We start from the raw sequence: 96,726 nt of genomic DNA on the forward strand, positions 1-96,726 counted from the left end.
ACCCTTTCGCAATTGGCTGGACCACTACGTCGATGACGTGATGGAGACTGCCTGCGGCTTGCATAACTTCCGCCTGACACACCGAGCAAAGCCAGGTCGTCTAGTGGGTCAAGCCGCTTGACCCCGAACGGTGAGAGGATATGGTGACTTCAACCGATTCCTTTCTTATTTCCGATAAAGTCTTGTCCCTAGACTGCTAGACTGGCAATCTCGTTGCTGCCAAGCGCTCGACCATAAAGTCGCACATCATCAATCTGACCGGCAAAGTAGGTGTTTGCATCCGGGTTATAGCCGATTTGCAGAGGTGATAGATCTTGGGTGAGCTGAGGAGCATCGCTCAGGCGAGTGCTGGCCTGTAAAACGCCGTCAACATAGAGCTGCAGATCACCCGTGTTGCTGTTGTAGCTAGCGGCATAGTGATGCCAAGCCGTTAGGTCAAAGTTGGCTAGGGTTGACAAGTCGAATTCGACTGTCCGCCAGTTACCGCCCTTCTGGCTTTCCACAAAGCCAAATTCTAACCGCTGCGTTCCAGCGATAGAAGTGAGTCTAAACCCGTCTCCTTTGTTGAGCAGCACGTTATCAGCATTCCAAGTGGCTGTATCGCTCTTGACCCAGCTAGCTAAGGTCATTTGCTGACTCGGCGAAACAAAATTAGCAACTTCCACGGACTGACTGCTACCGTCCAAAATTAGAGACTGTCCGCCTGCAGCAGCGTCGCTAGAGAATCCGGCCCCACCGGCTAAGGTGCCATCGTGACCATAGGGAGAACTATCGGTGGCCGTGCCCTCAAAGTTCCAATGCCCCCACAGCTCATCCCCAAAAGCGTAGGCAGTATAGGCATCTGCCAGGTTAAACGTACTCGTCGTCCGAGTCACGCCGTTACGAGTCTCGCTAGCCAGTAGCTCAAAACCGCCGCCATAGGTGCCCGCCACAGAGAAAGAGGCATCCACCGTGACAAAGCGGGGATTGCTGGCATTTGAGAAGCCGCCGCCAGCGTGGAAAGTACCGAGCAGCTCAGTTGAGCCACCGTTAATGGTTTTGATGACGGTGCCGGGATCTTCGGTTTTTAAGCCTAGGATCCAAACTTGGCTGTTGTCGTTGAGCACTTTGGCTTGAATGTTAGGATCTGCCTGCGTGTCTCCTTCAATGTTGAGCTGGCGGGCCCAAACGTTTTGGTTACGGAAGGTGGAAGCCGCGCCTACGCTGTCATTGATAAATACGTCTCCCGGCGCATCAATGCCCGGTGCATAGGCAAAGCCATTGAGATTATTGAGAATCAAGGTGCGATCGCTGGCATGTTCTATTCTGCCAAGTCCCTCTAGCTGCTCAATCACAATTGGCTCAGAAGTGCCGTCTGCTACGCGAACAACGCCATTGGCACCGGCTTCCAGCAGCGCCCCCACGCCGATAAAGCGCACCACGTTGCCTCGCAGTTCTAAAGCGCTGTCTAAAGCCCATTCGCCCTGAGGGATATAAATCGTGCTAGCCCCAGAGTCGATCGCCGCCTGAATCGCAGCAGTATCGTCTAGCAAATCGTTAGGAATACCGCTGGGAACGCCATTAACTTCAGTCACATGCAGGTGGGGGCTACTCCAGTTGCTAAAGTCAGAATCCCAGGGAATAACGGGTGCATCTTGCACAGGCAGATTCAGCATCCGATCGGGCGAGTCAAACAGCTCAAAAGCAGCGCCAGAACGATTTTTACCTGATCCGTTAGCCAAATATTCCTCGATATACCCCGGCAAAACATCTGGGTTGCCTCGACCGTAGGTAACAACATTATCTAGAGCTAGCTCATAGCCAGAGGTTTGCGTATTGCTGACGTACATTGACTTTTGCGTCACAATCGCCGCCACGTCGCTGGCCGCTCCGATGCCTGTCAGTACAGAGTCTGTCAGCACAAAACCGGCCTCGCCATCATTGCGAATGGCGGTAACAGCATTCGTGCTTTTGACGTCGCGGGCAAAGACTCGCTGCGAGCTGGTATTCCACCAGCCGTAGACGTTTTGATTGGTCAGCGTAATATCTTCAAAGGTCTGACTAGCGGTGGGCCAGCGGGTCATAATACCGTAATCAAAACCGTCTACGGTCAGTCCTTCTACAAATAGCGGCCCGATAGCATCGTCAAAGGCCATATCTAAGCCAATATTGCCCTGGCCATCCTCTGACAGAATTGTTACATCTTTGACCGTTCCCTGATTGTTGGCCCAGAACTGCAGACCTTTGGCATTCGGCTTATTGCTGCCAATGCTGAGGGTCATATTACGGACTGCGTTGTTGAAGCGATCGGCTGTTGTGCCTTGAACGCCGCCATTCTGGATAATGGCACCGGCAAAGTCCGGGTCAAGGCTATCCATTAGCCGAAGTACAGTTCCAGCCTGGCTCTGACCTTGGAAAATAGCACGCTTTTCAGAACCGCCTAGGGTCAGCGTATTGCTGATGTCATAGACGCCATTCTGAAAATAAAAGACATAGTTTTGACCGGCATTTTCGTTGAGGGCTTGTTGAATAGCCGCCGTATCGTCTAGGCCATCATCGGGAATGGCACCATAGGACAGCACGTTGACTACGCCGGCGTCATCTGGAAAGACAATATTGTCTGCGATCGCGGTACTAGGCGGTTCGAGCAGTCCAGCTAGCGCCTGAATTTCTGTATCACTTAGGGCCTGGTTGAAAAGTCGCGCATCGGCAATGCGGCCATCAAAGGTACGGGTGCCGCTGCCAGACAGCGTGCCCGTGTGGAAGCGGGCGCCGCCATTGATACCCCCAATACCAATATCATCACCGTGAGACCACAGCCTTGATCCTGCCCCCACACCAAACTGGGTTCCATCTAGATAGGCTTTGAACACGTCAGCCTGGACGCTGTTCGATTGTGGATCAGAGGCCAATACCAAAGCCACATGGTGCCATTCACCCGTCTGAATGCTATCCGTAGACAAGTATGTGCCTGACCAGCCGCTTTCAGCCATATTCCAGCCACCGACGTAGAGCTGGCCGCTGTCTAGATAAACATTGAGACCGCGCGTACCGCCACCCTCTTCGTAAATTACCTGTTTGCGATTGGCGCTGGCGGCATCATCGGCCTGAAACCAAATTGAAACTGTCCGCTGATCAAAACTGCCGATGTTGATATCCTGCGAGTCAGCAACCGCCACATAATCATCAATGCCATCTAAATCAACAGCTCCGGCTAGAGAAGTACCTGTATCGACAAAAATGGCACCATTACGCAGCGTGCCGGAATTGTCTAGGCCGCTGGTTGATGTATCGCTGGCCTGAGTGCCCGTAGTCTCGTCAAATTTAAGCTGCATGACCGCCGGAGGAATATCGGCTGGTGGCGTTGGCGGCGGCGTTGGCGGCGGCGTTGGCACTGTCGGTGGCGTAGCGGCCAGGGCAAGGGTGTCTATTTCAGACTCGTCAAGCACTCGATTGTAAATGCGGAGGTCGGCAATTTCTCCGGCAAAGCTATTGACGGCTGTTCCGCCGACATCCCCACTGTGGAACTGGGTGGCGTTGTTAACAGAGCCGACCCCAATCAGCCCGGCTCGCTGCCAGAGCTGTGAGCCTTCTCCCTCCCCAAAGAGGGTTCCGTCCAAGTAAGCCTTGAAGGCTCCTGGCTGCACGTTTGTGACATCGGCAGCCGCGTCTAAGACCAGGGTGACGTGGTGCCAGGTGTCATTGCTAATTGCATCTGTAGATAGGTAAGTACCTGCCCAGTTGCTCTCGTTTTCATTCCAGCCGCCGACATAAAGCTGGTTGTCATGCACATAAATATTGAGGCCGCGAGCGCCACCGCCCTCTTCGTAAATTACCTGCTTTTGGCTGGCGATAGATTTGTCGTTGACTTTGAACCAGGTAGAGATGGTGCGCTGGGGATGGCTGCCCAAGTTGATATCGCTAGAGTTAGCAATGTCTACATAATCATTGATGCCATCGAGAGCGATCGCTCCGGCCAGTGGCGTATTGCTGTTTACAAAGCTAGCGCCATTCACTAATGTACCGGCGTTGCTAGCGCCGTTGGGGGAGGTGTCAGCTGCCTGAGTGCCGCTGGTTTCATCAAAGGTGAGATGGGCTACGAGGGCTTCAGTAGAGACGCTGCTGAAGCTGCCAGCGTAGGTTTGCCGCATTGCACTGGTAAAGGCGATCGCCGCTTCGATATGGCCTGTGGTTGTCTCTAAAGTCCAGTCTCCGCCTAAAGCCGCGCTGCCAGTCAGATCTGTAGAGGCCGCTACATCAGCGCCGGTCAGGTGGCTCAGCTGCTGCACAAATGCCTGTCCGGCTGCGCCTTGGGCTACGTCGCAGCCATAGAGCAGAATATCGGCTGTGTCGGTCAGGGCGCTGGCCCAGCCTGCTAGCTGATCGCCATATCGGGATAGGGCATTGAGATCAATATCGGCATTTCCCAGCGAGAGGCTACCGGCCTGACCATGAGAAACGATGTGCAGGCTGGCCACATTTTGGCGATCGCGCAGAACTTCGCTAATTTGGGCAAGGCTGTCGCGCTCGGCTGTGAGCAAAACAACTTCGGTGGTTGCTGCCGCGCCTGCAACTAGCTGTTCATACTGCTCAACAGCGGCATCAATAAAGACAAGATGCTGATTTGGACTAGGTGATAGCTCTAACGGATGAGTTGGAAAAGCGATCGCAGAGGGTTCCAAGGTCGAGACAAGACTTTCCACAGTTTGTCGATTCCTTTGAGTGAGCAACAGACGATTTAGATGCGATGACGGTTTTTCAACCCTGAGGTTATTTCAGTAATTTCACCCAGTTGGGTTAGCTCTCTAAGCTTTGTATTTTATCAAGTCCCATTAGGTACATTCTGATACCGAAAATCTTCTTCAAGATAGAAAGAAGTTTTCCGGATGTTTTGCAAGATTCGGTAAATCTATATTTAATTTTGATGAAGCGGGTGTGGCTAATAGCGACCTATTCCCCTAGCGGGTAGTTGACGTTGAAGAGAATCCCCTGTTACTTTGAAATCATCTAAAGAGTTTTTCCGATGCTAAAAGCTGCTCGCCGATTTTATTTTTGGTTTTTTACGGAGGTTCACGAGGGGTGACGCCACATCGTCGTATGCCTTCTTGTGAACCGCAGAGCTGCCTCTGCGGTTTTTGCTTTATTAGGATCTAATTAGCTCAGCTCGTCCTATGACTACCTACAGCCTTCACAACTGGTTTTTTAGCTACTTTTACACCGGGAGCCGCTCCGGGTAAAAACGCCATGTGCGCTTTTTTGACCCCGGAGCTGCTACAGGCTTCGGGGTTTTTAACGCTCTTATTTCTGTTCATCACCCAACTTCAAGGATTTTCATGAAAGACGCAAAACTGATCGCTAAATCTCATATTGCTCACCAAAGCCTAATTGAGCTGCCCAATGGCGTCACCGTGGGCGGTGATGAACTGCTCATTGTGGGGGGACCCTGCACGGTTGAGAGCTTAGAACAGATGGAGCAGGTGGCAACCCGACTGGCCTTAGGCCCAGTGCAGGCGCTGAGAGGCGGCGTTTTCAAGCCCCGCACTTCCCCCTATTCGTTTCAAGGGATGGGAGAGGCGGGGCTGACTATTTTGGACGATGTGCGGCGGCGCTTTCAGATACCCGTGGTGACTGAGGTAATGGCGATCGCCCAGATTGAGGCGGTTGCAGCTCACGCGGATGTCTTGCAGGTGGGTAGCCGCAATATGCAAAACTTCGATCTGCTGAAGGCATTGGGCGCAGTTCAGCAGCCTATTCTCCTGAAGCGGGGGCTGGCAGCGACCGTGGAGGAGTTTGTGATGGCAGCTGAGTACATTGTCAGTCACGGCAATCCCCATGTCATGCTGTGCGAGCGGGGAATTCGCAGCTTCGATAACTACACCCGCAATGTCCTAGATTTGGGTGCGGTGGTAGGGCTGAAGCAGATGACCCATTTGCCTGTGATTGTCGATCCTAGCCATGCCGCTGGGAAGCGCGAGCTGGTGCCGAACTTGGCTAAAGCGGCGATCGCCGCTGGCGCAGATGGCCTAATTATTGAGTGCCATCCTGAGCCAGAGAAGTCGGTTTCTGATGCGCGTCAGGCCCTGTCTCTGGAAGAGATGGTGGCGCTGGTGCACAGCCTACGACCGATTGCGGCAGCAGTTGGGCGACGGGTACCGGCCTTGAACCAGCCTGAACTGGCGATCGCTTAAGAAATTCACGCTGGGGCGGGCCTCGCCCGCCTAAGACAATTCGCTCAGCTGTCCTCGAAGCTAGCCAACGGGCTTGGAAGGGAAATAATATTTTCGGACAAGGTGAACTGGGAGCAGAAAGGGCTTTGCTGTTGGGTTTCGTACCTCAACCCCAATCTACTGCGATGGGCAATCGTACTGTCTAATTGATGTCACCACCATGAGCCAACTTTTGAGCAACCGCCACAATTGATTGTCTGTGAAGACGACTGCAAGATCTGTGAGCGGAGCCAACTTAACGTTCTTGCTCAGCAGTTATCGAAACCTTCATGAATTCACAAGAAGCTCCGAGTCAATCCGCTTTCAGAGACAACGTTCCCGGTCAGCGGTTGCAATAATCTTCAACTCAGCACCAGCAGTATTCTTCAATCCGCTGCACCGGGGTTGTTAGCTGGCATATCGATAAGCCACTTATGAATCCATTAAAACATCACCGATTTTTTGCTTCCAAAAACTAATGCGATTTTCCCGCGTTGCTGGTTGTCCCATCAGTTCACGCCACTTACCATTGTTGGCACCACTAGGATGAGGAAATTCTAGATAATTAACATTCAACTTGAGTGACCCGAGTGTTCTACTGGCAACTTTTCCCCATGTAATGACGACAGGGGACTTGAAAATTTCTAACTCAGTTCTTAAAACATCTGCAAATCGCGGATAATCTTTCCTGCTTAGAGGAATCGCCTTATCTTCATCAGCTTCACTAACCCAGACTTTAAAGATATCTGTAAGATAAACTCTATACCCCTCATCCAACAAAACCTTAATCAAATCGAAATAGAGCCTTGTATTACGTAGTTTTTCCCGGCAAATCTTCAAATGCATCGCATATGGTGTTGCAATTCCAATATCTTCTATCCTCTTTTTACTTTTTCGCAAAGGATCTTGACCTAAAACAGTAATTGTCTTTTTATTGGAACAATTATCGTTCTTTTCAAGCAAACTGGGGATATCAACCCCGACTACGAGAGCTTCGCTGTAGCGTTCCTGAAAATCCAGATCATTGGAACGAAATATAGTTCGGGGGAGCCTGATTTCAGGAGGATAGTCTTCAAGATTAAACTCCTGTCTCATGGTGTCATACATGGTTATATATTTTTCTTTAGGAATATCGAGTATTTCCGACATTGCCTGATGAAGCAAATCAAACTCTTTATTTTTAAATTCTGAAAAGAGATATTCTGCCATTTCAAGAAAATATACTTTGGCTGTTTTTATATTTCGGGCGTATTTTGCCTAGTCAACCACTCTTTATATAATTCTAAGCTAGGGCCTACCGAGACACCCGACTTTTGAAGTCGAAGATTAACGCGATCACTTAATTCCTGAAGTTGCTCCATCCAGGGCAATAGCCCGACACCTGCTTGCATTCTAAATTCTAAGAGTCCATCTCCCCATGTCAGCATTTCTAGGTGTTGGTATAGCCTTTCTACACTTTCAGTGCAACTTGCAGAGATTCTGTAAACTTCTTGCATTTCTTCATCTGTAAGCTTGAAGTGTATGACCATGAAATCTCCAGGAAATAGCAAGTGTGCAACAGAGTAGGACAGAGACAGCTAACGACCCCGTTCACCCGCCGCTAGCAACCTCTCGAACTCAACGAAGAGAACTTTGTACGGTCGGTGTGCAACGGGCTTGTTATGCCGCGACTGCTTAAAGCCTGAAATTTCACTACACAACCTCCTCAATGTCCACCCCCTTAACAAAAGTTGGCATCTCAGGAGAGATCGGTGCTTCTTTGGCAATTCTGCAAGCTAAAGACATCATGTTCCCAACAGAGTACAAACAATATTCAAGAGCATCAGGGGCAGAATCATCATCTTGTTTAGAAGCCTCAATCCACTCAGACACGGTTTCAAATGGAGAGCCTTTCGAGCGAACTTGCTTAATTGAGAATGGATTAGACGGAATTGGAAAATAGATTGAAGGCAGGTTTCCTAAGTTTCTATTAGGAAGAAACCGTCTGACAACAAATTCCTTTCTTGTTGCTTGTCCTAAAGGTACATAGTGAACAACTAAATCTCGGTAAGCAGACAGCTTAGCCAACCAACCGTCTTCACCTTCATTGGTTATTTCACAAAGTTCAGAAGCTATGGAATTATCCGTGATTTTGGCTTTAACTATCTGTTTTCTCAAGGAAGTCATCGATCGAATTCGATCGCCTGTGTTGAGAGAGATTTTGAGTACAAAATTCGCAATAAACTCTGCCAAATAATCCCGAAGAGTGCATAACTCTCTCAGAAGATCATGAGTTTCTAAATAGATAGAAAATGAATTTAATGTTTCAATCTTACCAGGGGAAAACTGCTGCTGTTCGCACAAAGACCAAAGCTCAACGTTATATGCCTCCGATAATTGCCGAAGCCTTAAATTACAAGCTCTCATTTCAAAAACAATTCGACTACAAATATCCATTAATTCAATCTTTTCTGCCTTGAAAGCAGCATTAGCTAACCAACTCCACTTATTCTCTGCATTAAGAGAGGTATCTTTGTTTTCTTGATTTGCGTGGAATGGATACCACGTGGGTGGGTAGTATCCCTGTGCTTGTTGAGAGGTTTCATAGTAGTCAATTCCAACAATCTTGAATCCTAACGAGATTAAAGCCCACGGTAAATCGTGATACCTATCTATTGAAAAAGTTGGTATAGGATCGTTGCTACCAAGAGGAATAACGACTTCTGATCCTGGCTTGTTAGCGGCTCTCAGTCCACCTATTAAATGAACCATGCGAGTAACGTTATACCACTGCCCCTCAATCATGAATTGCCTCTAGCAAAGTTTTTGTGAAGATTGTTTTCACCATCATAGCTTTGCCCTCAATAAACCATGTTGGCATGTCGCAAAGACCAGCGAGTTTTCCTCACCAACAACTTTCCGGTGAACTAACGCTGAATGCTAACCGCTGACTTTGCGGTTGCGTCCTCACCGAAAACTCAGCGGCATAACTCTTAATTAGAGGGAAAGTTTCCACCTAAGATCCCTATACGGGTAAATAGGTGGAAATACTTCTGCCTAAGATCCTGTTTTGGGTGGATAGATGGAATTATGTCCACCTAAGATCTCCATACGGGTAAATAGGTGGAATGATTCAGCATAATTATTTCCTGATCTAGAGCCAAACGTGTCTAAGGTTGTTCATCAATAATTTATTAATTGCTTGCAAGTCAGCTGCGTTAGGTTTCGCAGACTCAGCGCCAACTTACGCAAACACAAAGATCGGCTAAAAACAGAATGTGTCAGGCGCTAAGACATTTTCTATTGACGCCGATCGCCCAATATTCTAAACTTGCTCATTAAGCTGTAGCAGTCCAAACGTTGCAGCTTGTTCACACAGACTCAAAAACCTAGCGGCCCCTGAAGGTGGAGCAAACACCAACAGGAGCCTAAACCCCCCAAACTGGGACGCAGTTCGGGACGGTCTAGGGGTGATTTTACCCTTAGCCACCCTACTTTGCGCTGCAATCTTGTGGGGTGGCTATGTTTTTGGGTTCTGGGATTAAGGGAAAGGCAGAAGAAAAGGCAGAAGTTAGAAGGCAAAGGGCAGAAATTAAGCGGTGGGGTGATAGAGGCCGAGGGCCTTTCATTTCATCGTTCTGCCTTCATCCTTCATCTGCTTCCGCCTTTCCCTCCCAGACTCAAACCCAAAAAAGGAAAAAATCATGTTTCAAGAAAATCATGTCAGCGATCGCCCGTCCTGCGCGATCGCCCCGCCCGTGCATGAGTCAGCCGACTCTGGCGATCAGGTGCGCATTCTCATGTATGGCCCCTGGCCCTGCATCCGGCTAGAGATCCACCGCCTGCACGTGCTGGGCTACGCCGAAGCCACTGCCTGGAGCCAGCCCATGCCCACCGATCGCCCCAATGAGGTGAAGGTGATCTTGACTAAGCGGTGTCGGCTAAGTTAAGCCTCTAGTCGCTGACTGTCGCCTGTCTCTTCACGTGAGGCAGCGGCAGTTTCTTTTAGCCCTTGCTGAGCGGAGGGCGCGTTTATTCAGGACGGATCAGAACCCAGGCTTCGCTGTCAGGCTGGCGCTGGAGATAGACTTCAAAGGGGCTGTCTTGCTCCGTCAGGGTTCGGTTGGGAAACTCAACTTTGGCGCTGTAGGTGCCGTTTACCTGATAGGCCGAGGTTTGCGAGAGGCGCACTACCTGACGGCGATCGATACTGACATCGCTGATTTTAATTTTAGGCAGCTCAGTCTGCCGGGGCGCCAGCTGCTGCAATAAATTCTGCTGAATTTGCTGAGCCTGCAGGGCGATCGCCTGCTGCACAACAGCTTTTGTTGGGCCTTCTTGCCAAAAGCTACAGGCGCTCAAGCACAAAATACAGCTGACTAAAACGACAAAACGCCAAACACGGGGCATAGATTCTTGCTCAGTAGAAACAGAAAGGGGAAAAGCCCTTTCCCTATTGACCCCCAAGGGCTGACGATTGACAAGACCTGAAATCGCCGCAGCCCACATCCGGCTTTGGCAGCGTTGAACCCAAACCTAGAACTCAAAAGGCTACCGTTCGTCTTGCCTTGCCTATTTTCTAGCTCAGAGCAGTTCTGTGCGATCTTCGTCCTCTTCGTCCTCCGGCCAGGTTTCTAGCGGGGTGATGTCGATCGTTTTGTCCGCATCGGTTTTGTCCAGTCTGCGATCGCGCGGCTCATTGCCTGGCTGCCACCGATCTTTGAACTGGGAAAACGTTTTCTGAAAGCGACCGCTCAGCTCCTGCGTCTTTTCCTGAAACTGACTCTGGGTGCCGCTGAAGCGCTCCTTAGCCTTTTCAGCTAGCTGCTGAGTGCGGCTTTGCACCTGATCTGCGATCGCCTGGGTATTTTCTACCGCTGAATGCCAGTCCTGCTGGGTTTGATGGTAATCCTGCCGGAAAAAGTCAGCCGCTTCCCCGGCGTGATGCTCTAGCCCTTCAGTCACCTGTACCGCTGCGGCCACGGCCTGATCTGTCACCATCACCCGTTTGCGTCCGGCACTGACGATGCTGCTAGGACTGAGACTATAGACCCCTTCAGTAATACTTTGCAGCCCTTCCTTAGTGAACCAGTAGGCGGCGATCGCCCCTGATTCTGGATCAATGCAGTAATCCACCAGATGTCCCACGCGATCGCCCGCATCGCTCCACACCTCTAGCCCCATCATCGGCTGGGCCTCGGCAAGGTCTGTGCCGGCGCTCCCCTGCAGCCGCACCAAGACGCTGTCTTTGCCAATGGTCTGCATCTGTACCCAGGCGATCGTCTGCTTGTTACGCCCTAGAAAGCCTGACTTGCTCACGAGTCCCTCTACCTGGTGCGACTTGGGGTTGACCAACAGGCGATCGACATGGCCCACTTCCTCAGTCGTGTCATAGTCAATCACTAAACGGCCTAAAAGCTGGCTCTGTCGTAACGGTTCAGTCGTTTCAGTCATGGCGTGTCTCCCAGGGAGCGGATCTATTTCTATGGTACCGAGGCGGCAGCGAGATGAGACAAGGGAGCACGTGTCCTCCGATCGCCTCATTCCCCCTGCTCTTGCCACCACTCCTTGGCCCGCTGCCGGATCTCGGCTAGCTCCGCTGGGGCCATCTTGTCGAGATGGGCTAGCAGAAAGTTCATCCGGCCTTGAGATTTGAGCTTATCGCGGTGACGCGCCATAAAGTCCCAGTAAAAGAAGTTAAACGGACAGGCGTTATCGCCAGTGCGATCGCGGTGATTGTACTGACAGCCCTTGCAGTAGTCGCTCATGCGGTTGACGTAGTTAGCAGAGGCAGCATAGGGTTTAGAGGCTAATACGCCGCCGTCGGCAAAGAGGCCCATGCCAATCACATTGGTCTGCATCACCCAGTCGTAAGCATCCACGAAAGCGGCGTGAAACCAGTCTTCCACGGCCTGAGGCGACAGTCCGGCAATCAGAGCAAAGTTGCTGAGAATCATCAGGCGCTGAATGTGATGGGCATAGCCCGTCCGCCGCACCTGGTCGAGACTTTGATGCAGGCAGTTCATGGGCGTGTCGGCAGTCCAGAAAAATTCGGGCAGTGGCTGCTGATGCTCAAACCAGTTGCGCTGAGGATAGTCGGCTGGAACGTGATGATAAATGCCGCGCATGTATTCCCGCCAGCCTAAGATTTGGCGAATTAAACCCTCAACGCTGTTGAGCGGCAGGTCTGAGTCATCATAAAAAGCCTGCTCTACCGCCTCTATCACTTCCAAGGGATGCAGCAGCCCTAGGTTCAAGTAAGGCGACAGCATAGCGTGCCACAGAGTTTCTTCCCCAGTGACCATCGCATCCTGATAGGGACCAAAGGTTGCCAGCCGCTCTGTGAGAAAGTAGGCCAATACCTGCTGGGCCTGCTGCCGGGTCACGCCCCAGCGAAACGGTTTGGCAGCGCCAAAGGTGGGAGTGTCTAGGTTTTCGACAGTTTCAATCACCTCTAGGGTGATCTGATCTGGCTCGAACCAGAGGGGCGCAGGCGGCTGGATGTCGCCTTTGGGCGGCTGGCGATTGGCTTTGTCAAAGTTCCACTGGCCGCCAACGGGATCTTTACCCTCCATCAGCACATCTAAGCGCTGGCGACCTTCCCGGTAAAAGCTCTCCATTAGCAGGCTTTTGCGCTTTTCTGCCCACTGCTGAAAGTCCGCCACCGGCCAGAGAAACAGGTTGTTGGGCAGGCGCTCTAGGGAACAGGGCAGCTCTAGGGCATCGAGATACTGGGCAAAGGGGCGATCGCTCGGCTCCATTAGCTGCAGCGTGGTGATGTTGTTAGCTTTTATCCACTGCTGCAGAGGCATTGCAAAATCGTCAGCGATTTCGTAAGTGACGGGCCAACCGGCTTGCCGCAGCGCAGCGGCAAAGTGGCGCATTGCCGACCAAACTAAAATCAGCTTTTGAGCGTGGTAGCGCCGCGTCTGCACGTGACGCCGCGACTCGATGAGAATGACCGGAGTTTCTGAGCGGCGGTCTTGACGGCTGTGTAAAGCCGCCTGATCCGGCCAGAGCTGATCGCCAAGGATCCAGATGCCAAGAGTCATGCGTATTTTGAAGCTGGGTTTACTTTCTCTTGTATCACCTGTAGCCTGGCAGCGAATCCTAAAATTGGCCTATTAGCTCCGCCGGGCCTGATCAGACATCTACTGCCTGAACCAAGCCCTATGCCCTCTAAAAATCGGGAACAGCTCATTAGCCGCTGGCTTCTTTATCGGCTACCAGCCGCTTCACCTGTACCACGCTATCTGGATTGAGAGACATAGAGTCAATTCCCGCTTTCACCAGAAAAGCAGCAAATTCAGGCTTATCGCTGGGACCCTGACCGCAGATGCCTACCTTGCGGTTGTGCCGATGAGCCGCTTCAATCACCTGGGTAATGGCAAGCTGCACGGCTTCATCAGTTTCATCAAACAGCTCGGCTAGGTCGCTAGAGTCGCGATCGACGCCTAACACGAGCTGGGTCAGGTCATTGGAGCCAATGGAAAAGCCGTCAAAGCGTTCGGCAAACTGATCGGCCAGCAGCACGTTTGAGGGAATTTCGCACATGACGTAGATCTGCAAATTGTGCTCGCCCTGTTTGAGGCCGTTTTCTGCCAGCACCTGCAGCACCCGATCGGCCTCAGAGATCTTACGGCAGAAGGGCACCATGACAATCACGTTGTCAAAGCCCATGACTTCCCGCACCCGCTTGAGGGCCTGACATTCTAGGGCAAAGCCTGCTTTGTAGCGATCGCTGTAATACCTGGCCGCCCCGCGAAAGCCCAGCATTGGGTTCGCTTCTTCGTGCTCAAACTCCCGCCCGCCAATTAGATCGGCGTACTCATTGGTCTTGAAATCGCTCAGCCGCACAATGACGGGATGGGGATGCTGAGAAGCGGCGATTTTGCCGATGCCGTGGGAGAGAATATCGACAAAATATTCGCGCTTATCGCTGTAGCCCTTAGTCATGTCGCGGATTGTCTTCCAGGCATCCCGGTCTTCCAGGTGGTCGTAGTTGACCAGCGCCATTGGGTGAATTTTCACCAGGTTGTTGATCACAAACTCCATCCGGGCTAGGCCAATGCCCTCTGCTGGGAGCTGCCACCAGTTGAAGGCGGCAGACGGGCTGGCGATATTCATCATGATTTGGGTGCGAGTGCTGGGGACATCGTTGAGATCCACGTCCACCGCCTCAAATTCGAGCTGACCTTCGTAGATATTGCCCTGATCCCCTTCAGCACAGGAAATCGTTACTTCTTGGTCACTCTGGAGGGTGCGGCTGCCGTCTCCGGTGCCCACAATCGCCGGAATCCCCAGCTCCCGGCTGACAATAGCCGCGTGACAGGTGCGGCCGCCGTAGTCGGTAACGATGCCCGCCACCCGCTTCATCACCGGCACCCAGTCCGGGTCGGTCATTTCGGTGACTAGGATGCTGCCGTCTTCAACCTGATCGATGTCCTGGGTGCTGAGGACGCGGCAGACTTTACCCGCCGCGATCGCGTCCCCAATACTCAGCCCGGTCAAAATTGGTTCAGGCCGCTCCTTGAGCTTGTAGGTCTTGAGCATTCCGGCTGTCCGCTGGGACTGCACCGTTTCCGGGCGGGCCTGCACAATAAACAGCTCCCCGCTATTGCCATCTTTGGCCCATTCCATGTCCATCGGACAGCCATAGTGATTTTCAATCAGCACCGCCCACCGGGCTAGCTGCAAAATTTCGTCGTCGTTGAGCACAAAGGCTTGACGCTCTTTGCCGGAGGTATCGACGGTCTTAATCGTGTCTTTGCTATTGTCGTCGGTATAAATTATCTTTTTGGCCTTGGTGCCCTTGGTCTTTTCCACGATGGGCCGGAATCCCTCTTTCAGCAGCGGCTTGAAGATGGTGAACTGATCGGGGGTCACCGACCCCTGCACCACCGCTTCCCCCAGCCCCCACGACCCGGTCAGCAGTACCGTATGGGGAAATCCGGTTTCGGTGTCAATTGAGAACATCACCCCGGCACAGGCTTTGTCCGATCGCACCATTTTCTGCACCCCCACCGACAGGGCGACTTCCATGTGGTCAAAGCCCTTCTCTACCCGGTAGCTGATGGCCCGGTTGGTAAAGAGAGAGGCGTAGCAGCGACGGCAGGCATTGAGCACTTCCGTTTCGCCAGTCACGTTTAAGAAAGATTCTTGCTGTCCGGCAAAGCTGGCATCGGGCAGATCTTCGGCAGTGGCGCTGCTGCGGACGGCGGTGTCCACTTCATCGACCTGATAGCGGCGGCTGAGTTCCTGATAAGCCTGGCGAATATTGGCTTCTAGGTCTTCAGGAAACTCGGCGTTGTGAAACAATCGCCGGATGGCTTTACCCGTTTTGGCTAAAGACTGCTTTTCTTGGGCAAAAGCCTGCAGCTGATCGCGGATTTGCCCCTCTAGGTCATTGGCGGCCACAAAGGCGCGGTAGGCGGTCGCCGTGAGGGCAAACCCATCCGGCACGCGGATATCCTGAGATTTTAGCTGGCTGACCAGCTCCCCCAAAGAGGCATTTTTACCGCCAACCCGCTCCACGTCCTGATTGTTGACAGTGTCAAACCATAAAATATAGTCTGCTTGATCCATGATTTATCTCTCTAAAAAATAGCAATTCAGTTATTTTTTGCTGTTCTAACTTCGCTTTCCTAACTATGAATAAATATCAATCAATTAACTTAGATTCCATAATTTATATAACTTCTATTTATCAGTTCAAAGCCCATTCAACCTTTACCCAGCTGATTCAATAGCTAATTCAACAATTTATTAGTAAATTTATTAGTAAGTGACTCCCAAACCCTCAGTTTTGCGATCGCTTGTTGCCATCTATATCTGCATCTGTCACAAGGCATATTTTTGGATTGAGCAAATTTTCTAGCGAATGACTCAGCCTATATTTAGGCTATATGCGGCTGCAGCAGAAAATCATTGTCGCTGAATCCTAATTCTTTTAGAATCCTTCAACAGCCTAACGCGACACCTCTACTGATGGCACACCTTCTTAACTTTTTATCCACTGAGAATAGATGAGCTTTTTAATACAAACTGTTAAGCGAAGTATGAAGTTTTTCAAAAATAAAAATTGATTTTTTCTTTAGGCTTCAACAATAAAGTTAGGAATATTCGTAGCGATCGCCCAGGAATTGATTTAGCTGTTTGAGTCACTTTTTTGTTTTGGTCAACTCACAATTGATAAACCGATTGAAGAACAAATATGATTCGTTTGAGGTGCGCGCCCTATGAGCGATCGCATTGTCACAGTCACCCTTAACCCGGCGATCGATCATACGGCAGGGGTGCCCAGTTTCCAGCTTGATGCCGTCAACCGGGTCACCTGGGCGCAGGCCGATGCGGGAGGTAAAGGAGTCAATGTCGCCTCCTTTTTGGCTGAAGCGGGGGCGTCAGTCAGCGTCACGGGCTGTCTAGGCGCGGAAAATTTGGAGCTATTCGAGCAGCTATTTGCCCGCAAAGAGCTACAAGATCACTTTATTCGGCTCCCTGGCAAAACCCGCGTCAACATCAAGCTGGTGGACGAGGCCCAAGGTCAAATTACCGACGTTAACTTTCCAGGGCTGGTCGTTGATCGAGCCGGACTGCAGCAGGTGCAAAGTGTCCTGCAAAAGCTGGCTCTGACTCATGACTGGTTTGTCTTTGCTGGCAGTTTGCCTGCTGGCCTGCCGACTACCACCTATCACGACCTGATTGCGACTCTCAAATCGCAGAACAAAGCCGTCGTCCTAGACACCAGCGGCGAGGCCCTGCGTCAGGCGCTGCCGACCCAGCCGGATCTGATCAAGCCCAATATTGCTGAGCTAGAAGCCCTCCTGGGTGAAACTCTAACAAACCATGCAGCCATTATTACCGCTGCCCGCCAGCTAGTCGGGGCCGGTATTCAACATGTTGTCGTTTCGATGGGAGCAGACGGAGCGCTATTTATCAACGAGCATCAGGCAATTCACGCTCAGGCCCCAGCCCCGGAGATTAAAAGCACGGTGGGGGCGGGAGATGCCATGATCGCGGGTATGGTTCTGGGTCTGAGCCGAGGAGAAACCCTAGCCGACTGCGCCACCCTAGCAACGGCTTTCTCAGTAGGTGCCTTGGGTCAGATTGGGCCGCGACTGCCCGATCTGGCAGAAATTGAGGCGCTGCGGTGCAGCGTTCGGCTCAAGCACCTGACCTGAGCAGACAAACCTAATTATTTTTAGGCTGGGTCAAGCCCGTTGGGCCTGGCTGCGCTTAAGCGATCGCGTAATACCAATTTTGCAAACTAGCGCTACAAATCGGTACCCCACCGCCTGCGGCTCCTCCCCTTATCAAGGGGAGGTTGGGAGGGGTCTATCTGTAGCGGTAAAACCGAGAATCGGTATAACCCATGCGGGGCTGGGTTTTGTTCTTCAACCCCAACCCACATTGACTCATGTTTAACTTCACTTACCAACTTGATCGCTTCAGTCCTAATTTTTGGGGGATGAACGCCTGACGAGTTCAGCGATCGCCTGGGCCAGCGCTAAAGGCTCCAGCGGTTTGGCAATGTGGCGCTGAAAGCCGCTGGCGATCGCCTGCTGCAAGTCTTCCTCACGGGCATAGGCCGTCAGCGCGATCGCGGGTAGAGTGCCGCCCGCTTCCGGGGGCAAAGCCCGCACCTGTCGCATCAGGGCATAGCCATCTACCTCCGGCATGCCAATATCGCTGACCAGTACGTCAGGCCGAATTGTCTGTAAGCTCTCGATGGCCTCAACCGCTGAGGAGACAATCTTCACCTCGGCTCCATACTGGGCTAGCTGCATCACAAGTAGTTCGCGGGCGTCGGCTTCATCATCAACGACTAGCACCTGAATGCCAGTTAAATCCGCTGTTTGGGGGGGAGCCGAATCAGCCTGAAATTGATCAACCATGTCTGCGGGCAGAGGTAAACGAACGGTAAAAGTGGCTCCCAGATCTAGGCCTGGGCTGCTCGCAGAAATCGTGCCGCCATGCGCTTCAACTAGCTGACGAACAATAGCCAGTCCCAATCCTAAACCGCCATACTGCCGCGTGATAGAAAAATCTTCTTGGCGGAAAGATTCAAAAATGTAGGGCAAGAAATCGTGGCTGATGCCCTTGCCTGTATCGCGTACCGTAATTTGAGCCTGATTATCGACCACCTCCAATAAGATATCCACTTGCCCCTGACGCGGCGTAAACTTGATGGCGTTAGAGAGTAGGTTCCAAACAATCTGCTGTAGTCGGCCTGCATCTCCGGCCACTGGGCCAATATCCGGTAAAACCGTCTTGATAGTAATGGTTTTGGCCAGGGCTGCTGCCATCAGCGTTTCAATTGCCGCCTCGATGACAGGTGCTAGGTTGACAGCGGCTATGGTCAGGCTGAGCTTACCGCGCAAAATCTTAGCAATGTCTAGCAGATCGTCGATGAGCTGAGTCTGGAGCTTGGTGTTGCGCTCAATCGTTTCGAGGGCTTTAGCGGTCTTGGCTTCGTCTAGCTTACGAGTCTGGAGCAGGTGAGTCCAGCCTAGGATGGGATTGAGCGGCGATCGCAGCTCATGGGACAGCACCGCTAAAAACTCGTCTTTGATCCGGTTAGCGCGTTCAGCTTCTTCCCGCGCCGCCTGTTCTCGCTGCAGCATCTGCTCTCGCTCAGCCTCGGCCTGCTTTTGCTCAGTAATATCAAGGACGATGCCAGTGAAGCGCTGCGGCGTCCCCGCAGCATCGAAATAAACCTGTCCTTTCGCCGCTATCCAGCGCTCTACCTGATCTTGAACGCCAATGACCCGATACTCCGCATCAAAGTCTCCCTTGCTGTCTGGATTGAGCGCCCACTGCACAATCTGCTCCATGCGATCGCGATCTTCAGGGTGCAGGCCGTGATAGTAAATCTCAATGTTTACTTCGGCATCGGCAGGCAAACCAAACATAGCCTTGCAGCCTGCATCCCAGATTAGCTCGTCCGTTACCAGGTTCCAGTCCCAGGTGCCCAATCGAGCCGCCTCAACCGCCATCCGCAGGCGATCTTCGCTCTGCTGCAGTTTGACTTGAGCCTGTTGGCCTGCGGCGGCGAGCTGCGTTTTCTGGCTAATATCAACGGCGGCCCCCGTAATGCCAATAATCGCATTGTTCTCGTCTCGCAGGGGATCTACCGTCAGGTCATAGTAGGCAATTTGCTTCCCTCTGACAACTTCCACCTCTTCTCGCAGACTCTCTCCGGTTTTAATCACCCGTCGCTTCAGCTCGGTGAGATAAGCCGCACTTTGAGGCGACACCAAATCGGCATCTTGTTGCCCCATTACTTCTGGGGTGGCATAGCGATGGGTGGGATTGTAAATCCAGGTGTAGCGCAGGTCGAGATCCTGATTAAACAGAGTAATAGGCGCACTTCTTAGCGTAATTTTGAGCCGCTCGGAGGTCTGCTGCAGGTCCATTTCCGCCTGCCTTAGATCGGTGACATCAGTGTTGGTGCCAAACCAGCGCAGGACTCGGCCTTGCTCATCGCAGATAGGAACGGCCCGCGAGAGAAACCAGCGGTACTGACCGTCTTTGCCCCTAAGCGGAAATGTATCCTCCCAGGCTTCTCCTGACTCAACGTGTCGACGAAACTTGGCGGTGACCTCTTCCACATAGTCAGGATGGTGCACCTGCTGCCAGCCCCAGCCCTGCATTTCCGCTAAGGTTGTGCCGGTGTAGTCGAACCAGCGCCGGTTGTACCAAAAAATCCAGCCCGACTCATTCGCCATCCAGGTGAACTGGGAAATATTGTCGGCTAGCGTCCGAAAACGCTCCTCGCTCTCCTTCAGTGCCACTTCGCTCTGTTTGCGATCGCTAATGTCAACCACTGAGCCAATGTAGCCCTGAAACTCGCCCTCCTGGCTGAACCGAGGACTGGCCGCATCAATTGTCCAGCGATATTCACCGTCCTGATGGCGCAGGCGGTACTCCAGCCGAAAAGACTCATTTTGCTTATTCGCATCGCGGAAAAGCTTTTCCGCCAGCTCCCGATCTTCTGGATGTACGGCTGTCAGCCAGCCAAAGCCCAAGCCGGTGGCCTCAGTCTGGCCGGTAAAGGCGTACCAGCCTTGACTCAGGTAGGTGCAATAGCCAGTGGCATCTGTTACCCAGATCATCATGGGAGCGCTGTCTGCTAGCTGGCGGAAGTAGGCTTCGCTCTGAAGCAGGGAGGTTTCGATTTGTTTGCGATCGCGGATATCAATAGCAAACGCGACGTGCTCATCCGGATGGCCCAGCCACCGCACAGCACTGATCCAAATCGGCACGCGCGTCCCATCGCGGCGCAGAATTTCTTTTTCTTCAGCAACGATGGCCTCTTCTTGCCGGAGCTGATCCATTGCCTGCTGCGTGCTCTCCATCAGCTCCGGGGGCGTAAAGTCACGCCAGTTCATGCCGTTTTGCTCAAATTCGGCTCGCGTATAGCCATGCAGCTCCAGCATGGCATCGTTGATCACCTTCACTTCACCGCTAGCTGTGCCAATACCAATGCCAATGGGAGCCTGCTGAATGAGCTGCTGCAGTCGGCTTTGCTCTTGCTGGAGGCTAGCAGCCGTTTGACTGAGATTCAGTTCTAGGTGCTTGCGTGCGGTAATGTCGCGCCAGGAGGCGACAAAGCCATCTCGCAGCTTGGCCGCCCGTAAATCAAAGGCCCGGACTAGGCGCTGCTGGCCAAAAAAGTCGTCGTAGACCAGCGAATCTTTGATCAAGGGTTCTCCAGTTTCGACCACCTGACAGTAAGCGGCAAATAAACCCGAAGTGCGATGGGCAGGCAGCAGCTCGCAGAGATTCTGGCCCACCTGGGCTGACCTGGGCATTTGATTGGCTTCCCAGGCGGCCCGGTTGAGATAGTCAATGCGAAAATCTGTGATCTGACCGCTGCGATCGCGGATAGCCGAAAAAATGCCGCAGCAGTCTACCATGTTCTCGACTAGGGCATAGAACTGCTCTTGGCTCCAGCGTTCAGCTCGCTGCTGAGCCACGGCCTCAATTGCCATTTGCAGCGATCGCTGTAGGCGCTCAGGCGTCACTTTGTCGGCAGCTAAATAGTCGGTCGCCCCCGCCTTGAGAGCCTGCACCGCCGTCTCTACCGCGCCCGCCCCCTGATCAATCACCACGATGGGCGGACAGCGATCGCCAAGCTGCTGAAGCTGGCTGATGGCCTCAAGACTGAGAGCATGGGCCGCTAACCTTAAAATGACGGCATCAATCCGCTGCTGCTGGCATCGCTCTAGCGCCCGATCGCCGTCTGGCTCGGTCAAAATTTGGTATGCGATTGGGCTTGCTTGTAGCCAATACTCGGCGCAGCTATTTTCCTGTCCCGCCGAAACCTCAACAAAAAGGACAGTGCGGTGAAGCTTTTTTAACATATTCATCAAGCAGCAAATGCTCAGAGCCGTCAGCCGCCCCTTGCTCTAAAGCTAGCTTTGAAGCAGGCGTCAAAAATTCCTCTATTCCTGTGCTGAAAGCTACCGCCATACTTAACCTAAATTGTTAGCTTTTAGACCACTTAGCCGCGAAACAGCAACCTAGAGGTGTAGTGTAATCCCTAAAGTGCCCAGATCACCTTCATCATATAGCGATCGCCAAAAGTTCTGGAATCTACCTTAAGAGGGAAGACTGCGAGCTAACCCTCATTTTCACAGCCTTAGGGACTGGCGAATTTTCCGCGCAGGTGGCGGATGAAGCCCTTTTTCCCGCCGATGAGGATGAGGCTGGGCGGCGTGTGGCTGACTGTATTAGCGTAACAAACTTAACTTGCGCTGGGGCCTTAGATGGGGTAGATTTTGGAGCTATAGCTGTCTGCGTGCAGCTTGACTATCACCCAAAAATTTGGTCGTACGGTGCCGAAAGTTGCTGCAACAATCTTCCGACACCTGACCCCTTCGACAGATTGCGGCTGTCTCGGAGGCTAGAGTAATTATTACTCAGGCCGTCCCGAACTGCTATGTCTTGGGTCGGCCTTATTTTTGGGCTTCCTTACCCGATTCCGGAGGAATCCCAAAATGCTGTTTTATATCCACCCCAATCTCCCGGATTTGACCAATCTGGGAGATACAGAACCCGTACGTTTGCACATTCCCCGCGCCCAACCGGAGCGGGAGCGATTGCGCCACCTGATTATGGGGTCGCAGGACGGCGTGCGATCGACGATTCATGCCTTGCACAAGCTGAACTACGCCGATCAGGGTCTGTGGAGTGATCTGATCACGATTCCGCCCGCTGGCATTCTGCTGACGCCGGAGCAGGGCGAGGTGCTGAGCTACCTGGTGCGCTATCGATCGCTACGTGATCGGTAGGCTGGGCAAAGCCCAGCGTGCCCATCATCCGCGCAATGTGACGGAGATGGGCACGGTTGATAACCTTTGCCCATCTCTACGAGGCTGAACTACAAATCTTGGCGTGTGAGAATACTATGCTGAAGTCTTATTTCAACTAATCTCTCTTCCTGATTGCTACGAGTACCAATAGTGAATTCACCAACTAGCGAGTAATAGACCATACGAGCACGCACGAGAGCATTAAAAGGGGAAAAGCCAATCTCTAAAAACAGAGACTGCGTATATTTCAGGCGGCGCTGATCAACTTGTTCTAGTATCTTTGCAACTCTCGCATCGTTGACAGCCCAGGCACGAATAGCATTTTCTATTTGCCCATTATCTTGCACAGCCAGTTCAAACAGATACAGTAACTTGGCTGAGGCATCTCCTTCTATTGCTTCTACCTGCCCGATAATGCTGTTGGTTTGGCGGTCAATCCAGGCTTGTAAAACAGCCTCTAGAAGTTCTTCGCGGTTTTTAAAGTGCCAGTAGAAGCTTCCCTTCGTCACGTGCAACTGCTTAGCTAAAGGCTCTACCCGTACAGCTCCAATCCCGCTTTCTGCTAAAACGCTCAGTCCTAAAGCGATCCAGTCTTGTCGGCTAAGAGAAACAGCATCTTTTTCTTTGACCATACGGCAGCGTATTGACATGGGTGAATGCAAGCATTAGTCTATCTCCATACGCCTTCGTATGGAAAAGCCGTCATGTTCAGTCAAACTGAAGACAATAAAGCAATTGCTCTTGATTTTGCCCGGGCCGGTTGGGGCACCAATCACGACTGGCAACTGGTTTGGGATCGAATAATGTCTGAGAATGTGATTTATCACTTCAACAGCAGTGCGGCGCCAATTGTGGGTTTGGCAGCCAACAAAGCGTTCAATGCCGAGCTATTTCAGGGATTTCCAGACGCCCATCAAACAATTGAAGATGTGGTTGCTGAAGGGAATAAGGTAGTTTATCGCACAACTTTTCAAGGAACTCATACAGGTGAGTTTTTAGGGACAGCCGCGACAGGGCGTTCGGTGCAGGTCAACGACTTTACCCTATTGCATATAGCAGACAGAAAAATTTTAGAGTGGTGGTACGAATGCAACTTGCTTGAAGTTTTACAGCAGCTTGGTCTAGTCTCATCTCAAAGCTGAAGCTGATACACGCTCTAACCCGGTATTGGCACGACCTTCCTGATTAATGAATCCCTGTCGCTGGGGCTCGTTTTCTCGGCTACAGACGGCTAAAGTAGATTGCCGCCAGCACGATCAGACCCAGCAGCGCCAGCGGCACCCAAAGTTTAGAAAGCTCAATCATCTTTTTGACCAAACCTAGCGAAGTAAACGAAGATCAAAGCATACCCTGATCAAGGCTTTGTCTTATGGCCGCTGCCGACTGTGTTACCTGGCTGCAAGAGCGCACCGCCCTCAACATCCTCAGCGCAGAAATTCTAGAGGCGATCGCCCCCTTACTGCAGTCTCGCACCCTTGCCGCCGACCAGACTCTCACCGTTGCTGACCAGTCCCCCGACGGCCTGTGGATTCTGCGAACAGGCAAAGCCGAAAGCGATCGCGATCGGCCCAAAGCCGTCAGCTTACTGCCCGGCTCAGTGATCAATCTGCAGGCCCTCTTGCTAAATCAGCCCGTCCAGAAGACCTTTATCACGCTGAATCAGTGCGAGCTGTTTTTTATTCCTGCCGATGCCTTTCGCCAGGTCGTGCAAGACTATCCGGCCATTACCCAGCTCTTTACCCAGCAGCTTGCCGCCGAAGTCGAGCAGCTTTCCTCCCAGCTCAGCTTTGAGCAAGAGCGCCAAACGATTCTGCGCCCCTACCTGGTCACCAAAGCGCGGCGCGGCATTATTGGCCGCAGTCGCTACGCCCAGCGGCTGCGATCGCAAATTAAAACCGCCTCTGATAGCCAAGCCTCAGTCCTGATTTTTGGCGAGCCAGGGTTAGAGAAAGACAACATTGCAGCCTTGATCCACTACGGCTCAGCCCAACGGCGAGAGGCCATTATTCAGGTGGAATGCTCTAAAGTGCAGGCCAGCGGCGCCGAGCTGTTTGGCCGCGCTGGCGGTAAGCCAGGGCTGATAGAGGCCCTAGGGCAAGGAACGCTAATTCTCAACAATTTGCAAGAGCTACCTGAAGAACTGCTGCCCGCGATCGCCCACCTGCTTGAAACCAATACCTATCGGCCCATCAGCCGCAATGCCGAAGCAGCGGGCGCGGAGAAAACGGCACAGGCTCGCATTGTAATTATCTCCGAGCAGCCGCTGCCGCAAATTAACGCCCTCGTCGATCAGGTGATTAAGGTGCCGCCGCTGCGGGTTCGTAAAGCAGATATTGAAGACTACGTCAGCTACTACATCAGCCTCATCTGCCGGGCGCGGGGCATTGACAAACCCAAGCTGACCCCAGAAGCCCTACGACGGCTACAAGCCTACGACTTTCCCAACAATTTGAGAGAGCTGTCTAGCCTGGTAGAGCGATCGCTGTCCCAGATGGCTGGCACCACCAGCATCACCGAGGAAATCATCTGGCCCTCCCAGGGGCGTAAAAAGCAGCTCCGCCTCAATCTGCTCAATGCCTATCCTCGCCTGCGCAATTTTCTGCGCAGTCCTTGGTGGCCCGATCGCCTTAACTACGGCTTTACCCTCACCTTCTTCGCCTTTGTCGTTGCGGTGCTGTTTGTGGGGCCACAGAACCGCCAGGAAAACTTTGCGCTCAACATGTTTTGGGCCTGGTGGTGGCCGCTGGTACTGCTGGGCTTTCCCTTTGTGGGGCGGCTGTGGTGCGCGGTCTGTCCGTTTATGATCTATGGCGAAGTTACCCAAAAGCTGTCCCTGTGGCTGGTACCGCGCCAGCTCAAACAGTGGCCGCGTCAGGAAGCTGAGCGCTGGGGCGGCTGGTTTTTGTTTGGCCTATTTGCCCTGATTTTGCTGTGGGAGGAGCTGTGGAATCTAGAAAATACGGCTTACCTATCGGCCTGCCTGCTGCTGCTGATTACCGCTGGGGCAATGATTTTCTCCGCTATTTTCGAGCGCCGATTTTGGTGTCGCTATCTCTGCCCGATTGGCGGCATGAACGGCCTATTTGCCAAGCTGTCGATGACGGAGCTGCGGGCGCAGCAGGGTACCTGCTCGGCAGAATGTACCACCTACCAGTGCTATAAAGGTGGCCCCCGCAAAGGGGAAGGACAGGAGACCAATGGCTGTCCCCTCTATTCTCATCCGGCCCAGCTAGAAGACAACCGCGACTGCGTTCTGTGCATGACCTGTCTCAAAGCCTGTCCGCACCGCTCGGTGGAGGTCAACCTGCGCCCGCCCGGCATTGAGCTATGGACAACCCATATACCCCGTAGCTATGAGGTAGCCCTGCTATTTTTGCTGCTGGGGGCCGTCTTTCTACACCACCTGCCGCAGCTAACTCAGCAGTTAGGGCTGGCGCTGAATCTGGAGAACTTTGGCACTCACGCGATCGCCTCTGTGGCAGCCTTGGCTCTGCCCGTGCTAGTGCCTTTTGCCGCCTACGGTCTGACCCGGCTGGTATTCAAGCTCACCACGAGCTATGCCCCCAAGAGCTTCGTCAGTTTGGCCTATGGCTATTTGCCCCTCGTCCTCGCGGCCAACCTAGCCCACTACCTGACTCTGGGCTTAGGCGAAGGCGGTCAAATTCTGTCAGTGGGCTTTGCCACCTTCGGCCTCAGCGGCGAGGGCGTGCCTGTGTATATTGCCCACCCGGCAGTCATCGCCTTTTTGCAAAGTGCGGTATTGATAGCTGGCGTTTTGACCAGCGCTATTGTGACGCAAAAAATTGTGCGGCAGTCTCTTAAGCTCATGTGGCCCCAGCATTTAGGGGCGATCGCCCTCACCGCGCTCCTGTGGCCGCTGATTGTTGGCTAGCCGTCTCCGCTAACGAGTCAGACGTAGGCGGGCATTGCCCGCCGCAGATAAAGTTTCTCAGATCTGCCGCGACTCAATGGCGTGAGTGAGGCGCTCTAAAGTAACGTTCAGCTTTTCCTCAACCGTAGGTTCAACGACCGCTTCCTCTACTTCTTCTTGGCGCTTAAATCGCTCAAAGAAGCGAATCACTAGAAACAGCACAAAGGCAATGATGACAAAGTCGACAACGGTGCCCAGAAAGCTGCCAATTTTAATACCGGGGCCGATGGTGGCTTCTCGCCAGTCAGTTCCCGCCTGGGATAGGAACGGATTGATGACGGCGGGCATCAAAATATCGGCCACAAATGAAGAGATAACAGCCCCAAACGCGCCACCAATAATGACGGCAACAGCTAGATCGACTACATTGCCCCGTAGCGCAAACTCCTTGAAATCGTGTAGGAAACCTCCAGCCCTAGCTCTGGATCTTCTGCCAAGTGACGACATGCCACGATCCTCTTAGTTAGTAAACTACATGCAAGCAGATTCATCATTTCTTCAATGGCTAGCAGAATACCAGCCTTTAGCTTTAACAAACAACTAACAAGTCATTAAATCGGCCAAATTACTGAAGTTTGACCCGGCAGAGCTAGCATTGTTCTTATTCACTCAAAGCAAAAAATAGATTGAGTAGATTGAAGTTAGTTTGGCCCAGCCGCTGTGTTTACCGCCGCCTATCTTAGAGGTTGCATAGGCTGGCAGCGATCGCTTTTAAACGTCTGGCTTTGGACAGCGTTAGAGTCGAGACAGGATAGGCTATCATCGACTACCCGGCTTCGATTAAAAGTTTGCTGCAATTTCCGGTGTTTTCCTGCCTCTAAATCAATGGACTCTACGGCTAATCCGCTTAATCCTTTACTCAACCTCAGCTATGAACCCGCTCTAGCCGACCTAGGCGACGATTACTACGATGTGGTAGCGGCTGCGGCATTTCCGCAGCATATCCTGCGCTTTCGCAATGACGACATTCTGCAAAAGCTGGGGCTGGCGGCTGAGGCGGTAACAGATGAGCAGTTCATTGCCGCCTTTGGGCAGTTTCAGGGGCGCGAACCTTTCTTGGCGCTGCGCTATCACGGCTATCAGTTTGGGGAATACAATGCTTTTCTCGGTGATGGACGCGGTTTTCTCTACGGTCAGGTGCGCGGCCAGGACGGGGAACTCTACGACCTGGGTACAAAGGGGTCTGGTACGACCCCCTACTCGCGCGGCGGAGACGGTCGCCTGACGCTGAAGGGCGGCGTGCGGGAGGTCTTAGCCTCGGAAGCGCTGCAGGCTCTGGGTGTCCGCACGTCTCGCTGCCTGAGCCTGATTGAAACCGGGGAGCAGCTTTGGCGCGGCGATGAGCCTTCCCCTACCCGCTCATCAGTGATGGTGCGCTTTAGTCGCTCGCATATCCGCTTTGGCACGTTTGAGCGGCTGGAGTATTATCGACGACCTGACCTGATCGATCAGCTATTGACCCACGTCATTGAGGTTTACTATCCGCATTTGCTGGAAGTGACCGATGAGGGCGATCGCTATGCTCGTTTTTATGCAGAGCTGGTAGAGCGGGTGGCTGAACTGGTGGCCCAGTGGATGTCCGTGGGCTTTTGCCATGCTGTCCTCAATACTGACAATATGTCCATTACGGGGGAGAGCTTTGACTATGGCCCCTATGCCTTTATGGATCAGTACAATCCTAAATTTACGGCGGCCTATTTCGACTACTTTGGCCGCTACAGCTACGCCAATCAGCCGCTAATTTGCCAGTGGAACCTGAAGATGTTGCAAAAGCCGCTGTCGCTAATTATGCCGACGGCAGCTTTAGAAGCAGGACTGGCCCAGTTTGACGAACACTACCAGCGCTACTACCGGCAGCGGATGCTGGCTAAGCTAGGATTTGAAACCCTTGCAGCAGAGCTGTCTGAAAAACTGCTCGATCAAACTTTGGCCCTGTTGAGCAATGTCCAGGTAGGCTATCACGACTTTTTTGCCGGACTGGCCCAGCAGTTTGCGCCGCGCTGGCGGCAAGGGTCAGATAGCATTCTGGGGACGACGATGCAGGCATCTGATGCAGCCGCACGCGAGCTGTTAGACAACTGGCGGCGCACCTACTACCTCTGTTTAAATGAGCTACCAGAGAGCGCCATGACCGCAGTGGCTCAGACCCTCAAGCAAACCAATCCGCAGACAGTCTTGTTGCGCCCTGAAATTGAGGCCGTCTGGGAACCGATCACGGTGGCAGATGACTGGCAACCTTTCTATAATCTGCTGAAGCGAATTCAGTCCCCTTTTGCCGCCTGAGCCTCGACTCGCTCAGCCACGCCTCAGCTCAGGGTTGTAGCCGCCGCCCGCGCGTAATGTTGAAGCGCTGAGAAACAGCTTTTTTGCGAGCCCCCGCTGTGTTGCCCTGCTCAAACTCGGTGGCGAGGTTTTGAATGACGGTCACTTCTTCATCAAACTCAGCCGAAGTCGGCAAAGCGCTAAAGGCAACGCTGGCAGAGCGGAGAACCGCGCTGGCCCCTGCTAGATCGCCCTTATCAGCTTTGGCGATCGCCTCTTTTCTAGCCCGCGCCGCCATCAGCAAAGCAACCTGCTCCTGCACGACCGGATTGGCCGGAAAGTCGCTCATTTGCTCCGGGCTCACTACCGGCAACTGGAGGGTTGCCTGCAAAACCTGGCGCTCGACCTGTTGCGGATCGTTCCAGGCTAACCGGATCTGACAGAGATCGCTTGCCTGACTCAGCGCCGGAATCCGCAACCGCATCACGACGTTGACCGGACTGCCAACGGTGAGATTGGGTAGCTTTAGCCGTCCCAGCTCATTTGTCTCAAAATCGTTGAGTATATCCATGATGCTAGCGCCTGCCTGAGGCGTCAGGCCCAGACTGACCCGCTGGCCGACTGTAGCCACCAATCCCTGGAGCTCGGTTTGAAAAATGTTCGGGAGCTGGTCAGGGGAGGCGATGTGATAGAAATTGCCGTCGCCGCTGAGCGCCATAGCTTCTAGCAAATCTTCGCTGTAGTCGTTGCCTACCCCCAAGGCTGACGTACTGATGCCCCGTTGCGACAGCCCGTGGACATCCTGGGCGATCGCGTCGGGATTGGTTTCCCCTACATTCGCTAGGCCATCAGAGAGCAAAATCACTCGGTTGAGGTGTTCCGGGTTGAGGTATTGGCTCACCTGCAAGCCGCCTTCCACCCAGCCGCCATGCAGAGCCGTAGAGCTACCGGCGCGAATGCTGCCAATCGTCTCTAAAATGTGGTGCTTATCAGTAGCAAGCGTATTGGCAATGGCGGTCTTCACCTGGGTATCGAATAGAACCAGACTGACGCGATCGCTGGGCAGAAGCTGCTCCACGGCGTAGCAGGCTGCCTGTTTGGCGTAGTTCAACTTTTCACCGCTCATAGAGCCGGAGCGATCCAGCACCAAGCTCAGATTGAGCGGGGGGCGCTCAACCGTGGGTAACTGAGCAGGCGGCGCAATCTTAATCAAAATGTCGAGGGTGGTGGAGCGGTTGCGAGCGATCGCTCCGTGCATCGGGATCAGTTCAATCTGGGGTTGATTCATGGCGTGTCTCCGTTAAGGGGATAAATCAGTGAGGCGTTGAGCAATGAGCTGCAGCAGGTTTTCTCGTTCTTGAGGACTGGCCGGATAAGCAAAGTCCTGACGCACCTGAATTTCCAGTCCTGGCAGTACCTCTAGCCGTGTCCACTGGGTCGGCGGCGGGGAGCTAGAGCGGCTCGGAGCACTGCGGGCCGGTGGGGGCGCTGGCGAGCGCGTTGCAGAGGCGGCAGGCTGCGATCGCTGCTTTACCTGCTGCAAAAAGGCCAGAGCCGGATTCGCCGCTTCTACAGTGAGCTGAATGCCGCCCTGGAGTAGCGCCTCTAGCTCAGGATTAGACTTAGCCTCCATCAGCGTTTGAATCGCGTTGGCACTGAGTCCTTCGGCTAGCAGTCGCCGTACCACCAGCAACTGCAGGAGATGTCGGTAGGCATAGCGGGCTTCCCGCCCCTGCTTAAACGGTTTATCCACTAGGCTCTGAGTCGTGTAATGACGCACCAGCCGAGGATTGATCGTTTCTGAGCTGCGGCGGGACTCGTCACCTGGCAGAAACTGGGGCAAAAGCTGATTTGCCGTTTCTACAAAAGATTCCAAGGGCCACTGGGGATTGGCTTGAGAAATATGCTGTAACGTGCTCATGGCCCCATGCTAACCATGCCATTTTTGATTGTCAATATCATTTTTTTATGTAATTTGGGCCGCTAAAAATCGCCTACCATAGCAGCAAGGCTGATCGCTTGGGCTGTCAGCAACAAAGTTGCTATCTCAAGGGCAGTGAAATTCATTTCAGCTTGATCACTGTGCCACTGAGTTAGCGAACAAACCCTGTAAACGAGACTTCAAATGAGTACAATTCCGCGCGATCGCGCCATTGACAGTACGTTAGCGCTAGCCAATGAGGGCTATTGCTTTATCTCAAATCGCTGCGATCGCTATCAGTCTGATATTTTTCAGACCCGGCTGTTGTTCGAGCAGACGATTTGCTTTAGGGGAGCAGCAGCAGCCCAGGTTTTCTATGACACTGCTAAGTTTTCCCGTCGAGGAGCGGCACCTAAGCGGGTTCAGAAAACGCTGCTGGGGGAAGGAGGGGTTCAGGGTTTAGACGGTGAAGCGCACCGCCAGCGCAAGCAGGCTTTTATGTCATTGATGACGCCAGAACGGATGGCGGCACTGACCGAGCGCGTCCGGCAAGAGTGGCACGTGGCGGCTCACCAGTGGCAGCAGCGAGATCAGGTGGTGCTGCTTTATGGGGCGCAGGAAGTGCTGTGTCGGGCAGTGTGTGCCTGGGCCGGGGTGCCTTTATCAGAAGATAAGGTCAACCAGCGGACGCAGGATATAGCCGCCATGATTGACGGCTCCGGCGGCATCGGCCCCCGACACTGGCGGGCGAGACGGGGACGGCGGCAGGCGGAGAAGTGGATTGAGTCAGTCATCGAACAGATCCGCGCTGGCAAACTAGAGGTGCCCGAAAATACGGCGGCTCATGCCTTTGCTCAGTACCGCGATCCGGCAGGCAACCTGCTCGATAAGCGGATTGCGGCGGTGGACTTGCTGAATGTGCTGCGTCCTACCGTGGCGATCGCTCGCTACGCGATGTTTAGCGCCCTAGCTTTACATAACTATCCTGACTGCCGCGCCCAGTACCAGCAGGAATCCGACTACGCCTCACTCTTTACCCAGGAAGTGCGGCGGTTTTACCCTTTCTTTCCTTTTGCTTCGGCCCGCGTCCGGCAGCCGTTTGACTGGCAGGAGTATCACTTTCCAGATGGCGTCAAGGTGCTGCTAGACCTCTACGGCACTAACCACGATCCGCACCTCTGGGACGATCCGGAAGCGTTTCAGCCAGAGCGGTTTCGCCACTGGAAGGAAAGCCCGTTTAACTTCATTCCCCAAGGCGGCGGCGATCACTATACAAATCATCGCTGTGCGGGGGAATGGATCACAATTCAGATCCTGGAAATGACTCTAGATTTCCTGATCAATGCTATCCGCTACGAGGTGCCCAATCAGAACTTAGAAGTAGATTTAGGGCGAATGCCCGCGCTGCCCAAGAGTCGCTTTGTCATCAGCGATGTCAAACAAAACTAATAACCATACGACCAGCGAGCCCGATAGCCCCGTACATCTATATGGACAAAAACGGAACTAGAAGCTAATCCGCCTTTGCTGCCCCACCACTCATCTAAATCATCGTAGAGAACAGCCGGATCTATACCTTCTACATTAAAATCGACCGCATCACCAGCTAGATGTCGAGAAGAGGAAAGTCCCCCCACTCGTTGATTATGAGTGGGATTTCTGTACCAAGAATTAGTGGTGATAGGTTTACCCTCATACTTTTCCTGAATTTCTTTCAAAACTCTAGCTACTTTAATGATATTGTTAACAACTTCCTGATCAACAGGTATAGAGGTATGACCCGATTTTTGAATTGCATCTCGCCAAGTAAAATTTGCATCAGGAATTATTTTGTCATCTAAATCATACTCAAACTTAAATTCCGTAGAAGCTCCAGTATCTGGAGAAATCAGCTGACTTTGTGCTCTCAATTCTGATAGCTCTTGTTCTTTTTTTTCTATTTCCTGCTCTAATGCTTCAAATTCGTTTTTAGGTAGTTGTTCCGAACGAGATGACTCTTCAATTTCTCTTTCTAAAGATTCAATAGCCGCTATCTTCTGGTTTTTTTCATCTATCCGTTTGCTAATAGCGTTCTTGTAAGAATTCCAGCGATCGCGTGAACCCCTAGAATGAGCAATGATGGAGAGATATTCAGCAAAGTAATAGCGCTTTTCTAAATCTTCCTGGAGCGCCTTCTGCGCAAAATTTTCCAGATATTCAGCTTCTGACTTCAGCCGCTCAATTTCAACCTGCTGATGCTGAATCTGCCAATTGACAATTGAGGTGACCAAGGTGACGACAACTCCAACAGCGATGATTCTAAATCGCTCCAGCTTGTATTTATTGTCAGTTTCTTGACTGGCAATTTGCAGCTCTTTTTCCTTCAGCTTCAGCTCCCAAATTTTCAGCCTCGTTTCATCAGAAGTTGGGCTCTCTTTATCTATAGGGTCTGTTTCCTCTGAAGCCATATTGTCTTGTCCAAATAAGCAACAGCGATCTCATTTGCGTCAGGATATGTCCAATTTATAAGACCTCTACCGATAACTGCGCTGGGTGAGCTGAACATTCTCGAAAGTGAGCGATTCTTTGTGCAAAGTGGGGGCCTGATCGTCGCCCTGGTATTGCCAGGCCGCCACGAATGAAAACTGCTCGTCGTTTCTCAGGGCTTCTCCTGCCGGTGTTTGATACTCCTCGCGGAAGTGACCGCCACAGGATTCTTCTCGCTGCAGGGCATCTCGCGCCATCAGTTCGCCCAGTTCCATAAAGTCGGCTACCCGTCCGGCAAACTCCAGGTTTTTGTTCAGCGTATTGGCTTCACCCGGCACCCGCAGATTTTGCCAAAACTCCTGTCGCAGCTTTGAAATCGCCGCGATCGCCCGCTCTAGCCCCGCCCGATCGCGCGACATGCCGATGTCGTCCCAAACCAGCTTTCCCAGCTCTCGGTGAAACTCCATCACGGTTTTGTCACCGCCAATGCTCAACAGCTTTTGGGTGCGGCTGTAGGCGGTGGCCTCCGCTTCGGCAAAGGCGTCATGGGTGGTTTCTACCGGAGATGAGTCTGTCTGAGCCAAATAGTTTCCTAGGGTATAGGGAATGACGAAATAGCCGTCGGCGAGTCCCTGCATGAGGGCACTGGCTCCTAGCCGGTTCGCCCCGTGATCGGAAAAATTCGCCTCTCCCAGCACAAACAGCCCCGGCACCGTGCTCATCAGGTGATAGTCCACCCAGAGGCCGCCCATCGTATAGTGAACTGCCGGATAGATCCGCATCGGCACGTCATAGGGATTCTCGCCCGTGATCCGCTGGTACATGTCAAACAGGTTGCCGTAGCGCTCAGCAATAGTCTCCTGGCCTAAGCGGGCGATCGCGTCTCGAAAGTCCAGATAGACTGACAGCCCCGTTTCCCCCACACCCCGACCCTCATCCGTCACCTGCTTGGCATTGCGGGAGGCTACATCGCGGGGGACTAGGTTGCCAAAGCTGGGATATTTGCGCTCTAGGTAATAGTCGCGATCGCCCTCTGGAATTTGATTGGGCGATCGCTGATCGTTGGGATCTTTGGGCACCCAGACCCGGCCATCATTGCGCAGACCCTCGCTCATCAGCGTCAGCTTTGACTGGTAGCTGCCTGACACCGGAATACAGGTGGGGTGAATTTGGGTATAGCAGGGATTGGCAAACAGCGCCCCCCGCTTGTAGCAGCGCCAAGCCGCCGTCACGTTAGAATTTTTAGCATTGGTAGAGAGATAGAACACGTTGCCGTATCCCCCCGTACACAGCAGCACCGCATCTCCGGCATAGCGCTCAAATTCACCCGTCACCAGGTTGCGCACCACGATGCCCCGCGCCTGCCCCTCTACCACCACCAAGTCCAGCAGTTCCCGCCGAGCAAACATCTCCACTCGCCCCGCTGCCACCATCCGCATCAGAGCGCTGTAGGCTCCCAGCAAAAGCTGCTGCCCGGTCTGCCCCCGCGCATAGAACGTGCGGGAAACCTGCGCCCCCCCGAAAGAACGGTTCGCCAGCAGCCCGCCATACTCCCGCGCAAAGGGCACCCCTTGAGCCACGCACTGATCAATAATCTGGTTACTAATTTGGGCCAAGCGGTAGACATTGGCCTCGCGCGAGCGATAGTCACCCCCCTTAATCGTGTCGTAGAACAGCCGCCATACCGAGTCGCCGTCATTGGGATAGTTCTTGGTGGCGTTGATGCCGCCTTGGGCGGCAATGCTGTGGGCGCGGCGGGGAGAGTCCTGAATACAAAAGCTTTTGACCCGGTAGCCCAGCTCAGCTAGGGTGGCAGCGGCTGAGGCTCCGGCCAGTCCTGTGCCGACCACTAAAACGGTGTGCTGGCGCTTGTTGTTGGGGCTGACCAGCGAACAGTGTTCTTTAAAACTGTCCCATTTTTCTTTCAGCGGGCCGTCCGGAACGCGCGGATCAAGCATAGATTTTCTAACAGATATACGGTCTTTAATCAAACATGGAACAGACCCGGTAAGGCGCGGCATAACCGACGACTACCAGACACAATCAACTAATCCAACCCACATAAATCGCCAAGGGTAGACCGATGAAGCCAGCCGCGATCGCCACGGCCAGTCCCGTCCCAAGGCCATACACCAGCGGCTTCACCCCGGCGCTCATCGCCCCCAAAGACTGCAATGCGCTCCAAAGCCCATGCCGCAGGTGGAATCCTAGCAGCACCATCACGGCGCTGTAGCCAAAGGTGTACTGCGGTGTCTGAAACTTCTCAATCACCAGCCGCGCTAAATCCCGTCCTTCAGTGCCGTTAGCCAGAGTCGTGGCATAGTAGGGACCAAACTTGAACGCCATTAGGTGAAAGATGAGAAAAACGCCCAGCACCAGCCCCGTCAGAATCATTGTGCGTGAACTGAGGGACTGGAGACTGGGCGCACCCGCGGAGGCATAGGTTTGATAGCCTGTAGGGCGAGCCTTAAGCTTGCCCAGATAAATTTGAATACCGAGCAGGGCATGAAAAATCACGAATGTTAGCAGCCCTAGCTCTATGACGTGAAGCAGCGGCCCCCACTGCTCAATGTGGTAGGCATACTCGTTGTAGGCGGCGGGGCTGGCAAACAGCATCAGATTGCCCAGCATGTGCACTAGCACAAAAATGCCTAGCCCTAATCCTGTCACGCCCGTAATCAGCTTTTTGCCAATCGGTGACTGATAAAGCCTCACCAGCCGATTTGACGAAGAAGCTGTTTCTGAAGGAGCGATCGCATTACTCATGGTAGCCGGGCTGTACGCAACTATTTCTATCCTAGACAGCAGGCCCGGCCCTCAGCCAATTTTGTAACCTCTCTAAGCAAGCCACTACCGCCCCATATCATAGCCAAACAAATTTGGATCCACTTCATCCTGCACAATGTCCCCCAGCCCATACTCAGCCCAGCGGCGATCCACCATCCCAGCCACGTCTGTATCGGACTGTAATGGTTCGCCCCACTCATGGTCGGTTTCCGGGTAGACCTTTGTGGTGGCGTCAATGCCCATGCGGCTGCCTAAGCCCAGTTTGGGGCTAGCAAAGTCGAGGGTGTCAAAGGGAGTATCCGGCAGAATAAATACGTCTCGCTGCGGATCGACCTTGGACGTGACTGCCCAGACTACCTGACGCGGATCGCGGATATTGATGTCCTTATCGACGACGATGACGAACTTGGTGTAGGTGAACTGGGGCAGCGCCGTCCAAAAGGCCATCGCCGCTCGGCGGGCCTGACCGGGATAGGCTTTGTCAATAGAAATGATGGCGGCTTTGTAGCTAAGCGCCTCCATGGGCAAGAAAAAGTCCACAATCTCCGACACCTGCTGCCGCAGAATGGGGGTATAGATGCGGTTAAGGGCGATCGCGATCATTGCTTCTTCCTTCGGCGGGCGACCGCTGAAGGTAGTGAGATAGATCGGATCTTTGCGGTGGGTGACGCAGTGAAAGCGCACCAGCGGCGAGTCTTCGGCAATGCCGTAGTAGCCCATGTGGTCGCCAAAGGGGCCGTCTGAGCGCATTTCGCCAGGGGTAATGGTGCCCTCTAGGACGAACTCAGAATCGGCAGGCACTTCTAAATCAACGGTTTTGCATTTAGCCAGGCGCACCCCAGAACCGCCATAGAGTCCGGCAAACAGCCATTCTGAAAGATCCACCGGAATCGGAGTCGCCGCCGCCATGATGATCAGCGGATCGACCCCCAGAGCGATCGCAATTTCCAGCTTTTGACCCCGCTCCGCCGCCTTGCGCAGGTGCCGCGCCCCGCCCCGCACCGAGAGCCAGTGCACCGTCATGGTGTTCTTAGACTGGAGCTGCAGGCGATAGACGCCCACATTGGGAGTTCCGGTTTCCGGATCTTTGGTGATCACCAGTCCTAGGGTGATGATTTTGCCTGCGTCCTTGGGGTAGGGCCGAATCATCGGAATCTGGTTTAGGTCTACCGCCTCGTCCTTAATCACTACCTGGTGACAGGGCGGCAGCAGGTCCCGCATCGGCTTAGCCTTCACCACGTCAAACAAGACTTTGCCAAACTCGATCGCCTGAGAAACTTTTTTAGGCGGCTTTGGCTGCTGCAGCATCCCCAGCTTGCGGCCTAATTCTTCTAGTTCTTCCGGCTTTTCCATATTCATGGCCCAGCAGACCCGCTCCACCGTGCCCAGGGAATTCACCAAGACCGGATAGGGCGATCCCTTCACGTTCTCAAACAGCAGCGCTGGCCCACCACACTGCAGCATTCGGTTTGAGATCTCAGCAATTTCTAGGTCAGGGTCTACCAGCGCTCCAATCCGCCGCAGTTGCCCTCGCTGCTCCAGTATTTTCAGGAATCCCCGCAGGTCTCTCGCCATTTTTAAGAACTGTAAAGTTAGCCACTCTTCTATTATGCGGGAGATCGCGATCGCTCACAGCGGCAAAAATAAAACCTGATTCACTAAATCTTGCAGATCACAGACTCGCACTATCAGTTCCAAATCACGAATACAGCCGCCAATCGTAATATTTTGTTGATGTGCATAAATGACGCCGAAGAAAGTCTTGCCTTCTATCTGATGCTGATGGGCGATCGCTAGCAAATCATCATCCATCGAAAACAAAACTCTTTGAAGTTCTGCTGCTCTCTCTAAAACCCGTGGATCGGCTATTCCTGAACGCTTGTCTTCTTGAACGGTTAAAACATCTACCTTGCGCAAACGAAGACCTGTTGTAATTTGGCGGGGCACATTCTCATCTATGTACAAACGGATCCCCATGTGAAATAATCCTGTGGCTATCTTCTAAAGCTGACTAACCAAACAGTAGGTCGGTTTTGCTTCTACTTTCGGAAGTAGTACAAATTAGCCATGTAGAGTAGAGCAAACCCTCTAACCGTCAAAACGGGTCTCCTCATCTGAGTTTCTGGCTGTCAATCTTCTAGCTTGAAGTATTGTTTTAATCCGATTTTCCGGCTGTTGATGTCTCAATTGCTCAGAAACTTCATAGCGCCGCTGCATATCAGCGTCAAGCTCAGCTTTATGATCCCAGTAGTACGCCAAAGCAGAATGCACCTTGCCCAACGAAACATGGGGATATTGAAAATGCAGTTCCTCTGGACTCCAGCCATGCACCAGGTAAGCGGTCACTAGCTCAACCACCTTCATCGTTGTGTTGACAATGAAAGGAACCTGGTCGTCATCGAGCCAGATGTGCTTGTAGTCGGTTGCAGTAGCAGGCATAAAGGGTTGAGGATGGCAGTTATTCCAATGGTAAGCGATCGCCCAGCCCAGCTATGCTGACAGTCTTATCTCAAACTCAGCTAGCCCTAACAATTAGGCTTTAAAGTTTTCTGAATCCAGGGCTGCAGGGATGAATAAAGGGGCTAATCCCCCTTGAGTCTGCTTTTTAACTTATAGATGAGCTGGAGGAATAGACAAAATTGACTTTTATCAATAGTTTGAGATTAAAAGGTCAAGTTAAGATGTAGCTTTGAACATCTCACTAGAGAATATTTACCCAAACTTTATTTTCTAAATTTCTTTTTAGGCAGTGGAGTACACTCAATGCCCTCTAAACTACTCCATGCCTCAGCAAGCATTCTAATTGTTGAGGATGACGCTGTCAGTGCCCGAATCCTACAGGAAATTCTGCAGCATCGGTACCAAATTCAACAGGTAACGACCGGACTTGAAGCGATCGCCATTGCCCAAGCCACCCCTCCCGACCTGTTTTTACTCGATATTCAGCTCCCCGATATCAACGGCTACAAAGTTTGCCGCCGCCTCAAAACGAACCCAGAACTACGCGATATTCCCGTTATTTTTATCAGTGCTCGCAACGAAGTTAGCGATCAGGTCAAAGGGTTTGAAGCGGGCGGCGTTGACTATATTGCCAAGCCATTTCAGCCTGCGGAAGTTTTAGCCAGAGTGCGCAATCAGCTCACCCTGTTTCAGCAGCGGCGACAGCTCAGCCAGCAAAATGCGCTGCTGCTGCAGGAAGTACGCGATCGCCAAAAAACCGAAAACGCGCTGCGGGAAGCCGAAGCTAAGTATCGCAGCATTTTTGAAAACGTCAGCGAAGGAATTTTTCAAATTACGCCAGAAGGGCGCTATCTCAGCGCCAATCCAGCGCTTGCTAAAATCTTAGGCTATGACTCACCTAAAGACCTGATCGAAAGCGTGACTGACATGGGGCAGCAGCTCTACACGCGGCCCATGCGACGGCAAGAGCTGATTGCCTATCTGCGTCAGTATGGACAAATTACGGACGCTGAGTCAGAAGTTTACTGCAAAGACGGCAGCAAAATTTGGATTAGCGAAAATATTCGCGTGGCCCTAGATGGGAACGGAGAAGTGCTGTTCTATGAGGGCACCGTTCAAGATGTCAGCGATCGCCACCGGATGGAGGCAGAACTGCGGCAGCAGCGGCAGCGCTCAGAAAGGCTACTGGTCAACATTCTGCCTTATCAAATTGCCCATCGGCTCAAAACAGGGTCTCGCAATATTGCTGAAAGTTTTGACCATGTAACCGTTCTCTTTGCCGATCTCGTCGATTTTACGGCGGTTGCTTCTGAGATTTCGCCCCAGAATCTAGTCAGCTTGCTAAATCAGATCTTTTCCGACTTTGATGCGCTAGCTGAAAAGTACGGACTAGAGAAAATCAAAACAATTGGCGATGCCTATATGGCCGCCGCCGGACTGCCTGTGCCTCGCCCTGACCATGCCGACGCCGTAGCCCAAATGGCTTTGGCGATGCAGGAAACGATTAAGCGATACTATAAGCCGAGCGGTAAGCCTTTTCAGCTCCGCATCGGTATTAATACGGGAACGGTCGTTGCCGGTGTTATTGGCATGAGAAAGTTCAGCTACGATCTGTGGGGAGACGCCGTGAATATGGCGAGCCGCATGGAAATGCTGGGGGAACCCGGCAGAATTCAGGTAACTGAGGTAGTTTATGAAGCGTTGCAAAAAAGGTATCAGCTTCAACGGCGCGGCATCATAGAAGTCAAAGGTCGAGGAGAAATGATGACATACTGGCTGCTAGGCAAAAAGCCATCAGTTCAGCTTGATTAGAGAAATCTAGTATTTTTACAGACGCGGTATCCTTAAGGTTTCTGTGTAAGATCACAATATCTCCTTGATCTAGATCACAACCGTTCGCAGCGGTGATAGTTAGCTGACGCCTGAACTGAAACCTACTCTAGACTGATCTAGATTTATGCCACATTTTCAGTATCGGTGCTTGTTGCAGGAGAGAGAGAATCGTTTTTTTTGCAGGTAGTGATGACTGAAACGCCGGTCAGCCTCTTGATTGTGGACGATGAGCTAGACAATTTGCGTGCTCTCGCCAACTTGCTATCAAGTGAAGGGTATAGTGTCCGCAAAGCCGTCAGCGGTGAGATGGCTTTAGAAACAGTTAAAGTGCAGGCACCGGACTTGATCTTGCTGGATATTCGGATGCCCAAGATGGACGGCTACGAGGTCTGCAAGCAGCTCAAGCAGCAAAAGGAGACGCAGGATATTCCAATTGTTTTTATCAGCGTTTATCGGGATCTGGCTAATAAGATTCAAGCCTTTGATCTGGGCGGAGCTGATTACATTACGAAACCTTTTGAAGCCGAAGAAGTGTTGACTCGCGTTCGCCACCAGCTAGCCCTGCGGCGGCGGCAGCAGCAAATGCTGCAGGCAGTGGCAAAACATCAGCAGATGGGCCATAAGCTGCATCAGATGAACCGACAGATGCAGAGCATTTTAGAAGCCTTTCCAGATGTCATGCTGCATCTCAATGCTGACGGCACGGTCAACTACATTACCGGCATTGAGCAAGTCGAGCAGGCATTTCAGTCAGGCCAGTTTTCAGGCTCTCATCTGAGTGAATGCTTGCCGCCGCCCCTTGGACAGCGGCTGCACCAAGCTCTGCAATCTACCTTAGCGACGGGGCAGGTAGAAACCGTTGAGTGCCAGCTATCAATAGAGGGACAGCCGCGATATTTTGAAACTCGCATTATTGGTCTAGAAACGCAGCAGGCGATCGCCGTGGCGCGAGATGTGACCCAACGCAAGCTGTTTGAAGAAAATTTGCAGAAGCAGGCCAAACGCGATCGCGTTTTAGGACTCATCACCCAGCGGATGCGGCAAACTCTGGCCTTAGACGAAATTCTCAAAACAGCGACCGAAGACATTCAACTTTGGTTGCAGGCAGATCGCGTCTTAATTTACCAGCTAGACACGGTTCAAAACGGGCAGGTATTTGTCGAATCGGTCAGCAATGAAAAATTTTCTCTCACTGGACAGACATTTCAAGATCCCTGTTTTCAAACCCAGCTACAGCAGCGCTACTATCAGGGCTATGTCAGCGTTATCCGAGATATTGATACCGTAGAAGCGTCTCTTTGCTATATCGACCTGATGCGCCAGCTTCAGGTACGCTCGGCGCTAGCGTTGCCGCTCTTTCTCAAAGAGCAGCTCTGGGGACTGCTGGTTGCCCATCAGTGTACCAAGGTTCGCCATTGGGAAGACTGGGAAATTGATTTCCTGCAGCAAATCACAGCTCAGCTCAGCATCGCCATTCAGCAAAGCCAGCTCTATGCCCAGGCCACCCAGCAGGCCCGCCGCGAAGCACTGCTCAATGACATTGTAGAAGCTATCAGTCAAAGCCTAGATCTAGATCAGATTTTGAGTCAAACGGTGCATCAGCTATTGACCGCTTTTGAAAGCAGCTCTAGCTTTGTAGGTCTGTGGAATGCGGAAACTCAGTCGCTCCAGCAGATGAAAACTGATGTGGCCGACGAGTACCAGACTTTTTCAGACTCTACTCAGTCAGTTGAGCAAGATCCTCATGTTCAGGCGGCACTACAGCAGGCTGACATGCTGGTTGTAGATATGACTTCCCAGCCCGCTGGTTCCAACCGACTGACGACTGCTGTTTTGGCTATCAGCATTCGCTTTGAGGGAGAGCTGAAGGGGATCATGGGCGTGCGCCGCCATGACTCTCGCTGCTGGAGTGAGGATGAGAAGCTGCTGCTGCGAGAACTCGCAACTCAGCTGGCGATCGCCATCCAGCAGGCCGAACTTTACCAGCAGCTCCAGGCAGCCAACCAGAAGCTAGAGCGACTGGCCAATCTAGACGGCCTGACTCAAATTCCAAATCGGCGCTGTTTAGATAGCTATCTGCAGCAGGAGTGGCGGCGCCTGCGGCGAGAGCAGACAGGGCTGGCTTTAATCATGTGCGATGTAGACTTTTTCAAGCGCTACAACGATTTCTATGGGCACCTGGCTGGAGACGACTGCCTACGGCAAATTGCTCAAATTTTAGCAAGTTCGGTCAATCGTCCAGCGGATTTAGTAGCCCGCTACGGTGGGGAAGAATTCGCCGTTGTGCTGCCCAGGACTCGGCTAAACGGGGCAATCTGGGTGGCAGAGCAAATTCAATGGGCGATCGCCGAGGCGGCCATTCCCCACTTAGACTCGCCCATCAATCAGGTGATAACGGTGAGTTTGGGCATTGCAGAGGTGTTTCCCAGCCTGCAAAATACCCCGGCAGATCTGATTGCCGCCGCCGATCAGGCTCTCTACGCTGCCAAAAAGCAGGGTCGCAATAGCTGCTACTATCAAACTCAAGAACGTGTCCTCGTCAGTGCCAAGTCTGATTCACAGTCCCACTAATCATATGCTCGTGCTGCCGCCCCTGCTCCAACAGCGCTTGGCAGAGCCGTTAAAAATTGGAGCGGTGACGGTTTCCAGCCGGGTTTTGCAATCGCCGCTCTCCGGCGTGACCGACCTAGTATTTCGGCGGCTGGTGCGTCGCTATGCCCCCAATTCCATGATGTATACCGAGATGGTCAGCGCTTCAGAGCTGCACCATATGCGCCAGCTGCCCAAGCTGATGGAAATTGAGGCCAATGAGCGTCCCATCAGCATTCAGCTTTTCGACTGTCGGCCTGACTTTTTAGCTGAGGCGGCAGTCAAAGCCGTCGCGGAAGGAGCCGATACGGTGGACATCAATATGGGCTGCCCGGTCAATAAGATCACCCGCAAAGGGGGCGGTTCTTCTCTGCTGCGGCAGCCCCAGACAGCAGAGGCCATTGTCCGCGCCGTGGTGGCAGCGGTAGACGTGCCCGTGACGGTCAAAACCCGCATCGGCTGGGATGACGACGACATCAATGCGGTGGAATTTGGGCTGCGAATGCAGGCGGCAGGTGCCCAAATGCTGACCCTACACGGACGGACGCGATCGCAGGGCTATACGGGCACGGCCCGCTGGGAGTGGATTGCCCAGGTGAAGCAGGCGCTCAGCATTCCGGTGATTGCCAACGGCGATATTTTCTCGGTAGAGGCAGCGGTGCGCTGCCTGACCCAGACCGGAGCGGACGGCGTGATGTGTTCGCGGGGGACGCTGGGCTATCCCTTTCTGGTGGGTGAGATTGATCATTTTTTGCAGACTGGAACGCTGCGACAGCCTCCGACAGTTCCAGAGCGGCTAGCCTGTGCCCGCGAACATTTAATTATGCTGGCGGAGTATAAGGGGCAGCGCGGTATTCGGCAGGCGCGAAAACACATGGCCTGGTATGCCAAAGGGTTTGAGGGAGCAGCCGAGCTGCGCGATCGCCTCTGTCAGATTGAAACCGTTGAGCAGGGCTGTGAGCTGCTGGATGACGCGATCGCCAAACTTAGCCTGCCTGACCTACATCAGCGGCGGAATGGTGAAGCCCCTGAGCGATCGCCCGCTTTCCTCAGCGCTTAGTCCCTTGCCCTGGAGCAAAACGCCGAAGTTGCCTAGCCCCATCGGATCAATCAGGCGGTGTAGCAGATCGCGGCGACGCAAAGCCGCCTGGATCGTTTTGCCGTCAGTTTCGGTGATGGCGGCTAAGGCATCGAGGCGATCGCCTAAACCCAGCGCCATCAAAAACATGGCCTGCTGAGTAGCCTCTAGTTTCTGTAAGCCACACCGCTCTCCCTGTCGCTCTAGCGCCGTGAAGTCTACGTGGGCGGTCAGGTCTTGCTGCCCCACATGAGCATAGGGATCGCTGTGATGGGCGTGGCGATAATAAGCCTGCAATGTTCCCTGAGAGCGGCTGGGGCCATAGTAGCGGCTGGCGGGATAGCCGTAGTCGATGGTGAGCAGATAGCCTCGCCGTAACTTTTGGGCAACAGTGGTAATCCAGTCAAGCGCGGCTAGGTTTATCTCCGTCTGATAGCCTACAGGATAGCGCGGCGGCGCTAGGTCAATGCCAACTAGCTCAAAATAAGCCGACAGCTCAGGCGTGGACAGCGGCCCCACCGCGTCCTGAAATTTGGGTTCATCAGAGGCGTTTGTTAGAGTCACATAAATTTCTTGCAGTCCGGTTTCGGTCAGTACTACGCGGTGGACCGGAAAGGCATCAACCAGTTCGTTGGAGAAAAAGCAGCCCGTAACGGAACTTTCAGGGATTTCGGCTAGCGATCGCCACTGTAGCTTCACCCCTTTGTCCTGCCAGGGCCGTAGCCGCCGCTGCTGTTCCTGCATCAGCGCCGCCGACTTTTCAATGATGGTATACTCCACCGCCGCAAAGCAGTCCGCGTCGTCTTGCGACAGAGCGGCCAGAACATCAGCCGCCACCAAGCCCTGTCCGGCTCCCATTTCCACCAGGGAAAAAGGCTCAGGCTGACCGAGACAATGCCAAAATTCAGCAAGCTGCACGGCTAGCAGTTCGCCAAAGTCGTGCCCCAAATGAGGTGAAGTGACAAAGTCACCCGTCGGGCCGAGGCTAGGTTTCTGGCTGGCATAGTAGCCCCAGTCTGGCTGATATAGGGCCAAATCCATATACTCAGCAAAGGAAATACCCGGCAAGGCACTAGCCTGAATGCGCTGGGCAATTAAATGTCTTAGCGTTGAGTTTTCAGCAGCCGAAGATAGGTTCACAGGTGGCCCTTAGCTCTCAACGCAGTGCTTTTCGACCAGCTCTGGTACAGTCTTGGGCTTCACCTTGCTGTAGCGCTTCTTATCCGGCATAAAGACGACATGGGGGCCGCTCTTGCAGTGGCCCATGCAGCCTGTCTTCTTAATCGTGACGCGATCGCCCAGGTCTGATTTCTCCAAGCTCTCAGTTAGCTGTTGACAAACTTTTTCGCTACCACGCTTACGACAGCTCGACTTTTGGCAGACTAGAATTTTGGCAGGCTTTTGGCTCTTAGACTTACTTTGAGGAGTCTCTTTCTGAGGAGCGATCGCTTCAGCAGGTGATTCTGGCGCTACCTGAAGCTGCTCTGGAGCGAGTCGCACAATTCTCAAAGCTTTGAGCTGAGGCGCGTCCTGGTCGTCATCAATTTTTTGCTCACCAAAGACGCGAATGACATCACCGGGCAGCAAGTAGTCGGCTAGGATAGGCCGCAGAGACTTACGCAGCTTGACTCGGTGTCCTCCCTTAGCCGTCAGCAAATCAATATATTTGTTGTCAGAGGTTCCCTGAGGCGAAAACCCCAAAAAGCGACCCTCTAATGAAAATTCAGTCTTGCGATCGCGCTTTGACATAGCTTGCGAAATTCTCTGTCTGCCCAAAGACTAAAACCGCTGACCGAAAGTATTAGTCGCAGGCTTTAGTCTAGCCTCAGCATATCAATCCGGCAGGGATGCCGCCTCAGTCAATGGTTGAAATTTGTCGCCAACGGCCCTGACCGTCTCTGCTAAGATACCTTTGAGTGCGGGGAATTAGCTCAGCTGGTAGAGCGCTAGGATCGCACCCTAGAGGTCAGGGGTTCGACTCCCCTATTCTCCATCACCTCACATTCCACTATTGTTCTGTATCCCTTTACCCGCACCCATGAAGAGAACAACCCGCGCATTGTAGTGATTGATCCGCGTATTGCCTTTGGGCGACTAGTTATTGAGGGAACGGGCATCCCAACCAGTATTTTGGCAGAGCGGTATCGGGCAGGAGACTCAATTGATGATTTGGCTGAGGATTACCGCTGCGATCGCCTTAAAGTCGAAGAAGCTATTCGGTGCGAGCTACAGCCTAAAGCTGCATGACGGGGACGGAACCGAAACAAACCGTTTTTTTCATTGATCGCTGTTTGGGCAGTGTCAAACTTGCGACGGCGCTGCGAAAATCTGGCATCTCAAAATTTGCCAGGGCAGGACATGATCGAGGTTTTCCTCAAGGCATTTATGAAAATGCAGGCATTTGCCCGTGAGACTCCATCACCGTTCATTGCCAAAGTTTATAAAACCGGTGAGGTCAGCGAGTGGAAGAATCATGAGGAGTTGCTGGCTGAGTTGAATGACATGATGCAAGGCATGGAATAGCTCAATAGCGGCCCATCTATGTTGTCAACTCCGTAGTTTGGCGATCGCCGCCGCAACTTCCTTGCCTTTGCTCTCGATGAGGTCGAGCAGTTCCTTTGGCGTACGGGTATCTTCTTCAATAACCTTGTTGGGATTGACGGCTTTCAAGTCGAAGTTCTTGGCTTCGATGTCCTGACGGGTGACTGTCCAACTGCGATCGCTCTCCCCTTTGCTCGCCAACAGCTTGAAGAACTCGTCAAAGTCTTTGTCGAGTAGGGGTTTCTTTTTGGTGACTTTGCGATCGCTGAGGTCGTAATACCAGATGGACTCGGTGGGTTGACCCTTGGTGAAAAAGACAAGGTTGGTTTTGACGCCGGCACCGGCTGAGGTGAAGACGCCGGGGGGCAGGCTGACAATCGCCCACACGTCGCAATCATCCAATAGCTTGCGCTTGGTTTGGACGAAGGCAGTTTCATTGGTGCGGAACAGGATGCCCTCGTCGAGGACGATGCCACAGCGGGCACCCTTTTTCATGGAGGCGATGGTGTGTTGCAGGTAGAGGGTTTGGGTGGAGCCGGTTTGGTAGGCGAAGTTGGTTTGGGCGGCTTTGCCTTCTTTGCCGCCAAAGGGTGGATTCATCAGGACGACGTCGAATTGGGAAGGAGCACCCTCGTATAAGCCTTCGTAGGAGACGCCCCCGGTGAGGGTGTTGCCGTGCCAGATATGGGGCAGGTCGATGCCGTGGAGAATGAGGTTAGCTAAGGCGATGGGGTAAATGGCGTTGTCTTTTTCCCGCCCGTAGAAGGTTTTGTACTTCAGGGTTTCTTGCTGGTCGGCGTCGATAGCATCGCCTAAAGCTTTGCGAATATGGTTGAAGCCTTCTGCTAAGAATCCGCCCGTGCCGCAGCCTGGATCGTAGACGGTTTCGCCAATCTTGGGGTCAATGGCTTTGACCATAGCCCGAATCACGACCCGTGGGGTGAAGAACTGGCCGCCGTCGTTGCCTTTTTCGCCCATTTTGAGCAGCAGCCCTTCATAGACTTGGGAGAGGGCGAAGATATGGGTAGTGTCGATATTCTCTTGGTTAATATTGTGGACTTTATCGATGATGTCCTGAAAGTTTTTCTCGGTATCGATGCGGGTGCGTTCTACACCGGACATGATTTCGCTGATGACCTTTTGCCGATGGGTAGGGTTGGGCAGATTTTTTAGATCTTTGAGGTGGGGTATCAGGTCGTTATGGAGAAAATTGAAGAACTCCCCTTCGGCTCCATCGGTGAGTTCTTTGCGTTTCCAGCCTTGGGGTAAGCCATCAACGAGTTTGAGCAGGTTCTCGTCGTAGGGGGCAGCCCATTCGCGCCAGCGGTAGGGGGTACCGAGAGAGGGGATGAAATCTTGTCCGACAGCTTCGAGTTCGTCTTGCTCGGCGGCTTCTAGCTCGTCGAGGATGCGGAGGAAGAGAATCCAGGTGAGTTCGGGGACGTATTGCAGGGCTCCGGCACAGTTGGAGCGGCGCATGATGTCGCAGATGGATTTGACGTAGCTATCGAGGCTTTGTTGGGTGGTGAAGAGACGACCGCTGTCATTGCCGCTTTTGCCGTTAGTGTTTGCCATGTCTATGCTTGTTCGAGAATATTGGTCATGCGGGTTGCTAACTGCTGGTCGAGCGTGACCAGTTCAATCTGATGAACTTTAGCGGTTGCCGCGATGATGGCATCAGGAACCTTCAAGCTGTATTGGCGGCGAATGCGGATGGTCATATCCTCAGTGGCGGCGGTGAGGGGAAGATACTGCATGGTCTGAAGCACGGTAGTAGTGGCCTGAGCTTCGGCGTCGGTCAGGGCCGGAAAGCCCAGAAGTTCGATGCGGGTGATGAAGCTATAGGCACTAGTCTGGGGTATGGCCTCGAGATATTGCAGCAGGTCGAGCGCTGCTGAGCTACCTTTGATGAGGCCGATGATGATGTTGGTGTCGAGCAAAAACTTAGTCCCACTCACTGCGCATCGTCCTTTGAATGGTGACGGGGTCGTCGTCGAAGTTGGGGGAGTCTTTGAGGATGCCGAAGAAGTCATTAAAGGACTGCGCTGCGCCAGCTGCGCCAGGTTGAGCTCGCTGGCGCACAAACTCAGCAAACACTAAGACGAGGTTTGCTTGGTCTTCGGGTAAGGTTTTGACAAGTTCGTAGATGGTGTCGGCGGTACTCATGGCGATGTTTTGTAAATGGCCCACTGGGAGGATGGTGGGTTGAGAAGGGTCTAATGGCTATGATGTCGCGTTTGGCGAAAGGTGGCTTACAGCTCGCCGTTGAAGGCTTGACGGAGGAGGGCAGCGGGGAAGGCGTTGATGGTATCAAGTTGGTCCTGAAGTGAAGATATCACCTCCTCTATCTGACTTATTTTCTCGTTGATCAAACTGGAAAATTTCGCTTGCTTCTCGGGGCTAGGCATTAGTAACTCAAGATTACGCACATCAGTTGAATTGATTGAGGACTGACCAATAGCACGTTTGGCAACTTCTTCAATTTGTTTTCTGATAGCAGGGGTTCTCAACTGTTGGGCAACAAACATTGAGTTTATGTTGTCTTTCAGTCTTACCCGTATGAGCATGTTCTCAAAGACATTACCTTCTGCTCTTTCGCACACCCATCCACTCTTACCAACCAACTCAAAGCTATTCACACGACTGATGAGGATATCTCCTTTCTTGAGAGAAAACTTCTTTAATTCATTGTCATCAACTTCAACTTGAGTGGTCTCATGGAAGCTAAGATTCCAGCTATTGTTGTGGATGTTATACATCCGAAGAAACGGATGCCCATGACCATAAAACTCGGATTTCTTATAGATTCCGTTCTGTACTGATAAGGCCAGACTCCCAAAGCTTTTCTTCTCCCATTTTTGAGCTTCGGGGCTGTTAAAAATTTGGCGGAGGTAGGCGGCGGGAAGGGCTTGGGCAGCTTCGAGTTGGGCTTCGGTGGCGAGGCGGGCTTGGTCGATGGTGGCGAGGCGATCGCTCAAAATCCCCACAATTCGCTTCTGTTCCGCGATCGGCGGTAGTGGGAAGCGAAAGTTATAGATGTATTTCGGATTTGTGTTTTTCTGCAGGTTGCCCGTATCGTCACGAGTCACGTATTCTCTAAAATCACGCGAACGCAAACGAAAATATAGATAAGTTGAATTGACTTGATCTTCATTCAAGACAAATCTTCCTACACGTTGATTAAGTAATGCAGGAATTTCTCTATCAAAAATAGCAACCGTGCCTAAATATTCTCCCGATGGAGACATATCTGTCAGAGTGATCAGTAAGTCATTTTTTTGAACAATAAACTTCTCGTAATCATCGAGATGACTCTCAGGTAAAAAGCTCATTTTCGATGTGTTCCAGACAAGGTCAAAATTCTTGCCGACGTTTCCCATCTTTAAAACTGGTATACCTTCATGAACAAAGTCAGCACTTTTGAAGGCAAATCCGTTAAAAATCACGCAAATTTCTCCCAGGTTCACCCACCGCCAACCATCCGGCAGCGACTCCCCCTGCCCATTCTGCTGCACTGATTTCCCAGCTTTCCTCTCAACCGTCTTCGTCCTCATGCGGCAAACAACTTCCGTTTCATCTCCGTCAATACCTCCAGCGGTTTACCCAGCAGCTTCAGCGACTTCACGCCGCCGGTCTTAACCACCGAAGGCACCCGAAACAGCTCCCGACTTTCCAGACTATCGGTGCCGCCGCTGACAAACTGGCTCACCACTGCCCGCAAGGCATTTGCCGCCGGGGGTGGCATTTCATTAAACCAGAAATCCTGCTGGTTATAAAACACCTGTACTCTATTTGTGCGCGTTTTAGGAGCCAAATCATAGCCCAGCCCCGCCAGCAGGTCATAGAGGTCATACTCATCCATATCGCGGATGCGCCGCAGGGCTGAGGTTGAGAGGCCACCATCATGGAGCCGAACCATCAGCTCAAAGCGAGCATCGGGCACCACCCAGCGTTCCAAAAATTCTGAGGCGGTAGGCACGGAGCCAATCAGGCGTTCCGTCAGTAACTCCTCATATTCTTCCACAGTAACCATCACATCCCGCCCGTTGAGATACACCGGAATGCGCACCCCATCATCCCGAATTTCCACCTCAAAGCCCTCGACCTGGATCAGGGGTGGCGGTGGATCGGTAATCTTATCCGGGTCATAGTCGCTTGATCCCTCAGCGGTTTGCGGGGAGGGTGGCGTGGGTTTCGTAATAAAATCCTGCCCCAACAGTCGAGTGGCGTTGGTGTAGTCATACAGCCAGAACATCAGCTTCTCGGTTTCCTCGTCAATGCGAGTACCCCGCCCCACCATCTGATAAAACGTGATGGGCGAATTCATGTATTTAAAAAACACCACATTTCGCAGACTGGGCACATCCACCCCCGTCGTCAGCAGGTCTACCGTCGTGGCGACAAAGTAATTCCGCCTGCTCCCCTTCAGATCGGCCAAATAGTCTTTGCCGCCCGATGCCGCCGTGCATTTGAAGGCATAGTTCTCACAGGGGGTCAACTCATTTTCCTCACACCAGCGGGTATAGAGGTTGTTCAGCTCCAGCGCCACCTGATCCGCGTGATAGTCTCGTACACAAAAGATGATGGTCTTCTGCTCTGGCCCGCCCGTCTGGATTAGATAGCTAAATAAGTCCTGAGCCATCGCAATAACACGATCCGGCAGCATTACCCGATTTTCAAAGGCAGTGTGAGCATATAGCTCGTCCAGTTCTTCTTCAGTGATGGGGCGTCCAGTTCTGGCATCGATCGCGTTTCGGGCCAAAATATCTTCCTTGGTGATGCCCGTATCATCTAGATTGACTCGACTCAAGCGAATCTGACAGGCGGCGAGATAGCCATCCTCCATGCCCTGAGCAATGGTGTACTCGTACACAGGTCCCCCAAAGTAAGCTAGGTTATCCGCTGTGATTTGCTGATCCCGCTGGGCTTCGGGATTATCTTCGGTAATGGTGAGCTGGCGCGGTGTCGCCGTCAGCCCAATTTGCACCGCATCGGGATTGCGGGTGAGCACCTGTGACCACTTGCCCCAGGCCGAACGGTGGCACTCGTCAATAACAATATGGCTGAAGTAATTTTCGGGGTAATGCTTGGTCAGAAAGTTGGCATCTGAGTCGTCCTGATCAACATCTAATGTCTGATAGGTAGCGATCAGCACCTTGGCATTTTTCTGCGGTTCCTTCGAGGTCACAGTGGCGGCATTGGCCCCAAACAAATTTTGAAACGCGGCTGAGGCTTGTATGCGGAGTTCGTCGCGATCGCACACAAACAGCGCCCGTCGCAATAGTCCCGCATCCGAGATCCGCTTTAACAAGTTCACCGCAATAAACGTCTTTCCCGCCCCCGTTGCCAAAGACAGCAGCACCCGACTGGGTTCTCCTTGAGTGGTGCATTGAGCAATCTTTTCCAATGCCGCCCGAATTGCCGCATCCTGGTAATAGCGGCGTCTGCCCTCACCCGTGGGGTAAGGCGTCAGCAATGGCCTAGCAATGTCGCTGTCTAGACTAAAGCCCTTCTCTGCCTCGTACCGACTTTGTAAGTCTGCCGGGGTGGGAAACTCACTCAGAGGACGCGGCAATGAGGTTTGCCCGGTGCTGCGGTCGTACTCCACAAACAAATGACCATTGGTGGCATAGACAAACTGAATATTGTGCAGTTGACCACTGACGTATGCTTTCGCCTGCTCTAGCCCATAAGTCGGGGCTTTGTCCTCTGCCTTAGCTTCAATCAGGGCAACCGCAACAGGCTGCTTCCCTGCTGGTCCCACCAAACGCAGCACATAATCCATCCGCCCTCGACTGCGCCGCTTTCCGCGCCCTTGAACGATATCGATCGCTCCCGGTGTCTGCTCCCGCTTAATATGACCCTGTTCTGTCCATCCTCTGCTGCGAAGCGCTGGATCGATCAGTTGTGCCCGGGTATCAGCTTCGTTGCGTCCCATACGCTAGCTTTTGCCGTTGTGTTGTTGGTCATCCTCGAGATTGTCCGTAATGCCCCTTAGATCAACTTGCCCCAAAGCCTCAATTCAGCGACATCTGCCCAACCCCACAACCTGCCAAAAAAGTCTTACCCAGCGACAAGACTCCTATCAGACGCAAAACCGACTTATTACCTTCGCTATCAAGATCTAGCACCACCTGCTTAGTCCAATATCCGCATTACCTCACCAGGGTCAGGCATAGACAAGCCCCCAATCAAGCCTTAGATTCTGCATATCCCAACCGATATAGTCACGCGCATGGCATAACTACCTGAGGGTGCGATCGCTAACACTCGAAGAATTTCAGGTGAGGAACGATCTTTGCGTTTATGTATTGCCTTGATGCTTGACGAAAGGAACTAAATGCATCATGAAATCACGCTTGCCTATTGGTGCTCCGGCCATCCGCATGATGTCGTATGCCGTAGTCAGATGAAAATAAAAGTTTGGCATCAAAAAGTCGTCTACGTACGAAAGTCCAGGCAAGTCTGCGTAGAGTCCCTGTCCCAGTTCAAGCCGTTTATTTTCTGAAAGTTTAGTCTCGGCAACATCGATATCAATGCTGGCCAACAGCTCTTTGGTGGCTGAAATATGATTGCGGGCATCGGCTAGAGAGGCTACGTCAGGATTCAAGTTATTAGCTGGCTGACCCAAACACCACAGGGCAAAGTTACGAGGCTGGTTGCAGGTAAAGGCTATCTGCGTGCCGAAGGGAAGCATATCCGGCGCTATTCGGCGCTGAAATAGGGACTCTATATCGTTAGTAAAATGCTTCTCTGCGACCTCTAAAAGATGGGCCAACGTATCAAGCCTAGAGCTGAAAATATCTTGCAGTACCGCAATCTTCGGCCTTTCCATAATTTTTTCTCAAGAACATGACTTGCAATGCATAACCATCGACTCAGGAGCAGACTAAAAAATCTACACTTTCAGGAGAAGACTTTGAACGATGCAGTAACCTCTACAGGTTATCTCGTTACGCTGTTGAGCCGTTTTTCAATTTCCACTTTCACCGTATCCGCGTTGGCGGGTAAATGGACAGCCGGATTGGCGTACTGGCTGGTTACGCCTTCTAAAGTCGATTCGTGATACTTGACCTTAAAGTCGGTGAACTTGAGGCCGTGGGCAGTGCTGATCACCACCGTTCTATCGCTAGATTTGATCAGGCCGCGCTTGACCAGCTTTTTCAGCACGGCTAAAGCCACTCCCGTATGGGGGCAAGTAAACATACCCGTTAAATCAGCCTCTGCCGTCGCCGCTGCCAGCTCGTTTTCGGTGGCCTGCTCCACAATGCCGTCCGTTTCCGCGATCGCCTTTGTCGCTTTGTCATAGCTCACCGGATCCCCAATTCGGATGGCGCTGGCCAACGTGTCTCCTGCAGTTTTGCTGACTTTCTGTTTGAATCCAGCCTTGAATGATTCATAAAAGGGGTTAGCCTGAGCCGCTTGCGCCGCCACCAGTCTGGGCATACGGCTAATCAACCCCAGATCCATCATCAGCTTGAAGCCTTTGTAGAGAGCGCTGATATTGCCCAGATTGCCAACGGGAATGATGATCCAGTCCGGTACCTGCCAATCAAACTGCCGCACAATCTCAATCCCGACAGTCTTTTGGCCTTCAATGCGGAGGCTGTTCATCGAATTGGCCAGGTAAATAGAATTATCCTGGGTAACTTCTTTGACGATTTTCATACAGCCGTCGAAGTCGGTATCGAGCGCCAGCACATGAGCACCATTCGCCACAGGCTGAATTAGCTGCGCCGTGCTGACTTTCCCCGCAGGCAGGAAAATGACGGCTGGGATACCCGCATAGGCTGCATAAGCGGCGAGGGCCGCACTGGTATCACCCGTACTGGCACAGGCAACCGCTTTAACAGGGCTGCCCTGGGCCATCATTTGTTTGACCACGCTGACCAATACGGTCATGCCAAGATCTTTAAAGCTACCTGTGTGGCTATTGCCGCAGAGCTTAATCCACAGTTCAGGGACGCCGAGCTGCTTGCCTAACCGTTCAGCCCAAAACAGGTTGGTATTGCCCTCAAACATGCTGACGACATTCTCATCAGCCAAAGCAGGAATCACCCACTCCCGCATTCCCCAAACACCGCTGCCGTAGGGCCATGCGGTTGTGCTAATACGCGAGTCGAATAGCTGTTTCCACTGATCGGCGCTCCGCTTTTTCAGCGGTTCTCGCTCATGATGAACTTCCAGGAGGCTGCCGCAGGAGGGGCAGGTATAAATCACGTCAAAAATTGAATGCTTGGCAACACAGCCTGCAATGCAGCGAAAATAAACAGTCTGATTATCTGTACTCAATTTCGACTCGATAGTTGACGACATCATGATGGCTACCCGGGTGACTGGTCATCAGTTGTCATTATGCTCGTAGCTAGCACAGAGGGCTAGGGGTACGGTTTTTATGACTCAGTTAAAATTCCAATCAGTATGGGGGACAAATCCTCTAAATCGGTGGGTACCCGGTAAAAGCTCAAGTCCTGCTCAATGCAGCGATCGCCTCGATTAAATTTGCCGAACTGCCAAATATCGCCATAAGACGACAGGCGCGATGAGGACTGCTCAATTACCAATGATGCCGTAATGCTGTCCTACGGTTTTGAACGATTCGATACAGTGGTCTAGCTGCGCCCGGCTGTGAGCGGCAGAAATCTGAACGCGGATACGGGCTTGTCCTTCGGGGACGACGGGATAGCTAAAGCCAATGACGTAGATACCTTTAGCTAGGAGGGCTTGAGCCATATCCTGAGCCAGCTGCGCATCGTAGAGCATGATGGGCACGATAGGATGAATTCCCGGCTTGATATTGAAGCCGCTGGCGGTCATTTGCCGACGGAAGTAGCGGGTGTTAGCCATCAGCCGTTCTCGCAAATCGCTGCTTTTTTCCAACATCTTGAGGACGTTGAGGCTAGTGTAGGCAATCACAGGCGCCAGGCTATTGGAAAACAGGTAGGGACGCGATCGCTGCCGTAGTAAGTCAATAATAGGCTGACGCCCCGTAGTGAAGCCTCCTGACGCGCCGCCTAGGGCTTTGCCCAGGGTGCTAGTGATGATGTCCACCCGTCCTAGCACACCACAGTGCTCCACTGAGCCGCGCCCAGTCAGCCCAAAAAAGCCCGTCCCGTGACTGTCATCCACCATAACCAGAGCGTTGTAGCGATCGGCCAGATTGCAGATGGTATTGAGCGGCGCAATATCACCATCCATACTGAACACCCCATCCGTAGCAATCAGGCGCAGCCTAGCGGTTTGACTCGCCTGTAGGGCCTGTTCTAGTTCTGCCATGTCGGCGTGGCCGTAGCGGTAGCGCTGGGCTTTGCAGAGCCGAATGCCGTCAATGATGCTGGCGTGGTTGAAGGCATCGCTGATCACCGCATCCTCAGCGCCCAAAATAGTTTCAAAAAGACCGCCATTGGCGTCAAAGCAGGAGCCGTAAAGAATGGCATCGTCCGTACTCAAAAAGGCAGCGATCGCCCGTTCTAGGTCACGATGAATTGTCTGAGTGCCGCAGATAAAGCGGGTTGAAGCGAGGCCAAATCCGTAGCGATCGAGTCCTGCTTTGGCTACCTGAATCAGGTCGGGATGGTTGGCCAAACCCAGATAGTTGTTGGCGCAAAAGTTCAGGACGGGCTGGCCCCCAGCAACTGTAATTTCGGCTCCTTGGGGCGAGGTCAGCAGGCGCTCCACTTTGTCTAGGCCCCTAGACCGGATGGTTTCGAGGACGGATTCAACTGGCAATGGAGTGGTGAGCATGGGAATACCTCTGGCGTAGGTGAACCAACATATCCTCGACAATCCGAGGCAGGTCATAGGCCGGTCGCCAGCCCCAATCGCGGCGGGCGGCGCTGTCGTCAAGGGTGATGGGCCAGGAATCAGCGATCGCCTGACGAAAATCGGGGCGATAGTCGCAGGTGAACTGGGGCAGATGAGTCTGAATAGCTGCAACCAGTTCTGCCGCAGAAAAACTCACGGCGGCCAGGTTGTAGCTCGATCGCACTGTAATGGCGTCTGCCTTAGCCGCCATCAGCTCCTGCATAGCGCGAATGGCATCGGGCATATACATCATAGGCAGGCGCGTGTCGGGTTTAACAAAACAGGTGTAATGGCCAGACTGCAGCGCCCCATGAAACATCTCGACGGCAAAATCAGTAGTGCCTCCGCCTGGCAAAGCGCGGTAGCTAATCAGCCCTGGCAGCCGCAGACTACGCACATCCACGCCGAACCGCTGGGCGTAGTAACGGCAGAGCAGCTCGCCCGTCACTTTGGTGACGCCGTAGATCGTGTCGGGTTCTAGGACGGTCTGTTGAGAAACCTGGTGGCGAGGAGCACCCGCCCCAAAAACAGCGATAGAACTGGGCCAAAAGATTCTGAGGCGACGGGCCTGAGCCAGCTCTAGAACATTTCTGAGGCCCTGAATATTGACGTTCCAGCACTGACGCGGACGAGCTTCTCCCTTAGCCGATAGGAAGCCAGCAAGATGATAGATCGTTTGAATAGCATAGGTTTCAACAACATGGCGTAGCTGCTCTGGCTGAGTGACATCCAGAGTCACGTAGGGAGAACGGTCAGGAGAACGCGATCGCCGTCCGCTTTCTAGCACCGCCTGTGGGCCATATTGCTGGCGCAGCGCGATCGCTAAATCGCAGCCAATTTGTCCCTGAGCGCCGGTAATTAAGATCATTGAATTAATTTCCTAAAACAGAAACAGACGGCTTCTGATGAAGGCGAGAAGCGTGCTATCAGTCGCCTATTTATTTGAGATTTAAGCTGTTTTTGTTAGCTATTTACTGAGGCGGTATTAGGGCAATGGAAAAGCGAATATGATGAATTAAGCTTTTACTGTTTCAGCGTAAAAAGCCGAATTAAGCTGCGCTATTTTCTATTATTTGGTTTAGCTAATTTGACAATCAACCTTTTTAGAAAAAAGGAAATTTCGCCAAAAACAGAGCAATTTGTCTGCGCTGCTACCTTAAAGCTGATTTAACTACAAATGCAGTGGCTCAATCTAGGCTTAAGCTGAAATTACGATAAACAGACCTCTACAGCTAAAGCTAGAGAGAGTTGAGACTCTATAACAAATAGGTTGCCACTTCTATAATAGCGCCTGTTTTTGTTGATCACCTAAATATTTCTTAACCATATAGTTGACTTTTTCTGACAAATTCAACATGTCTTAAAAAGCCTGAGTCATGATTTTAATAGAGTTTATTGCTTGAGCGATCGCAGTAGCAGTGATTCAGAAGAGATAACAGCAATACGATATCTGAATCTCTTTTCAAGCTAGATCGCGACCAGTGTAATCAGCCGGCATAGATGCCCAATTCCCGCAAGCGCCATCAGGGTTGCTGTCTTTTTGAACCACTTAAGTAAAAGGGCGCTTTTAATCAAGGAAAACGCTCCGGATAGGGAGTGATATATCCCCTAAATTTCTTTGATATCGCCTCGTTGCTTCACAAAACAGTTTGCGCCTGAGCCGCCACCGAACTCAAGTCGGCGTTCGGATGCGATCGCCCCGGTGAGGCTCCCAGCGCTGCAGCAGCATGAAGCACCAGGCTTGCTCAAGCGGCCTTGTACACCGTAGGAGGAAATAGAATGCCTGCTTTAGCCAACCGTCAAACCTTTAATTGTTTAACCAGCTATGCCATTGAAACGATTGGCCATGATAATGTTCGCGCCATTCAGCCCTTTTTTGACTGCCTTCCCGTTGACCCCTATTTCCCAGAGGGATTTCGGTTTCGGCGGTTTTCCCATTTCTCCATCCGAGACAGCATAGTTACCCAACTCCCCCACACCATCTTTTTCCAGAGCAAAGCCTATAATCCGCACCTGGGCGATGTCTACCGCGAATACGAGGAGATAGATCCGGCGCTGATAGAGCATTCCGCTTTTCGCCAGGCGCTGCTGACCTTCTTTGATTTTTGTCAGCGCTGCTCTGCCTTTAACACTGTGGGAGTTCACCAAATTCGCGTGACCACCTCTCGCCAGAAGCAGCGCAGCCCTGCTCCTGAAGGCATCCATCAAGATGGGGTTGATCTAGTTGGGATTCTCTGCCTCGATCGCCACAATTTAGCCGACGGCGAAACCCATCTGTATGCAAATCTGCAAAGCCCGCCTGTCTTCCGCAAAATCCTGCAGCCTGGTGAATTGCTGGCCTTCAACGACCATCAGTTTTTCCATTTCACCACAGACATCCGGCCAGCGATCGCCGAGCAGGGTCACCGGGATGTCCTAGTCTTTACCTGCCCGGATATTCCGTTCAATCCCCAAGACAAACAGGCAGAGCTAAACTAGCGCCGCCTTGCTAGCTCATCCGCCTTCTCACCTCCCAGCCCCATATGACGCGCCAGCAAAGGAGACTAGAACTGTGTTAGCCCATCCAACTTTGGCCTCAGCGCTGAGCCTAGAGCCTCATCTAGCCTGGATACGGACTCAGTTTCCAGCGCTGGCTCAGACCTGGCGGGGAGAACCTATCGCTTTCCTAGACGGCCCAGGCGGCACCCAGGTGCCACAAACCGTTATTGACGCAATCAGCCACTATTTAGTCCAGGCCAATGCCAACGCTCATGGAGCCTTTGCCACCAGCCAGAAAACCGATCAGGTGATTGCCCACGCCCACGCCGCGATCGCTGACTTGCTTGGCTGCGATCGCGATGAGGTCATCTTTGGGCCGAACATGACGACGCTTACCTTTGCCCTCAGCCGCGCCATTGGGCGACAGCTACAACCGGGGGATGAGATTGTTGTCACCCGGCTCGATCACGATGCGAATGTAGCTCCCTGGCGAGCCTTGGCGGAGCGCGGCGCGATCGTTAAAACCGTAGACATTCACCCAGAAGACTGTACTTTAGATGAGGCGGATCTGGCGCAAAAGCTAAGCTGCCGCACGCGCCTGGTTGCCGTCACGGCAGCCTCCAATGCCGTCGGTACGATGCCCGATGTGTCTGCGATCGCGCAGATGGCCCATGCGGTAGGAGCGTGGGTGTTTGTCGATGCCGTCCACTACGCCACACACGCTCCAATTGATGTCAAAGCCTGGGACTGTGATTTCCTCGCCTGCTCTCCCTACAAGTTTTACGGTCCTCATCTGGGCGTCATTTATGGCAAGCGGGAGCATTTAGCCCGTCTCCGTCCCTACAAAGTCCGTCCCGCCCCCGACAGAATTCCAGCCTGCTGGGAAACAGGAACCCAAAACCATGAGGGCTTAGCCGGGCTGATTGCCGCCGTTGACTACATTGCAGCCTTAGGTCGGCGACTCGCGCCTCTGGCAACCAGCCGTCGCGCCCAGTTGATAACGGCGATGACAGCGATGCACCGTTACGGGCAGCAGCTTTGTCAGCGGCTGATCCAGGGACTCCAGACGATGCCTGGGATAACGCTCTACGGCATTACTGACCCCCAACGCCTTGACCAGCGAGTAGGAACCATCGCGCTGCGCCAGGGCGATCGCGCTCCGGCAGACATAGCTCAGTTTCTGGCCCAACGCGGTATCTTTGTTTGGCACGGCAATTTCTACGCCCTAGGGCTGACCAAGCGACTGGGCCTGGAAGACACAGGCGGCTTCGTGCGGATTGGCCTCGTGCATTACAACACGGCTGCCGAGGGCGATCGCTTACTGAGCGCGTTGAGACGCTACTCGCGCTGGCGGCGGTAGAAGTCGCTAGGCTTTTAACAAATAGCCGCCGGCGCGAACCGGGCGATCGGCGCGTTGGGGATGGGGTTCACCTACAAGAATAATGGAGCCTTTGATCTGATCAATCAGCGGCGTGGTGCTAGCCCCTAGCGTCAAACCATTGCCGACCCGGCGACGCTGCAGGCGCAGCAGGGTCAAGTCGTAGCTGCGAGCCGTTTTGACAATGGCTGAAACGACATTATCGCTGGCTAAAAGCTGCACTTCGATAGGGGTTTCGGCTACCGGTAGCCGCTCAACCAGTAGCTCTATTTGCTTCCGCAAGCGGGTTTGGCGAATGTCGGAAGCGCGGGGATGGTAGACGTGCAGCAGGGTGATTTTGGCCTGATGGGTACTGGCTAATACCTGGGCAAACCGCAGCGATCGCAACACCGATGGGGAGAGATTTTCAATCGGTAGCAAAATTGTTTTGAAACTAGCGGGCGAATCCAGCAGGCGGGCTACCACAACAGGACAGTGAGCTGACCATAGGACAGTGTCCTGAATATTGCTAAAGAGCTGGGGCCGCAGCCGCGATCGCCGCCCCATCCCCAGCAGAATCAGGTTGGCATTTTCCTCCCGGCTGACGTGAGAAACTGCCTGCGCCACGTTGTATTCAATTCTGAGCCTGGGGTCTATGGTGGCTTCTAAGCCGGCGCTGATGGCCTGAGCCGCCTCCAACCGCTGGCGGCTGCGGGCCAAGGCTTTGGCTAGCTGAGGCGAATCCATTTGGGGCTGAGCCAGCGCGATCGCCAGCGGAATGACGCGGCCATTTTTATAGCGGGCTACGGTGGCAGCTAGTTCAATTAGCCACTGCTCCGTGTTGGGATTGTAGACGGGCACAACCACCGCAAATGATTCGGGCATATCGCTAGGGGGCGGCAGCCAGTCAAAAACCTCAGACTCGTCAAAAGCCTCTTGCACAACCAGATCTCTACCGGCTCTAGCCGTCACCAACGGCCCCAAAACCGCCGTCACCAGCATCAGCAAGATAATGCTGTTAAACACCTGCGAATTGATAATTTCGGCTTCGTATCCCACCAGCGCTGCCGCTAGAGTCGCCGCCACCTGAGGAATAGACAGCGACCACATCGTCCAGGTTTGAGGCCAGCTGTAGCCAAAGAGCTGCCGCGCCCCCAAGGAGGCCAGTCCCTTAGTCAGCAGCAGCACGCCGACAATCAAAAGCGGCAGCTCAACAAACGACAAAATGCTGCTAAAGGCTTGCAGATCGAGCAGCAGTCCCATCGCCACAAAAAACATAGGAATAAACAGGACGCTGCCCATAAACTCCGTTTTTTCCTTCACCGGACCGTCGCCAATGACGCTATTGATGGCCAGTCCGGCTAAAAATGCGCCAATGATGTTTTCCACACCAATCAGCTGGGCCACGAGCGCGCATAGAAATACTGAAAGCAGCACGAAGAGAAACTGATTGCCCTCATCTTTGCCCGTCTTGCGAAAGAAGACTTGGCCTAGCTGCTTTAGACCAAACAGCACCGCGATCGCGTACAGCCCCAGCGACCCCAACAGCGTCAGTAGCTTCAGAGCAGAGAAATCTCCCTGATTGATGCCCAGGCAGATCGCCAAAACCAGCAGGGAACCAATATCAGTGAAGATGGTAGCGCCAACGGTAACCGTGACCGCTTCATCCCCGACAATGCCCAGTCGCTGCACGATTGGATAGGCCAGCAGCGTGTGGGAGGCCAGCAGGGAACCAATCAAAACCGCCGCCAGCCAGCCAAAACCAAATAGCAAACCGATGGCAATACCGCCCACTAAAGGAATGGCAAATGTTAGCAAACCAAAGCCAATTGAGCGATCGCGCGTTCTCTGAAATAGCGCCAAATCAATCTCAAGTCCGGCCACAAACATCAGGTAGATTTTGCCAATTTCTGAAAACAGCTTCATGATTTCAGCATCGGCACTGAGCCAACCTAAACCGCTACTGCCAAACAAAACCCCTGCCGCAATCAGTCCCACCAGCCCTGGCAGTTTTAGCCGTTCAAAGAGGGGCGGCGTGACCAGCACAATAGCCAGCAGCAGCACAAAAGTTGTGACAGGCTCTCGCAGCGTTTGAGAGACAGGTTCCACCAGAAGAAGCATAAATCGTACCTCTACAGAGAGGGCCAGGAATTTAAATTCCTGGCCGCAAAGGATTCGCTGAAACTATAGATTCTGATTGAATTTATTCACTTAAGATTGCGGCTTTTAGCTAGCCCTGTCTCTCCATCTCAAGATGGAATCTTAAGCAAGCCTGACTGGTTTCCTCAATCTCAGTGCGTGAGGAGCTTGAGATCTGCCGCCCAAACGACAGCTTAATAAAGGCGGCGATCCGCAGAGTAGCTGCCTACCGGCACGCCCAGTTGAGCCTCCCAAACGGCATCCTGGCCGACGTTTTCTGCCTGCAAGGACGATTGAAAGGCCGGATAAATCCCCCATTCCTCAATGCCATAAGAGCTGAAGATTTTCTCAGCGCTCAGGATTTCAGCTTCAGTCCCCGTGGCGACGATGATATACTGCCCCGCCGCCAAACGCTCGTGATAAACCTTGGCCCTATCTTCTGGAATCCCCATCCCGACTAAAGTTCCCAGTAGACCGCCAGCCGCAGCCCCAATCGCGCTACCCGCCAGCGCCGCAGCGATCGCAGTACCAGCCGTTCCCGCTAGAAAAATCGGTCCTACCCCTGGTATCGCCAGCGTTCCCAGCCCAACTAGCAGCCCGGTTAAGCCACCCACAGATCCCCCGGCTAGCGCTCCGGCAGTGGCTCCTTTACCCATCTGAGAACGATCCACATCGTAGAGATTGACCTGAGCGATCGGATCGGCTCCCTCACGCCTAGAGTCAACACCGTCAATCTGCTTGACAGCGCTGGGCGCCTTAATCCGATCGCCGTTGCGGGTGATCACTGATATGCGCTCCAGCGGAAAGCCCATCTGCTGGAGATCTCGCAGAGCCGCTTCTGTCTCCGGATAGTGCCGAAAGGCACCGACTGCAAACCGGGCAGTGTCAGACTCACCAGCAGATTCATACGGCAAACCGTCAGCAGGCCCAGGAGGCGTTGATACAGCAGGGGCCGCTGCCATAAAGCTAGCTGGCGGAGAAACTGGCTGCTCCGAAGGCACGTCTGCCGCCGCTATCTCATAGATCTGCCAGTGATTGATCTGGCAGTGATGCAAAATCTCCTCCGCCTCTAGAATGTCAGGGCCAGAGCCTTCCACCCCAATTAGACAATCGCCTCGCCCAATGCGATCGCTGTACAAAGCGGCTGTCTGCTCAGGAATACCCAAAGTCCTCAGCGCTTCTATGCTAGAACCGGCAAAGTTATTGAGGGAGGAGACGATCTCACTCAGCCGTCCCCCGGCAACAACAGATCCGGTTCCTAACAGATCGAGCTGGCTAGGCCGAGCGACTAGCCCAGACAAACCACTGATCATGCTATTGGCGGCAGAACTGGGGGCGATGGGGTTGGTAGCTGAAGGTAGAGATCCCAAATAGCGACTGTCTAAAGACGCTGTCGCTAAATCATCATGGCGATCGCTGCTTTTGGCGAGAAAAGAGAGCTGATGGCTCAAAAACCCTGCCTCTTTTAGCTTCTCTAAAGCGACCTCTGCATCCTGATAGCTGAAAAAGACGCCTAATCCTAGTAAAGAGTGATTAGAAAAAACCATAATTGACCTCGCAATATGTTGAAAACCTGTAGCGATAAAAACATAAGAGCAGGCAATAAAGAGCAAACTTTCTGAACAAAAAGGCTCAGATAACTCTTAGCTTTTAATAACTACTATGGCTTTGGTTATGCACATACCTTAGCGATCAAAAGGTTAAAAACTCGATAACAATATCGCTGTTTTACAGCCGTATGGCGCGACCCCTTTAATTTTGGTATTGCTGATTTTGGGTATAAATTCAAGCGCGAGCAAGATGCTCGCACTAACCTGTCTGACAATAAAGGCGAGGAGTGTGAGCGTCTCGCTCACGACCGGCCAACATCAGATTCATCCCTTGATTCAGCCACGCCTAATTTTGCAATAGCTGATCTTATGGCCTAAGACGTGACCTGCAATCCCCGGTCAAAGCGGCTAGGCTGCATCTGCTCAATCAGGGCATCTGCTTCGCCCGTCAGCCAACGGACAAATCGAGCTGCCGTAGGCGGCAAAATCGCGAAGGGGCTGCCAAACCCAGTAAAAACCTGTAGGCCCGTAACGCCTGGAACCCCCCCTACCAGCGGTATGCCATCTCGGCTAAAAGAGACTAAGCACGAATACCACTGCCCTGGCACGTCTTTTAACACGGGTAACAGATGGCTGACAGCCGCGCGAATCCGCGCTTCGCTGCGAGCAGCATCAACCGGGGGCTGTGGGCTGGTGAGCAAGCGGCTAATCTGACCGATACGTAAACGACCGTCAAGAAACTGAACCACGCCAGCATCCAAAATAGGCTCGGCAATTTTATGACCCGGTTCTTGCCACAGCCTTTCAGTTTCCGGCTGGCTGGCCTGACTTTCCAACTCAAAGCGCTGCAGTCCTGCAGGCATAATCAGGCTGCGAATTGAAAAGTCTACGGCAGGGGTTTCAATCAGCTCTGCCTGAGTGAAATAGACGGGAACCACAATGCCAGAACGCTGCAGGATCTGGCGGCTCAGTCCGCCTGCGGCCACCACTACATTGGCTGCCGCGTAGGCCTGCTGGGGGGTGGTAATGCCGGTAACGCGATCGCCAATCTTGACCAGCCCGGTGACTTCTGCAATGAAGCGATCGCCGCCAAGCCGCTGAAACGCTTGGTTATAGGCTGCCACTAGCGCCATAGGCTCTACATGGCCGTGGCGAACGGTTAAAGCGCCAGCGATCGCCTCTGGGTTGAGCTGCGGCTCTAGAGACTGGGCTTCGGCAGGGCTGATGAGCTGGGGCGCGATGTCGAACTTTTCATAGTCGCGGGCGATTGCTGTTGGATCTGCCGCCGCATCAATGGTCAGCACCAAATCCAGTTCTCTAAACTGAGTATCGGCCTCTAGCTCTTGCGAAAACTGGCGCTGACGCTCCATCCCTTCTTGGCAAAGCTGCCGGGTGAGATCAGTCGTACCGGACCAGTAGGGAATGCCCCCGTAGCTAAACCGGGTGGCGCTAGCCGGTTCCAAAGCGCGATCGATTACCAGCACGCTTGCCCCACACCGCGCTAGCTCGTAGCTCAGGGCAGCTCCAGCTAGCCCGTTGCCCACCACAATCCAGTCATAGGTTTTCATCACCCGACCCTCATCAATAGAAGCTGGCTAAAGTTCAAGGATGAATCTGATTAAGAATAACCCGCAGGCGATCGTAATCGTCCTTCAAAACGATGCTCAGAGTGCGGCCCGCCTGTACCAGCCAGTCGCGATCGGCTTTGCGGAGCTGATAGATTTGGCGAATAGTCGCTGCCATCAGGCTGTCTACGGGCGCGCCAGGGACTTCCAGCAGGGTTCTGAAAAAATCGAGCTGCTGGCTGAACTGGACAATTTCGTCAGCAGGACAGCGATAGACAGCCTGATGAATCTGGGGCGGTCGCGGCGGGAGGTGCTGATAAATCAGATTGCTGGGGCGATCGCCCGTTCCAGGCTGAAAACCGATAATGGCCGAGCGAAATTCGGTTTTGAGCATGGCAAAGATCTGAGGCTGCTGCTCTCGCAGTTCCGCCAAGGACAAGCCTAAAGCTCTAGCTCGGTGGACTGAATCGATCGGGCTAGTGGTGGCGTAATAGACTACAGCATAAATTTGATTGCCGGATTCTTCATCCACCGACTTGACCCAGCTCCCGAAAGGAGGCATCGCCGGAAAGCTCAGGTCTTCAGGCTCTAGGCACTGAGATAAGAACTCGGTCGTTGCCGTTTCGATCACCTCAGCAATGTGATCAGCATGGCGAGCCTGGGTCGAAAATTGCGGCAGGGGAAGACGCATACTAATTTTGCCGCCTCAAGAGGAAACCACTACTTTTTACCGCGTTTGTCTACCAGTTCTAGGTCAGACAGACGAAAGGTTACAAGCTTGTCCCAGTTACCGCCTTCAAACAGGACGGCGACTTTACCATCGCTGATTCGCTGTACCTGGCCTTCAAAGCCGTAGTAAGTGTCGTCGAGATTCACAACTTTGACGGGAGAACCTGGCAAAATCATATTCAATCGCTGTCGCAATAGCCTTTCATTGATTAAGCTTACAGTCTAAATTCACAAATTGTAAGCTTTTCCTGAGGTGGAGTGCCGTTGGTAAGGCTGAGTTGAGCGATCGCCCAAAGCTGCTCAAAAGTAGCTGTCATCTTTGAGAACAGGGATTGTCAGCTTGAAGCAGAGAATTCTCAGACGTGGGCTGATGATAAGTCTTTCGAGGCAGAGGACACAGGCTGAATTTCAATATCGCGAGCGATCGCCTCGGCTAATACCTCACAGTCTCGCTGCGCGGCCCAGACTTCTAGCTCGAGATTGTCGGCTCCCGCCACCCTAATTGCGAGAGTATCAGCTGAAATGTGGCAGGTCGTCGTTGAGACTCGCTGGTTTCTAGTTTTGTCGAGACTGACCGCTATCCTGAGAATGCCTGAGAGCGTTTTGACCACCTGGCGATGGGCTTTGGATAACCGTTTGAACTTTTTGTGTTTTTTGCTAGGGGCTGCTTTGCAGTGATAGCGAGTGAGGTGCCCAATCAGCAAAACCTCCTCGTCTGTAAAGCCGCGCGGATCGGTGCGGTTGATGATATAGCGCGAATTTTTGTGATGTTTCCGAAACGAAATAAACTGGCCAATATCGTGCAGAAGGGCCGCATATTTCAGCAAATCGCGTTCAAATTCGCCGTATTCATGTAGTTCCTGCGTTTGATCAAATATCTGCAGGGCCAGATGGGAAATATGACTGTTTTGCTGCCAGTCAGACTGATATTTCTGCGCCAGTTGAGCAACTTTGCGGTATCGCAGATCGCTCTGAATCGGAAACGTGGCGACTTCATGAGAGTGTCGTTCCAAATAGTCTAAGATCATCCCTTCTCGCAGGGAAGCATCACAAAGGGTAATTTCTTTAACGCCTGCCATCTTCAGTAACTGCGCCAGCAGCACGCCGCCCAGATGAATCGCATCTGCCCGTTTGTCGTTGATGCCTTTGACCTTGGTGCGATCTTTCATCGCTCTCTCCAGCAAATCTGCGGTGAGATCTTCAATATCCTTGAGCCGCACGACCTCAGCATTGACCGATCGCAAGGACTCACCCTTAGCTTTCAAATGAGCGGCCTCACCCAGGGTACGAATCGTACCGGATGTACCGACCACCCGCTCAAAGCCGATCTCCTGAATCTGGTCGAGGGTTTGCTGCGCAACAAAGCGGATATGGGCTTCCAGCACTCCCCGGCTTTCGCTGCCCACCGGGCCTTTGTCCTCAAACATATCCAGCAGCCGCTGCACCCCCAGCTGAAGACTGTCACCAAACAGTACTTCTTGCTGATTGCCTAAAACAGCTTCGGTGCTCCCACCACCAATATCAAAAACCAGCGCGGTGTCATTTTCCAGAGCAATGGAGTTGCGGACGGCTAGAAAAATTAGGCGGGCTTCCTCTTTTCCAGAGATGATGCGGGGAGCCAGCCCTGTCTGCTGCACTACCGCGTCCATAAAGGCTTCGCCATTTTGCGCCTCGCGGATGGCGCTGGTAGCGGCGGTGATTATTTCATCAACCCCTGTTTGCTCAGCCAGATGGACATAGCGGCTAATGGTTTCTAAGCCAGCGGCAAAGGCGCGATCGCTCAGTCGATTGGTAGCAAATACCCCAGCCCCCAGCTTGACCATCTCTTTTTCGCGATCGATCACCTCAAAGTGACGTTGGGCGATCGCCTCCACAATAATCATGTGAATGGAGTTGGTGCCAATATCGATCGCGGCAAGCTTCATAGTTGGACTTGGTCCTAGGCTTCAAAGCCATCATAGTCCGCCGCCTCCCCTTCTTTGTAGCGCCGCTGAAAACTGTCCCAGCCTCAGGTAGGAGATAGCAGCCCCTCAGGCAGCAAGTCCTGCAGCCAGTGCTCGTAGCAGCTTAGCGCCCTCACCTTGCCAAGCACTCCCATGCATACAGGCTAAGACTCTCGGCTCAGTTGAGGCCAGTCGCTCCAACATCTCCGGCCCGTTTTTCGTATGCGAATAGTAGTCCATCTGTCGCCGGAATGTCTCACTCGGCCCTAGAATATCGGATTCAGTGAGAGGGGGTAAGTCTGCGCCCCCCTGGGTGAAAAGATCTCCGCAAAACAATGTCTTCGTCGTCTCTTCCATCAGATAGCCGCACTCCCAAGCATGAGGCAGATGCGGCATATCAAACCACCGAACCGCGTGTTTTCCCGTAGCAAGAACCTCCCCGTCGGCCAAAACCTGGGGAGCCTTATCGGCAAGATCTTCAATTGATACCATTGCTGCAACCCTGCCGCAGACTGGAACAGCGTGGGGAGTAGCAGCTAGCCACTGATTAAGTGAGCCGCACTCGTCTGCCTCTACGTGAGAAAATGCGACGTATCTAAGTCTCTCCACAGGAATTACTTTGGCAACGGCCTCATAGACGAGCTGAAACATTTTGCGGGGGCCAGTGTGAAACAGCAGCGGCGCTTCATCAACAATGAGGTACTGATTAAACGAAAAGCCTGGTACTGGGGTATTTATGCGGTAAATACCATCAGCGACTTCATGCAGGTTTGTGCCAGATTGAGTATTTGTCACGCTCATAGGGACTTCCTGCCAGAATAAAGCCTGGCAAAACAAAGGGTTTGAGCAGTCTGAGGCTCTTATACGGCGAATAGGGTGGAGCGATATTCACCTAAGATCTTTATAGCCCATATTCTATTATCTGTAGCCTAAGATTTTTGTGATCGTCTCGCCGGTAGCCAAGAGGGTTAGTCCCCATCAACACCCCTGACGTCAGCAGCCTCGGGCTTGCCTCTACTAACCTGTCAAAGCCACAAAAAAGGAGTTGCCGCAGCAACTCCCCTCTCAACTCGCTCAAAAGTTAGAAGCTTAGTACAGCTCTTCCTCTTGGTGAGTCATGATGGTGCAGTCAGAAGTGGGGTAAGCCACGCAGGTTAGAACGTAGCCAGCCTCAATTTGATCGTCATCCAAGAAAGACTGGTCAGACTGATCGACTGTTCCTTCAACCATCTTGCCGGCGCAGGTAGAGCAAGCGCCAGCGCGGCAGGAGTAAGGTAGGTCAATCCCCTGCTCTTCGGCAGCATCAAGAATGTACTCATCATCAGGGACTTCAATAGTAGTATTGAGTCCTTCAGCGTCGTTCTTCAGGGTTACTTTATAAGATGCCATGCTGTTATCCTCTCACTTAGTCAGTCAAAACATAGCAGTAATTAGTCTCACGGAAAATCCTACTAAAGAGCGATTAGTAATAAATTCCTATCGACTAACTCCATCTCTGATACTACGGGAAAACCCGAATTCTGTCTCAATTAGAGCCAAATTTAGATGAAAGGGATTCATAATCAAACTCAGCATTTTAGGCTTAATTTACTTATGAGTGACTTTATCGCTTCCCTATAGAAAATGCCGTAAAACCGGCAGAATAGGATTTTGCAACGATAACGGCGGCTTTAATTGACTTTTGATCAATTCAAACTGAGTTACTAAAAATTCTTTGTATCATAAGAATTATTTATGTTTTTTCCGAACTCTAGTTTGTATTAGAAATGGTTGAGAGAATGCCTTTTTTTGCAAAGGCTTGAGTTTTTCAATGCCGCTTTTAATTCTTGTATTGTGACTATTAATGTCCCTTTTGAAGTAAAACCCTGTGTCAGTGACCTCCTATCCCAATTTATCTTTGCCGGTGGCTGCTGGGCTGATTGGTACAGGCTACGCCGCCAAGCTGAGAGCTGAAACGCTACAGGCAGATGAGCGATCGCAGCTAGTCGCCGTTGCGGGCCACACCCCTGAACACACGGCTGAGTTTGCTCAAACGCATGGGACTGAAGCTGCCCAGAACTGGCAGCAGCTAATAGAGCGGCCCGATCTAGACCTGGTATTCATCTGCGGTGTCAACCGCGATCACGGCCCGATGGTGCAGGCGGCTTTAGCTGCCGACAAGCACGTTGTCGTAGAGTATCCCCTAGCTTTAGACGTAGATCTAGCGACAGCCCTAATAGATCTGGCCCAGCAGCGGCAGCGACTGTTGCATGTCGAGCATATTGAGCTGCTGGGAGGACTGCATGGGGCGATGCGCGAGTATCTGCCGCAGGTCGGACAGCCCTACTATGCGCGCTACAGCACGATCAACCCGCAGCATCCGGCCCCTCGGCGGTGGACATATCACAGCGACCTCTTTGGCTTTCCGCTGATGGCGGCCCTCTCTCGCATACATCGACTGACGGACTTATTTGGTCAGGTGGCTGAGGTGAACTGCCAGTTTGTCAGCGATCGCGCTACAGACGGCTATTTTATATCTTGTCTCTGTACGGCTCAGCTCAGCTTTGCCAGTGGTTTTGTGGCTGAAGTGACCTATGGTAAAGGCGAAAAGCTGTGGGCCGCTGCCCGCCGCATGGAGGTTCACGCCGAGCAGGCAGGGTTGCTGTTTGAAGGGGAGAACGGCACGCTGCTGACCCCGGACGGCACCCAGCCGATTGAGGTCGGTACGCGGCGCGGCCTGTTCGCCAAAGATACTCGGAGCGTGCTTGATCACTTAACGACAGGCACACCACTTTACGTTTCTCCGGCGGCTAGCCTATATGCCCTGCGGGTAGCCGACGCAGCTCGCCGCTCCGCTCAAACCGGACAGCGAATTTCGCTGCTAGGCTAGAGGCAGAAGATACAAGGCGTCCGTTCGGGCTGAAATTAAGCTATGGTGGCTGACAAATTAGAACACCTGCAGTCAATTTTCAAGGCAATGGATCAGGCTCTGATTGCCTACTCTGGCGGTATTGACAGTACCCTAGTGGCAAAGGTGGCTTACGATATTTTGGGCGATCGCGCCCTCGCCGTGACTGCCGCTTCGCCCTCTCTGATGCCCGAAGATTTGGAAGATGCGCGGCTGCAGGCGGCTGAAATCGGCATTCGCCATGAGATTGTGCAAACCTACGAAATGGACAATCCCAACTACGCGGCCAACCCTGTCAACCGCTGCTATTTCTGCAAGAGCGAGCTGCACGACACGTTGAAACCGCTCGCTCTGCAGCGGGGTTATCCCTACGTCGTAGATGGCGTCAATGCCGATGACCTGCACGACTATCGCCCTGGCATTCAAGCGGCCCAGGAACGCGGTGTGCGATCGCCCCTGGCCGAATCAGGTATTAGCAAGCTAGAAGTCCGACAAATTGCCAAACAGCTCAACCTCCCCTGGTGGGACAAACCAGCCCAGCCCTGTCTTAGCTCCCGTTTCCCCTATGGAGAAGCTATCACAATAGAGAAGCTGCAGCGGGTAGGCCGAGCCGAGCGGCACCTGCGCGATTTAGGTCTGCGAAACCTGCGCGTGCGCTCAGACGGCGACACCGCTCGCATAGAACTACCACCAGAGGAAATTCAGTCTTTTGTGGCTACCACCGATTTGCCCAGCTTAGTAGCTGCTTTTCAAGCGCTAGGCTTTGCCTATGTGACCTTAGATTTAGAAGGCTATCGCAGCGGCAAGCTCAATCGGGGACTAGCAGCGGCGCAGTCAGTCTGAAAATCTCAGCCCGTTTTCAGATATTTGCCCAGCAGCGCTTTTATAGTATGTAAGTGATCTGCAGAAACGTTAATTTCTCTTGGATGCGCGATCGCCCCAGATTGGAGCTAAATTGGCGCATTAAAGCAAATTTATGACACAGCTTCTAGCCGGGGACATCGGTGGTACCAAAACCATTCTGCGTTTAGTTGAAACAAACCCAGACTGGGCCGCTAATCCCAAAGCCTCTAAACAGTCCGTTGCCGCGCTTTATGAAAATCGCTATGCCAGTGCTGACTTTCCCGATTTAGTCCCCATGGTGCAGCAGTTTCTGCAAGAAGCGGAAACAACGTATGGAGCGCAGCCCGCGCCAGCCGCCGCCTGCTTTGCTATTGCTGGCCCCGTAGTGGAAAATACCTCCAATCTCACCAATCTGGCCTGGTTTTTAGAGGGCGATCGCCTCCAGAGTGAACTCAATCTCAAACAGGTAGAGCTAATCAACGACTTTGAGGCCGTCGGCTACGGCATTTTGGGGCTGGAAGACGAAGACCTAGAAACGCTGCAAGATGGCGAACTCAAAACCCACGCGCCGGTCGCAGTGATTGGGGCCGGAACAGGTTTGGGCCAGGGTTTTTTGATCTATCAGGGAGAACACTATCGGGTATATCCCTCCGAAGGCGGACATGCCGATTTTGCCCCTCGCTCAGAGCTAGAATTTCAGCTTCAAAAGTATCTGCTCGATAAGCACAGTATTAGTCGGGTATCGGCTGAGCGCGTCGTGTCAGGGCAGGGAATTGCGGCGATCTATCAGTTTCTGCGCGATCGCCAGTTTGCTAGCGAGTCGGCTGCGGTAGCCGCCGCTATTACCACCTGGGAACGGGAGGCAGGCAAGCGGTCTAAGTCGGTAGATCCGGCCGCAGTCATTGCTAAGGCAGCGGCTGAACAGGGCGATCCTCTCGCTCAAAAAGCAATGGAAATCTTTGTGTCAGCCTACGGGGCCGAAGCCGGAAATTTGGCCCTCAAGCTCTTGCCCTATGGCGGTCTATATATTGCCGGTGGCATTGCCGCCAAGAATATTGCCCTGATGCGCACGGGCAGTTTTATCAGTGCTTTTGGGCATAAAGGCCGGGTGAGCAACCTGCTAGAAAAAGTACCCGTGCACGTCGTGCTGAACCCTGAGGTGGGGCTAATTGGGGCAGCCCTAAAAGCGGCTCGCTTTGGCTAAGCGGTTAGGTCGGCTGTTATGACTCGCTAGCGAGACAGCCCCGACTGAACAAAAGCGATCCCCTTCAGAATTGCTAAAATTGGCACTGGCTCAGCTTTGAAACAGCAACGGATATGGCAGGTCATAGTAAGTGGGCGAATATCAAGCGCCAAAAAGCCCGCGTCGATGCGGTGAAGGGCAAGGTCTTTGCCAAGCTCTCACGGGAGATCATTGTCGCTGCTCGCACGGGTGGCGCTGATCCCGAAGGCAACTTTCAGCTCCGAACAGCGATTGATAAGGCCAAGGCGGCTGGCGTGCCCAGTGACAATATCGACCGGGCGATCGCTAAAGGATCCGGTCAGCTTGAAGGAGACAGCGACAGTCTAGAAGCCATGCGCTACGAAGGCTACGGGCCAGGAGGCGTAGCGGTTTTAATTGAAGCACTCACCGATAACCGCAATCGCACTGCTGCCGACTTGCGGGCTGCATTTAGCAAAAATGGCGGCAACCTGGGGGAAACGGGCTGCGTAGGCTGGATGTTTGAGCAAAAAGGCGTCGTGGCTTTATGCGGGCCGCTAGACGAAGAAGCTTTGCTAGAGGCTTCTCTGGAGGGCGGAGCCGAAACCTACGAGCTAACCGAAATTGATGAAACGGCAGGGGCTGAAGTTTTTTGTGCCCCCGGATCTTTGGAAAAACTGAGCCAAAGGCTGCGGCAAAGTTATGCTGTCTCTGATGTGGAACTACGCTGGATTCCAGGCAATACCCTGACGGTAGATGACCCCGATCAGGCGCGATCGCTGCTGAAGATGATGGATGCCTTAGAAGATCTAGACGATGTGCAGACGGTAACGGCTAACTTTGAGCTGACCGCCGCCGCGATGTCCGCTGCTGCCTAGCACTGATCAGCGCGAATAGACTGTAAAGCCGCTAAGGCTTCAGCCGCTGACGACCAGCGCTGATTCAGGGTGGGAGCTACCATACGCTCTAGCCAGTTGGCGAAGTCAGAACTGAGAGTGACGATGGACGTAAATTCAATTTTCATCCCGACCTGGAGATCTGTCGGATGCTGCTCCGTCATCGCCGCAATCAAAGTGGCTCCTAGACTGTAGAGATCAGAAACGGTCATCGCTCGCCCGCCACTCTGCTCCGGCGGCACATAGCCGTCTAAGCCAACTTTAGTAAACGCCGTACTCCCCGGCGTCAAAGACTTGACCGAGCCAAAATCTATCAAATAGACCTGCGGCCAGCCACCAGCCGCATCTTTCTCTAGTAGGATATTACTGGGGCGAATATCCCGGTGTACGATGGGGGGGCTGTGCTGATGCAAGTAGACTAGAACTTCTAGTACTTTCTCAGCCACATACTGAGCTTCCGCTTCCTTAAGCCTGCGACCCTGCTGCAGGTTTTTGGCCAAGGAAATGCCTCTGACATAGCTGTGCACTAACGCCAGAGCTTTGCCATCTCTGGGCAGCGTAATTTCAAAATAATCTAGGTGTCGAGGTGTTCCTGGATGATCAATTTGCTGAAGGGCTTCGATTTCTCGCTTGAAGAGTTTCAGGTCAGTAGGCTGCAGATCGTCATCAATAAAGAGCAGTTTTAGAATTACAGGCACCTGATCTTGCAGATCTCGCGCTGCAAACGTCCAGCGTCCGGATTTTTTACCGAGCTGCTTCTCTAGTTCATAGCGATCGCCTAAGATTTGCCCCGCCATAATGTCCTAATCACTCCATCCATAAATCACAGCAAATTGCAGAGGGATCAAGGGAACAATACCCCCAATTAAATCTCTGAGTTATTTGGTTCTATCACAGGCACTCACGAGTTGGACAAGTTTCATACCAGCATAAGACGACAACGACTAAACTTGTCTTACACTCCAAGCACAGGCTCCGTTAAGAAAAGTATCCCTGACACCGATGAAGGCAGTTTTTCGTAGGGCGCGACAATGGTTTACTAAGACTCCAGAACGAGCGCTAGATCAGGCGTACGAAGCTGCGCTAATGATTAAAACGCTGGAAGATCAGTATTTCGATGGCAATCCCATCTCAGCTAGCAGCGGGGCCTACAGTCAAAGCGCTCGCAGCTACTTTCAAGCAGAGCTAAAAAAATATCTCAAGCTGATTGAGATGCGAATGGCGGAATTCCGCAGCAGCAGCTTTGTCTTACGGACCTTTGATCCGGGCGTTATGGATGTGCAGGTACAGACTTCGGTCGACAACGGCTACAGCGAACTGATTGACAAACCTGCCATCTTTTTCAGGAAACTGCAGTTTGTAGATGACACCCTAGCCCGCTATCAGCCAAAACCGGAGACTGAGTCGGCCCTAGTCGCTCTCAATACATCGCAAAATAATGGACGAAACGGCCAGCAGTCCCGTGAGGATCTAGCCTTAGCTGAGCAGCAGATGTCCTCGGCCCGAAAAGCACAGTCTACAGAGGCGATCGCTCAAACCGCCAAGTTTGAAAAAGATGAGATTGATCCGCCGACGCGGGATGCGCTCTCAGATCGGGCCAGCTTCCTGCCGCGATCCATTCTGCGTACGGTTGACCGGATCAAGCAGGATCTCGATCCCAAGGCTGAAGTTGAAGTTGTCAGAAACTTTCGCACTTCTAAAGTTAAAACAACCGTTGCTCTCAAGTTTATTCTCCTCCTGGTAATCGTGCCGCTGTTGACCCAGCAGGCCAGCAAAAATTTTGTGGTGGGTCCCGCTGTTAGCTGGCTGCGGTCAGAAGCCGACGCAGACGCCTTTTTGAACATGGAAATGGAAGAAGAGGCTCTGCATGAGCTGGCTCGATTTGAGGAACGCCTGCGCTTTGAAGTCATCATTGGTAAAGCACCCCGCCTGCCAGAGCTGGAAATTGAAAAAACGGTGCAGGAAAAGGCGCTCGAAATTGAAGAAGTTTATCGTCGCCGCAGCGCCGAGGCGATCAAAAATGTTTTTGCCGATATCCTAGCGGCGGCGGCCTTTGTGATTTTGCTCATTAACAGCAAACGCGAAGTGGCCATGCTGAAGTCGTTTATTGACGAAATCGTTTACGGTCTTAGCGACAGCGCCAAAGCCTTCATCATTATTCTCTTCACCGACATGTTCGTCGGTTTCCACTCGCCTCACGGCTGGGAGATTCTGCTGGAGAGCCTATCGCGTCACTTGGGCCTGCCTGCCAACCGCGATTTTATCTTTCTCTTTATCGCCACGTTTCCCGTCATCCTAGATACGGTCTTCAAGTACTGGATTTTCCGCTACCTCAACCGGATTTCGCCTTCTGCTGTAGCCACTTACCGCAATATGAACGAATAGCTAGCGGTGACGCTGCTGGTGCCACTGCCAGGCATGAGCGATCATGTCTTCAAGCGCAGCATACTGCGGCTGCCAGCCCAGCTTAGTTCGCGCCTTGTCGCTGCTGCCCACCAAAACAGCCGGATCTCCAGGGCGGCGATCGCGTAGTTCTACCTTAAAGTCTCGCTCCGTTACCTGCTTAGCGGCTTCAATCACCTGTTTTACTGAAAAGCCATTGCCATTGCCTAAGTTGAAGGCATCACTCTGGCCTTGCTCTAGCAGGTACTTGACGCCCAGCACATGAGCCTGAGCCAGATCGCTGACGTGGATATAATCGCGTACACAGGTGCCATCAGGCGTAGGATAGTCTGTCCCAAAAATTGAGATAGAGTCGCGCTTGCCCAATGCCGTCAGCAGCACCAGCGGAATCAAATGCGTCTCAGGATTGTGATCTTCTCCCTGTTTACCAGCGGGATCGGCCCCAGCCGCGTTGAAGTAGCGAAAACAAACTGACTTCAAACCATAGGCCGTATCGAAGTCTGCCAGTATTTTTTCAACCATCAGCTTAGTCATGCCGTAGGGACTGATAGGCGACTGAGGATGATCTTCTGTTAGAGGAATCTGCTGGGGCGGCCCGTAGGTTGCACAGGTCGAGGAAAAAACTAGTTTTTTGACTCCCGCTGCCACCATTGCTTCTAATAAGGTCAGAGTACCTGCGACATTGTTGCGGTAGTATTTGGCCGGATTGGTTACCGATTCGCCCACAAACATGTAAGCCGCAAAGTGCATCACCGCATCAATATGATGTGACTCAAACAGGCGATCCAACAAAGCGCGATCGCTGATATCGCCTTCAATTAGCTGAGCCTGCAACACCTCTTCCACAATTTCTCGATGACCATAGACCAAATTGTCTAAAACGAGAACATCGTAGCCTGCCACCTGCAAAGCTTTCACCGCATGAGAGCCGATGTATCCTGCACCACCTGTAACCAAAACAGACTTAGACATATTACAAAAGCGGAAAACATTTAAGTTGGCTTTAAGTTTTTAGAAAACATACACTTATTATTGTGGAATTTATCAAAAATGTATTATTAGAAGCTCAAGCTCTCACAAAATAAGAACTGACATTAAGATATAATGAATCAGGAACAAATAACAGTATATGAACTTCTCTTCGTAAATAATCTTTGGCTCAAAGAGCGAACTTATAGTGCTTTAATTCAAGAGTAAATTCCATAAAATTCTCATAGAATCAATCAACACTCACACAAAGTAAACACAGCTTATATATTTTTCATAAAAGCTGTGTATCAAACATGTTTCTCTTCATCTATTTCTAAAAGACTTTCAATATTAACTTACCTATGCAAAATTCGACTCAGGCTAAGCAAATTATTATTACCGGAAGAGGTCGATCGGGAACCAACTGGCTAATGGACACCTTAGATGCTAGCCCTTTGACTCACTGTCGTAGTGAACCGTACGTCAACCCTGCATCCCCATTGAGCCACCTAACTAGAGTTTGGGAAACAGGTAAAGCAGATTCAGAGATTGCGAGCAAGTGGGACAATATTGTTCACTTGCTCGCATTGCGAATGAGTGTGCGTGATCACCATTTCAAGCATCCAAAGTTCTACATCCGCCCACTAGCCCAACACCTAAAACTACCTTATTTACTCTCACGACCAAAGTTACGCAAAACGCTTGGTATTTTCATGCCAAGCCTACGAGGCATCGAATGGAAAATCCCTACATGGATCGCAAGTCAAAGTGACTTAGAAGACGCCTATACAGTTCTCAAAGTGAATTTTGATGCCTTTATTATTCAGTGGATCCTAGAGAACCGCACCCATGCTTCTGTTTTGCATATTGTTCGCCATCCCGGAGGACGACTAAACTCATGGATGAATCGATTCCTAAGTAGTTCTGATGCAGAGCATGTTTTAAACGACTACAAGAAAAAACTCAAGAATATTTCAGATTTCGATGAATCGTTCTCTCAAAAGATTGGCAATATTGATTCTTTAAGTCTAATTCAAGCAGAGCTTTGGATGTGGCGGTATATCAATGAATCTATCTATTTAGCTGCAAACATGTATCCAAACTACAGACTTGTCGTATATGAAGATTTTGCGGAAAATCCAGTTCAATATGCAAAAGAGCTGTACGAGCACTGTTCGCTTCCTTGGAATGAGCAAATAGAAAAAACTATTTCTGATAGCGTACAAGATTCAGTTTGGGGAAGAATTCCAGGCACTTCTAAAGACGTCGCTAATGCATGGAAGCAAAAGCTAAATCCTGAGTATGCACAGACCGTTAGTAAAGTTTTACAAGATAGCCTAATGCAAGACTGGTGGGACTGATCTGCTAAACTGTCAAACCATATAGTTGCAGTTGCCTAACGTCGCAAAATCTTCAACTACAACTATAGCCAGTCAGAAAGCATTTCTAATATTTTTTCAACGTCTACTTCAAAGTCAACTCTATTATGAGGTGCTTCAATTTCGGCAGACCAATATTTGTAGTTATGGTTTAAGGACTTGCACAAGTAATAAAAGGTTGGTGTAATAATATTTCGTGGATGGAGTTCTAAAACCGATGCCCGATCGGCAAAAACTAAATTAGCTAATCCTGCACCATGAGAACCAACTATAATTTCGGAATCGTAAAATAAGCTGATTTGTTCTTCAAAAGACAAATCTTCTAGCAAGTATTTTTTAAATCCATATTTGGATAGTGAATCCATTAATGAATCTTCGTTCAGAATATGTCGTCCTCGACCCTTAGACAAAGTAGAAGAACATTTTGCCCTTGAAATAAGACTGCGTCTATTTCTAAGACTAGGGCGCTGCGGTAAAAGCTTAGCTTTTAGCTCGTCTACATACGGTCTAGGTAAATAGCCACAACTCCTTTTAGTAGCAAAGGAGGGCAACAAAGCCTTTTCTAAATGGTAAACTTGGTTCTCATCTACAACAAGTGGTTTTGAGTTTTTGGGTGCTAAGTTAGCTATACTAATTTTTTCAAAAGGCTGAATAGCTTTAGGGCATAAAAGCTTTATTTCATCTAAATCTTTATATTTAGATTCATTTAGTAAGAATAATCGAGGTGGCTCAACAATTAATGTATGATAATAGCCTGACCGATTAGAGTGAAAAACACAAGAATAGCCAGGGATTGTTTCAACAGATTTGCTTAAAAGCTTTTTCAATCTCAGCAGGCTTGAATCTTCACCAATGATTAAAGACTCTGCTATTATCTCTCTCGACGGAGTAACTAAAACATTCTCTTTTGGAAAATACAATACATTCTCTATTAAAGAAATAGATAGTTCAGGAGTTTCGTAGGCTTTACCTTTTAACAAAACCTCTCCTGGGTAGGTAAAAGCATGCATATCCAGGGTTTCAGGAGTCTCTACAGTCTCCGAGCCGAAAAGATTTACCGTTTCATGTTCTACATTATCTAAATCTTTTAACGCTCTTTTTTTACCTATAAAAAGCCGAGCAAATTTCTTTAAATAAGACTTCATTATACTTGTTTTCTATCTAGAATAAAAAGGCAGCTACTCTTTTCACAGGCTTAATACTTAACTACGACCAACAACCGCCTCAAAAGTTCCAGCTTTAATGATTTTACCTTTTTCCATCAGATAAACCGAATTGCACTTCTCCACAGTAGATAAGCGATGGGCAATGATGATTAAGGTTTTGTTGCCGCTCAGTCGATTGATAGAATCACTAATTAGTTTTTCGGTTTCGTTATCTAGTGCCGAAGTTGCTTCATCTAAAACAAGTATCTCTCTTTCGTGATAAAGTGCGCGAGCAATTCCAATACGCTGTCGCTGTCCACCAGATAATCGAACACCCCGCTCACCCACACTAGTCGCAATTCCATCAGGCAGCTCTTTAACTAGTTCTTCTAATTGAGCCATCTGAATAGCTTTCCACAACCTATTCTGATCAATCTGATGGTAGGGCACACCAAAGGCAATATTATGCTCGATAGTGTCGTCAAGTAAAAAGATAGATTGAGGAATATATCCCAATAAATTCTGCCAAGCACGAATATTTTGATAAATAGAAGTGCCGTCTACTAAAATATCGCCAGACTGAGGAGTAAGAAGTCCTAAAATAACGTCTACAACAGTTGTTTTGCCAGCACCAGATTTGCCGACAAAAGCAATCGATTCCCCTTTGTTAATTTTAAGTGATAAGTCAGTTACAGCAGCCTCGTCTGAGTTTGGATAAAAATAAGTGATATTCTCTATTTTCAGATTATTTTCAAAAGGAAGAATGCTTTCTTTTTTAAAGGATGCAATAGATAATTTATCTGCCGCTTCATGGCCGCCTTTTGACTTAGCGTCTAACTTCTTATATCCGGACTGCTCTATTTCCTTTAAATCAAAATAAAGCATGTCAATCGCATAGCCTGATTTTCTTAGCTTGGCAAAGGATTGCATCACCAAGCTAATTGATGGAATTAGTCGCATAGCAGCAACAGCAAAAACGCCCATGCTAGCTATGAAATTCTCAAAGTTCCTTTCAAAAGAAAGTAAAACAATGCAAGTTAAAGCAATGAGAAATGTAATCAATACAGCTTCAACTACTGTCCGGGGAAGAAGCTGAAGCGAGTTTGAGAACGTTGCAGCTTTGGCATAAGACGCAGAATATTGATCAATCTCTTCTTCAAAGTACTGTTCGCATCCAATGACGCGCGTTTCTTTTAAGCCTCCAAGGGAATGATTCAAGGTACGAATCATTCCTTGCTGAGCCTCAGACATTTCTTGGCCCCATTTCCGAAAACTCTTGCTTAAAATAAAAAACAGCAAAACAACAGGAAACAGTACAGCCAGAATTAGCGTGAGCAGAATCGAATCTGTAATAAATAAAACTACAATTAAAGATGTTACGACAATTAAATTAGAAACAATTTCTAACAGCGGTAATAAGCATAAGTTGCAGAATTGATTAGTTTCTAAAACCGTTGTTTTAATAATAGTAGCCGTATTTTTGTTGAGGTGAAAAGTATAGGGAACTTTGAGATAGGTTTTAAGCAATCTTGAAACCAATATTTTTTTCTGGTCAAAACTATACTGAAACGTATAAAACTTGCCAGCAAAATAGGCAATTGCTTTGACAAAAAACAGGATTATAATTATGAAACCAACGAAGGCAACAAAATTACGTTCAGAGCCAAATTGACTAAGCTCAAAAATCTGTGATAGCGTATCTGTTTCTCGAACTATCTCTGGATTAGAAGCAATAGATAGAAAAGGGCCAATCAAACCAATGCCAAAAGCTTCTAGCATTGATGTCGCTATGAACACGAGAATCAAAGTTAAGAGGCTTTTTTTGCGATCGCCCAAGATGTATAAAACTTTAGTCAGAAAATCCTTCATGAAATAACCTAGCGCCTCAGAGTTTCAGATTAAAAGCCCAACTTCTCACTACGAACTGAGAGTCCCAAAAGCTTGAATAGGCGTCTGTATCGTTTTACGTAAGCGTGAGTCCATCACCTGCTTAAATTTTTTGGCTTCGCTGCTAATGCTGAACTCAGCTTCTATCTTTTGGCGTCCGCGCCTTCCCATTTCCTGCCGCCTGTCTGCGTCCTGAAGCAAAACCTCGATTTTTTCCCGCAGGGAAGCCGTATTGCCAGGGGGAACCAAGTAACCACTATAGCCATCGTCCACAAGCTCACTAATGCCTGCAATCCGGGTGGCAATGACAGGGATCTGAGTAGCCATTGCTTCCATCAGCACGACGGGAACCCCCTCGGCAAAGCTAGGTAAGACAAAAATATCGGTTTGTTTCAAGTACTCACGTACCGACGACTGGGATTGATAGCCTACAAACTCGACTATCTTTTGCAGTCCTAACTGTTTTACCTGGTCTTCCAGACTGGCTCGATCTTCACCATCTCCAACAACCGTCAGATGTAGGTTGGCATACGTATTCTTGAGTTCTACCAGGCTCTTCAGCAAAATAGGAAAGCCTTTCATCGCCGCCAAGCGACCCACATAAAGCAGTTCAACCTTGTCAGTCGAGCTAGCGGTAGGTTCAAACAGACTCAAATCAACACCGCAGTGAATAATATGCATCTTGTCCCAGGTTTCTACTGGAGCAAACAGCATGGCTTGGCTGCGGCAAAAATGGCTAATGCAGTTAACAAACAGAGCCTGTTTGATTTTCTGATCGAGCCTCCAGCGATAAGGCTCGAAAAAAATGTGGGGGCCATGCAGCGTGAAGCTAAAGGTAAATCCCCCTAGCTGAGCCGCTAGCATCGCCACCGTGCAGCTCGAGTTTGCCAGGTGATTGTGCAGATGCTGGATCGAAAGGCGGTTGATCCGCGCTGCTAAGATGCCCGCTTCAGCAAAGTAAAAAAGCTGATAGATGGCTCCCTTAATTCCAGGCTGGCAGGTTTTGAGGGCGAGAGATAGAGCTTTGAAATAGCGTAGGGGCGAACCTAGCAGCAGCGCAATGTGAGCTAATAAAAGCTCTAACAAGTTTGCAGGCAACAGGTAAAGCGTGCGATCGCGTTCCTCTCGCTGCTCTTGGCCGACCAAATGAGCTTCGTCAGGTCTGCGAATAGAGAAGGTTTGAATCTCTAAACCCAATGCTCTGAGCGCAGCGACTTCACGCTGAATAAAGGTATCAGTTGCTCGCGGATATTCACCTGTCAGATAGGCAATGCGCATAAAAAGTTAAAAGTTTGTCAGTGAGATTGATTCGCCGCCTTCACGGGCTAAGCGTTTAGCTATTTTGCAGACTGCGAGCGATCGCCTCATCTAGGGCATACCTAGGAGACCATCCCAATAGCTGCTTGGCCCTTTGATTACTATAGCGGTGAGGTCTAAAGCGCCCGTGTAGCTTAGCAGGTACGAGCAGTCCGGGGAGCCTCGCCTGCCCCTGCAGGAACTTTTGGTTCACAAACCACGCCGTTCCGGCCAATAACCGCATAAAGCCCCAGTTAACAGGCACTACCTTGGGCGGACTTGGATCTTTCTGTAGCAAGGCTTGAGCAAAGCCTCTTTTGGTCGGTAGATTATCGTCTACGATATTGATGGTTTGCCCTATGGCTTCATTTTTCACCGCCGCCATCACAATCGCTTCAGCACAGTTTTCTACATAGGTTAGCGGCATCCGTCCTGACGAGCCAATCCGTAGAAAGCGACTACCGAACTCTGCTCCCAGGCAGGGATTCCAGAGATTATCGGGTCCGTAGACCATCCCTGGTCTGATAATTGTGACCTGCCCAGAGTTATGCTTTTGAAACTCTCGGACTAGCTTTTCCTGGATCAGCTTGGTTTGAGCATAGCCATCGCGATCATCCGGCTCATCCTCAATCGGCGCATTTTCGTCCAGTAAGGCTCCTTGGGGCAGTTCCAGATAGTCATAGACGGAGAACGTGCTGATCGCAACCAGCCGCTTGACGTTTACCTCTGACATCGCACTGAGCAGATTTTCCGTCGCCATCACGGTGCCAGCAAACTGTTCGTAGAAATCGCCGCCTTTAACCGCGGCCAGATGAATGACCACATCGCATCCGGCTACCGCCTCAGTCAGACCACGCCGCTGGCGCAGGTCTAAGCGAACTAGCTCAACGGCTGCATGGTTGTGCCAGCTCAGCCGGGTTTCATCTGTTTTAGGTCGAATCATCGCTGCCACCTGATGACCCTGCTGCAGCGCTGCAGTGACAACAGCTCGACCTAAAAAACCGGAGGCACCAGTAATTAAAAGCTTCATAACTGATTATTGTCTACTAGCAATGCTTCAACTAAACGACTGGGACGAGCCATATGATCAAAGCCGATGGGAGGCGCGTTACCATCACAAATGGCCCGATAGGTTTGATCTAAAAGCCGATGTAGCCCTTCGTATGGCGTTTTCTGCATAACTTTGCGCCTAAAGTTGCGAACGCTAGCGCTGATAAACTCGCGTCCTGTCAGAAAATGATTGACCAAAGGCGTTAATTGTTTACCAGCACTGCGAGGTTTGACGCAGCGTAGGTAAGGCTGAAACAAATCGGTTTCAGCATAGCCGTTGGAACCCCGGACACAGAGATAAAAGCAGTCTGGTTGGGTACGGCAGCTAAAGCGAATACGGCTGTGGAGAGTGTCACTAATCAGGAGCGCGTCAAGATCGTCATATTTAAACAGATCCCCCCCGCCATGATTACTCCAGGCAGCGCTAATGCGGTCAAAGCTAGCTTCCGGAGCAAAGGCAAAGACTAAATAGCAGAGGTGAGTAATGAAGTCGTGAATTACACCAGCAGGTAGTTTGTGAACTGGGCTAGGCAAATTCTCGTCAGCATAGCGCCCGCCACCCCGGATATCTAAGGCTAATCGCACTTCTATTTCTTGGACATCGCCCAGTTCTCCTGCCGCAATCAGGCGCTGAATTTCTAGAATGGGCTGGTTGAAGCGATAGTTCTGGTCTTCAATCAGGTAGCGATCGCACTGCTGGGCCAGTTCCCACAAATCCTTGAAGTCGTCATAGCCCAGCGTGATGGGTTTCTCGCAAATAACGTGAGCGCCAGCTTTGAGGCAATCACTGGCCATGCTTTTATGAAGCTGAGGCGGTGTCAAGATGTGGACCACATCTGGTTTTGCCGTCGCCAGCATTTCCCGATAGTCCGTGAAAGCCGCCGCCGCTTGAAACTGCTCGGCTGCGTAATCGGCCGCCGCCGGAGATAAATCGCAAACCCCTACTAGCTCAGAGAGTTCGGAGGTCTTGAGAAAGGAAAGGTGCTCTTTGGAAATTAAACCAGTCCCGATGACTGCAGCTCTTAAGGTTGCTGCCATTATTGAATAACTCCAGAACAACTTTTAGATAACTTAATCACTATAGATTTACGCTTTAGGCTTCCCAAATTTTGCTTAGACAACCTTTCAACTAGCGGCAGCCTTATACTCAATCAGAGTCGCCTGCTTGCCTCGCCACTTGTTTAGGATATATTTCATCTGTCCTAAGACCTGCGGAAATTTAGAGAGTACGCAATAGAAGCTATAGAGTCTTGCTTGGGCAGGCAAATCCCCATAGCCCCGGCGATACTGATAAATGCGCCATGCTAGCAGCGGGTACGCTAGCCCTAGCAGTAGGCTGACACCTGAAGTTGGCCAGGCCAGGCCCAACGACAACAAGGGAATAAGTGCGCCCCAAAGCCAGCCGCTTCTAGCTTGACGAATCATATACTGTTCGGGAGAATTTCCGTACATGCTCTTACCTTCTGCGATCGCCCATCCCCCTCGCACAGACCGCCGCCACCACTGGCTAAACTTCAGCATGGCCGCGTCGTGTAAAGTCATATCAGCATCGATGCGCAAAATTTTCCATTCTTGCTGCCGCAGGCGAATACACATCTCTGGCTCCTCGCCGCAAATCAGAGTGGGATTGTAGCCACCAACTGTTTGAATAGCTGCGGTTCGCATCAGAGCATCTCCACCACAGAAATCCGCTTCTCCCACAGGCGTATTCCACTCCATATCTGCTAGCTGATTATAAGGAGAAGCTTGAGGAAACCGTTCCCGTCGCCGACCACAGACAATAGCCACTTCATGCCGATGAGACAGTGCCTCTACGGCCTGCTCTAACCACCCTGGCAGCAGCTCACAATCCCCGTCAATGAACTGGACGTAGCTCAGGGATGGAAAGTTGCTGACTAAGTAGTCAAAGCCGGCATTACGCCCCCTCGCCATCGTGAAGGGTTGAGACATATCTAGCTCAATGACGTGTGCCCCCAGTGATTTGGCTGCTGCTACACTGCCATCGGTTGAGCCAGAATCTACATACACGGTAGGAAGCCGCTCAGATAGCTGCGTAGAAAGCGACTTGAGGCAGCGGATCAGTCGGTCTCCCTCGTTTCGGCCAATGACGACAACACCAACAGAACTCATAGAAAATACGGAATCCACATGAAGTTAGCTAAAACTACCCTTAGCCTATATGTAAGCTAACGGCATATTTGAAGCCCATCCGAACTACTGTTTAATCTTCACTGAGTCTTTAACTAAAGCAACAGTAAATCCAGTTAGAGCGGGAACATAACCTGTGCCATCAGAATCTTTTCCTGTAGGCATTCGCAGTCTTTCAGGTTGAGCAAAAACACTTCTTTGCCATTTTTTTATAATCTTGAAATCGGGAGGGAATAATGGCTATGTTACCAATGCGCTTGTGATTGCCTTTCATAAGGAAAAATCATCTTCTGGGAAAATCTGCATCCGTCTTACGGAGTAGAATCAGAAAATTGACTACTTATAGTGCAGTTTTATAGTGCAGTTTCGCAATTTAATGTTTTATCAGTTTTACAAAGAGTTCAGGCTAGCTCTAAAAGATGGATTCTAAATCAAAACGACTTTTGATTGTCCTGTATGCCGGAGACTATCGGGAAGCTTACTACCGACTAGCTAATGGGCAGAGTGAAACTTACCATGCTCATCGCTATGCCATTGAGTCAATTTCTAAGCTTGGCAAGCAAATTGATGAAGCTGCTGTTTTGTGCTGCTATTCAAAAGAACCCTACAACGAACTTGTCGAACCAGGATTTCGCGTCATTGGCACAGGGTTCGATCGGAATCAGGCAGCTAAGCACTTGATCAAGTTTATCGCCGATCAACGTCCAACTCACTTAGTTGTCCGTGCCCCGATTAAAGAAATTCTTCAGTGGGGTATTGCTCATGGCATTCATACCATCACGCTCTTAGCAGATTCCTTTCAAAATCAAAGCCTGAAACACAAATTTAGAAATTTTCAGCTTGCTCGGCTATTAAACAATCCGCAGATTGAATGGGTTGGCAATCATGGCGTAAATGCCTGCCAAAACTTACAACAGATTGGCGTCAAACCTAGCAAAATTGTTCCTTGGGATTGGGTTTACAGCATTACACCTAGCCACTACACGGCTAAGCATCTGCCTCAAAGGCAAAAGCCCTGGGAACTGGTCTACGTTGGCTCAATTAGCGAGGCTAAGGGAGTTAGCGACCTGATTGAAGCAGTCAGCATCCTTAAGCAACAGGGAGTTGCTGCAAAACTCAAGATTGCGGGTAAAGGAAATCTGACCCCGTTTCATCAACAAATATCTAAGCTGAATCTTGAAGCAGAAGTATCGTTTTTGGGCTTAGTTGCTCACAACTCGGTTATTGACTTAATGAGAAATTCCGACTTTGTATTGGTGCCTAGCCGCCCAGAATACCCGGAAGGATTTCCTTTAACTATTTATGAAGGGTTTTGCTCCCGTACGCCGATTATTGCCTCAGATCATCCTATGTTCCGTCACAACCTGGTACATCAGGAAAATGCCATGATCTATGCTGCTGCAAAGCCTCAAGCGCTAGCAAAAGCGGTTACGACCTTGATCAACAATCCAGATCTTTATCATCAACTCTCAAAAAATTCAGAACAGGCTTGGCAAGCATTACAGGTTCCAGTTAAATGGGCAGACTTGATTCAGCAATGGTTAATGCCGGCTCCAGATTTAGGAGAAAAATGGATTCAAAAGCACTGTCTTAGCTCATACTCCTATAGAAAGACTAAAAAGACTTAACTTTAAATATTTTCAATCCCCTTTCAAACTTTAGGAGAAGTGTATGAAACCTAACTTTTTAATCATCGGTGCTTCTAAGTGTGCGACCACGTCAATTAGCAATCTATTGGCTCAGCATCCAGAAATTTTTGTGATCAGCAAGGAAACAAGATTTTTTTCGGAAGATCAAATTTTTGCCAAAGGCACTGACTGGTATGAGTCGCTTTACAAAGACGGTGAGGCATACAAAGCTAGGGGAGATAGAAACAATCTTTACACAATGAAGGAAGTATTTCCTGATACGGTTGAAAGAATTTTTGCGTATAATCCAGATTTTAAGTTAATTTACTGCGTTCGCAATCCGATTCACAGAATTGAATCCTATTGGCTGCAAATTCGTTCTCACGGCGGGGAAGATGTTCACTATGACTTCAACGAAGCCGTCCACTTAAACAGAGAGTGGCTGGTAGATGCTTCTAACTACTGGCAGCAAATCAACGCTTTCAGAAAGTACTTTTCAGATGATCAGATTATGATTGTCTTTTACGAAGACTTCAGAAAAAGCAATCAAGGCGTCCTTAAAGAATGCTATAAGTTTCTGGAAGTCGATCCCCACTTTTCTTTTTCTCAAGAGCAAATTCACTTGAATCCTTCCGCTGGTAAAAAAATACCGTCAAGTGCCCTGTCCAAGCTACGTCAATATCCTCTGCTTCGCACTGGCGCTAAAATAATTCCTCCCTCTATTCGTAAACCTTTGAAACAGAAGCTTTTCTTCAAATCTTCTACCGGAAAACCGACTTGGAAGCCAGAAACGCTAGAATGGGCACTTAAAGAGATTTCAGAAGATACTAATAAATTTTTGGAATTTTATGGTAAAAGCGATCGCTTTTGGGATTTAAAAGCAGTTGATGTCTTGAAATAGCGGCTTATTTGAAGACTTAATGTCGAAAGTCTCAAGTTTAGTCAATAAGACAAACTTCTTAATAATATTTACTAAAAATGCTGCTTAAATATTTCCGAATACATCGTATGAGTATAAATTTGAGCTTATGAAAATTGATCTTGAACGAATAGAAAAAATTCTTTCAGGATTGATGCTTCTGTTTTTTACAGGTGGTCTTTCCCCCTTTTTACCAGGTTCTGCTCTTTCATTAATTAGATATAGCGTTCCTGTTTTCTTTGCTTTTTTATTAATAGCTAGAACTTCGTTAACAATTCGCTCTATAAAACGAGGCTTCTTTATTTGGCTGCTTATTCTGCTAGCAGTCGCCTCATTCTTGTGGTCGGAAATTCCGGCAATTACAGCTGGTTCTATCAGATCTGAGCTGATTCCAATGACGATCTTTAGCTTATACTTTGCCTCTCGCTTCACCGTGAAAGAGCAGCTCAAGATTGTCGCTGTCACCCTCGGAACAGGTGCTCTATTGAGCCTTTTTGTTGTCGTCACGAATCCTGGAATTGGCGTCCATCTCGACGGTAAACACGCAGGAGCTTGGAAGGGAATATACGGTAACAAAAATGGCTTCTCTGCGCACATGGCCCTGACGCTAGTGAGCTTTTTTGTATTGACGGTAAGCAATGCTAATAAGGCAGAAGCCTGGCTTGGCCGTATAGGAGTTTTAGTCTCAATTGCGCTGATTATTTTATCAACTTCGAAGACGGGTCTAATTGTATTTATTGTTGTTTTGCTAATACTTTCTATTTATAGATTTTATCGCTGGAAGGGCAAGCAAACAGTTTTGTTGCTGGATATAGGAACTATGTTCGCCGCAGGGATTACTGTGGTAATGACTAGCTTTTGGAATACGATTCTGTTTAGTTTAGGACGAGATCCTACCTTGTCAGGGCGTACGCTGATTTGGGAAGCAGCCCGGGAGAAAATCGCGGCTAATCCCCTGTTGGGCTACGGCAGGATGGCCTTCTGGGCACCCGGAAGCCCTCATGCCGTTTATGTTGGCTCTAATGTTTCACGCAATTATATTCCATCTCACGCTCATAATGGTTTCTATGATTTAGCACTCTCTCTAGGTCTTATTGGACTTGGTTTATTTTTTATTGGCTTTCTCATAACTTATGCCCATGCTTTAAAAAGAGCCTATGCGGCAAGTTCACCTGAAAGTTTTTGGCCGTTGGCATTTTTGACACTACTGCTGATGTATAACATGACTGAAAGTACTCTTATGAGATCTGTAAATATATACTGGGTTCTCTATGTGGCAACAGTTTTATCGGTCAAGCTGAGATAAAAATATAAAAAACGTTTTTAACCAGAGAATTGTTTAACCCAAAACAAACTTTGGTTTTTTGCTATGAATATACTTTCTTCTTGCAAGGGAAATGAATACTATTAAGCCTGACTTTATCATTATCGGTGCTATGAAGTGTGCAACGACAACGCTTCATGAGCAGCTAGTAGCTCAGCCTCACATTTTTATGTCAACTCCTAAGGAGCCGAACTTTTTTAGTGACGATAGTGAATATGATAAAGGAATTGACTGGTATTCCAGTCTGTTCGCCGAGGCTAAAGCTGAAGATCTCTGCGGCGAGGCTAGCACTCACTATACTAAGTTACCAACTTATCCCCAAGCGGTTGAACGCCTTAAATCTCATGTGCCCGATGCCAAGCTAATTTATATGATGCGGCATCCGGTTGATCGGCTTGTTTCCCACTACATCCATGAGTGGACACAACGGGTAATTTCAACGGATATCAACTCGGCACTTAGCACTCACCCAGAACTAATTGCCTATAGCCAATACAGCTATCAGCTCCAGCCGTTTTTCGAGGCTTTTGGTAGAGAGCAAGTTTTGCCGGTTTTCTTTGAACGGTTCTGTGTTCATCCGCAATCAGAATTGGAGCGTATTTGCAGATTTATTGGCTATCCGGGACATCCTGTTTGGCAAGACGAGTTCGAGCGAGGTAATGCGTCAACGGAAAGACTGCGACGCAGCGCTTGGCGGGACTTGCTGGTTGAAGCTCCCGTGCTCAAACAAATTCGTAAACAGTTTGTGCCCAAGGAGTTTCGCAACTGGATCAAAAGCTGGTGGACCTTAAAGGAAAAACCGCAGCTTTCTGCAGATAATCTAGCGCTCTTAAAAGAAAAATTTGATCCCGACCTCAATATATTAGGAAATTGGCTAGGCTGGGAACTAGACTACGACAATTTCAAGGAAACTGTTAGAGATCGGGTGCCTGCTTGGGAAATCTCCGAGTAATAGATAGACAACCTAATTCTATTGGTCATCTTATCATATGTACATTTGACTAAGATTTTTTCTACTTAGCTATATGCATAACTCTTCTAGTAGCTTAGAAACGGTTATAAAAAGCACTGCGCGGGTTGTTGGCCATTCGACTGCGCCCGTTATCGTTGTGGGTCTGCCCAGGAGCGGTTCATCTTATTTGGCCCATGTCCTGTCTTGTTTAGATGACTGGTTCGTATTTGATGATTTGTATCCCTATCAGAAAGCGGCTGCTTTAGGAATTTCTACTTCCTCGAACCTGGCTGAGAATCAGCAACTGCTTGAAAAGCTGATCAACTCACTGACCTGGCAGTTGCGAGCAAAAATTAAGTTTGAGGAAAATTTCTATATTCCTGAGTTAAGCCTAGAAGATACGTTTGATATGGAGCGATCGCTCCTGCAAGCGTTAAATACTAATCCGCTTACTTGGTCTCAGGTGTTGGAAGAATGGATGATGCGGCTGGCGCGGCACTGCGGCAAACATCGTTGGGGCTACAAAACGCCGCAGGACTTTATGCATATGGATGAGCTAACTGACACCTTTCCAGGCGTAAAGTTCATCTATATTTTGCGAGATCCGCGCAAGATGATGCGCTCCTTCAAGGGCCTGCCTCGCGTCAAAACCCACGGTAGCCAAGACGGGGAATCGCGTCAGTATCACCCCGTTGTTTATTCTCTGTACTGGAAAAAGGCTTATGAGAAGGTGCAAGACTTTATTCAACGAGGACGGGCGCCGGTTGAAGTTGTCAAGTTTGAAGACCTGGTGAAAACGCCTGAGGCTGTAGCCGATCGCTTAGCGGCTTTTCTAGACACTCAAGTGTGCGGGCAAGTTGCCTTAGACAAGCGGAATTCTTCGTTTAAGGGAAGTTCTTCTAAAGAACTGACTCAAACTGAGATGATGATTTGCGAGCGGATTGCGGGTTCCTGTATGCGGTCAGCCGGTTATGAGCTACATCATCCGCGTCCCAACGGTTTGGACATTATAGATTTGCTAAACACATCAGCGATTTTTACCACCTATCAGGTTCAACGGCTAGTCACGGATAAGCGAGCAAGAGCCTCAATTCTGACTTTTCTTCAGAGTTTGTTGGGCAAGTAAATCTGTCGTGAGCGGCTTACGGCTGCATTAAGGCTTCGTCAATCACCAGCAGCAGCAGAAAAAGAGCGATCGCCACCAAAACTGAAGCTGTCCGCCGCGCAAACCCTAGGCGCTGCTCCAATAGCTTGTTTTTCTCTGCCAATAGGGCAGCAGCTTGCTCTTGGGCCGCTTTGGTGGCCTCTCTAGCGGCTTCTAACTGCTTGACTAAATCGGGGGCTTGCTCTTGCCGGACAAAGCGAACGAGATAATCGTGAACGAGCTGGTAGCGATCGCCCGTTTGCTCAGGAATTTCAAAAACCAGGCCCGATCCCACTAGAATTGCCAGCACCAGAGTGAGTTGTGGGAGGGTAAAGTCCATGCTCAGCAGCGTCAATTCTTCGGCTAATTCTTCCTGGGTTTTAAGAGGGCGGTAGAGGCGATTGTCTGCGTCTTCATCCGTGAGCAGATACAGCACTATCCAGGCCAGGTTCTTATTGGGCGGGCCGCAGTCGCTGACAACGCTGTCAAGAAACTGCTGTACCAGCCTTTGCTTCGGCTGATCGCCAAGCTGACGATATTGGCTCAGGGAATCAATGCCTTCTCGCTGTAGTTCTGCTCCCACGACCTGTAGCTCGATGGGTCGGACTTCCCCTGTTTCAGCGGCCAAATCTGCGACTAAAGCCGCAATTAAGTCACCCGGCAGGTAGTACTGAGCGCTGGCTGTCAGTTGACGAATGACCTGCTCCGCTCCGGCCATAGAAAAGTTGCCCAGTCCATAGCGAATCTCTCGGCCTAGAATATCGTTGTCAATTGCGCTGAGATCCACCAGCCGCTCAATCTCTAGCAAATAGTGTAGGTAGTCTTCCCGCAGCGCTAGCACCACTTTGACAAATGGCAGCTCTAAACAATGCTGAAAGAACTGGTAGAATCGCCGCCGCTCTTTTAGCTCCGGCCACTCAAAAAAGAATTCCTCAAACTGATCAAAGATGAGGATAACAAGCTGATTTTGCTCTACCGCCAACGCAATCAAGCGCTCCAGTCTTGGCTCTACCGCCTCTCCCTCAACTTTTTCCGTTTTTGCCGCTGCGCCCGCCCGATTCTCTAGTATCGTGGCGATCGCCGTTTCCCAGCTGCCATAAACCTGCAGCAAAACAGGCACGACTGTGCGTCCCTCCGGCGTTTCTTGCCGTAGCGCCGGGACTAAGCCCGCATTCAGAATAGAGCTTTTACCCACGCCGGAATCGCCGTGAATAACAATGAGCTGATAGCGCGGCAAGCTCAGGCGATCGACCAAAGCCCGCACGTCCTGCTCCCGACCGGAGGCCGTAATTTCAGAAGCAACAATGGCGTGTGTCTCCTCATCTAGCGGCGCGGTAGAGGCGGTAAGCTGATGCGGCTGAACAGCACTGGCTCCGACAAAAGCTCTCAGGTTGAACTGATATTCGGTCTTGCGTAGCCCTTGTTTGATCTGGAAAGCTGCTAAATATTGGCCTTGCTCAAAGTAGTGATGAATGAGCTCATTGAGAATTTGCAGATACAGCATTAAATCGAGGTTGGGATCGCTTTGGGCGCGAGCCGTCTCTAAGTGAGCGATCGCTTTCTCTGGCGCTGCCGTATGCATCATGGCTTCACCCAGCAGAAAATGGTACCAGCCCTTTTGAAACTTTTGAGCGATCGCTAAGGCCGATCCCCGGTCGGATTTCTCAACGGACTCTACCTGTGCCACCAGATCTAAGGCCCGCTGTGCCTCTGCCTGAGCCGTTGTCCAATCGCCCTGTCTTAAGGCAATTTCTGACAAATAGCCGCGATCGCGGGCGAGCCGAATCCAGTCTTGAGCCTGCTGATGTAGCGGCAGCGCTTCCGCCACGACCGCGCTCAGTGCTGGCCAGTCGCCCTGTTTTTGCAAGACCTCTGCCAGCGCGTGAATAAACTGCGCCACCCGCTGAGACTGTTCCTGCTGTCGAAAAATGGCTAAACACTGCTCAAAATAATGGCGGGCCTGCCCCAGCGCTGCCTCGTAGGCCGATCGCTGCAATACCCCGTAGCTGCGCCACCAAATTCCTAAATAAAAGAGCAAAACCGCTGCGCGATCGCAATAGGCAGTCAACAATGCGGGTTCAGAACCGCTTTCAGCCTCTTTCGCCACTTGCCCTTGATTGTTGCTATTTTCCTGATCCTCCCGGCTTTCCCCTTTCTTTTCTTGCCAAAATTGCAAACTACGCTCATAGCGCGATCGCGCCGCTTCCATCTCTAATTGGGCGTGCGCTTCCCGACCCCGCACAAAGTCTAGACACGCCTGCAGGACAGGATCAAGGGTACGGCCAGCAGTGGCTAAATCATTCAGGGCAAATTCAAGTTCGCTGCTGAGTTGGGAGTCACTCTGCAAAGCAATTGCCGTATTCGGTAAGGCGCGATCGCTCTGGGTTTGCAGCGTTTGGGCAAAAAGCTGATCGGCGCTTTGGTGCAGCAGGGAAATTAAGACATGAGCCGGATAGTCAAAACTACCAGGGCGCGTGGCATAGGTCACAAAGTCAGGCGCGTAGCGACTAAACTGCTGCAGACTGTATTCATTCAGCCAGAGCACAATGGGAAACTGGAACTGGCGAAAGTTGTCGCGCACCAGATTGTCCTGAGCCAGAACTGCCGGTAGTTGACTCACCTGATCTAGCCCCGTAATCAGCAAAACGCTAGGCGGAGCCGAGACTTTGAGCTGTTGGCTGATAGCCTGATAGAGCGAGGATATCTGAGTCTGGAGGTGCAGCACTTGGGCGTTAGCTAGCCGCTGCTGCAGGGACTCAGTCAGCAAATCCTGCAGGCGCTGATAGTTGCAGGGGGCAAACAGCAGATAAAAAGAATCTCTACCCAAGGCGATCGCCCGCTGCAAATTTTCTAAGCTCTCCTGGTTGTGAGCCAAAATCGCTTCAGTCAAGTCTTTGGGCGTCATTCTAGACTACTCCTGAGACCTCTGGCGCTGCCCCGCTTTAAATTTTTCGGTTTCGGCCAGCAGCGGATTGGCGTTGAACCACTGGCCGATTTCATCGCGATATTCATAGACCAGCAGATTGCGCAGCAGGGCGTTATAGTCTTCGTCACCCTGCACGCTGAGCTGCTGCACCGCCCGCAGCAGCAGCGCCCACTCAGGCTCCTCCACGATTCTAGCCAGGAAGTCCCGTTCGTCTCGAATCACAGTTTCAAGGGTTTGGCGGGAGAGGGGCGGATTTTGCCGCTGCAGACAGCCTACCAGTAGCCGCAGCAGGGTTCGCATATGTCCGCCGCTAATATCACAGAGGCGATCGAGCGTAGCGCTGTGATCAAACAGCTCTGTAATCTGCTCTAACCGAGCAGACTCACTCAAATCAGGGAAGGCGCGAGCAAGAATGACCTGCCGCATCAGGACTAATCCCGGCTCAAACAGCTCTCCCTGCCGCGTTCTGACCGGCACCATCGGCAATACCTTCAGGCCAATGCCAAAACGGTTGAGCAGACGCGGCTGATCGTTGGAAAACACGAGGGCCAGCGGAATAGTATAGACCACATGGCAGGCTAGCCGCTTAAGCTGATCGCCGCGATCGACAAAGATATAGGCGGGCTGAGTGCGATCGCCCACTTTGCGGGTGCTATCAATGCGATCGAGATTGTCCACAATCACAGCGAGTCCCTGCTTGCCCTGCTGCTTGAGCCGTTCGGTACCCGGCACGATAATTTCCTGATTAATGGCATCGATAATGCTTTTAGTGCGAGGTTCCAGAAAATTTTGCAGCTTGCTCAGAAGCTCGTTACTTTCTTTGGCTCTGGCGGTGATGGAAGCAATTCCCATAGAAACGCTAATGTCAGAAACCTCAATCGGCGTGTTGAGAATGCGAGAAATTTCCCGCAGTAGGTTTTGAAAATAGGAAGGTCGCAGTTGAATCTGCACCGCTTCTAAGCTGGCAGCAATGCGGCGGGCAATCACCAGCATGATATTGGTGATGTCAATGTTGCCCATCTCTAAGTCTTGGTCTGACTCAAAATAGACCACATGAAATCCAGCCGTTTCTAGACCTGACTTCAGCCGAAACAGCTCCGTTGATTTGCCAGAACCAATGTGGCCGGTAAAAAGCTGAGTGGTGGGCTGATTGGGCGAGAGCAGCACCACGGTCCGCTCTAGCTCCCGAATGATATCGCCCCCGCGTACGCTAGAGCAGTCAATGTAGTAGCGGGGATCGGTAATGGGCTGGCTGGGATTTGAGGCCCGGTAAAAGCGGCCTACGTCAATCGGCATGGTAAATCGCCGTCAATCAAGAGCAGGAGGGATAAAGTTCTGGTGCGCCTATCAGCAGCCAACGTCTTGCCTGATCAATACGGGCTATTATGAGCCGATAATCTGATGTCGATGGGGATAGACGGTGCTCCTTTGCCTATCCTACAAGCTACTGCGATCGCGGCAGACGTTAAGATATCGATTTAGTGCGGTGTTGCAATGGTTCTAGCATTGGCTTGGCCGACTGCCCTGTTAACTAATGATATTTAGCTAGCGAAAAATTCTCAGGAGCAAATTGTGTGAGCTGGTTCCTACTTGCAAGCTGCACCGCTTTTTTTGAAGCCAGCAAAGATATTTTGGTAGTGCCCCAGGGGTAATGATGTGTTTGTTAAGGTGATCAAGAAGAAACCCTTGACGACTCATGCCGACCTGCCCTGAGTGCCAAGCCACTTATATCGTCAAAAACGGCCACATCCATACGGGTAAGCAACGCTATCTCTGCCGCCAATGCGGCTACCAGTTCGTTGAGGAGCCGACGGAT

At 51.4% G+C, this 96,726-nt stretch carries 74 protein-coding genes, 1 tRNA gene and 1 pseudogene; 28 read left to right on the forward strand and 48 right to left on the reverse strand.

Translation table 11 applies throughout. From position 1 onward, the window contains the following. Positions 1–188: 188 nt before the first annotated feature. The gene (locus QJQ48_RS21185; RefSeq protein WP_346293242.1) at positions 189–4,682 is read right to left on the reverse strand and encodes a DUF4347 domain-containing protein; all 4,494 of its coding nucleotides are present in this window, start codon (positions 4,680–4,682) and stop codon (positions 189–191) included. A gap of 630 nt (positions 4,683–5,312) precedes the next feature. Here QJQ48_RS21185 and aroF point away from each other — a divergent pair. Further along, positions 5,313–6,167 carry a 3-deoxy-7-phosphoheptulonate synthase gene (gene aroF / locus QJQ48_RS21190; protein ID WP_346293243.1) on the forward strand — a complete coding sequence of 285 codons (855 nt, stop codon included), beginning with the start codon at positions 5,313–5,315 and terminating at the stop codon, positions 6,165–6,167. A 450-nt stretch (positions 6,168–6,617) separates the two neighbouring features. On the opposite strand, the gene QJQ48_RS21195 is transcribed toward aroF, so the two are convergent. Further along, positions 6,618–7,394 (reverse strand): uracil-DNA glycosylase family protein, encoded by a 777-nt coding sequence (locus QJQ48_RS21195; protein ID WP_346293244.1) that lies wholly within the window; start codon positions 7,392–7,394, stop codon positions 6,618–6,620. Positions 7,395–7,877: 483 nt separating this feature from the next. Next, positions 7,878–8,969: a hypothetical protein gene (locus QJQ48_RS21200; protein WP_346293245.1), complete on the reverse strand. Its 1,092-nt coding sequence runs from the start codon at positions 8,967–8,969 to the stop codon at positions 7,878–7,880. Between the two features lie 899 nt (positions 8,970–9,868). Here QJQ48_RS21200 and QJQ48_RS21205 point away from each other — a divergent pair. Next, on the forward strand, positions 9,869–10,114 hold the full coding sequence (locus tag QJQ48_RS21205; RefSeq protein ID WP_346293246.1) for a hypothetical protein: 246 nt from the start codon (positions 9,869–9,871) through the stop codon (positions 10,112–10,114). 82 nt (positions 10,115–10,196) lie between these two features. On the opposite strand, the gene QJQ48_RS21210 is transcribed toward QJQ48_RS21205, so the two are convergent. From QJQ48_RS21210 to ppsA, 4 genes are all read right to left on the reverse strand, one after another. Further along, positions 10,197–10,574 carry a hypothetical protein gene (locus tag QJQ48_RS21210; protein ID WP_346293247.1) on the reverse strand — a complete coding sequence of 126 codons (378 nt, stop codon included), beginning with the start codon at positions 10,572–10,574 and terminating at the stop codon, positions 10,197–10,199. Between the two features lie 174 nt (positions 10,575–10,748). After that, positions 10,749–11,618, reverse strand: coding sequence for a PRC-barrel domain-containing protein (locus QJQ48_RS21215; RefSeq protein ID WP_346293248.1), 870 nt, complete (start codon positions 11,616–11,618; stop codon positions 10,749–10,751). 86 nt (positions 11,619–11,704) lie between these two features. Then, a complete protein-coding gene (locus tag QJQ48_RS21220) occupies positions 11,705–13,216 on the reverse strand; it encodes a cryptochrome/photolyase family protein (RefSeq protein WP_346293249.1) in 1,512 nt (503 codons plus the stop codon). 148 nt (positions 13,217–13,364) lie between these two features. Next, complete coding sequence (gene ppsA / locus QJQ48_RS21225; RefSeq protein ID WP_346293250.1) at positions 13,365–15,749, reverse strand: phosphoenolpyruvate synthase; 2,385 nt, start codon at positions 15,747–15,749, stop codon at positions 13,365–13,367. Positions 15,750–16,402: 653 nt separating this feature from the next. Between ppsA and pfkB the strand changes: the two genes are divergently transcribed. Beyond that, positions 16,403–17,344: a 1-phosphofructokinase gene (pfkB, locus tag QJQ48_RS21230; protein ID WP_346293251.1), complete on the forward strand. Its 942-nt coding sequence runs from the start codon at positions 16,403–16,405 to the stop codon at positions 17,342–17,344. Between the two features lie 273 nt (positions 17,345–17,617). On the opposite strand, the gene QJQ48_RS21235 is transcribed toward pfkB, so the two are convergent. Further along, positions 17,618–21,535, reverse strand: coding sequence for a PAS domain S-box protein (locus QJQ48_RS21235; protein WP_346293252.1), 3,918 nt, complete (start codon positions 21,533–21,535; stop codon positions 17,618–17,620). A 630-nt stretch (positions 21,536–22,165) separates the two neighbouring features. Here QJQ48_RS21235 and QJQ48_RS21240 point away from each other — a divergent pair. Next, entirely contained in the window at positions 22,166–22,459 is a 294-nt protein-coding gene (locus QJQ48_RS21240) for a hypothetical protein (protein ID WP_346293253.1), read from the forward strand. An 89-nt stretch (positions 22,460–22,548) separates the two neighbouring features. On the opposite strand, the gene QJQ48_RS21245 is transcribed toward QJQ48_RS21240, so the two are convergent. Then, positions 22,549–23,112 (reverse strand): TetR/AcrR family transcriptional regulator, encoded by a 564-nt coding sequence (locus QJQ48_RS21245; protein WP_346293254.1) that lies wholly within the window; start codon positions 23,110–23,112, stop codon positions 22,549–22,551. Positions 23,113–23,136: 24 nt separating this feature from the next. On the opposite strand from QJQ48_RS21245, the gene QJQ48_RS21250 reads away from it, so the two are divergent. Both QJQ48_RS21250 and QJQ48_RS21255 read left to right on the forward strand, forming a co-directional pair. After that, positions 23,137–23,622: an ester cyclase gene (locus tag QJQ48_RS21250; protein WP_346293255.1), complete on the forward strand. Its 486-nt coding sequence runs from the start codon at positions 23,137–23,139 to the stop codon at positions 23,620–23,622. Positions 23,623–23,849: 227 nt separating this feature from the next. Further along, complete coding sequence (locus tag QJQ48_RS21255) at positions 23,850–26,372, forward strand: sigma 54-interacting transcriptional regulator (RefSeq protein WP_346293256.1); 2,523 nt, start codon at positions 23,850–23,852, stop codon at positions 26,370–26,372. 57 nt (positions 26,373–26,429) lie between these two features. On the opposite strand, the gene mscL is transcribed toward QJQ48_RS21255, so the two are convergent. After that, positions 26,430–26,858, reverse strand: coding sequence for a large conductance mechanosensitive channel protein MscL (gene mscL, locus QJQ48_RS21260; protein WP_346293257.1), 429 nt, complete (start codon positions 26,856–26,858; stop codon positions 26,430–26,432). A gap of 378 nt (positions 26,859–27,236) precedes the next feature. On the opposite strand from mscL, the gene QJQ48_RS21265 reads away from it, so the two are divergent. Further along, on the forward strand, positions 27,237–28,694 hold the full coding sequence (locus tag QJQ48_RS21265) for a protein adenylyltransferase SelO (RefSeq protein ID WP_346293258.1): 1,458 nt from the start codon (positions 27,237–27,239) through the stop codon (positions 28,692–28,694). 28 nt (positions 28,695–28,722) lie between these two features. Here the strand turns inward: QJQ48_RS21265 and QJQ48_RS21270 are convergent, their stop codons facing one another. Then, positions 28,723–29,961 (reverse strand): vWA domain-containing protein, encoded by a 1,239-nt coding sequence (locus QJQ48_RS21270; RefSeq protein WP_346293259.1) that lies wholly within the window; start codon positions 29,959–29,961, stop codon positions 28,723–28,725. A gap of 12 nt (positions 29,962–29,973) precedes the next feature. Further along, positions 29,974–30,594, reverse strand: a complete 621-nt coding sequence (locus tag QJQ48_RS21275) for a MerR family transcriptional regulator (RefSeq protein WP_346293260.1) — start codon at positions 30,592–30,594, stop codon at positions 29,974–29,976. 204 nt (positions 30,595–30,798) lie between these two features. On the opposite strand from QJQ48_RS21275, the gene cypC reads away from it, so the two are divergent. Beyond that, positions 30,799–32,043, forward strand: a complete 1,245-nt coding sequence (cypC, locus tag QJQ48_RS21280) for a CYP152 family fatty-acid peroxygenase CypC (RefSeq protein ID WP_346293261.1) — start codon at positions 30,799–30,801, stop codon at positions 32,041–32,043. Here the strand turns inward: cypC and QJQ48_RS21285 are convergent. The 6 genes from QJQ48_RS21285 to QJQ48_RS21310 all read right to left on the reverse strand — a co-directional run bounded on the left by QJQ48_RS21285 (position 32,040) and on the right by QJQ48_RS21310 (position 38,286). Then, positions 32,040–33,041 carry a D-Ala-D-Ala carboxypeptidase family metallohydrolase gene (locus QJQ48_RS21285; protein ID WP_346293262.1) on the reverse strand — a complete coding sequence of 334 codons (1,002 nt, stop codon included), beginning with the start codon at positions 33,039–33,041 and terminating at the stop codon, positions 32,040–32,042. The genes cypC and QJQ48_RS21285 overlap by 4 nt on opposite strands. 66 nt (positions 33,042–33,107) lie before the next feature. Continuing rightward, a complete protein-coding gene (locus QJQ48_RS21290; protein ID WP_346293263.1) occupies positions 33,108–35,018 on the reverse strand; it encodes a fumarate reductase/succinate dehydrogenase flavoprotein subunit in 1,911 nt (636 codons plus the stop codon). 85 nt (positions 35,019–35,103) lie between these two features. Then, on the reverse strand, positions 35,104–35,826 hold the full coding sequence (locus tag QJQ48_RS21295) for a succinate dehydrogenase cytochrome b subunit (protein WP_346293264.1): 723 nt from the start codon (positions 35,824–35,826) through the stop codon (positions 35,104–35,106). A gap of 84 nt (positions 35,827–35,910) precedes the next feature. Then, positions 35,911–37,422, reverse strand: coding sequence for a UbiD family decarboxylase (locus QJQ48_RS21300; RefSeq protein WP_346293265.1), 1,512 nt, complete (start codon positions 37,420–37,422; stop codon positions 35,911–35,913). 54 nt (positions 37,423–37,476) lie between these two features. Further along, entirely contained in the window at positions 37,477–37,824 is a 348-nt protein-coding gene (locus tag QJQ48_RS21305) for a DUF5615 family PIN-like protein (RefSeq protein ID WP_346293266.1), read from the reverse strand. Between the two features lie 111 nt (positions 37,825–37,935). Next, complete coding sequence (locus QJQ48_RS21310) at positions 37,936–38,286, reverse strand: DUF433 domain-containing protein (RefSeq protein ID WP_346293267.1); 351 nt, start codon at positions 38,284–38,286, stop codon at positions 37,936–37,938. Between the two features lie 324 nt (positions 38,287–38,610). Here QJQ48_RS21310 and QJQ48_RS21315 point away from each other — a divergent pair, with 324 nt between their 5' ends. From QJQ48_RS21315 to dusB, 3 genes are all read left to right on the forward strand, one after another. Beyond that, a complete protein-coding gene (locus tag QJQ48_RS21315) occupies positions 38,611–40,119 on the forward strand; it encodes an adenylate/guanylate cyclase domain-containing protein (protein ID WP_346293268.1) in 1,509 nt (502 codons plus the stop codon). Positions 40,120–40,329: 210 nt separating this feature from the next. After that, a complete protein-coding gene (locus QJQ48_RS21320) occupies positions 40,330–42,711 on the forward strand; it encodes a diguanylate cyclase domain-containing protein (RefSeq protein WP_346293269.1) in 2,382 nt (793 codons plus the stop codon). A 4-nt stretch (positions 42,712–42,715) separates the two neighbouring features. Next, entirely contained in the window at positions 42,716–43,789 is a 1,074-nt protein-coding gene (gene dusB, locus QJQ48_RS21325; protein ID WP_346293270.1) for a tRNA dihydrouridine synthase DusB, read from the forward strand. On the opposite strand, the gene QJQ48_RS21330 is transcribed toward dusB, so the two are convergent. Together QJQ48_RS21330 and QJQ48_RS21335 are read right to left on the reverse strand one after the other, a co-directional pair. Further along, complete coding sequence (locus QJQ48_RS21330; RefSeq protein WP_346293271.1) at positions 43,730–44,947, reverse strand: class I SAM-dependent methyltransferase; 1,218 nt, start codon at positions 44,945–44,947, stop codon at positions 43,730–43,732. The genes dusB and QJQ48_RS21330 overlap by 60 nt on opposite strands. 9 nt (positions 44,948–44,956) lie before the next feature. Next, the gene (locus QJQ48_RS21335) at positions 44,957–45,556 is read right to left on the reverse strand and encodes a (2Fe-2S) ferredoxin domain-containing protein (protein WP_346293272.1); all 600 of its coding nucleotides are present in this window, start codon (positions 45,554–45,556) and stop codon (positions 44,957–44,959) included. A 171-nt stretch (positions 45,557–45,727) separates the two neighbouring features. Here QJQ48_RS21335 and QJQ48_RS21340 point away from each other — a divergent pair. The 3 genes and pseudogenes from QJQ48_RS21340 (at position 45,728) to QJQ48_RS21350 (ending at position 46,330) form a co-directional block, all read left to right on the forward strand. Continuing rightward, positions 45,728–45,800: transfer RNA gene (locus QJQ48_RS21340), tRNA-Ala, on the forward strand. Between the two features lie 17 nt (positions 45,801–45,817). After that, positions 45,818–46,054: pseudogene (locus tag QJQ48_RS21345) on the forward strand (DUF433 domain-containing protein); the annotation flags it as partial. 60 nt (positions 46,055–46,114) lie between these two features. After that, positions 46,115–46,330 (forward strand): hypothetical protein, encoded by a 216-nt coding sequence (locus tag QJQ48_RS21350; protein WP_346293273.1) that lies wholly within the window; start codon positions 46,115–46,117, stop codon positions 46,328–46,330. A 24-nt stretch (positions 46,331–46,354) separates the two neighbouring features. On the opposite strand, the gene QJQ48_RS21355 is transcribed toward QJQ48_RS21350, so the two are convergent. The 10 genes from QJQ48_RS21355 to QJQ48_RS21400 all read right to left on the reverse strand — a co-directional run bounded on the left by QJQ48_RS21355 (position 46,355) and on the right by QJQ48_RS21400 (position 57,020). Beyond that, positions 46,355–47,923, reverse strand: coding sequence for a class I SAM-dependent DNA methyltransferase (locus tag QJQ48_RS21355; protein WP_346293274.1), 1,569 nt, complete (start codon positions 47,921–47,923; stop codon positions 46,355–46,357). Between the two features lie 2 nt (positions 47,924–47,925). Further along, positions 47,926–48,306 carry a type II toxin-antitoxin system VapC family toxin gene (locus QJQ48_RS21360; RefSeq protein ID WP_346293275.1) on the reverse strand — a complete coding sequence of 127 codons (381 nt, stop codon included), beginning with the start codon at positions 48,304–48,306 and terminating at the stop codon, positions 47,926–47,928. After that, a complete protein-coding gene (locus QJQ48_RS21365) occupies positions 48,293–48,514 on the reverse strand; it encodes a DUF2281 domain-containing protein (RefSeq protein WP_346293276.1) in 222 nt (73 codons plus the stop codon). The genes QJQ48_RS21360 and QJQ48_RS21365 overlap by 14 nt, the downstream gene beginning before the upstream one ends. Before the next feature lie 86 nt (positions 48,515–48,600). Continuing rightward, positions 48,601–49,902, reverse strand: coding sequence for a restriction endonuclease subunit S (locus QJQ48_RS21370; protein ID WP_346293277.1), 1,302 nt, complete (start codon positions 49,900–49,902; stop codon positions 48,601–48,603). Next, positions 49,899–52,286 carry a DEAD/DEAH box helicase family protein gene (locus tag QJQ48_RS21375; protein WP_346293278.1) on the reverse strand — a complete coding sequence of 796 codons (2,388 nt, stop codon included), beginning with the start codon at positions 52,284–52,286 and terminating at the stop codon, positions 49,899–49,901. The genes QJQ48_RS21370 and QJQ48_RS21375 overlap by 4 nt, the downstream gene beginning before the upstream one ends. Positions 52,287–52,652: 366 nt before the next feature. Further along, on the reverse strand, positions 52,653–53,183 hold the full coding sequence (locus tag QJQ48_RS21380; protein WP_346293279.1) for a DUF1993 domain-containing protein: 531 nt from the start codon (positions 53,181–53,183) through the stop codon (positions 52,653–52,655). 110 nt (positions 53,184–53,293) lie between these two features. Continuing rightward, positions 53,294–54,664, reverse strand: coding sequence for a threonine synthase (gene thrC / locus QJQ48_RS21385; protein ID WP_346293314.1), 1,371 nt, complete (start codon positions 54,662–54,664; stop codon positions 53,294–53,296). A gap of 77 nt (positions 54,665–54,741) precedes the next feature. Further along, positions 54,742–54,912: a hypothetical protein gene (locus QJQ48_RS21390; RefSeq protein ID WP_346293280.1), complete on the reverse strand. Its 171-nt coding sequence runs from the start codon at positions 54,910–54,912 to the stop codon at positions 54,742–54,744. Then, positions 54,902–56,092 carry a glycine C-acetyltransferase gene (gene kbl / locus QJQ48_RS21395; RefSeq protein WP_346293281.1) on the reverse strand — a complete coding sequence of 397 codons (1,191 nt, stop codon included), beginning with the start codon at positions 56,090–56,092 and terminating at the stop codon, positions 54,902–54,904. The genes QJQ48_RS21390 and kbl overlap by 11 nt, the downstream gene beginning before the upstream one ends. Next, complete coding sequence (locus QJQ48_RS21400) at positions 56,067–57,020, reverse strand: NAD-dependent epimerase/dehydratase family protein (protein WP_346293282.1); 954 nt, start codon at positions 57,018–57,020, stop codon at positions 56,067–56,069. The genes kbl and QJQ48_RS21400 overlap by 26 nt, the downstream gene beginning before the upstream one ends. A 911-nt stretch (positions 57,021–57,931) precedes the next feature. Between QJQ48_RS21400 and QJQ48_RS21405 the strand changes: the two genes are divergently transcribed. Together QJQ48_RS21405 and QJQ48_RS21410 are read left to right on the forward strand one after the other, a co-directional pair. Beyond that, entirely contained in the window at positions 57,932–58,630 is a 699-nt protein-coding gene (locus tag QJQ48_RS21405) for a 2OG-Fe dioxygenase family protein (protein ID WP_346293283.1), read from the forward strand. Between the two features lie 73 nt (positions 58,631–58,703). Further along, positions 58,704–59,990, forward strand: coding sequence for a cysteine desulfurase-like protein (locus tag QJQ48_RS21410; protein ID WP_346293284.1), 1,287 nt, complete (start codon positions 58,704–58,706; stop codon positions 59,988–59,990). Between the two features lie 6 nt (positions 59,991–59,996). On the opposite strand, the gene QJQ48_RS21415 is transcribed toward QJQ48_RS21410, so the two are convergent. The 8 genes from QJQ48_RS21415 to QJQ48_RS21450 all read right to left on the reverse strand — a co-directional run bounded on the left by QJQ48_RS21415 (position 59,997) and on the right by QJQ48_RS21450 (position 69,302). After that, positions 59,997–62,108 carry a cation:proton antiporter domain-containing protein gene (locus QJQ48_RS21415; RefSeq protein WP_346293285.1) on the reverse strand — a complete coding sequence of 704 codons (2,112 nt, stop codon included), beginning with the start codon at positions 62,106–62,108 and terminating at the stop codon, positions 59,997–59,999. 212 nt (positions 62,109–62,320) lie between these two features. Then, on the reverse strand, positions 62,321–63,673 hold the full coding sequence (locus tag QJQ48_RS21420; RefSeq protein ID WP_346293286.1) for an SPOR domain-containing protein: 1,353 nt from the start codon (positions 63,671–63,673) through the stop codon (positions 62,321–62,323). Positions 63,674–64,050: 377 nt separating this feature from the next. Then, positions 64,051–65,244 (reverse strand): NAD(P)/FAD-dependent oxidoreductase, encoded by a 1,194-nt coding sequence (locus tag QJQ48_RS21425; protein ID WP_346293287.1) that lies wholly within the window; start codon positions 65,242–65,244, stop codon positions 64,051–64,053. A gap of 34 nt (positions 65,245–65,278) precedes the next feature. Continuing rightward, entirely contained in the window at positions 65,279–65,932 is a 654-nt protein-coding gene (locus QJQ48_RS21430) for an HAS-barrel domain-containing protein (RefSeq protein WP_346293288.1), read from the reverse strand. Between the two features lie 29 nt (positions 65,933–65,961). Next, positions 65,962–66,147 carry an NAD(P)H dehydrogenase subunit NdhS gene (locus QJQ48_RS21435; protein ID WP_346293289.1) on the reverse strand — a complete coding sequence of 62 codons (186 nt, stop codon included), beginning with the start codon at positions 66,145–66,147 and terminating at the stop codon, positions 65,962–65,964. A 179-nt stretch (positions 66,148–66,326) separates the two neighbouring features. Then, positions 66,327–67,895, reverse strand: a complete 1,569-nt coding sequence (locus QJQ48_RS21440) for a Ppx/GppA phosphatase family protein (RefSeq protein ID WP_346293290.1) — start codon at positions 67,893–67,895, stop codon at positions 66,327–66,329. A 105-nt stretch (positions 67,896–68,000) separates the two neighbouring features. After that, positions 68,001–68,714: an oxygen-binding di-iron domain-containing protein gene (locus QJQ48_RS21445; protein WP_346293291.1), complete on the reverse strand. Its 714-nt coding sequence runs from the start codon at positions 68,712–68,714 to the stop codon at positions 68,001–68,003. 288 nt (positions 68,715–69,002) lie between these two features. Further along, complete coding sequence (locus QJQ48_RS21450) at positions 69,003–69,302, reverse strand: ferredoxin (RefSeq protein WP_346293292.1); 300 nt, start codon at positions 69,300–69,302, stop codon at positions 69,003–69,005. A gap of 478 nt (positions 69,303–69,780) precedes the next feature. Between QJQ48_RS21450 and QJQ48_RS21455 the strand changes: the two genes are divergently transcribed. The 4 genes from QJQ48_RS21455 to QJQ48_RS21470 all read left to right on the forward strand — a co-directional run bounded on the left by QJQ48_RS21455 (position 69,781) and on the right by QJQ48_RS21470 (position 73,722). Beyond that, complete coding sequence (locus tag QJQ48_RS21455; protein WP_346293293.1) at positions 69,781–70,782, forward strand: Gfo/Idh/MocA family protein; 1,002 nt, start codon at positions 69,781–69,783, stop codon at positions 70,780–70,782. A 42-nt stretch (positions 70,783–70,824) separates the two neighbouring features. Then, the gene (gene larE / locus QJQ48_RS21460) at positions 70,825–71,643 is read left to right on the forward strand and encodes an ATP-dependent sacrificial sulfur transferase LarE (RefSeq protein WP_346293294.1); all 819 of its coding nucleotides are present in this window, start codon (positions 70,825–70,827) and stop codon (positions 71,641–71,643) included. 133 nt (positions 71,644–71,776) lie between these two features. Then, positions 71,777–72,847 carry a glucokinase gene (locus QJQ48_RS21465; RefSeq protein ID WP_346293295.1) on the forward strand — a complete coding sequence of 357 codons (1,071 nt, stop codon included), beginning with the start codon at positions 71,777–71,779 and terminating at the stop codon, positions 72,845–72,847. Positions 72,848–72,960: 113 nt separating this feature from the next. Continuing rightward, positions 72,961–73,722, forward strand: a complete 762-nt coding sequence (locus QJQ48_RS21470) for a YebC/PmpR family DNA-binding transcriptional regulator (RefSeq protein WP_346293296.1) — start codon at positions 72,961–72,963, stop codon at positions 73,720–73,722. Here the strand turns inward: QJQ48_RS21470 and QJQ48_RS21475 are convergent. Beyond that, positions 73,719–74,537, reverse strand: a complete 819-nt coding sequence (locus QJQ48_RS21475) for a serine/threonine protein kinase (RefSeq protein WP_346293297.1) — start codon at positions 74,535–74,537, stop codon at positions 73,719–73,721. The two genes, QJQ48_RS21470 and QJQ48_RS21475, sit on opposite strands and share 4 nt — an antisense overlap. A 205-nt stretch (positions 74,538–74,742) precedes the next feature. Between QJQ48_RS21475 and QJQ48_RS21480 the strand changes: the two genes are divergently transcribed. Continuing rightward, entirely contained in the window at positions 74,743–76,125 is a 1,383-nt protein-coding gene (locus QJQ48_RS21480; protein ID WP_346293298.1) for a proton extrusion protein PcxA, read from the forward strand. Here QJQ48_RS21480 and galE read toward each other — a convergent pair whose 3' ends face one another. Further along, positions 76,126–77,115, reverse strand: coding sequence for a UDP-glucose 4-epimerase GalE (gene galE, locus QJQ48_RS21485; RefSeq protein WP_346293299.1), 990 nt, complete (start codon positions 77,113–77,115; stop codon positions 76,126–76,128). A gap of 359 nt (positions 77,116–77,474) precedes the next feature. Between galE and QJQ48_RS21490 the strand changes: the two genes are divergently transcribed. Continuing rightward, positions 77,475–78,473, forward strand: coding sequence for a sulfotransferase (locus tag QJQ48_RS21490; protein ID WP_346293300.1), 999 nt, complete (start codon positions 77,475–77,477; stop codon positions 78,471–78,473). A gap of 62 nt (positions 78,474–78,535) precedes the next feature. On the opposite strand, the gene QJQ48_RS21495 is transcribed toward QJQ48_RS21490, so the two are convergent. From QJQ48_RS21495 to QJQ48_RS21520, 6 genes are all read right to left on the reverse strand, one after another. Beyond that, the gene (locus QJQ48_RS21495; RefSeq protein WP_346293301.1) at positions 78,536–79,636 is read right to left on the reverse strand and encodes a glycosyltransferase family 61 protein; all 1,101 of its coding nucleotides are present in this window, start codon (positions 79,634–79,636) and stop codon (positions 78,536–78,538) included. Positions 79,637–79,693: 57 nt separating this feature from the next. Continuing rightward, positions 79,694–81,505, reverse strand: coding sequence for an ABC transporter ATP-binding protein (locus tag QJQ48_RS21500; protein ID WP_346293302.1), 1,812 nt, complete (start codon positions 81,503–81,505; stop codon positions 79,694–79,696). Positions 81,506–81,553: 48 nt separating this feature from the next. Continuing rightward, positions 81,554–82,801, reverse strand: a complete 1,248-nt coding sequence (locus QJQ48_RS21505; protein WP_346293303.1) for a glycosyltransferase — start codon at positions 82,799–82,801, stop codon at positions 81,554–81,556. Between the two features lie 55 nt (positions 82,802–82,856). Further along, the gene (locus QJQ48_RS21510; protein ID WP_346293304.1) at positions 82,857–83,849 is read right to left on the reverse strand and encodes an NAD-dependent epimerase/dehydratase family protein; all 993 of its coding nucleotides are present in this window, start codon (positions 83,847–83,849) and stop codon (positions 82,857–82,859) included. Then, complete coding sequence (locus QJQ48_RS21515; protein WP_346293305.1) at positions 83,846–84,907, reverse strand: Gfo/Idh/MocA family protein; 1,062 nt, start codon at positions 84,905–84,907, stop codon at positions 83,846–83,848. Before QJQ48_RS21515 ends, QJQ48_RS21510 begins: the two co-directional genes overlap by 4 nt. A gap of 87 nt (positions 84,908–84,994) precedes the next feature. Continuing rightward, on the reverse strand, positions 84,995–85,999 hold the full coding sequence (locus tag QJQ48_RS21520; protein ID WP_346293306.1) for a glycosyltransferase family 2 protein: 1,005 nt from the start codon (positions 85,997–85,999) through the stop codon (positions 84,995–84,997). A gap of 437 nt (positions 86,000–86,436) precedes the next feature. Between QJQ48_RS21520 and QJQ48_RS21525 the strand changes: the two genes are divergently transcribed. The 5 genes from QJQ48_RS21525 to QJQ48_RS21545 all read left to right on the forward strand — a co-directional run bounded on the left by QJQ48_RS21525 (position 86,437) and on the right by QJQ48_RS21545 (position 91,966). Further along, entirely contained in the window at positions 86,437–87,645 is a 1,209-nt protein-coding gene (locus QJQ48_RS21525) for a glycosyltransferase (RefSeq protein WP_346293307.1), read from the forward strand. A gap of 43 nt (positions 87,646–87,688) precedes the next feature. Then, positions 87,689–88,546, forward strand: a complete 858-nt coding sequence (locus QJQ48_RS21530) for a sulfotransferase family protein (RefSeq protein ID WP_346293308.1) — start codon at positions 87,689–87,691, stop codon at positions 88,544–88,546. Between the two features lie 127 nt (positions 88,547–88,673). Beyond that, positions 88,674–89,870 carry an O-antigen ligase family protein gene (locus QJQ48_RS21535; protein WP_346293309.1) on the forward strand — a complete coding sequence of 399 codons (1,197 nt, stop codon included), beginning with the start codon at positions 88,674–88,676 and terminating at the stop codon, positions 89,868–89,870. A gap of 91 nt (positions 89,871–89,961) precedes the next feature. Then, a complete protein-coding gene (locus QJQ48_RS21540; protein WP_346293310.1) occupies positions 89,962–90,840 on the forward strand; it encodes a sulfotransferase family protein in 879 nt (292 codons plus the stop codon). Between the two features lie 73 nt (positions 90,841–90,913). Continuing rightward, positions 90,914–91,966, forward strand: a complete 1,053-nt coding sequence (locus QJQ48_RS21545; RefSeq protein WP_346293311.1) for a sulfotransferase family protein — start codon at positions 90,914–90,916, stop codon at positions 91,964–91,966. A 16-nt stretch (positions 91,967–91,982) separates the two neighbouring features. Here the strand turns inward: QJQ48_RS21545 and QJQ48_RS21550 are convergent, their stop codons facing one another. Both QJQ48_RS21550 and QJQ48_RS21555 read right to left on the reverse strand, forming a co-directional pair. Beyond that, complete coding sequence (locus QJQ48_RS21550; protein ID WP_346293312.1) at positions 91,983–94,889, reverse strand: tetratricopeptide repeat protein; 2,907 nt, start codon at positions 94,887–94,889, stop codon at positions 91,983–91,985. Positions 94,890–94,895: 6 nt separating this feature from the next. After that, positions 94,896–96,206, reverse strand: coding sequence for an ATP-binding protein (locus tag QJQ48_RS21555; RefSeq protein WP_346293313.1), 1,311 nt, complete (start codon positions 96,204–96,206; stop codon positions 94,896–94,898). A 400-nt stretch (positions 96,207–96,606) separates the two neighbouring features. Here QJQ48_RS21555 and QJQ48_RS21560 point away from each other — a divergent pair. Then, the coding region (locus QJQ48_RS21560) for an IS1/IS1595 family N-terminal zinc-binding domain-containing protein (protein ID WP_346293315.1) at positions 96,607–96,726 on the forward strand (120 nt) is incomplete at its 3' end.

It is taken from the genome of Sphaerothrix gracilis Ecp01 (assembly GCF_030405905.1).
In the GTDB taxonomy this organism is placed as follows: domain Bacteria; phylum Cyanobacteriota; class Cyanobacteriia; order Phormidesmidales; family Phormidesmidaceae; genus Sphaerothrix; species Sphaerothrix gracilis.

What these genes read in the sequence shown, in the direction of transcription:
- aroF (WP_346293243.1), top strand. Translation starts at nt 5,313, where the DNA reads ATGAAAGACGCAAAACTGATCGCTAAATCTCATATTGCTCACCAAAGC.
- QJQ48_RS21195 (WP_346293244.1), bottom strand. Translation starts at nt 7,394, where the DNA reads ATGGCAGAATATCTCTTTTCAGAATTTAAAAATAAAGAGTTTGATTTG.
- QJQ48_RS21200 (WP_346293245.1), bottom strand. Translation starts at nt 8,969, where the DNA reads ATGATTGAGGGGCAGTGGTATAACGTTACTCGCATGGTTCATTTAATA.
- QJQ48_RS21205 (WP_346293246.1), top strand. Translation starts at nt 9,869, where the DNA reads ATGTTTCAAGAAAATCATGTCAGCGATCGCCCGTCCTGCGCGATCGCC.
- QJQ48_RS21210 (WP_346293247.1), bottom strand. Translation starts at nt 10,574, where the DNA reads ATGCCCCGTGTTTGGCGTTTTGTCGTTTTAGTCAGCTGTATTTTGTGC.
- QJQ48_RS21215 (WP_346293248.1), bottom strand. Translation starts at nt 11,618, where the DNA reads ATGACTGAAACGACTGAACCGTTACGACAGAGCCAGCTTTTAGGCCGT.
- QJQ48_RS21220 (WP_346293249.1), bottom strand. Translation starts at nt 13,216, where the DNA reads ATGACTCTTGGCATCTGGATCCTTGGCGATCAGCTCTGGCCGGATCAG.
- ppsA (WP_346293250.1), bottom strand. Translation starts at nt 15,749, where the DNA reads ATGGATCAAGCAGACTATATTTTATGGTTTGACACTGTCAACAATCAG.
- pfkB (WP_346293251.1), top strand. Translation starts at nt 16,403, where the DNA reads ATGAGCGATCGCATTGTCACAGTCACCCTTAACCCGGCGATCGATCAT.
- QJQ48_RS21235 (WP_346293252.1), bottom strand. Translation starts at nt 21,535, where the DNA reads ATGAATATGTTAAAAAAGCTTCACCGCACTGTCCTTTTTGTTGAGGTT.
- QJQ48_RS21240 (WP_346293253.1), top strand. Translation starts at nt 22,166, where the DNA reads ATGCTGTTTTATATCCACCCCAATCTCCCGGATTTGACCAATCTGGGA.
- QJQ48_RS21245 (WP_346293254.1), bottom strand. Translation starts at nt 23,112, where the DNA reads ATGGTCAAAGAAAAAGATGCTGTTTCTCTTAGCCGACAAGACTGGATC.
- QJQ48_RS21250 (WP_346293255.1), top strand. Translation starts at nt 23,137, where the DNA reads ATGCAAGCATTAGTCTATCTCCATACGCCTTCGTATGGAAAAGCCGTC.
- QJQ48_RS21255 (WP_346293256.1), top strand. Translation starts at nt 23,850, where the DNA reads ATGGCCGCTGCCGACTGTGTTACCTGGCTGCAAGAGCGCACCGCCCTC.
- mscL (WP_346293257.1), bottom strand. Translation starts at nt 26,858, where the DNA reads ATGTCGTCACTTGGCAGAAGATCCAGAGCTAGGGCTGGAGGTTTCCTA.
- QJQ48_RS21265 (WP_346293258.1), top strand. Translation starts at nt 27,237, where the DNA reads ATGGACTCTACGGCTAATCCGCTTAATCCTTTACTCAACCTCAGCTAT.
- QJQ48_RS21270 (WP_346293259.1), bottom strand. Translation starts at nt 29,961, where the DNA reads ATGAATCAACCCCAGATTGAACTGATCCCGATGCACGGAGCGATCGCT.
- QJQ48_RS21275 (WP_346293260.1), bottom strand. Translation starts at nt 30,594, where the DNA reads ATGAGCACGTTACAGCATATTTCTCAAGCCAATCCCCAGTGGCCCTTG.
- cypC (WP_346293261.1), top strand. Translation starts at nt 30,799, where the DNA reads ATGAGTACAATTCCGCGCGATCGCGCCATTGACAGTACGTTAGCGCTA.
- QJQ48_RS21285 (WP_346293262.1), bottom strand. Translation starts at nt 33,041, where the DNA reads ATGGCTTCAGAGGAAACAGACCCTATAGATAAAGAGAGCCCAACTTCT.
- QJQ48_RS21290 (WP_346293263.1), bottom strand. Translation starts at nt 35,018, where the DNA reads ATGCTTGATCCGCGCGTTCCGGACGGCCCGCTGAAAGAAAAATGGGAC.
- QJQ48_RS21295 (WP_346293264.1), bottom strand. Translation starts at nt 35,826, where the DNA reads ATGAGTAATGCGATCGCTCCTTCAGAAACAGCTTCTTCGTCAAATCGG.
- QJQ48_RS21300 (WP_346293265.1), bottom strand. Translation starts at nt 37,422, where the DNA reads ATGGCGAGAGACCTGCGGGGATTCCTGAAAATACTGGAGCAGCGAGGG.
- QJQ48_RS21305 (WP_346293266.1), bottom strand. Translation starts at nt 37,824, where the DNA reads ATGGGGATCCGTTTGTACATAGATGAGAATGTGCCCCGCCAAATTACA.
- QJQ48_RS21310 (WP_346293267.1), bottom strand. Translation starts at nt 38,286, where the DNA reads ATGCCTGCTACTGCAACCGACTACAAGCACATCTGGCTCGATGACGAC.
- QJQ48_RS21315 (WP_346293268.1), top strand. Translation starts at nt 38,611, where the DNA reads ATGCCCTCTAAACTACTCCATGCCTCAGCAAGCATTCTAATTGTTGAG.
- QJQ48_RS21320 (WP_346293269.1), top strand. Translation starts at nt 40,330, where the DNA reads ATGACTGAAACGCCGGTCAGCCTCTTGATTGTGGACGATGAGCTAGAC.
- dusB (WP_346293270.1), top strand. Translation starts at nt 42,716, where the DNA reads ATGCTCGTGCTGCCGCCCCTGCTCCAACAGCGCTTGGCAGAGCCGTTA.
- QJQ48_RS21335 (WP_346293272.1), bottom strand. Translation starts at nt 45,556, where the DNA reads ATGTCAAAGCGCGATCGCAAGACTGAATTTTCATTAGAGGGTCGCTTT.
- QJQ48_RS21355 (WP_346293274.1), bottom strand. Translation starts at nt 47,923, where the DNA reads ATGGCAAACACTAACGGCAAAAGCGGCAATGACAGCGGTCGTCTCTTC.
- QJQ48_RS21365 (WP_346293276.1), bottom strand. Translation starts at nt 48,514, where the DNA reads ATGAGTACCGCCGACACCATCTACGAACTTGTCAAAACCTTACCCGAA.
- QJQ48_RS21370 (WP_346293277.1), bottom strand. Translation starts at nt 49,902, where the DNA reads ATGAGGACGAAGACGGTTGAGAGGAAAGCTGGGAAATCAGTGCAGCAG.
- QJQ48_RS21375 (WP_346293278.1), bottom strand. Translation starts at nt 52,286, where the DNA reads ATGGGACGCAACGAAGCTGATACCCGGGCACAACTGATCGATCCAGCG.
- QJQ48_RS21380 (WP_346293279.1), bottom strand. Translation starts at nt 53,183, where the DNA reads ATGGAAAGGCCGAAGATTGCGGTACTGCAAGATATTTTCAGCTCTAGG.
- thrC (WP_346293314.1), bottom strand. Translation starts at nt 54,664, where the DNA reads ATGTCGTCAACTATCGAGTCGAAATTGAGTACAGATAATCAGACTGTT.
- kbl (WP_346293281.1), bottom strand. Translation starts at nt 56,092, where the DNA reads ATGCTCACCACTCCATTGCCAGTTGAATCCGTCCTCGAAACCATCCGG.
- QJQ48_RS21400 (WP_346293282.1), bottom strand. Translation starts at nt 57,020, where the DNA reads ATGATCTTAATTACCGGCGCTCAGGGACAAATTGGCTGCGATTTAGCG.
- QJQ48_RS21405 (WP_346293283.1), top strand. Translation starts at nt 57,932, where the DNA reads ATGCCTGCTTTAGCCAACCGTCAAACCTTTAATTGTTTAACCAGCTAT.
- QJQ48_RS21415 (WP_346293285.1), bottom strand. Translation starts at nt 62,108, where the DNA reads ATGCTTCTTCTGGTGGAACCTGTCTCTCAAACGCTGCGAGAGCCTGTC.
- QJQ48_RS21420 (WP_346293286.1), bottom strand. Translation starts at nt 63,673, where the DNA reads ATGGTTTTTTCTAATCACTCTTTACTAGGATTAGGCGTCTTTTTCAGC.
- QJQ48_RS21425 (WP_346293287.1), bottom strand. Translation starts at nt 65,244, where the DNA reads ATGAAAACCTATGACTGGATTGTGGTGGGCAACGGGCTAGCTGGAGCT.
- QJQ48_RS21430 (WP_346293288.1), bottom strand. Translation starts at nt 65,932, where the DNA reads ATGCGTCTTCCCCTGCCGCAATTTTCGACCCAGGCTCGCCATGCTGAT.
- QJQ48_RS21435 (WP_346293289.1), bottom strand. Translation starts at nt 66,147, where the DNA reads ATGATTTTGCCAGGTTCTCCCGTCAAAGTTGTGAATCTCGACGACACT.
- QJQ48_RS21440 (WP_346293290.1), bottom strand. Translation starts at nt 67,895, where the DNA reads ATGAAGCTTGCCGCGATCGATATTGGCACCAACTCCATTCACATGATT.
- QJQ48_RS21445 (WP_346293291.1), bottom strand. Translation starts at nt 68,714, where the DNA reads ATGAGCGTGACAAATACTCAATCTGGCACAAACCTGCATGAAGTCGCT.
- QJQ48_RS21450 (WP_346293292.1), bottom strand. Translation starts at nt 69,302, where the DNA reads ATGGCATCTTATAAAGTAACCCTGAAGAACGACGCTGAAGGACTCAAT.
- larE (WP_346293294.1), top strand. Translation starts at nt 70,825, where the DNA reads ATGGTGGCTGACAAATTAGAACACCTGCAGTCAATTTTCAAGGCAATG.
- QJQ48_RS21465 (WP_346293295.1), top strand. Translation starts at nt 71,777, where the DNA reads ATGACACAGCTTCTAGCCGGGGACATCGGTGGTACCAAAACCATTCTG.
- QJQ48_RS21470 (WP_346293296.1), top strand. Translation starts at nt 72,961, where the DNA reads ATGGCAGGTCATAGTAAGTGGGCGAATATCAAGCGCCAAAAAGCCCGC.
- QJQ48_RS21475 (WP_346293297.1), bottom strand. Translation starts at nt 74,537, where the DNA reads ATGGCGGGGCAAATCTTAGGCGATCGCTATGAACTAGAGAAGCAGCTC.
- QJQ48_RS21480 (WP_346293298.1), top strand. Translation starts at nt 74,743, where the DNA reads ATGAAGGCAGTTTTTCGTAGGGCGCGACAATGGTTTACTAAGACTCCA.
- galE (WP_346293299.1), bottom strand. Translation starts at nt 77,115, where the DNA reads ATGTCTAAGTCTGTTTTGGTTACAGGTGGTGCAGGATACATCGGCTCT.
- QJQ48_RS21490 (WP_346293300.1), top strand. Translation starts at nt 77,475, where the DNA reads ATGCAAAATTCGACTCAGGCTAAGCAAATTATTATTACCGGAAGAGGT.
- QJQ48_RS21495 (WP_346293301.1), bottom strand. Translation starts at nt 79,636, where the DNA reads ATGAAGTCTTATTTAAAGAAATTTGCTCGGCTTTTTATAGGTAAAAAA.
- QJQ48_RS21500 (WP_346293302.1), bottom strand. Translation starts at nt 81,505, where the DNA reads ATGAAGGATTTTCTGACTAAAGTTTTATACATCTTGGGCGATCGCAAA.
- QJQ48_RS21505 (WP_346293303.1), bottom strand. Translation starts at nt 82,801, where the DNA reads ATGCGCATTGCCTATCTGACAGGTGAATATCCGCGAGCAACTGATACC.
- QJQ48_RS21510 (WP_346293304.1), bottom strand. Translation starts at nt 83,849, where the DNA reads ATGAAGCTTTTAATTACTGGTGCCTCCGGTTTTTTAGGTCGAGCTGTT.
- QJQ48_RS21515 (WP_346293305.1), bottom strand. Translation starts at nt 84,907, where the DNA reads ATGGCAGCAACCTTAAGAGCTGCAGTCATCGGGACTGGTTTAATTTCC.
- QJQ48_RS21520 (WP_346293306.1), bottom strand. Translation starts at nt 85,999, where the DNA reads ATGAGTTCTGTTGGTGTTGTCGTCATTGGCCGAAACGAGGGAGACCGA.
- QJQ48_RS21525 (WP_346293307.1), top strand. Translation starts at nt 86,437, where the DNA reads ATGGATTCTAAATCAAAACGACTTTTGATTGTCCTGTATGCCGGAGAC.
- QJQ48_RS21530 (WP_346293308.1), top strand. Translation starts at nt 87,689, where the DNA reads ATGAAACCTAACTTTTTAATCATCGGTGCTTCTAAGTGTGCGACCACG.
- QJQ48_RS21535 (WP_346293309.1), top strand. Translation starts at nt 88,674, where the DNA reads ATGAAAATTGATCTTGAACGAATAGAAAAAATTCTTTCAGGATTGATG.
- QJQ48_RS21540 (WP_346293310.1), top strand. Translation starts at nt 89,962, where the DNA reads ATGAATACTATTAAGCCTGACTTTATCATTATCGGTGCTATGAAGTGT.
- QJQ48_RS21545 (WP_346293311.1), top strand. Translation starts at nt 90,914, where the DNA reads ATGCATAACTCTTCTAGTAGCTTAGAAACGGTTATAAAAAGCACTGCG.
- QJQ48_RS21550 (WP_346293312.1), bottom strand. Translation starts at nt 94,889, where the DNA reads ATGACGCCCAAAGACTTGACTGAAGCGATTTTGGCTCACAACCAGGAG.
- QJQ48_RS21555 (WP_346293313.1), bottom strand. Translation starts at nt 96,206, where the DNA reads ATGCCGATTGACGTAGGCCGCTTTTACCGGGCCTCAAATCCCAGCCAG.